The organism is Alteromonas ponticola, assembly GCF_012911815.1.
Lineage (GTDB): Bacteria > Pseudomonadota > Gammaproteobacteria > Enterobacterales > Alteromonadaceae > Alteromonas > Alteromonas ponticola.
Genome location: NZ_JAATNW010000006.1, coordinates 345,245 through 429,788, shown reverse-complemented (window position 1 = coordinate 429,788; position 84,544 = coordinate 345,245). Strand labels below are relative to the sequence as shown.

The following is an 84,544-nucleotide window of genomic DNA, read 5'->3' as shown; positions in this document are numbered from 1 at the left end:
CATCGTCAACCATGTCACACTTGTTCATGAATACGATGATGTAAGGTACACCAACCTGACGGCCAAGCAGGATGTGCTCACGTGTCTGAGGCATTGGGCCGTCAGTCGCTGCTACAACCAGGATAGCTCCGTCCATCTGCGCCGCACCGGTGATCATGTTTTTAACATAGTCAGCGTGTCCAGGGCAGTCTACGTGTGCGTAGTGACGGCTTGGTGTGTCATATTCTACGTGTGACGTAGAGATGGTGATACCACGAGCCTTTTCTTCTGGCGCGTTATCGATTTGATCAAAAGCCTGAGCTGAACCACCGTAGGTTTTAGCCAGAACAGTAGTGATCGCTGCTGTCAGAGTGGTTTTACCGTGGTCAACGTGGCCGATTGTACCCACGTTTACGTGGGGTTTCGTACGTTCAAACTTTTCTTTTGCCATTTTTCTCGTTTCCTAAGTTAAAAGTCCGACCCAACATAGACCGGACCGAACCTTCATTTAGATTTACATTCTAGCTTCAATAATAGCTTGCGCCACATTATTTGGCGCCTCTGAATAATTGAAGAACTCCATAGAGTACGATGCTCTGCCCTGCGTTGCAGAACGCAAGTCAGTTGCATACCCAAACATTTCAGAAAGTGGCACTTTAGCGCGAACAATTTTAATGCCTGCTACACCTTCTTCCATTCCTTCGATCATGCCGCGACGACGGTTTAAGTCACCTACAACATCACCCATCCAGTCTTCTGGAGTGGTCACTTCAACTTTCATCATGGGTTCAAGCAACACCGGATTTGCTTCAGCGGCGCCCTTTTTGAAACCCATCGAACCGGCGATCTTAAACGCCATTTCAGAAGAGTCAACATCATGATAAGAACCATCAAACAAAGTAACTTTTACATCAAGTACCGGATACCCTGCGACGACACCATTTTGCAACTGCTCCTGAATACCTTTGTCTACCGCTGGGATGAATTCTTTTGGAACTACACCACCAACGATCTCGTTGACAAATTTGTACCCTTCGCCTTCAGCCTGGGGTTCTATGCGAAGCCATACGTGGCCAAACTGACCACGACCGCCTGACTGGCGAATGAATTTACCTTCGACTTCGACTTTCTTACGTATAGTTTCACGATAAGCCACCTGAGGCTTACCGACATTACATTCAACTTTAAACTCACGCTTCATGCGATCAACGATGATGTCGAGGTGAAGCTCACCCATGCCGGAAATAATCGTCTGGCCGGTTTCATCATCAGTTTTCACGCGGAATGAAGGATCTTCGGCCGCCAGCTTATTAAGCGCGATGCCCATTTTTTCCTGGTCAGCCTGCGACTTCGGTTCAACCGCAATTGAGATTACCGGATCCGGAAACTCCATGCGCTCCAGCGTAATAACATGATTTGGATCGCACAGCGTGTCACCGGTAGTGACATCTTTCAGGCCAATTGCCGCAGCGATATCACCCGCACGTACTTCTTTAATTTCAGCACGATCATTAGCATGCATCTGCACGATACGACCGAAGCGTTCACGCTTACCTTTAATCGGGTTATATACGGTATCACCCGTATTCACCACGCCGGAGTAGCAACGGAAAAACGTCAGCGTGCCCACGAACGGGTCGGTGGCAATTTTAAATGCTAACGCAGAAAACGGTTCATCATCGTCGGAATGGCGCTCTGCTTCAGTCTCTTTACCATCGTCCAGAATACCTGAAATAGATTTTACATCAGTCGGTGATGGCAAGTATTCAATCACCGCATCTAGTACGGCCTGAACGCCTTTATTTTTAAACGCACTACCACAGGTAGCCAGCACAATTTCATTTTTAAGTGTACGTTCACGCAACCCGCGACGAATCTCTTGTTCTGAAAGCTCTTCGCCCTCCAGATACTTGTTCATCAACTCGTCAGACGCTTCAGCTGCGGCTTCAACAAGTTCGTTGTGATACTTGTTGGCTTTTTCTTGTAACTCAGCCGGAATATCTTCATAGGTAAAGGTCATACCCATGTCTTCCATATTCCAGTTGATGGCCTTCATCTTCACCAGGTCGATGACGCCACGGAATTCTTCTTCAGAACCGATATTTAATTGGATGGGCACACACGTGGCCCCTAAACGCTTGCGGATTTGTCCAAGCACGCGTTCAAAATCCGCACCGGCACGGTCCATCTTATTGACGAAAACCATGCGCGGTACGTGATATTTATCCGCCTGTCTCCAGACGGTTTCTGATTGAGGTTCAACGCCCGAAGACCCACAGAACACCACAACCGCACCATCAAGTACGCGCAAAGAGCGCTCTACTTCAATGGTAAAGTCAACGTGTCCGGGTGTATCGATAATATTGATACGGTGCTGGTCATACTGCTGCTGCATTCCTGACCAGAAGCAAGTCGTCGCTGCGGAAGTAATGGTAATTCCACGCTCCTGTTCCTGCTCCATCCAGTCCATGGTGGCGGCGCCATCATGCACTTCACCTATCTTGTGTGAAAGCCCTGTATAAAACAGAACTCGCTCAGTTGTTGTGGTTTTACCCGCATCAACGTGAGCAACAATTCCAATATTACGATACCGCTCAATTGGGGTCTTACGAGGCATACGTCTCTCTCAGTTATTTGCTTACCAACGGTAATGTGCGAACGCTTTGTTCGCTTCGGCCATACGGTGCACGTCTTCACGCTTCTTAACCGCTGAACCTTTGTTTTCAGATGCATCTAGCATCTCTGCTGCCAGGCGCTGTGCCATAGACTTCTCGCCACGTTTACGTGCCGCATCTACCATCCAACGCATACCTAGAGCATTACGACGAACTGGACGAACTTCTACTGGAACCTGATAAGTAGAACCACCTACACGACGAGACTTAACCTCTACAGTAGGACGGATGTTGTCTAGTGCTTCTTCGAATACATCTAAGTGTGCCTTGCCGGTTTTTTCAGCAACAATATCAAGCGCACCGTAAACGATTTTTTCAGCGACAGATTTCTTGCCGTCGAGCATTACGACATTCATGAATTTAGCAAGCAGCTGTGAACCATATTTTGGTTCTGGTAGGATTTTACGTTGACCTACGACTCTTCTTCTTGGCATCTTAATTCTCCGTGGAATTCAGGGATAACCCAAAACTCTAAAATTTCAGTTTGGCCTTACTAACGGAGAACCGTTAAGATTTAGGCTTCTTCGCGCCGTACTTAGAACGGGCTTGTTTACGATCGTTTACGCCTGCGCAGTCTAATGTACCGCGAACAGTGTGGTAACGAACACCGGGTAGGTCCTTAACACGACCACCACGAATTAGTACAACGCTGTGCTCTTGCAGGTTGTGGCCTTCACCACCGATATATGAAGAAACTTCAAAACCGTTGGTTAAACGCACACGACATACTTTACGTAGCGCTGAGTTTGGTTTCTTTGGCGTAGTAGTATATACGCGAGTACATACACCACGTCTTTGTGGGCAAGCCTGTAGTGCCGCTACGTTGCTTTTCGCAACCGGCTGTCTACGTGGCTTACGCACTAACTGGTTAACTGTTGCCATTAACTAGCTCCTGATTAAAAACTACAAAAACCCGATACACATGTTCGGGTCATTCATTTTCGGTTTTTTACTTCCGTTTTCACTACTGTGCTCGTCAGTGTGAATAACGACTCTGAAAATAAAAAATTCCGCTTACCGAATGATTACCACTAAGGTTATCCAAATTTCGGGTCGCGGAATATTAAAGATCAAAGCCGCAGCTGTCAAGCTGTACACAAGATAAGCAAATTAAATCCTGTACAGATTGGCAGTCAACACTCGGCTAGCCGGGCTGATTTACCCGGCCAAACCAAATGTTTACTCTTCGTTAGAAGACTGCTCGCTCACTTCCGCATTCAATGCTTCAGTAAGCGCCTGCTCTGCTTCAGCGGCTGAGACAGACATTTCTTCGATTTCCTGAATACGCTTCTGCGCACGACGCTCGTGATACGCAAAACCAGTTCCAGCCGGGATCAGGCGTCCAACAATTACGTTTTCTTTCAGACCACGTAAATCGTCTTCTTTGCCCTGTACCGCTGCTTCGGTTAATACGCGTGTAGTTTCCTGGAACGACGCGGCTGAAATGAACGACTCAGTTGAAAGTGACGCTTTAGTAATACCCAGAAGCTGAGTCTCATAAGATGCTGGGATCTTACCTTGACGCTCAATTTCACGGTTAGCGACTTTCACGTTTGACACTTCAACCTGCTCACCTTCCAGGAACTGGGTGTCACCAGGATGTGTGATAATACACTTACGCAGCATCTGGCGAATGACCACTTCGATGTGCTTATCGTTAATCTTAACACCCTGCAGGCGATAAACTTCCTGAACTTCGTTCACGATGTAGTTAGATACCGCACTGATGCCACGAAGACGTAAGATGTCATGTGGTGACTCAGGACCGTCAGCTATAACCTCACCTTTTTCAACGTTTTCACCTTCGAAGACGTTAAGCTGACGCCATTTTGGAATCATCTCTTCGTATGGGTCACCGTCTTTAGGTGTAATTACCAGGCGCTTTTTACCTTTGGTTTCTTTACCAAAGCCGATGCTACCAGAGATTTCTGCCAGAATAGCAGGCTCTTTTGGCTTACGCGCTTCGAACAGGTCAGCAACCCGTGGTAGACCACCGGTAATGTCTCGTGTTTTCGAGCTTTCCTGCGGAATACGTGCTAGCACGTCACCTTCGTTTGCCACTTTACCTTCAGACGCTTCGATGGTGGTAAAGCTCGGTAAGCGAATTTCCTGCAAGCCAAATTCATCACTTTCCAGGATAAGCTTCGGCTCTTTCGCGTTAACCTTAGCAAGATCTTTAACTACGATACGGGTAAGACCTGTCAGCTCATCCTGCTGCATCTCAGTGTTTGAATCATCGATATCAGAGAAGCTGATCTTCGCTTTACGCTCAGTGATGATTGGGTGACTATGCGGATCCCAGTTCGCTACGATTTCGCCGGCTTCGACCGATGCACCATCGTCAACACTTAAGATCGCACCGTAAGGTACTTTATACCGTTCTTTCTCACGACCCTGATCGTCGATCATCGTTAGTTCAGTTGAACGCGATACGATAACCACTTTGTCGTCAGTATTACGCACGTACTTGGCATTGTGCAGTTTCAGGCTACCTGAAGTTTTAACCTGAACGCTGTTTTCAGCAGACGCTCTTGATGCCGCACCACCGATGTGGAATGTACGCATGGTAAGCTGTGTACCCGGCTCACCAATTGATTGAGCTGCGATAACACCCACCGCTTCACCGTGTCCAACCATGTGTCCACGTGCAAGGTCACGACCGTAACAGTTTGCACATACACCGAAGTCGTTATCACAGGTGATTACTGAGCGCACCATAACCTGATCGATTGAGTTAGCTTCAAGCATATCCACTAAAGCTTCATCAAGCATTACATTACGCTCAACCAACACTTCGTCAGTACCTGGTTTCAACACGTCTTCAGCTACAGTACGACCCAATACACGCTCACGAAGTGGTTCAACAACGTCACCACCTTCAATAAGAGGGGTCATCTGTACACCTTCGAATGTGCCACAATCGTCATTAGTGATTACCAAATCCTGGGCAACATCAACTAAGCGACGAGTCAGGTATCCTGAGTTTGCCGTCTTCAATGCCGTATCGGCCAAACCTTTACGCGCACCGTGCGTTGAGATGAAGTACTGTAGTACGTTCAGACCTTCACGGAAATTAGCCGTGATAGGCGTTTCGATGATTGAGCCATCTGGCTTCGCCATCAGACCACGCATACCAGCCAACTGACGAATCTGAGCGGCACTACCACGAGCACCAGAGTCAGCCATCATGTAAACAGAGTTGAATGATTGCTGTTCTTCTTCTTCACCGTCTTTGTTGATGACGATGTCAGTTTTTAAGTTATCCATCATCGCTTTCGCGACTTTTTCGTTGGCGTTTGACCAAATATCAATAACTTTGTTGTAACGCTCACCGGCTGTAACAAGACCGTTCTGGAACTGTTCCTGAATTTCAATCACTTCAGCTTCAGCTGAATCAATGATTTCTTTCTTCGCAGCGGGAATGACCATATCATCAATACCAACCGACGCACCCGCCACCATCGCATAGTGGAAACCAGTGTACATAACCTGGTCAGCGGCAATAACCGTGTCTTTCAGACCCAGGGTACGGTAACAGGCGTTAAGCAAACGTGAAATCTGCTTCTTACCCATTGCCTGGTTGATTATTTCAAACGGCAATCCTTTCGGCAGAATAAGTGAGAAAATCGCACGACCAACGGTAGTGTCAGTCAGCGTGACTTTTTCTGTCTTGGTGCCATCTTCGGCCACATCGTATTCGGTGATACGTACTTTCACACGTGAATGCAATTCAGCATTACCTGTGCGGTACGCTTTTTCAGCTTCGTTCGGGCTGGTAAACACCATGCCTTCACCTAAGCCGTTAACTTTGTCACGCGTCAGGTAATAGAGACCTAATACAACGTCCTGTGAAGGTACGATGATTGGCTCACCATTCGCTGGTGACAGAATGTTGTTGGTTGACATCATCAACGCACGGGCTTCTAGCTGTGCTTCGATGGTCAATGGAACGTGAACCGCCATTTGGTCACCGTCGAAGTCGGCGTTATAAGCCGCACAAACTAACGGGTGCAATTGGATAGCTTTACCTTCAATCAGGGTAGGTTCAAACGCTTGAATACCCAGACGGTGAAGTGTTGGTGCACGGTTTAGCAGTACCGGGTGTTCACGGATAACGTCATCAAGTACGTCCCAAACTTCAGGTGCTTCACGTTCAACTAATTTTTTCGCTGCTTTGATGGTGGTGGCAAGACCACGACCTTCTAATTTACCGTAGATAAATGGCTTAAATAGCTCAAGTGCCATTTTCTTAGGCAGACCACACTGATGTAAGCGTAGTGTCGGACCAACGGTAATTACAGAACGGCCAGAATAGTCAACACGCTTACCTAGCAGGTTCTGACGGAAACGACCCTGCTTACCTTTAATCATATCGGCAAGTGATTTTAATGGACGTTTGTTAGAACCCGTGATAGCACGGCCACGACGACCGTTATCAAGTAATGCGTCAACCGCTTCCTGAAGCATACGCTTTTCGTTACGTACGATAATATCTGGCGCAGCCAGATCAAGAAGACGCTTCAGACGGTTATTACGGTTGATAACACGACGGTATAAGTCGTTCAAATCAGACGTTGCAAAACGGCCGCCATCCAGCGGTACCAATGGACGCAGATCCGGTGGTAATACTGGCAATACAGTCATAATCATCCACTCAGGTTTGTTACCTGACTGTTGGAATGACTCAAGCAGCTTAAGACGTTTGGTGATTTTTTTACGCTTGGTTTCAGAGTTGATGCTTGGTAACTCTTCACGCATTGCAGCAACATCTGCATCTACGTCAAGATGTGTCAGCAGGTCAAATACCGCTTCTGCACCCATTTTAGCGTTAAATTCATCGCCATTTTCTTCAAGCGCATCCAGGTACTCTTCTTCTGTAAGAAGCTGGCTGCGCTCAAGCGTTGTCATACCTGGCTCAGTGACCACGTATGATTCAAAATAAAGTACACGCTCGATATCACGCAGCGTCATGTCCAGCATCAAGCCAATACGAGACGGCAATGATTTAAGGAACCAGATGTGGGCAACCGGGCTGGCAAGTTCAATGTGACCCATACGTTCACGACGCACTTTGGTCAGTGTGACTTCAACGCCACACTTCTCGCAAATAACACCACGGTGCTTAAGACGCTTATATTTTCCGCACAGACACTCATAGTCTTTGACCGGGCCGAAAATACGCGCACAGAATAAACCATCACGCTCTGGCTTGAACGTACGGTAGTTGATCGTTTCAGGTTTTTTTACTTCACCATAGGACCATGAACGGATCATGTCCGGAGAAGCCAAACCAATTCGAATATTATCGAATTCTTCAGTCTTATTTTGTTGCTTTAGAAACTTTAATAAGTCTTTCACATTACTCTCCCAGCGGAGTCAGTCTCTATAACCCGGCACTAAGGCCGGGTCAATTACGTCTATTACAAGGTGTTTGCCAGCTTAATTTTCTTCAAGCTCAATGTTGATACCCAGTGAGCGGATTTCTTTAAGTAGTACGTTGAAGGATTCAGGCATGCCTGGTTCCATTCTGTGGTCGCCATCAACGATGTTTTTATACATCTTGGTACGACCATTCACGTCATCCGATTTCACTGTCAACATTTCTTGCAGAGTATAAGCTGCACCGTACGCTTCCAGTGCCCACACTTCCATCTCACCGAAGCGCTGGCCACCGAATTGTGCCTTACCACCCAGAGGCTGTTGCGTTACCAGGCTGTAAGAGCCGGTAGAACGCGCATGCATCTTGTCATCAACAAGGTGGTTCAGTTTAAGCATGTACATGTAACCAACAGTTACAGGGCGCTCAAACGCACGGCCGGTACGACCATCAAACATGCTGATTTGTCCACTTTCGGGCAAGTCAGCCAGCTTCAACATTGCCTTGATTTCCTCTTCACGCGCACCGTCAAACACGGGTGTCGCTACAGGTAAACCTTTTCTCAGGTTTTCAGCAAGACGCTTCACTTCATCGTCGCTGAACGAGTCAATGTCAACTTCCTGATGGTTCTCACCTAATGTATACACTTCTTTCAGGAAGTCTCTTAGGTGGGCAATTTCGCGCTGTTCTTTGATCATGTTATCGATTTTCACACCGATCCCATGCGCAGCCATACCCAGGTGTGTCTCCAGGATCTGACCGATGTTCATCCGTGAAGGTACACCCAGCGGGTTCAACACGATATCTACTGGCGTACCGTTGGCATCGTAAGGCATATCTTCTACCGGAACGATAGTTGAGATAACACCCTTATTACCGTGACGACCCGCCATCTTATCACCAGGTTGAATATGACGTTTAACTGCCAGGTAAACTTTAACAATCTTCAGTACACCTGGGGCTAAATCATCGCCCTGGGTGATCTTACGACGCTTACCTTCAAACTTCTTATCAAAGTCAGCTTTAATTTCGCTATGCTGCTCGGCAATTTGATCAAGATCATTTTGCAAATCTTCATCTTTCAACGTGATATCAAACCACTTTTCACGTGGCATGCTATCAAGCTTAGCATCATCAATATTGGCTTTGTTCAGCAGGTTACGAGCACGTGAGAAGATACCATCAGCAAAGATGTTAAATTCGTCAGACAGGTCTTTCTTGACCTGACGTAACTGCATATCTTCAATTTCTAAAGCACGCTTGTCTTTCTCAACACCATCACGGGTAAAGACCTGAACATCAATCACGGTACCGTGAACAGAGTTAGGTACACGTAGTGACGTATCTTTAACATCAGAGGCTTTTTCACCGAAGATCGCACGCAATAGTTTTTCTTCTGGCGTAAGCTGTGTTTCACCTTTAGGTGTCACTTTACCTACCAGAATATCGCCACCTTTCACTTCGGCACCGATATAGACCACACCGGATTCGTCAAGTTTACCCAGCGCTGCTTCACCCACGTTGGGGATATCAGAACTGATTTCTTCTGGCCCAAGCTTGGTATCACGTGCGATACAGCTTAGTTCCTGAATGTGGATAGTAGTGAAACGATCTTCCTGTGCTACACGCTCAGAAATAAGGATTGAATCCTCAAAGTTATAACCGTTCCAAGGCATGAACGCGATACGCATATTCTGCCCCAGTGCCAGTTCACCCAGATCCGTAGACGGACCGTCAGCCAGCACGTCACCAGTAACGATAGGGTCACCTACATTACAGGTTGGTTTCTGATTGATACAAGTGTTCTGGTTTGAACGGGTATACTTAGTCAGGTTGTAGATATCGATACCCGCTTCACCTGGAAGCATCTCGTCTTCAGCAACCTTAATAACGATACGGCTGGCGTCAACGTAATCGACAACACCACCACGTTTTGCAACCACAGTTACACCAGAGTCAACGGCAACCGTTTTTTCCATACCTGTCCCAACTAACGGCTTGTCAGCACGTAGTGTAGGAACAGCCTGACGTTGCATGTTCGAGCCCATCAAGGCACGGTTAGCATCATCGTGTTCAAGGAATGGAATAATCGACGCAGCGATTGACACGATCTGTTGTGGCGAAACGTCCATATACTTGATGTCTTCTTTTGGCATCAAGGTGGTTTCACCACGGTGACGACAAGGGATCAGGTCATCAACCAGTTCGCCGTTTTCAGTTAACGCAATGTTAGCCTGAGCGATCGGGTATTGGCCTTCTTCAATCGCTGATAAATAATCAATTTCATCACCCACCACACCATCAACAATGCGACGGAAAGGTGTTTCAAGGAAACCAAAATCATTGGTACGCGCGAAGCTCGCCAATGAATTAATCAGACCGATGTTTGGACCTTCTGGCGTTTCGATAGGACATAAACGACCGTAGTGAGTCGGGTGTACATCTCGAACTTCGAAACCAGCACGTTCACGTGTCAAACCACCCGGGCCTAATGCAGAAATACGACGTTTGTGCGTAACTTCTGAAAGCGGGTTGTTCTGATCCATGAACTGTGACAACTGTGAAGAACCAAAGAATTCTTTCACTGCTGCAGAGATTGGTTTCGCATTAATCAGGTCTTGCGGCATGATGTTATCAAGATCACCCAAACTCAGGCGCTCTTTAACTGCACGCTCAACACGTACCAGACCTACGCGGAACTGGTTTTCTGCCATTTCACCGACAGAACGGATACGACGGTTACCCAAGTGATCGATATCATCCACTTCGTCCTTACCGTCACGGATCATGATCAAACGCTTCATGACCGCAATAATATCTTCTTTATCCAGTGTGCCAGAACCCGTCAGTTCGTCACGTCCTAAACGACGGTTGAACTTCATACGGCCAACAGATGACAAGTCATAACGCTCTTCAGAGAAGAACAGATTGTCAAATAAGGTTTCTGCCGCATCTTTTGTCGGTGGCTCACCAGGACGCATCATACGGTAGATTTCAACCAATGCTTCAAGGCGGTTAGTTGAACTGTCGATGCGAAGTGTGTCGGAAATATATGAACCGTGGTCCAGCTCGTTGATGTAAAGCGTTTCAAACTCTTTAACACCCGCTTTGCTAAGCTCAGCCATAGTTTCCAAGGTAACTTCATCGTTAGCGTTAACGATCACTTCACCACTTTCTTCATCGATGAATGAACCCGCATAAACACGACCAACAAGATACTCTGCCGGAACTTCAAGCTCGGTTAGGTTGGATTTTTCCAACGCACGAGTGTGACGCGCTGAAATTCGACGACCGGCTTCAACTACGACATTGCCTTCGCCATCAAGAATATCAAACTGAGCCGTTTCACCACGTAAGCGATCAGGCACGATTTCCATCATCAGACGGTCATCATCAATGCGCACTTGTACCTTGTCGAAGAACGTCTCTAAGATTTCTTCAGTGGTCATTTCCAGCGCACGTAAAATAATGGTAGCCGGAAGTTTACGACGACGGTCAATACGTACAAACAGATTGTCTTTTGGATCGAACTCAAAATCTAACCATGAACCACGGTAAGGAATAACACGTGCGTTATAAAGCACTTTACCCGAAGAGTGTGTTTTACCTTTATCGTGATCATAGAATACACCAGGTGAACGGTGTAACTGAGAAACGATTACACGCTCAGTACCATTGATAACGAAAGTACCATTTTCCGTCATTAACGGAATTTCACCCATGTACACTTCTTGTTCTTTGATGTCTTTTACGGTACCGGGTGCGGCTTCTTTATCAAATAATACTAACCGTAGTTTTACTCTTAATGGAGCTGAATAAGTTACACCTCTAATTTGACATTCTTTAACGTCAAATACGGGTTCACCCAGGCGATAACTCACGAATTGTAGTTCGGAGTTCCCTGAGTAGCTTTTAATAGGAAATACTGATCGGAAAGCGGCTTCCAGACCGTATTGCCCGTCAATATCGACTTCAATAAATTTTTTAAATGAATCTAGCTGAATTGAAAGAAGGTATGGAATTTCCAATACCTGTGGGCGTTTGCCAAAATCCTTACGGATACGTTTCTTTTCGCTATAAGAGTAAACCATGGGTTCCTCAGCCTGCTGATTTTAGACCCAACCTGCTATCTGAAATACGACCAGATAACAAACTTCCTCAACCCTTTTTCGGGCAATCTCACCAGCATACAACAAATTTTGACCAATATGGTAGTTAACTTGTTGGTTTACTGCTATTTAAGGTGACTTGCCGTTGTGGTTATCCTGTGTACAACTTAGGGTTAAAAACTGTACACCCCACAGCGCAAAAAGGCTGGTGGTTAAAAAAACCACCAGCCTGGCCATTTAAGGCAGGTAATCTGATTAGTACAGATTACTTAACTTCAACTGTTGCACCAGCTTCTTCAAGCTGCTTCTTCAGTTCTTCAGCTTCGTCTTTGCTTACGCCTTCTTTGATAGCTTTAGGAGCAGACTCAACTACTTCTTTAGCTTCTTTAAGACCTAGGCCAGTCGCGCCACGAACTGCTTTGATAACAGCAACTTTGTTCGCGCCGAAAGAAGTCATTACTACGTCGAATTCAGTCTGTTCTTCTGCAGCTTCAGCAGCGGCAGCAGGACCTGCAGCTACTGCAACAGCAGCAGTCGCTTCAACGCCGAATTTTTCTTCAGCAGCTTCGATTAGCTCAACCAGTTCCATAACTGGCATTTCAGCAATCGCGTTCAAAATATCTTCTTTAGTTAGAGCCATTTCTCTAAACTCCCGGGTTTAATAAGTTAAAAAAATCAATATGCCAAAGAAACCAATTACTTGGTGTCTTTGATCGCCGCCAATACGCGCACAAATTTGGTAGGTACTTCGTTGATAGTGCGAACGAATTTGCCCACCGGTGCTTTGAAGGTTGCAAGAAGTTTTGCAAGCGCTTCGTCGCGAGTTGGAAGTGACGCCACTGCATCCAGTTTTTCTGGACCAAGCAGACCACTACCAATTGAAAGTGCAGTAACTTTAAGCTTATCGTTCTTCTTCCCATAGTCTTTAAAAAGACGCGCTGCACCACCAGGTGCATCGATAGAGAAGCCGTAGATAAGCGGGCCAGTTAAGGCGCTGTCTAAGTCAGCAAATTTGCTGTCTGCCAAAGCACGTTTAGCCAGAGTGTTACGTACAACCTTCAGGTATACGCCTTGCTCACGAGCTTGAACGCGCAGGTCAGTCAGCTCTGCAACTTCCATCCCACGGTATTCAGCGACGGCAACAGATAGAGCGCGAGACGCAACTTCGGAAACTTCCGCTACGATCTCTTTTTTAGCTGCTAATCCTAGTGCCACTGAGTTCACCTCTTTGTATCTGATGATCACGCTAATAGCTTTCACATCAGGGTTCACAGATTGATATAACCGAAATGGTTATACCGCTCTACGGTGTTTGTTACCCCAGAGAGTCTGAGTCAAACCACCGTCTGCGCAGGCTTGTGTATTAAGTGAGCATTGAATGTAAAAGTTCTCTTACCTCTTTTACTGCTGCACGCCTGCGGTCTTGGACGGGAGCTAAAATTTAGCAAGCTAATTTTCAGCTCCAACCCATAACCATTAGAGAAGCGGATGTATAATTACATCCGACGGTCGCATTACTGACCTACACTGGCCTTATCTAAAGAAACGCCCGCGCCCATAGTGGTGCTTAAGCTGATCTTCTTAATGTAAGTACCTTTCGCTGAAGAAGGCTTGGCTTTCTTCACTGCTTCAAGTAATGCTTCTAAATTTTGTTGAATCTGGTTCGCTTCAAACGCAATCTTACCGATGCTTGCGTGAATGATACCGTTCTTATCGTTACGGTAACGAACCTGACCTGCCTTAGCATTCTTAACTGCAGTCGCAACATCAGGTGTTACGGTGCCAGTTTTAGGGTTAGGCATCAGGCCACGTGGACCTAAGATTTGACCTAACTGACCAACAACGCGCATTGCGTCTGGGCTGGCTACAACTACGTCAAAATTCATTTCGCCTTTTTTCACTTGCTCAGCAAGATCGTCCATACCCACGATATCGGCACCCGCAGCTTTTGCAGCTTCAGCGTTTGCACCCTGGGTGAACACAGCAACGCGAACATCTTTACCAGTACCGTTAGGTAGTACAGTTGCACCACGTACGTTTTGGTCAGACTTCTTCGCATCGATACCAAGATTGATTGCTACGTCTACACTTTCAGCAAACTTTGCAGTTGCTAACTCTTTTAACAGAGCTACTGCTTCGTTGATTTCATACTCTTTAGTTGAATCAACTTTGTCGCGGATTAGGCGAGCGCGTTTTGTTAATTTAGCCATTCGATTAGTCCTCTACGTTCAAGCCCATTGAGCGAGCTGAACCCGCGATAGTGCGAACTGCAGCGTCAAGATCAGCAGCAGTCAAATCTGGTTCTTTAGTTTTTGCGATCTCTTCTAACTGAGCACGGGTAACTTTACCCACTTTTTCAGTATTAGGACGGCCAGAACCACTTTTGATGCCAGCTGCTTTCTTAAGCAAATAAGATGCTGGAGGCGTTTTGGTTTCGAATGTGAAAGAGCGATCTTCGTAAACAGTAATTTCTACTGGTACTGGAGCGCCTTTCTCAAGACTTTCAGTTTTCGCATTGAAAGCCTTACAGAATTCCATGATGTTTACACCGTGCTGACCTAATGCAGGACCAACCGGTGGACTTGGGTTTGCAGCACCTGCCGCAACCTGTAGCTTGATTAAGCCAGTTACTTTTTTAGCCATAGTAATTGCTCTCGTTAGTGGGTCTAGCGCCTCGCAAATATCGAGAATATTTGCTCAAATGGCTTCCCGTTTCCATTTAAAAGGGCGCGAATTATAGATTAATCCTTAACCCTTCGCAACCCTAAATGTTGATATTTTGAACTTTCGTGTTCTCACTGTGGACACGTGAGGAAAGGCTAACTGTTTTGCGCGTTTTCTGACAACCTCTCAATGGGTAAGGGCTCTTTAAACGTAAGCGTACGATAAGGGAAAGGTATTTCAACCCCGGCTTCATCCAGCGCGCGTTTAACTGCGCTGATTACTTCACTGCGTGATTTCCGATGCCCCAATGGCGTTGGGCTGGTCCACCAGGTTACTTCTATATCAATACTGCTGGCGCCAAAACCGTTAAGGAATATTTCCACTGGATGGTCATGGTCAACAGTTTCACATTTTTGCAGTGCACCTTCGATGATCTCGATAGCCTTGTCCGCATCCTCGTCATAGGCCACGCCCGTCATCACAGTTATTCTGCGTACGTCTTTATCGGTCAATACATTTACCGGGTTTTTGAATAAAAATGAGTTAGGCATTACCACAAGTTCGCCATTGGTCTTACGAATTTGTGTCATCCTGACCGAAATATCTTCTACCCTGCCAAGAATGGATTGGCACTCGATAAAATCCCCTGACTCGAACGGGTATTTCCATAACAATAAAATACCTGCGAAGAAGTTCTCAAAAATCTCTTTAAAGGCAAAGCCGATTGCCACAGAGGCAAGACCGAGTCCACCAAGGGCTTTTGCCGGGGTTAGGCCCGGGAACATGATCATGGCGGCAACCAGCAAACCAACGATCCAGACCACAATAATGGTTAAGCGTGAAAACAGTTCGCAAAGCGAACGCCTGAGTTTACGCGAGTGCGCAACTTTACTGACCGCCCGTCCTGCCAGGCTGGATATCAGCCAGGTAATGATAATGACTAGCAGGCCTGCGCCAAGGTACGGCAGATGTTCGATTAACCCCTGATATATATCATAGAGCGTCTTTTTCAACATCTGCACTGGAGAGAGGTCTGGTTCCACTTCCGTAGTGTCCTGCGAAGCCTGATTAGACTGGTGTTGTTGCTGCTGACTTTCCTGCTGCTCCTGACTCAGCGCTGACACCATATCCTGACCAAACACAAGATGAGCACAAAACAGAACCCAGATAACCACTACACTTTTGAACAACAAAGCCATCGCCTTTTACCTACCAGAATGAGCTAAGTGTAGAAGAAGATTCAGGAATATCTAAAAAAACAGTGAATTTTCGAGTTTTTAAAATAAAAAAAGCGGCTATTAAGCCGCTTCTTTTACAATCAAGGAGAATTAACCCTTTTCGACCTGACCAAATTCCAGGTCGACTGGCGTAGAACGGCCGAAAATCAATACCGACACTTTCACGCGGCTTTTTTCGTAGTCCACTTCTTCGACCACGCCGTTGAAATCGGCAAATGGGCCATCCGTAACCCGGACCACTTCGCCCGGCTCGAACAAGGTTTTTGGCTTTGGCTTATCAACCGACTCTTCCAGACGGTTAAGGATCGCGTCCGCTTCACGTTGCGAAATAGGCATTGGACGGTCAGAGGTTCCGCCGATAAAGCCCAATACGCGTGGAACACTTTTCACCAGGTGCCATGAATCTTCATTCATTTCCATTTCTACCAGCACGTAGCCAGGATAGAACTTACGCTCAGACTTGCGTTTCTGACCTGCACGCATTTCAACCACTTCTTCGGTCGGTACTAATACCTGCCCAAAGTACTGTTCCATGTTGTGCATTTTGATGTATTCAAGCAGCGTTTTCTTAACGCGTGCTTCGTACTGGGAATACGCTTGAACTACATACCATCTTTTCTTTACTTCTTCAGTCATGGCTTAGGCTCCTATACCAGTAATGAAGCCGACTACGCGGACAATGATGCCATCCAGCCCCCACAAAATTAATCCCACCACAACTGTCGCGGCGATGACTATCAGGGTAGTTTGGTTGGTTTCCTGACGCGTTGGCCAGATAACCTTGCGCACTTCCATTCGCGAATCTTTCGCAAACGACAGGAAGGTGCTGCCCTTCTCAGTGGTTGCTGCAATAAACAGTGCAATCGCGCCAACGCCAACTGCGACCAAAGCGCGGTAAAGTACTGAGTACTCTCCAAACATATAGTTTGCTGTGACTAAACCAATCAGCAAGGCAAAAACAACCAACCACTTCAACATATCGAGTGGGTTTGATGTACTTTCCGTTTTTTCGCTCATGTTACGATCCTAACAAAACTGCATCGTTCAAACTTACCTTTTCATAAGATAAGCGATAATTTGGCAGGGGTGGAGGGACTCGAACCCCCAACCATCGGTTTTGGAGACCGCTGTTCTACCAATTCGAACTACACCCCTAAAGCTTTTTAAAGCAAATTTTACTTACACTACCCTTGGGAAATCAGCGTCTTTTATCGGAAAGTGCGGTATCGCAAGGGAGGGAGGCGTATTATACTGAACCGTTCTTGAGATACAAGCGCTTTGTCACCTTAATTTGATTCGGTTAGGAATAAGCGCGGCGCGCCTATTCCACCCCAATGAAGCCACCTGTCTGATGGGCCCACAGTTTCGCATAAATACCCTCTTTGGCGATGAGTTCGCTATGCGTACCCGCCTCGACAATTTCGCCATCATCCAGCACCAGCAAACGGTCCATTTTAGCGATGGTGGATAACCGGTGTGCAATGGCAAGTACGGTCTTATTTTGCATTACCTGATTTAAACAATCCTGAATCGCCGCCTCGACTTCGGAATCCAGTGCCGATGTGGCTTCATCGAGAACCAGGATAGGCGCGTCTTTGAGCAATACTCTGGCAATGGCAATGCGCTGACGCTGGCCACCCGAAAGTTTCACACCTCGCTCACCCACATGGGCGTCGTACCCCGTTCTGCCCGCGCTGTCAGAAAGGGTCAGGATGAAGTCATGCGCTTCAGCCTGTTTGGCGGCATGAATCATTTCCTCTTCGCTGGCATCGGCTCTACCGTATAAAATGTTATCTCGCACCGAACGATGCATCAGCGAGGTATCCTGGGTTACCATACTGATCTGCGCACGTAAGTGTTCCTGTGGCACCTGCCTGATGTCCTGGCCATCAATTTTAATGCTACCTGACTGGATATCGTAAAAACGCATTAACAAGTTCACCAAGGTAGATTTACCCGCCCCGGAGCGGCCAACCAGCCCGACTTTCTCACCGGGTTTTATTTGTAAATTAAGGTTTTTGAACACTTCAATTGGATGCCCTTTCGCCCCGGTATAGCCGAAGTTGATGCGGTCGAACCGCACTTCACCGCCTTTTACACTGAATGACTCCGGTTTCGCTGCATCGCTCACTGATACTGGTTTCGCCAGCGTGTTAATACCATCCTGAACGGTACCAATATTCTCAAATAATGCTGAGACTTCCCACATGATCCAGTGCGACATGCCGTTGAGACGCAAACATAAGCTGACTGCCACCGCAATATCGCCGGGACTGGTTACATTGTTTAACCACAGGTAAACGGACATGGCCGCCACCGAGAAAATCAGTAACGCGTTGGCGATTTCTACGCAGGTTTCTAACACAGTGACCAGGCGCATCTGAGGGTAAACCGTATGTAAGAAATTACCCATGCTGTCTTTGGCGTAATCGGCTTCGCGCTTACTGTGAGAGAACAGCTTTACCGTGGTGATATTGGTATAGCTGTCGACAATACGTCCGGTCATCATTGAACGCGCATCGGCCTGCGCCTGTGAAACAGTTTTAAGCTTGGGCACCAACACCTTTAAAATGCATAGGTAAACGCCAAACCACACCACCAGCGGAATGGCCATCCGCCAATCGATACTGAAAATCAGGGCGACCATAGAAATGAAATACACGCTGATGTAAACCATCAAATCGAGCAATTTCATGACCGTTTCGCGCACAGAAAGCGCGGTTTGCATAACCTTGGTGGCTACCCGGCCGGCAAATTCGTTTTGGAAAAAACTCACGCTCTGGCTGAGCAGATAGCGATGCGCATTCCAGCGGATCCGCATGGGATAATTTCCCATTAACGACTGGCGATTAAACAATGAACGTATCAGAATCAGGCCGGGAATCAGCACTACAACCACTGCCCCCATCCATAGCAGGGTCCATTTTTCCTGTTGCAAGAAAGTTTCCCGATCATGGGAAGCAAACCAGTCAACCAGCTGACCTAAGAAGCCAAACAAAGTCACTTCCAACATCGCAATCATAGCGCCTAACAGCGAAACGACCACAATTACCCACCACATCCCTTGTGTATAGTGACGACAAAAAGCCACCAGACTCTTAGGTGGCTGCGAAGGCGGTGGCTCAGGAAACGGTTTGGTTAATCGCTCAAAAAATGAAAACATTAATAAGGCTCAGTGTCATTGGGTAAACCCTAGCTTTGTAAGGGTGGTTTCTACTTTTTCAAGATGTTGAGACTGCCATTGTTCCAAGGTCATCTCCGCATCTTTCTGCTTACGGGACATCGCTACTTCGTAAATCGCTTTGCGCTGATTAAACGGAATAACCGCAATGCCGTCATTATCCGCAACAATGATATCACCATTTTCTATCTGCACATCGCCACACTGAATTGGCGACGCTAATTTGCCAAGTGCTTTTTTCGCTGCTGGTTTAGGAAAAGTCCCCTTGGCATAGACGGGAAACTGCATCTGCGCGATTTCGTCAATATCACGCACGAAACCGTCAACTATCATGCCCTGAATCCCTCTTTTTTGTGCAATCGCACAGACATTTCCCCCCGCCATCGCTAATTTTTCATCGCCTTGCACCACTAAGATATCGCCTGGCTTTGCTCGGTAAATTGCTGCGTGTAACATCAAATGATCACCGGGAGCACATACAACGGTAAACGCCGGGCCAGCGAGGCGCTGGGTTTGTGGCCATAATGCGCGAATGCTGGCATGCATGAATTGGTTAGCGTCGAGCGCATCAGCGTAATCGCAAGTAGAAACATCTGAATATGACACAAGCAAATCCCTTAAAAGTAATGTGCATAAAGTGTAACGTGCCTGGAACATAGAGTTGTTACAAGTTATGTATTTTCATTATAAATAGTTTTACTGGCGCCCGGGTCATGCTATTAAAGACAGTGCAAAACCCTGCTCGACAGGAACGTTTATAGACAGATGCGTTATCAAGCGCACCAGACAGGAATCATCATGCAACGTACATTACTTAGCCTAAGCGTTATCTTAGGATTGGCGGCGTGCAACCCGCAACCCGCTGATACTGGCTCTTCATCTTCAGCACAAACTCAGCAACAGGACGAGTCCAAACAGCAACTGACATCCGGTGTAGTTAAAGAAAATATGGATTTGTCGGTTGACCCGGGTGACGACTTCTTCCGTTATGTGAATGGAAAGTGGATGGATAAAACCGAGATTCCATCAGACAAATCCAGCTACGGTGCCTTTAATATTCTGCGTGATGCCGCTCAGGACGATGTAAAAGCTATCATTGAAGAATCGGCTAGTGGTGACTTTGAAAAAGGCTCCGATGAGCAAAAAGTGGGCGACTTTTATGCATCATATATGGATATGGAAACCCGTGATAAATTGGGCATGGAGCCTTTGAATAAAGATCTGGCCATGATTGATGCGATTTCAGATTACTCAGAATTAGCCTCTTACTTTGCCTATGCCAACCGTTATGGTTATGGCTCGCCGTTCTCTCTGGGTCAATATGTTGACTTTAAGCAGCCAGACACTTACATGATGTACCTCTGGCAAAGTGGTCTTGGTTTACCTGAACGCGAGTATTATTTTAAGGACGATGAGAGCTCACAAAAAATTCGTGACGCCTACGTCAAACACATTGAAAAAATGTTTAGTCTGGCTGGTTTTGATGAGCCCGCCAACAGCGCTGAAATGTTGATGAAGTTTGAAAAAGAAATAGCAAACCTTCACATGAAAAAAGAACAAACGCGCGACTGGGCTTCTAACTATAACAAAGTGCCGTTAGATGAGCTCAATTCTGTCATGCCAGATTTCGACTGGAGTACTTTCCTGTCACAGGCGCAAATTACCGACATCGACGGACTGGTCTTTATGCAAACTGATTTTGCCAAAGAGCTTGACCGCCTGATCACCAAAACCCCGCTTGAACAGTGGAAAACCTTTTTACGCTGGCATTTACTTAATGCCACTGCCAGCCAGCTAACCAGCGCCTTTGATGAAGCTAATTTTGAGTTTTACAGCAAAGTGCTTCACGGAGTTGAAGAGCAACGTCCACAGTGGCGTCGTGCGGTTGACTTCCTTGACTCTCATGTAGGTGAGATTATCGGCAAGGTTTATGTGAAGAAACATTTCCCGCCCGAAGCAAAAGAACGCATGATGGAAATGGTTGATAACCTGCTGGCGGCTTATAAAGACAGTATCAATGAGTTAGACTGGATGACGGACGAGACCCGCAAGCAGGCGCTGGACAAACTGTCTAAATTCAGTGTCAAGATAGGTTACCCAGATCAGTGGGCTGACTACAGTAGCTTGTCTGTTGACGCCAATGACTTGTTTGGCAACATCAAACGTTCAGCCGACCGCAAGTACGCTGAGGCGCTTGAAAAGCAGGGTGGCCCGGTATGGGATCATGAGTGGGGTATGACACCACAAACTGTTAACGCCTATTACAGCCCGCCGCAAAATGAAATTGTTTTTCCGGCAGCGATTCTGCAACCGCCGTTTTTTGATATGAATGCTGAAGACGCGGTTAACTATGGTGGCATTGGTGCGGTAATTGGCCATGAAATCGGCCATGGTTTTGATGATTCAGGCAGCACTTTCGATGGTGATGGCGTATTAAGAAACTGGTGGACAGACAGCGATCGTAAAGAATTTGAAAATCGCACTAAGCAACTTATTGATCAGTACAATGAATTTGAGGCGTTACCTGATCTTTATGTCAATGGTGAATATACCCTTGGTGAGAACATCGGTGATTTGGGCGGTATCAGCATCGCGCTGAAAGCTTACCATATGTCTTTGGATGGTGAGGAAGCGCCTGTAATGGATGGATTCACCGGTGATCAACGCGTGTTTATCGGTTTTGGCCAGGTGTGGGCGAACAAATACCGCGACGAAGCACTGCGCACACGGGTGCAAACCGACCCCCATTCTCCTGCTCATTTCCGCGCAAACGGCGCCGTTAGAAATGTGCCTGAATTTTACTCTGCGTTTGAAGTAAAGCCAGATGACGAGTTGTACCTCGCACCTGAAAATCGGGTTAAAATCTGGTAGCCGTTAATTCGCTTAAAAAAAAGGTCAGCATATGCTGACCTTTTTTGTTTGGGTTACAACTTAGAAGCTGTAACTCAGTCTTACGCCATACTCAAAATCTGTTTTTTCAACATCTGTAAATGGCTCTGAATTATGTTCCAACTCCGTTTCCAACGTGAGCGATAGGGTCTTGGTAATTTTAAACTCCAGACCAGAAATCACCACTGAGCGGAAATTTTCAATTTCATCAACCGCGGGCTGATAATATAGCGTCAGATAAGCGTCGAACGGGTATTGCGACGACTGCGAATAAAGAAATTTGGCGTAGAGGTTAGCCCGTGTTGTTTCTACTTCACCGCCAGTGGAAAGGGATTTTTCAACTTCATAAAACAATCCCGTACCGATAGAGGTTTTGAGTTCAGCTTGATCAAAATCCTGCGAAAAACGCCAGCGCGCGCCACCACCCGCCAGTTTCCGGCTGGATAAGTCCGCAAAGTCATCATACTCATACTGTGCAAATAATTCGGCATCAACCTGAGGGCTGAAGAAATTAAATCGAGTCCAGCGTAAATGGCTGTAGAACTCATCTTCGTCTTTGATGTCATTCGTTTCAGAGTAGTTATAATCCGTTATCAGCACCCATGAATCTTCTCTTTGGCCATAGCGTAAGATACTGCTCAGGCTGTATTCATGCTCATCCTTATTGCCAGACTGGCCATTTATGCTTACTCCAACATTCCCGCTAACCCCTTTTTCGGCCACATTCGATTGATCAACCGGTACAATTGCATAAGTAGTTGATGAAAGTAATAGCCCAGCGGACAGCGTTAGCGGTTTAATGTTTACATGTTTCAATGGTCGCTCCGATATTGATTTGTCTTGTTGCGAAAAATGAAAAGGCGCTTAGGGTATAGATTTGAAAATATTTATCAATGCCGATCTAATATTGATTAAGCAGGGCGAGCGCACGTTTCGCATCGGCCTGCGGAATAAAAATATGATCGTGATAGAAGCCTGCCACGACATTGGCACTGATATTGTGCGTAGCCAGGGTGGTTGAAAGTGCAGCGGTTAGCCCAACTGCGTTTAAACTGGAGTGTACTTCACAGGTTAGGCAGCAAAATAGCTCTGAGTAATCAAATCCCTGATCATCGGCCACCTCTTGTTCTATGATACAGGTATATCCCTCGCGTTCACGAAATAACCCTTTAATCGGAAAGTCTGGGATGAAGTTACTGTCGTCTATTGGAATAGACATAAACACGTAAGGCTGTTCATCCAGTGAAGGCTTTAAGTTGGCGAGTAAAGTCGCCAGATCGAGTTCGCCCGACATACTGGTTACGCCAGCTTTTTGCATCGTACTTTTTTACCTTTGATTTTACCTTCCCGAAAATGCGCTACGGCGCGTTTTGCGCTACGGGTTTTCACGGCAACATACGACATATTACTGAGTACTTTAATATTGCCAATATCTTCAGCCTGAATGGCTGCATCATTGGTTAACGCCCCCACGATGTCTCCCGGACGAATTTTACTTTTCTTTCCGGCAGACAAAACCAGACAGGTAAATGCAGGTTGCGTAACATTCTTAGGTTGAAAGGTCAGGCCTTGAGCATTTTTCTTGGTTAGTTCGACATCTCTGAACACTTCAATTTTGTGCAGGTGTGCCAATTCGCTGTCGTCGTAAAGCGTGATTGCCGTTCCCTGCGCATCTCCACGACCTGTGCGTCCGATTCGGTGAATATGCGACTCAACCTCCTCGCTGACTGCATAATTGACAACATAGTCGACCTGATCGATATCCAGTCCTCTGGCGGCTACGTCGGTTGCAACCAGAAGTTGCAAGGCTTTGGCTGAAAAACGCACGATGACTTCGTTCCGCTGAGCCTGTTCCATGCCACCTTCAAGCCCCTGCACACTGAATCCAGCCCGGCTTAATTCCTCCACGACTTCCGCTACCTGGATCCGGCGGTTACAGAAAATGATGGCTGATGAAGGCTGATACGTGGTCAATAGTGCTTTAAGCGCCTGAAGTTTAGATAAGGTTCCCACATGATAGGCCAGCTCTTTAATCTGAGACTGGGCCAGTTCTGGTTGCTGTATTTCACATTTTAGCGGATTGCTGAGGTAACGCGCTGCCAGGGATTCTACTGCGGCGGGCATGGTTGCAGAAAACAATAAGGTTTGTACGGGGGTGTTTATAGCAGCAAAAATTTGCGCAACATCATCAAAAAAACCTAAATCCAGCATGCGATCAACTTCGTCCAGCACACGAACCCGCACCTGTGATAAATTCAGTTGATTTCGGGTCAGAAGATCTTTTATACGTCCTGGCGTACCCACTACGATATGGGCACCGTGTTCTAACGATTGGATATGGTGGCGTATCGGTACCCCGCCGCACAATGCGAGCACCTTGATATTACCTTTTACCTGCCCCAATAATCTTGCTTCTTGTGCCACCTGCTCCGCTAATTCTCTTGTAGGGCAAAGGATTAGCGCCTGAGGAGCGAAATTTTCCTGTTGTAATTGACGAAAAACAGGCAGCAAGAATGCCAGTGTTTTACCACTTCCGGTTCTGGCTTGCGCAAGTACATCGCCACCAGCCAGCGAATGAGGCAGCGTTTCCTGCTGAACCGGTGTCATGCTATGAAAGTTCCGCCTTTCCAGTGCATCTGAGATCGACGTTTCAAGTGGTAATGAGGAAAATAAAGACACTAGCGTCCGGCCCTCCAAAGATTAATAACACCATTTTCCACGTGCTGCTCAAGCCCCTTTTTCATTTTTGCGTTTTCACTCCACTGTTGCGCCCACCGTTTGTAATCGGTCGATTGTTTGACAATCACAGAGGCGTTTTTTAATCTTTCTACCAGTTCTGGTTGAGTGCCACTTTTGGATAAAACCACGTAGGCAGTCACATATCGATGAGGCATCACAATATCTACCTGACGACAGGCTTTGCGTATTTCTTTGCACCCCACCTGGACACCGCCCTGGGAACCAAAAATATAGTCAGCTTCACCGCTTAGTATTGCGGCCATTGCCGCCCCCCACGAATCAAATTCGATGGTGGTCAGGCCGGCTTCCATACTGACTTCTGTGCGATAGTCAGAGCGTAAGGTAGCAATTTTCTTATCTCTTGGGATATCACTCAAGGAGGTATAAGTCTTACCGTCAATCCCGAATAATGCATGCATGTTTCGTGTAACTGGCGTAAGCCAGTGAAACAAATCTTCCCGATCCGGTGTTCTGGCCACGGCAAAAGCCAGAACGTTAGATTTGCTTTGGGCCTCTCTGACAATCCGCTCCCACGGCGCTGCCAGAATTTGCTGTTCTAATCCTGCCTGATGCAGAATTTTTCTCACCAGATCTGGAATGTAGCCAACGATATTACCGCGCGAATCCATTTCCGCAAAAAAGGGGACTAAATCGGCGATCACCCAAAGGTCTTTGGCGCTGCCGAGCTGCTTATTGCCGACAAAACTAATGATCCCCTCTTCTACATTGACATCGGGCAAATACTTTTGCAGTTGAGGAACCATTTTTTCAATCAGTTTTGCATACTGTGGCGAAGCTTTGTATTCGCTGGCGGCAACCGTGAGCTTTGCTGCCAGCTCTGAGTTTTGAACGGTTTTAGGCAACACAATGTAACTATAAGCGGTATCCCACAGCAGCACTTTTTCTAATTGATCACACTGTAGATTATGATACTTACATATCAGTGCCAGGCCCATTTGCGAGAAAAACAGCCCTTGCGACTCGCCCGATAGCGTCGACGTTATGGCTTGCGCCCAGTCATCCACGGCAACAATGTTGCTCACCTCGTGATTTTGCAAAATGGTTTCTCGATAGTCACCGCTGACCACACTGATACTGGATACATCTGCTAATGCGATGTTTTCCTGAGAGGAAAAAGGCGAGTCTGCTCTGACAAAAAGTGCTACCGGATTGGCAGTAATGGGGGTGATCCAGTAATAGTCATTCTCGCGCTCAGGCGTTCGCGCTAAGATGGAGATAACCCCGTGTTTTTGCGCGTTTAGCTCCGAGACCACTTTGGCAAAGGGTAATGCTTCAAACTTGGCTTCAATGCGCGCTTTCGACAACACGCCTTCAACCAGGCTCACGGTGAATCCCGACACCTGCCCCTGAGCGTCGACCTCACTGAATAAATGCGAATCGCTGGTCAGTACTCTGAATTTTGGCTGTTGCTTGTCCGCAGCATCGGCGTTCACAACTGAGTGCAGCGAAACAAGCAGCAACAATAATAGCCATTTTATCCGCATCAGCTTAATGGGTTCTCCAGCTTCCAGTTCAGCGTTTGGCCAGCAAAGAAGGGAACCATGTCAGTTCCGTCCGCTAACCTCACTATTTCGGGAACCTGCCATGACTCCTGGACTAATGTGATGGTTCCTGTATTGCGTTTCAAGCCATAAAAGTCGGCGCCAAAATGGCTGGCAAACCCTTCAAGTTTATCCAATACGCCTAATTCGTCAAACACCTGAGCATAGAGTTCGATCGCGCTCCAGGCGCTATAACATCCTGCACAACCACACGCATTTTCTTTTTTCTCCCGCGCATGCGGGGCAGAGTCTGTGCCCAGAAAGAACTTGTTAGAACCACTGGCAACCACTTCACGGATAGCCTGCTGATGAGTGTTTCGTTTCAACACGGGCAAACAATAATTATGCGGTCGAATACCGCCTACCAAAAGATCATTCCTGTTCAATAACAGATGCTGTGGGGTTACCGTCGCGGCAACATTGTCAGAGCTGCTTTCGACAAACTTCACCGCATCCGCGGTAGTGATATGTTCAAAGACAACTTTTAACCCGGGAAAGGCCTCTACGATCGGTGCCAGATGGGTATCAATGAAAGCCTTCTCGCGGTCAAAGATATCGATGTGAGAATCGGTGACTTCGCCATGCACCAGCAATAACATCCCCTGCTCCTGCATCGCTTCAAAAACGGGATACAAGGCTTCAATTCCAGTAACGGCGCTGTCAGAGTTGGTCGTGGCGCCTGCCGGATAAAGTTTGCAAGCGTGGATACCCGCCTGTTTTGCATCAACGATATCTTCTCTTGACGTGGCATTGGTCAGGTACAATGTCATCAGTGGCTCAAACTGACTGTTAGAGGGGCGGGCCTGCAAAATACGCGACTGATATTTAAGCGCCATTTCTGCTGTGGTGACGGGGGGCACCAGGTTTGGCATAACAATGGCACGTTTAAAGCAACGAGCGGTAGCCGGTACGGTTTCTTTCAGCATGTCACCGTCTCGAAAATGCAAGTGCCAGTCATCCGGCGTGGTAATTGTGATGCGGTCCATATTGCCCCTTCTGTATTATCTATTCAGTACATTTATCGCGGATAGTTTACGCTTTTTTGGTGTAAGCTGCGATAATTACAATTCGCGTGCCATTGACTCTTCCTTCAATGTGCTCGGGATTATCACTTAAAGCGATGTTACGTACCGCCGTTCCGCGCTTTGCAGTAAAACCTGCCCCTTTGACATTGAGATCTTTTATCAGGTGTACCGTATCACCTGCCGAGAGTGTTGTACCATTGCTGTCTACAGTCGCCACTGCTGGTAACATGTCAGATTCGGCCTTCGCCCAGGCTAGCGTTTTATCATCCACATACATGGTCGCCAGCAGATCCTGCGCCCATGATTCGGTGCTTAAGCGTGTCAGCATCCGCCAGGCCATCACCTGCACCGCAGGAACCTCAGACCAGATCGCATCGTTCAGGCAACGCCAGTGATGCAGATCGGGGGCTTCATTATGATTTAACTGTGCGAAACACTTGGTGCATGTGTAAATGCCGGACTCATCGTCGTCTGTTGGGGACAGCGGCACCATAAATACGCTCAAGCCGTTGTCACTGCCACAAAATTCACATTTGTTGTCAGCGCGCGCTGCAATTTGACTTTCTACCACTGTGTCTGCCTGATTTGCTTATTTCGCCCAAGTATACCACTTGATTAACCCGTTTTTGAGGTATCAATGTTTTGTTCGACGAAAATCAAATCATCCACCGCATAACCCATTGACGCAGCCTGTTCTACTAACCGTGCAACTGTCTCTTTACCTAAGGTAGGCGTGCGTGAAAGCAGCCATAAGTAATCACGATCCGGTCCGGTAACCATGGCATACTCATAATTTTCATCCAGTGTGATGATCACATAACTGGCGTAGAAAGGACCAAAAAAGCTTACCTTTAAGTGGCCCGTGTTCTCATCATCAACAAAATAGGCTTTCCCCTCAGCTTCATCCCACTGTTGGTCTTCAACGTGGTAACCACGATTAACTACCTTTACTCCGCCATCTTCGCGCAGGCTGTAATGTGCAGTAACTTTGTGCAGTCCGTCCTCAAATCGGTGAGGTAATCGCGCTATCTCGTACCATTTACCCAGGTAACGCTGCAGCTCAAAATTTGAGACTGGTTTGATGTTGTCTGGCACGCCTGTGCAGCCCGACACCAGCATAATCATTAAAACTATTAGGAAACGCATAATCACTCCAAAAAAGTAGATATAAGCCTATGCAAGCCGTGATAGGCTATAAATATGAAACTGTCATACGGGTTAGTTCATGTTAAAGACTATTTTTTCACAAGCGAGCAACTTGATATACGGATGCATGGGATTAGGCGGCGGTTGGGATAGCACTGAATACGACCGCTCACATGTACAGCAAGCCGAAGAAGTAATTAACGTGGCGCTTGAGGCGGGCATAACGGTGTTCGATCATGCTGATATCTATACTCACGGCAAGGCTGAAGCGGTTTTTGGTGAAGTGCTGAAGAAAACGCCTGCACTGAGAGAAAAACTGATATTGCAATCCAAATGTGCTATTCGCTTTGCCGATGAACATGGCCCGAAGCGCTATGATTTCAGCCCTGCCTGGATCAAATCATCCGTGGAAAACAGTTTACGCCGTCTACATACGGAGCATCTGGATATTCTGTTACTGCATCGACCCGATCCTCTAATGGAACCTGAGCCTTTAGCGGAAGCACTACAGCAACTGATTCAAGCGGGCAAAATTGCCCACGTGGGCGTATCGAACATGCATGGCCATCAGATTGCATTCTTACAAGCAGCACTGAACAGGCCAATTGTGGTTAATCAGTTGGAAATGAGCCTTGCTCATAGGGATTGGCTTGAAGATGGCATCACCACCGGCAGTATACAAAATCGACAGATGGGGTATGCACCAGGCACTCTGGAGTATTGCTGGACTAACAAGGTGCAGTTACAGGCGTGGGGCAGCCTGGCACAAGGCCGCTTCAGTGGCCGACCCACAACAGATACACGTGAACAAGCCACTTCCGAACTGGTGCAACAATTAGCCCAAAAATACAGCACTCATGCTGAGGCTGTTTTGTTGGCCTGGCTGATGCGTCACCCCATTGGCATACAACCGCTGATCGGCACCACTAATTTAGACCGCATACGTGCCTGCGCTGACGTTGGTCGGTTCACCCTGAGCAGAGAAGATTGGTACCTGCTGCTGGAACGTGTTCGTGGCGAGGAGGTACCTTAATGGAGCCGCTTATTGGGGGAGTTCATCACGTTGCGATTATTTGCAGTGATTACGCAACGTCGCGACATTTCTATCATCAGATCCTAGGATTTCATATTGTCGACGAAAATTATCGCAAAGAGCGAGAATCATGGAAATGTGATCTGCGCGCTGCTGACGGCACGCAAATCGAACTTTTCTCATTCCCCAACCCGCCTCAACGCCCGTCCAGACCTGAAGCGCAGGGATTGAGGCACCTGGCTTTCAGCGTAGCCAACCTGGAAGCTGTAATAGCTCACCTGGCAAACTTCAATATTGAATGCGAACCAGTTCGAACTGACCCCTACACGTCCAAACGTTTTACCTTCTTCAGCGATCCCGACAATTTACCATTGGAATTGTACGAAACCGTTACGTGAAATTTCCGCAAAGACAAAACCATTTCAACTTTTCCACTGTAACTTTATAGACAGTGGAAATGGATAGTGGCTCCGATACCCGACCGCAATGAAGTAGATTCACACACTGCGGTAACGGGTCATAAAGCAGCGCGAGCGGGTTCTTTTCAACTATAATTGAAGTATCAGTTACTCATCGTTATCGACAGTATTGTGTGGTTGTCATTTTAAAGGATAAGAAGTAATCGGGAAAAAGTGAGAAGTGAGAAGTGAGTAACTGGCATCAGTAAAGTGGTTTTTCGAGGATATTCAATGAGCTCATCTAGTCACCACGAATACATGTGCCCGCAGTGTAATCATATAAACGCGCTCCCGGATCGCGCGTTGCGAAACATGTATAAAGAACAGTTAACCACCTGTGAAAAGTGCGGTTGCAAATTAGAGGTTACGCCGGCAGACGGCATTAACAATCAAATTAATATTGTCGTTGCCATCGCTGGCCAGGAATACACCGTACCTTAATTGGCAAAGAATTCTCTGCGCAAGTCTGCATTCCGGGTAAATTGTCCGCCCAGTGCAGAGGTGCGCGTGAACGAATTAGTATCTCTTATTCCTCTGGCTTTCACACAGTAATGGGTTGCGTTAATGGTAACCGCCACGTCTTCTGTGCCCGCTAATGCCTGCAACGCCACCATAACCTGCTGGGTTAATCGCTCCTGGACCTGAGGACGCTGCGCAAAAAAGCTCACTAACCGGTTGATTTTTGATAAGCCAATAACGGTTTCTTTAGGAATATACGCTACAGTTGCAGCGCCATCGATAGTGACAAAGTGATGCTCACAGGTGCTGGTCAAACTGATGTCAGATACTTTGACCGGTTCTGCCAGCTGCATCTTGTTTTCAATTTGCGTAATCTTGGGGAACTTTCGGTAATCCAACCCGGAAAATATCTCGTCGACATACATTTTTGCGATACGCGCAGGCGTATCCATTAGACTGTCGTCATTACGATCAAGCCCTAACACATCAAGAATATCGCTCATTGCCGCAGCGATTTTCCGGCGCTTTTCTTCATCACTGAGGTCGACATCGATCATGGGCGTTTCCAGGCCCTTCGCCTCCAGTGCATTACGCACCAGCAGCGCCTCTTTTGATATTGATGTTTCAAGCGCATCACGCACAATCACTGCTTTATTTACTGACATCCACACAATCCGTCTATCTCAAACAAATTTTAAAGGCTACCAGAGCCTCTGGACTGGTAATTTTATCACCACCGATAAATAAACGCGAGTTGTCCAAAATAACTCCATCGTTATTACTGTAAATGATACGATCCCAGGCAAAGACCATTACGTGTAAAGTTTATGAATAAGACCATTAAAAAGCGTGAAAACAATCTCATAAACGCGCTGACTGCAGTGTGTGAAACTGCCAAATGTTGGCGTGTTGGATTTGAATGGTTGACCCATACCACCCGCTACGACAACTTTCCTGGCAGCCTGATGATCACCTGCGTTTTTTCATCAGACAGCGCAATGGCCAGTGCGATAGAGTGTGAAGCTGACAAAAAACTAAGACGCCTGATTCAAGCTGAATTGCTCAAAATAGGGATTCGGGTTAAGGACATTCGTCGCCATGTGCGCATGGATAGCGAAGAAAGCTGTGAAAGGCAAGATCAGGGAGATTGGCAAAAACGACTCGATAGATGGCGCGGGTGATTGGGCAACGATTTAATTGGGCCATTTCTTTTAAATAAGCGAAACAACAGTTGGTAGCCTACTGATGAATGGCTATACTTGCAGCCTGATTTTTTTTGAGGCGCGATATGCACCAACGACTCATCCCTGAATGGAAACCCATTGAAGCTGTTGTACTGGCGTGGCCCCACCAGCGCACAGACTGGGCGCCGTGGCTGGACGCGGCCAGGCAGACTTACATAGAGCTTATCAAACAGATAAACCTTGCCGGTGTCGGCGTCATTTTACTCGCCTCTGATGATGATGTTGGTGAGGTGAAAAGCCACTTACCCACTGATGCGAAGGTAATGATCGTTCCCGCGGTGTTTAATGATACCTGGGTGCGGGATTATGCATTTCTAACCTGTGATCGTGAAGGTGAAAAAATTCCGGTCGAATTTCGCTTTAATGGCTGGGGTAATAAATTTCACGCGGCTGACGATAACGAAGTGAATCAACGTTACCTGTTCAATTTGTGCCGCAACGACGCAGTTCACGCGAATATTGTGGCCGAAGGCGGCGCATTGGAAATTGATGCGGACGGTCACTTGCTGAGCACGTCGTTATGCCTTCTGAATCCTGAGCGCAACGGTGAACTGACACTGGGACAATATCGCGACGAATTTACTCAAAGACTTGGCGCAAAATCCATTACCATCCTTGAGCACGGTCACTTAGAGGGCGATGATACGGACGGGCACATCGATACCCTGGTGCGCTTTACCCCAAATAAAGGTCTGGTTATTCAGGCGGCACACAATCGAAAAGAAGATCCACATTTTGGCTCGCTCGACGCATTGTGTAAAGAGTGTGAAGCGCAACTTCCCAACCACCGCCAATTCCACTTGCCATTGCCCGCCATCTTCAACGAAGACGGCGATAGATTACCGGCATCGTATGCAAATTTTTTGATCTGTAACGACCGGATATTGCTACCTGTTTATCAACAACCTGAAGATGATATGGCAATCAGTGTAATGCAACTGGCTTATCCACATCATACCATCGTGCCTGTTGATTGCGCTGTGTTGGTTCAGCAATATGGTAGTCTGCATTGTATTTCCATGCAGATACCTGTCGAAACCCTCAAGGCCGATGTGGTCTCCCAAATTAAAAATGGAGTAAGCGTTTATGCGACCGAATAAACTTAAAGTTGGTCTGGTTCAGCAGGCCGTTGCAGATAACGACAAACAAACAAACTGGCAAAAAAGCGCAGACAAAATCGCTGAACTGGCAGCGCAGGGCTGTGAATGCATAATGTTGCAGGAGTTACACAGTACGCTTTATTTCTGTCAGGACGAAAACGTAGATGCGTTTGATTTAGCTGAACCTATCCCCGGGCCCGCCACCGAGTATTTTGGTGCGTTGGCAGAAAAACACAATATTGTGCTGGTGACCTCGCTATTTGAAAAGCGAGCTGCCGGACTGTATCACAACACTGCCGTGGTATTTGATCGCAGCAGAGAAATCGCCGGACGCTATCGTAAAATGCACATTCCTGATGATCCGGGCTTTTACGAAAAATTTTATTTTACCCCCGGCGACATGGGCTTTAAACCGATCGAAACCAGTGTGGGTAAGCTGGGTGTGCTGGTGTGCTGGGATCAGTGGTATCCGGAAGCGGCCCGCCTGATGGCATTGGCTGGTGCTGAAATTCTGTTTTATCCCACCGCGATTGGCTGGGACAAGCGCGACACTGACGACGAAAAATCACGTCAATTTGGTGCCTGGCAGACAATTCAGCGTGCTCATGCTGTGGCTAACTCATTGCCTGTGGTGGTCGCCAACCGCACCGGTTTTGAAGTCTCGCCGGCGGAAAACGATCCAGGTATACAATTCTGGGGGCAGAGCTTTATTGCAGGCCCCCAGGGGGAAATATTAGCGCAGGCGGGTGTCGATGACGAAACGACCCTGTCAGTTGAACTGGATATGGAGCGCACTGAACACGTCAAACGCATCTGGCCCTATTTCCGTGACCGTCGCATTGACGCGTACGACAACCTGACCAAACGCTGGCTGGATTAGGTTTACCATTGTGGGCTATCGGCTACGTTCCGATAGCCTGTGATTACTGCCTTTTTCGCCCTCGTTCATTTAACTGATACAATGCGCCTTCATACATTAAAAAACACTGACGTGCTGCTTTTGGCGCATGCTCAGTTATCGCCGTATCATTGACATCCAATCCTCCGGTATATTGACCGAACGATGGCATAATGAGCAGGGTTTCCGTTAGTACAAAGCATTTCCCCCTCATTGCATGCCGATTTACACTGACTTTTCCTTTGGGATGATAGTGACCCACCATCTGATAGCTGGCATCTGCCTCGGGCTCATGCACAATTCGGATATTACCAATTGATAATTGCTTACGCTTGTTACCGGGGATCTCAGCAGGCAGGTCAGGATCGTGGTTGCCCAAAATCCATACCCACTCGGCAACCATATCGATTAGATGGGATAGCGCGGTCCGGTCATCTGCTGACAAGCGCGTAAATGCTCCCTTATCATGAAAACTGTCGCCCAGACAAACCACCCTGGCCGGCTTAAAGAGCTTAATCAGTTTTAGCAGACGCTGCAGCGTTGCAAAGGTATCAAGTGGAAGCAACGGGTTACCCGACTGGACCAGGTAACTGCCTTTTTCAAAATGCAGATCTGAAACCAGCAAGGTATCGTGCACCGGACAAAAGGCCACTCCCTGAGCATGCAGAAACCAGCTGATATCCGCCAGTTTAACGATGACACCTTGTTTATTGGTAATAGCTTGATATAGCCAGTCAGCTGTTACTGCCACTTAATAGCTCCCGAATTTCCTCCATCATGGCTTCCGCTTCTGCATACAGATCGGCCTGCTCGAGCAAGTCATGGGCGCCGGCCCCCTTAACCTGTTCACTACGCACATCCAGTACAATAGGAATGGCCATAGGTGACACCTTCGGTAGACTAACCAATGTAGTTTTCCCTACATATCGAATTAACATATCGGCCAGGCGCCTGAGATCCAGCAGTTCGCGCTCGGCATCTGCTCGCGCCACACTTAACAGGATATGATCAGGGTCATATTCACGTAATGTGTCATAAATCAGGTCAGTAGAAAAGGTTACCTGCTTCATGGTTTTTTGACTGCTGTGATAACGTTGTTCGGTTAATCCGCTTACTACTGCCACCTGCCTGAAAGAACGCTTGAGCATGGGTGCCTGTAGCATCCAGTCTTCCAGTTCATCGCCTAAAATATCAGGTTGAAAAAGAGTTGATAACTGTGCAGAGGAAATTTCTCTTAGCGCGCTGATAGACAGACCATAATCGGTGACGCTGAAACTGAGTGGTTTCAGCCTCAGTTTTTCCATGCGACGGGTAAGCAGCATGCCTAACGTCTGATTAGCCTTGCGTCCTTCAAAGGTGTAGAACAGGGTGTAGAACGTGTTGCGATAAGGAAATTGCTCTACTAACACGCGATCCGGGGTGGGAATTTGTGAAAAGCCCTGTTGTAAGTGCAACCATTCTACGACTTGTTCCGGTAACTTTTTCCATTCATCCGGATCGTGCAAGAGCCGTTTTACGTTATCAGCTAAAAAGGTCGACATTGGCATTTGTCCGCCCACGTAGCTGGGAATCTTGGGATCTTTGCCCTTGGCTGGCCGTGCATGCAATTGCATGTCTCTTATTGCCTCGTACTGCAATACTTCACCAGCAAAAATAAAAGTATCGCCAGGGGTTAACTGTTGCGCAAAATACTCTTCCACCTCACCCACGATGGTGCCCTGATTACCTCTGCGCAGACGCTTCACTTTCAACCGTCCCGCTTCGACAATGGTACCGATATTTTGTCGGTGGCGCTGGATAACTCGTTTGTCGGCCGGTGACAGTTTGCCCTCGTCATTTTCCACTAGACGTTGATAACGCTCGTACGCCCGCAACGCATTCCCTCCGTCACGGGTAAAGGCTAGCAGCTTGTGAAATTCCTCACGACTTACCCCCTGATACGGTGCGGCATCAATAATTTGCTGATAGATTTGTTCAGGTTCAATGGGTTCATGACAGGCGCAATTCAGAATAAATTGAGGCAGAATATCCATGGCACCGGGCTGCGGGGCATCGCCGTCCAATTGTCCCGCTTCAATGGCATCCACTGCCGCCTGGCATTCAAGCGCTTCAAAGCGATTTGCCGGTACCAGCAGTGCCACACTGGGTTCATCCAGACGGTGATTGGCCCGCCCAATACGCTGCATTAACCGGCTAACTCCTTTAGGCGCGCCTACCTGAATCACCAGGTCAACATTCCCCCAGTCAATGCCCAGTTCCAATGCAGACGTAGACACGATAGCACGCAACTGCCCCGCCGCCATCATCGCCTCAGTTTTGCGCCGCTGCTCCTTGCTTAGTGAGCCATGATAAAGTGCGATAGGTAAACCAAGACGATTTTCTTCCCACAGCATCTGGAATACCAATTCAGCCTGGGCGCGGGTATTAACAAAAACCAGACAGATTTTTGCCTGCTCAATCGCCGCATAGATATCACTCATCGCGTATTTGGCCATATAGCCGCCAAACGGCATACGGTTTGGCGATTTCAATATCGTCACCTGAGGTTTAACCGGTGAAGGCACGTTGATAATTGCTGCAGGAGTGCCAGTGTTACCCAGCCAGCCAGCTATTACTTCAGGTTCAGCAATGGTTGCAGAAAGCCCAATTCTCTTCACCCTGGGTGCCAGCGTGGATAACCGACTTAACGCAAGGGCAGTAAAATCCCCGCGCTTGTTGGCGACTACACTGTGAATTTCATCAATAATAACCCGCTGAACGTTACCAAAGAGTTTACCCGCATCTGCGTAAGACAGCATCAGCATAAATGATTCTGGAGTAGTGAGCAGAATATTAGGCGGATTTTTGCGCTGTCGCTGGCGTTTATGCGACGGCGTATCGCCAGTGCGGGTTTCCGCGGTAATCGGAAGTTGCATCTGCTCGATAGGATCAAGCAAATTACGGTGGATATCCTGCGTAAGAGCTTTAAGCGGAGAGATATACAACGTGTGCAAACCTTTAAGCGGTCGCTCCTGCAAATCAATCAGGCTGGGCAAGAAACCGGATAAGGTTTTACCCGCGCCCGTCGGAGCAACTAGCAAGGTATGCTGGTCCGTGGCTGCAGCACGCAACATTTGCTGCTGATAATCACGCAGTTCCCACCCCTTTTGAGCGAACCATTGAGCAAATTTTGGCGGTAAAATAGGTATTCTCAATTAACACAACCTGGATGCTGTTACGTGCTGATTTCATCCTGCGATTAAAAAGAGTCAACCAAATGTTTATGTTAAGGCGTATACCACTTCATCGACGCACAGGAGACACCGATTGCACCCACAGGAATGGATGTCAGTAGAGCCACCGGGCTTGTACTGTAAACCCGCAGATATTTACATCGACCCCATGCAGCCTGTTGCACATGCCATCGTCACCCATGGGCATGCGGATCATGCGCGCTCAGGTCACGGCACCGTCTACGCCAGTGATGATACCATTGCTATCATGCAGACCCGCTATGGTGAAGAGATGGCCGAAAAAACGCTGGGTCTGGCGATGGGTGAAATTAAACAGTTCGGTGACCCAGACGATCCGGTGCTGATCAGTTTACATCCGGCTGGGCATATTTTAGGCTCCTGCCAGGTACGCATTGAATATCGCGGCAAAGTATTAGTGGTATCTGGTGACTATAAGCGCCGCCCTGACCCCACCTGTGACCTTTTCGAAGTTATTCCCTGTGACGTTTTTATTACCGAAGCCACGTTCGCGCTCCCCGTGTTTACCCACCCGCCGATTGAGCATGAAATTGATAAATTACTGACCTCGGTGGCAGTGTTCCCAGACCGCTGCCATTTAATCGGTGCCTATGCCCTTGGCAAGTGCCAGCGAGTCATACTGGGATTGCGCAATGCCGGTTATAGCAAACCGCTTTATCTGCACGGCGCATTAATAAAACTGTGTGACTTTTATCAGTCGAGGGGGATAGAGCTGGGCAAGCTGATTCCGGTAAGTGAAGTGGAGGATAAAAAAACGCTGACTGGTGAAATTGTGATTGCACCGCCTTCCGCCCTGGCAGATCGCTGGTCGCGTTCGCTGCCCAATTTACGCACCGTGATGGCGTCAGGCTGGATGCAAATTCGCGCACGGGCCAGACAACGGCTGGTAGAGTTGCCGCTGATCATTTCAGACCACTGTGACTGGCCTGAATTGTTACAGACGATAGCAGAGGTTAACCCGCAGGAAGTTTGGGTTACGCACGGACGGGAAGACGCGCTGGTACACCAGTCAACTAAGATGGGCTATACCACTAAAGCGCTACGCTTGATTGGGTATGATGACGAGGATGAAACCGGTTAATGCAGGCATTTAGCAATTTACTCGAGCAGCTTTATTACACTAGCAGTCACAATGCCAAGGCGGCACTGATTATCGATTATCTTACGCAGACTCCAGACCCTGACCGAGGCTGGGCCATCGCCGCGATTGCTGGTACGCTGCGTTTCGATTTTTTCAAACGCAATACGATTAAGCAACTGATTCTTGAACGCGTGGATCCCGTACTGTTCGATATGAGTTACGAGTATGTGGGAGAGATGAGCGAAACCGTAGCTCACTTATGGCCTGAGTCAGAAAAGCAGGATCAACCGTTACCTTTACTCAGTGAAATAATCGACCAATTTGCCAGCGCCAGTCGCCAAAGTGTGCCAAGCATACTAGCGGGGTATTTAAATTCGATGGACGCTGCGCAGCGATGGGCATTGATTAAACTGGGAACCCGCGGGCTGCGAGTGGGGGTATCGGCACGTAGCATTAAGCAAATCCTCGCTCGATATGGTGACAAGCCAGTAGAGGAAATTGAACGCTTGTGGCACGGCGTAGCCCCCCCTTACACCGAACTACTGGCATGGCTGGAAGGTAAAGCTGAAGCGCCTGATATCAGTGACCAAATCACCTTTTCGCCGGTAATGCTATCCCACCCCCTCGCCATTGAAGACGTATTGCCCTGGCAGTGTAAACAGTGGCAGGTAGAACATAAGTTTGATGGAATTCGGGTACAGCTTGTCATCCAGGGAGAAGATAAAGCGTTATTCAGCCGCAATGCCGATGATATCTCTCATACCTTTCCTGATTTGCTAGAACAGGTATCCGGTGAGGCAGTCATTGACGGCGAGCTGTTGGTGATGCATGACGGAAACGTAGCGCCATTTAATGATCTTCAGCAGCGCCTGAATAAGAAAAAACCCAGCAAAAAACTGATGCAAACTCACCCTGCCGGACTAATCGCTTACGATATTCTGAAATTAGATAACAATTCTTTAGTCGATTTACCCTTAAGTAAGAGAAGAACATACCTTCTTGATTGGGTGAAGGAGCAGAGCAGCCAACGGATTAAATTGTCAGACACATTAAACGCCGAGTCTGAAGAGGCATTGCGTTCACTTCATCAGCATGCGTCAGATGATCTGGCTGTGGAAGGGCTGATGCTCAAACGCGTCGACAGCATTTACACCCCGGGCCGACCTAAGGGGCAATGGTATAAATGGAAACGCGATCCCAAACTGGTTGATGCGGTCATCATGTACGCGCAACGAGGGCACGGAAAACGCTCGAGCTATTATTCTGATTTTACCTTTGGTGCCTGGCAGGGTGAGAAATTGCTCCCCATCGGCAAAGCATATTCAGGCTTTACCGACGAAGAACTTAAAAAACTGGATAACTGGGTGCGCCGAAACAGCATGGGCCGCTTTGGACCCGTTCGCGAAGTAAAAAAAGAACTGGTAGTCGAAGTGGCATTTGATGCGGTACACCCCTCGACCCGTCATAAATCTGGGGTGGCCATGCGGTTCCCCAGAATTAACCGCATTCGTTGGGACAAACCAGCCAGCGAGGCGGATACGTTGGATAACGTTATGGATTTGATAGAGCGTTAGAAACGCTCTTCTATAGCAAAACGTAGCGTATCTCAGGTAGAGATTTTCACCATCTGATTAACGCAGTTGTCAGATGTTTTTTGCAATAAGATCAGCTTTCAGCAAACCACCTTTTGTAAACAATTTCGCTGAAAATTTTGGGTTTCTTCTTGACTTGTATGCATCTAGAACTAATTTCAAACCCTCTGCTTCTAGAAGTGAAATATTTACTTCGGTATCCATTTCAGCACTCTCAACAAAATCATTTGAGAACGTTGGAGCAACAATTAATACCTGCGCTACACGCTTGCCTGCTTGTTCACAGCGATTCACATAGGATTTGACTTGTCTGGAGGTTGTTGAGTATTTTGCAAAGTCGCCATTTTTACATGTTTTGGCTTCGCTAATAATTACATCATCTTCGCTAAGCGATATAAGTACATCTGCTTTATCTTTTGCAGTATTGATTAAGCGGCGAAGGTCTTCGTCTACCAACATGCCAAGCTGCTCAAAAATAGCTTTAGTTACTTCTTCAAATTTGACTCCAATATCTGCCTCTGCAATTTCAATTCCCTGCTTTTTGAGGGCTGCTAAATCACGCTTTGCAAGGAAATGGTAATTATCAATTAACTTATCAGTCGCATCTGCAAAGCTATCTAAAATATTTAACCTCAGATTTCCACGTTTCTTTATACCCATGGATTCGCAAACACTCTTAACTTCGTCATTACTCAACATGTACAAAATGTCATGAGGGGTAATACTGAGACCCCGTAACTTTTCTACATCAAGTTCCTCATTGGGTTCTAATTCAAACTCATTTTTCAGGACATCTCATAGCTTTGGAAAATGATTTTGAAGTGCAGAGTAGAGCTCTTTAAAACCAGTCGCACTAAGCGAGTTAAATTCTTTCTCTGCACACGTCGTAAAAGAGATAACAATTAATGCTATTCGCTCTTCTAGAGTCGTACCGAGTTTATCGAGGCTCAGATCTAAATCATTAATTAGAATTTTTAATCGCTCTTTTTTGTCGTTAAGCGCTGTATCTGCGTTGTACAAGTCTGTTTGTAGAAGCTGTGAAGTAGAAATGCCAAGTTTCATAATATTTGAGATCTTTTCTTTTCGATCTACTCCGCGAATTTTTTTACGATGGTTTTTTAAAACAATGGATAATTCTGAATCGCTAAACGTTCGCAAAATCCTCATTTGATGTTTATCAGCTAGTTCCTTCCCTTGAAGTCTATGAAGTAAATTTACTATTTCATCTGGTACATAGACAGTTTGGCGCTTCCGACTAATAAATATCAACCCTAGCTCTCTGAGTTCATTCAGTGACTCCTGCACGCCATTCATCGGTATTAACTCGATCAAGTGTTCAACACCTGCTTGGTCATCAGCAGTTACATCAAGTTGCTTTGCTAAAACGTTCAAAATACAGCGTTCGTCATTAGAGATCTTTGCTTCACGGTTAACTCGTTCATCATTTGAAAACGCTTCTTGGTAACATGCATAATAAATTGATAACCGTTTCCCATCGGAAAAATAATCGTTACTTTCGGTGGCCTCAATTACAGACTTTAGCTCTGTTGCCCGTAAATTGATCGCTTCCCATTCTTTTGAGTAAAGAGCTTCTACCCAAGAAATTCTTGCAATACTATTTCCATCTCTACTTAGAATATTTGTCAACAGTGTCGCTTGTGCCCCCAATAAATCTAGCTGGTCACGCACTGTCTTTTCAAAATATGGGAGAGCAATCTTAAATAGCTGGGTAATATCTGTGCTTGATGCGTCCTTAATCTGGCCCTCTAATTTATTCAACTGCGCGGTAATTTTTTTGTCATGCTTGACAGCATCACTACAAATCCGATCAATCGCATTAATAAACTTCGACTTTTCAACTTGATTCACTATAGAAAGCACATTTGCTAATTTCATTCGTCATCCCTGATCTAATTGTTCAGCTTGGTTGATTTTTGTTCACTTTTGTAACATACACGTATTTTTCTGGAAATTAAATATAGAGGAAGATACAAAATCGAACAAAGCGATATTCTTACAAAAAGGAATTTAAAAGTAGTTCTGATCTGGAGGAAATCAAACCGGTAAGTTAGAGGTGCGCTGGCGAAACATATATGAAAGGTTACTTAACCCATCTTAAGTTCAGTTAAATTATTTAGTGCGACCTTTAAACTGATGATTTTAATTCATCCGGTCTGAAAGAATGATGCTAAAAATCTTCACGCTAATAATTTCACTTTCCCTTTCATTGTCACTAAAAGCAGCGAACCAAAACGAGTACACAACAGGTCCCTTCCAACTAGCCGAACGGTACAAATCCGATATTGACGTAAAAGACTATTTTGTCAGTGAGAAGCTGGATGGCGTGCGTGCCCGATGGACAGGACGCGAGTTGCTCACCAGAAAAGGGAATAAACTCTACCCACCTGCATGGTTTACCCAGGACTGGCCTGCAATTCCCATGGATGGCGAGTTATGGTCAAAGCGCGGTGATTTCGAGCGCATCGCATCCATAGTGCTGACCAACACGCCTGATCACAGGTGGCGTGAAATTACTATGATGCTATTTGATTTGCCCATCCTCGAAACGCCATTTTCTTCTCGAGTTAGTAAAATGAAGGAACTGGTGCGTCAAACAGCCAACCCCAGCCTGGCCATAATTCCCCAGTTTAAGCTTCCCTCAACCGAGGCACTGCAAGTAAAATTGGATGAGATAAGTGACAACGGCGGTGAGGGAGTAATGCTTCATCACCAGCACGCTTTTTATCAGCATGGTCGTAATAGCAGGCTATTAAAGGCTAAGCGCTTTGAGGATGATGAAGCCAGAGTGCTCGCACATATAGCAGGGAAAGGTAAATTCCGGGGGATGATGGGTTCATTGCTGGTTGAGACCAAAGATGGGGTAAAATTTAAAATTGGCAGCGGCTTTAGCCAGCAAGAGCGTAAGGACCCGCCGCCGTTAAATAGCTGGATAACTTTCAAATATTATGGCCTCACTAAGCGTGGTGTGCCTAGATTCGCAAGTTATTTGCGGCTGCGTCCTGCCCAAGATAATCCCGCTGAAAGAAGGGCATCGCTTTAGTTGAAAACCAGTCAACTAACCTGCTCTTAACTGATGTAAAATGGAACAATCTTCGATTTTATGATTAACGCAGGATGTGGCCAGTTCAGACAAGGATGTTTCCAGTAACGCAAGTTCCCGCTGTTTTTGTTTAATTTTAGCCAACTGCCTGGCGATAATATCGTCTACCGTTGAGCAGGGAGCTGCGGGCGTTGCCTGAATGTCCAAAAGCTGCTTAATGTCATCAATGGCAATATTCAGTTCCCGGCAGCGTCTTATAAACACTAATGTTGCAATGTCCTGGCGTTGATAGCTGCGATATCCGTTACTATCTCGTTCAGCGGCAGAAATAAGCTTGATTTGCTCGTAATAACGAATTGTTTTTGCCGGCACATTTGACGCATGGGCCAGTTCGCTTATTTTCATATTGACCTTCCAGTGACTGTAACCTTTAACATGAGTTTATCATTTTTTCTTTAGTGTACTGAAATTCGACGATGCCTGTATCCCATTCATTTCCTCTACTTGTCTTGGCGCTTACTGCTGCACCAACAAATGCAGCCAATGTGAACTCTTCCATTCAATCTGCACCAACAAACGAGATGCAGAGTGAAGCGCAAGAGCATCACGACGGACACACGGATGAGCACGGACACGGTGATGGAGTAGAAAAGATTGTAGTACAGGCAACGCGTTCCGGGCGCATTTCTGATGAGCAACCTATTCGGGTTGAGCTCATTAACCGCGAAGAAATTCAGGAAAAAGCCACCATGCGACCGGGCAACATTTCCATGTTGGTGGCGGAAACGGGCGGTGTGCGGGTGCAAACCACCTCACCCGCAATGGGCAGTGCTAACATCCGTTTACAGGGTATGTACGGCAGATACACGCAGTTGCTTGCCGATGGACTGCCGCTTTACGGAAACCAGGCAGCATCCATAGGACTGCTGCAGATCCCCCCAACCGATTTGGGCCGCGTCGAGATTATTAAAGGATCGGCATCGTCATTGTACGGCGGCTCGGCATTAGGCGGCGTGATTAATCTAGTCTCACGGCAGCCGGGCGATGAATTTACCGGCGAAACCCTGCTCAACCTCACCACCCGCGATGGTCAGGATCTGACAACTTATGCAGAATCACCGTTAACTGACTCGTTAAGCGGTTCGCTGACTGCGGGTAGCCATCATCAGAAAAGCGAAGATATCGATAACGACGGCTGGGTTGATTTGCCAGGCTACGAACGATACACGGTTCGGCCACGCCTGTTTTGGCGCGGAGATGAAGGGGAAAATCTCTACCTTACCGCTGGCTACATGACTGAAAACCGTGCTGGCGGCACCAGAACAGGAGCCGTAGTGGCAGATGGAAACCCGTTTAGGCAGCTTCAGGAATCTGAGCGGGTAGATGCGGGTATGGTGTATTCCTCGCCACTATCAGACGTACTGACGTTCAATTCCAGAGCGTCAGCAATGAAACAAAACCACGATCATCTGTTCGGCAATATTGAGCAAATTGACGAACATTACAGTTATCTGGCAGAGGCCAGTGTGGCGGGTTACAGCGAACGCACTGATTGGGTGCTGGGTCTAGCTTATCAATCTGACCGCTACCAATCGCTGAGTTTTGCTGAATTTGACTATGCCTATCAGGTACCCGGGGTGTTTGCGCAAGTGGACTATCAACATACGGACAAATTCACCACGTCATACAGTGTCCGCCTTGATGAACACAACGAGTTTGACACCCAGTTTAGCCCTCGCGTCTCGTTTTTGTATCGACCGGGTGATATTACCGTGAGGGGATCTTACGCGCAGGGTTATTATGCACCCACCCCCTTTGTTGATGAAATAGAAGCGGCTGGCCTGTCCAGACTGGACACGATTGAAGGGCTAAAGGAAGAGCAAGCCGAAACCGCGTCTTTGGATGTAACCTATACCATCGACAATATTGAAACCAGTCTGACACTGTTTGGCTCTAATACGGAAAACACGGTGGAACTTGAACCTTTGGCATCAACCAGCAATGGTGATCTAGACCGGGTAAGACTCGTTAACGCTGAAGGTGAAAGCCAGATCCGCGGCTCTGAGATTTTACTTCGCTATTATTGGCAGGATATCAAACTTACGGCGAGTTATTTATATCTTGACGCCAGCCGGGAAAGTATCGACAGTGGCACCTCACCAATAGCCCTTACCCCACAACATTCCGCTGGTTTTGTGGCAATGTGGGAACAGCATGGAAACTTCCGTGCAGGCTTTGAGGCCTACTACACTGGTACTCAGCCGCTGGACAATAATCCTTATCTCCGTGAATCAAAACCGTACTGGCATTTGGGCCTGATGGGCGAAATAACGCTCGGCCGCACCAGCTGGTTCATTAATTTGGAAAACCTGCTGGATGTACAACAAAATGATGAGCATCCACTTCTGTTGCCCACCAGAGCACCGTCTGGTCAATGGACGACGGACATCTGGTCACGAAATGATGGCTTTATCGTTAATGCCGGCGTTCGGGTCAAATTTGGCCACAAATAATGAGCTGGTGAGTCACTCTTTCTCGTGACACCTGTTCACTGTTTAAAGCACGTCGTTAATCGCAAAGCTCCGTGGTCGAAAAAGTGACTTGCACAGCTGAGTGTCTAGCGAATCGTTATTAAGAAGAACAACTATAGTGAGAAATGCCACCCACACCGAATAAGTCCCGCGGACGCAATTGGTAAAACTTCTCTGTCGTCGCGTCCGTTTGTTCGGCGTAGGGGCGGGTCAATACGTCCTGTAATTCCTTAATGAGTGAGTAGTCACCTTTTGTAGCATTTTGATAGGCAGGTACCACCCGCCACTCCCGCCAGGTGAATTTAGGATTCGTCTGTTTCATTTGCTGCGTAATTTCCTGCAACTTTTCATTATCAAGCAATGATCGCCATTGGCTTAGCCAAGCGCTCCACTGAGCGCGTAAAGCGTCTGATGGCCCCTCATAAAAACTTGGCTCAAGTTGGCTTATGTCGTTAGGAATGGTACTTAATTCACGGAAAAACACTGTATAGTCCACTGAACTTTGGACCATCAAGGGTAACAGGTCACTTAACACTTGCGCATTGTATGATGGTAAGCCTAATTTAGCTGTCCACATTTCCCTTAATGCCCCTTCCATCACATCGGCAAAACCAGCCACCATTGTATCCAGCTCCGCAATCGCTTCGTCATTTGAACCCAGTGCAGGACGCAATGCCGAGCAGAAACTGGCAAAGTTCTTTTCGGCTGCCAGCGGTTGATTCAGAAAGGAAAAGTGCCTGCCTCCACCAGTCCAGGGTTGATAATATGGGTGAAAACGCTCGATGAACCCGAACGGGCCGTAGTCCAGGGTGAAGCCACCAACGGCGCAATTATCGCTGTTGAAGTTGCCCTGGCAATAGCCCACCCTGATCCAGTTTGCTACCAATGCAGTCAGGCGGCGGCGAAATGCCAATGCCAACGCAAGAATTCGTTCGCTGAATGGGCCATCCGCTTTTATTTCTTTACCATATTCGCGTTCGATTGCATGAAGAATAATCATTTCTAATTCTTTTTGCGCATCAGGGTGCGCATTGACGCGCGCTCTTCGCGCAAACAATTCCAGTTGACCCACGCGCAAGAATGAGGGTGCAACCCGGGTAGTGATAGCTACAGGATTAGAAACCATAACCTGCGGATCGAGCGATTTCGAGCCCTCTTCATACCAGGGCCGATCCACCTGCTCAGTGGTTGAGGCAATTAAGCTAAGCGAGCGGGAAGTAGGTACGCCCAGCGCGTACATGTGCTCCTGAGCAAGAAACTCACGCACGCTGGATCGCAGCACCGCGCGCCCATCGCCACCACGACAGTAAGGGGTTCGACCAGCGCCTTTAAGTTGCATTTCCCAGCGTTTATCGTTGATTACCACTTCCAGCACTGCAATGGCTCGTCCATCGCCGTAGCCATTGCCGGTTTGGAAAGGACACTGCTGAACATACTCATTACCAAAAATGGAAAGCGCGTAGCCAGTGGCCCAGCCGAAATTTTTTGCTGCTTCACCTGCGTTATCCAGATTTCCGGAAAAATACTGAATAAATTCTTTCGTAGTTGCAATGTTTTCATCCAGACTCAGTTCTGCGAAGAATGCTTTGCTATGCGCCACATAAACTGGATCACTGATGGGAGTAGGCCGGACTGGCACGTAGTGGCCTGAGAACACCTGCCGAGGGTAATAGTCATCGCCTGTATCTGTGGCATCCGGATCGACATTGAGATTTTCCAGTAACGAGAAGTCAGCACGCTGAGTCAGTTCATCTAGCGAGTGAATGAATGTTGTGGAATGACTCATTTTTGTATCGCCCATTTACTATAATGCCTTTTTATTGAAGAAGTTTGCATGCGTATTAAACCAGAACAAACATAGTTCGATGAGATGCCGGTGACGCAGCGGAATCGTGCGTGTAACGAAGATGTATTGTATGCAGTGCGCACTCATTGTTTTTACCTGTCCAATTAAACCTGAGTGCTAAATTACTACGAAACTCGGCTGCCAAAAGATTGCCGCGGGCCATCGTCACGACAGCGTCTGACCTGTCAAAAACTCAATTTAGTAAATTGGTTTCCAAATCGCTATGAATTAATTGCTTAGCAACCAACACAGACAGCTTATTATAGTCGGCAATTATGCCTTAGCACTGTCCCGGCTACTGACCTCTTGATGCCAACGCTTGAGATTGGGATGATCATCGGTCATACGAATATTCACCACGCGGCCGAAATCGATTGCACATAACGCTGTGATATCTGCGGCGGAAAACCGATTGCCAGCAATAAATGTAGATTCTGCGAGACGACGATCGAGTAATTTCATATATTTCAGTGCAGATTCGCCGGCCACTTTGCCGTATTCTGGCACAGGCGTCATGCGATCTTTGAAATAGCCAGTGGTGTGTTGAAAACACATGCCGATTTGCAGCATCAGGGCTAATTCCACCTGCCGTTCCCACATCACTATTTGGGCCGTTTCTATCGCGGTGGTACCTAACAGGGGCGGCTGCGGATACTGTGATTCCAGATAGGTATAGATGGCAGCACATTCACTGATACAAGTGCCATCATCCAGCTCCAGGATCGGCACTTTCCCCAATGGGTTCTTCGCCCGCATTTCTTTGCTCAGGTTTTCACCTTTTTGCAAGTCAAGTTCGATCAATTCCGCGTTGATTGATTTTTCTGCCATGAATATGCGAACCCTACGTGGGTTAGGCGCTTTGTGAGTTTGATAGAGTTTCATTCGCCACTCCTGTTGCCAGCCTGAGTGGTTAAGATAACGTAAATGACTGGCAAAAAGATAGCTTGCTGTCACAATAAAGGTAACGATATGCGGTGGATGTAAATATGGCAAATGCAAAAAATGTATTAGGTACCCAATTGAAACTTTGCTGCGGTAATTCTGGTTACACGCGGGAAGGTTTTTGCTATGTTCCCAATGACGATATCGGCAACCATAGTGTTTGCGCAATTGTTGATGACGCCTTTTTAGAATTCTCGTTAGTGCAGGGAAATGACTTGGTCACTCCCCGCCCTGAAATGCAATTTCCAGGCTTGCAAGCTGGCGATCGCTGGTGTTTGTGTGCAATTCGCTGGCTACACGCCTATGAAGCAGGTGTCGCCCCGAAAGTGAAATTGGAAGCTACTCATGAAAAAGCGCTGGAAATTATTCCTTTAGCATATCTTGAAGCTTTTGCGATCTAGCGTGAAGTATCGTTAAACGTGTTGAAAATCCGATATCACCAGTTGGAGAGGGTAGCACCACCGCCTTCGCGGTGGTGACGTCACCAATAGTTTATTGCGGGGTGCGTATTACCAATAAGCGGGTTTCAGTCATGTCCTCTATGGCGTAACGGATCCCTTCACGACCCAATCCCGAATCTTTAACTCCACCATACGGCATGTTATCCACCCGCCAGCTAGGTACATCGCCAATTACCACGCCGCCCACTTCCAATTTGTCCCACGCGCGATTCGCCTTGTATAAATCTCGGGTGAAAATCCCAGCCTGTAATCCGTAACGACTGTTATTAATTTCTTCCAGCGCCGCATCAAAATCATCAAATGGATAGAGCACAGCTACCGGACCAAAGGCCTCTTCTGCGCTGACATCAGCATCTTTAGGCACATTTTCCATTACGGTCGCTTCCAACATCGCACCGTTGCGTTCACCGCCGCACAATAAAGTTGCGCCCTGATTTTTGGCTTCTTCAATCCAGCCATGTAACCTTTTTGCCTCTGACTCAGAGATCATGGGTCCGATGAAGGTATTCTCATCGGAAGGGTCGCCGGACTTCAATTCCTTTACCTTGCCGACAAAACGTTGCTTGAAGTCGTCGTAAATTGAGCGATGAATTAAAATTCGCTGAACCCCAATACAGCTTTGACCGGATTGGTAGTAAGCACCAACTATCAGACGCTCCAGCGCGTCGTCGAGATCGGCGTCTTCGTCTACTATACAAGCGGCATTACCACCCAGCTCTAACACCACGGGCTTCTTACCTGCTTTGGCCTTCAGGTCCCATCCCACATCAGGCGAGCCGGTGAAACTTAACAGCTTTAGTCGCTCGTCCGTGGTAAATAGATCCGCTCCATCGCGACTGCAAGGTAAGATTGAAAATGCCCCTTTAGGCAAATCGGTCTCAGCCAGAATCTCTCCAATGATTAATGCACCAATCGGCGTTCGCGAAGCAGGTTTGAGTACAAATGTACAGCCTGCAGCTATCGCTGGAGCAACTTTGTGTGCCGCCAGATTAAGTGGGAAATTAAACGGCGAAATAAAAGAGCAGGGCCCAATCGGGACTTTTTTAGTCATGCCTTGATAGCCTTTGGCGCGGGCTGAAATTTCAAGGTTGATAACTTCACCATTAATGCGAACCGATTCTTCCGACGCGATCCTGAATGTATCTATCAAGCGGGTTACTTCGCCCTTGGCATCTTTGATGGGTTTTCCTGCCTCGATGCAAAGTGCTTTGGCCAGCTCATCTTCCCGTTCTTTAAAGCGTTTAACACAGTGGTCTAACACCGCTTGGCGTTCAAAAGGTGACATTGCCGTCATGGCTGGCTGTGCTTTTTCTGCCGCGGCAATGGCCTTATCAATATCATCCGCATTAGCTTTAGCGACCCGGGTTGCGACTTCACCGGTATACTTGTTAGTTACTTCAAGATCCTGATTTTTGAAAATAGCCTCATTGGCTAGGTAAAAGGGATACTTGTCCTTCATGTTCGCTCCTTATAGCTGGCTGCTAAGTTCACGGATGGTATTATTAAGTGTTTCGTCGTTCATACTGTAATCGACCGGGCAATCAATGACATGCACGCCAGACGTTTGCAAACAATGCTGTATACGTTCACGCAGCGATGATGTCGACTCAATTCGCCACCCGTGCGCACCATACGCATTGGCGTATTCCACAAAATCTGGATTGCCGTAGTCCAGCCCAAAGTTACCCAACTCCATATGTGCCTGCTTCCACTTGATCATACCGTATGCATCGTCGCGCAAAATAATCACAACTAAATCAAGTTTAAGCCTCACTGCTGTTTCAAGTTCCTGACTGTTCATCATAAAGCCGCCATCGCCACACACGCTTAGCACCGGGACCTCCGGATTAACGATCTTCGCGGCAATAGCGGACGGTAATCCTGCGCCCATTGACGCTAGTGCGTTATCAAGTAACAAGGTGTTGGGTTGGTAAGCGGGATAATTACGCGCAAACCAGATTTTATATACCCCATTATCAAGGGTAACGATGCCCTCTTTGGGCATTACGGCTCTCACATCACGCACAAATCGCTCGGGCAAAACGGGAAACCTGTCGTCATTTTCCGCTTCAGCGCGGTGATTAACATAGGCTTCATGGACATCTTTGTAAAAATCGAGTTTCCAGTTACTCTGCGGTTCCACCCGCTCTTTGATTTGCCAGATGCTGTTGGCGATATCGCCGACCACTTCAAGCTGAGGGAAGTAAACCGGATCCACCGCCGCTGGTTCGAAGTTAATATGAATGACTTGCTTGCCATCGTTATGCATAAAGAAAGGCGGCTTTTCTACTACATCGTGGCCTACATTGATAATAAGGTCTGCACGCTTGATTGCTCGATGGACGAAATCACCGTCAGACAACGCGGTGTTGCCGGCAAATAACGCGTCCTCTTCGTTGAGAACGCCTTTGCCCATTTGAGTGGTGACAAAAGGAATGCCTGTTTTATCGACAAACTCGCGCAGCATTTTTGCTGTCAGTTTACGGTTCGCCCCCGCACCGATAAGTATCAGCGGAGAATTGGCCTTTTCAATCATGCTCACTGCTTCGTTAATTGCCTTATATTCAGCAATAGGACGGCGAGAGTAACTGGGTCGTAATAACGGTGAGGTGGTTTTTTCTGCAGCGATATCTTCAGGTAATTCGATATGCACTGCGCCGGGACGCTCCTCGTGGGCAATTCGAAATGCTTCACGAATAATGGATGGAATGCGATCGCCGCTTACCACCTGTGTGGTGTATTTGGTAATCGGCCGCATCATATCCACCGCATCAATGACCTGAAATCGTCCTTGCTTACTGGTTTTAATTGGTTTTTGCCCGGTGATCATCAGCATTGGCATCGCACCAAGCTGTGCATAAGCGGCCGGGGTCACCAGATTGGTGGCACCGGGCCCTAAAGTAGATAGACAAACACCGACTTTGCCGGTCAGCCTGCCATAGGTGGCAGCCATAAAGCCCGCGCCCTGTTCATGACGGGTAAGAATTAATTTTATTGAAGATGTCCGGATTGACTCTAGTAAATCCAGATTTTCTTCACCCGGAATACCGAAGATATATTCTACACCTTCAGCTTCCAGCGCTTTGATAAAAAGATCAGAGGCTTTCATGCAGTTGTGCTCTCCTTATTTTACATCGTATCAGCGAAATAATGCCGATCCGCATAAACGTGAATTGGCTTAGAGTATGTACCGAGAGCAGTAAGGATAAGATCGATTTAAAGTCGATTAGGGGGAAACTATAATGCTTAAGAGGTTTTTTGTTGCCACGATTCCAGCGATTGTGTTGTGTTAGCGTCCAGCTGAGCCTGGTTTTCCTGCAACCACCATTTTTCCATAATTTTAACGTTAGCGCGGTTCGCTTTATAGAAGAAATCCACCACATCACCGACGAAGGGCACAAAGCCGATACCAAAATCCAATGCCGCATTACGTACCATTTTAGTGATTAACGGTTTTGGCATGCCCAGCTTTTTGCCTAAATAGACAATGCGCATGGCAGCAGCCATCATCACTGCATCACCAATACCGGGAATTAACCCGACAATAGAATCGAGGCCAAATTTGAACGGGATAAAGGGTACCTTGATGGCGGTATCTAACGTATTGGCCAATTTCTGTGCCTGAAGCAATTCCTTTGGGGCTTTAGCCTGGTTCACTATTGTGCTGCTCCGCGTTGTGTTGCTAACTCAGATCGTTGGGTGTTGTCGTTCTCAATACGCCATCCCTGAATATTTTGCTCAATAATTTTTGCCAGTGTTTCGATATGCTTTGGCTGGTCGTTAAGTGCTGGAATGTATTCATAATGCTTACCGCCGGCCTCGATGAAGTAGTCTCTGTTTTCAACGGCTATTTCTTCTAAGGTTTCCAGGCAATCTGCTGAGAAGCCAGGACAAACAACCTGTATTGACTTCACGCCTTCGTTTGGCAACGCCTTTAATCTGAAGTCAGTGTAAGGTTGTAACCATTCTTCGCGACCAAATCTGGACTGAAAGGTCGTTTCATATTCGGATTTGCCTAGGCCGAGTGCCTCTGCCAGCAGCCGGGATGTCTTGTGGCAATGACAGAAATAGGGATCACCATTAGTGAGGTAGCGTTTGGGGATGCCGTGAAAAGAGAAAATTAACTTTTCTGCTCTACCTTTAGAGGCCCAATGTTGTCTAATGCTGTCAGCCAGCGTCTCAATATAATCTGAGTGATCGTGATAGGAGCTGATAAAACGAAAGTCAGGCAACCAGCGTCGGCGCGTAAACAAATCGGCAATGGCATCAAAGGTGGATCCCGTGGTGGACGCGCAATACTGCGGGTACAGGGGCAGTACTACCAGCTTCCTGACACCTTGGTCCAACATGCGGTTTGTCACGCTGTCAATGTCTGGGTTGCCATAACGCATGGCAAAATCTACTACGATGTCGTCACCATACATCTGAGTAAGCTTTGTACGCAGTGCTTCATTTTGCTGTTGCGTGATAGTCAATAATGGAGAACCCTCTTCTGTCCAAACCGTGCTATACGCTTTTGCTGAACGACGCGGTCGAATGTTGAGAATGACCCCGTTCAACACCATCCACCAGATGAGCTTAGGTACTTCTACCACTCGTGGATCCGAGAGGAATTGCTTTAAATAGCGCCTAAGCGCTTTTGGTTCCGGTTTATCGGGTGTGCCCAGATTTGTAATCAATACACCAATTTTATCGCTCTGTTTGTGAGTAAAGCCGGTCGAATTGATATACTTCATAGTAGATTCACACCCTCCTGATTAAATGACTTAGGGTTGATAATACGTAGCCGCACCCGGCCCCACGGGCATTCCGAGCAAGAAAACCCAGACATAGAATAATAGTGTCCAACCCAACATAAAGACCAACGAATACGGCAACATAGTCGCAATTAGCGTACCCATTCCCAGGTTCTTCTGGTAGCGAGCGGCCATGGCTAGAATAAGACCAAAATAACTCATCATTGGCGAAATGACATTCGTAACCGAGTCACCAATACGGTAAGCAGCCTGAATGACTTCCGGGGCAAAGCCTATCAGCATCAGCATAGGTACAAAAATGGGAGCCGTCACAGCCCACTGTGCCGAAGCGCTGCCCAGTGAGAGGTTTACGATGCCACACATAATAATAAATAAAATAAACACTTCAGGGCCATCCAAGCCTAATGCCTGTAGTAATGCTGCACCTTTTACAGCTAATACAGTTCCCAGATTGGTCCATTTGAAAAAAGCGACAAACTGGGCCGCGAAAAATACCAGCGTGATGTACAACCCCATGGCGCCCATACTTTTTGACATCGCATCAATAATGTCGCGGTCGTTCTTCATCGTGCCAGCTACGCGACCATAGACAAATCCGGGGACCGCAAAAGTGATGAAAATGAATGCTACAATGCCTTTAAGAAAAGGTGAGCCCGCTACTTCATTGGTTTCAGGGTGTCTTAAAATACCCCACTCTGGGACGACAGTGAGCGCTAACAAACCACACATAAGCGCAAATGATATGCCAGCCCATTTCAGTGCTCGTTTCTCCGAGGCCGTAGGAGGTTCCATGGACTGTTTTTCCAAATGCACCGACGCATCTTTTTCATCAAACTTGCCCAATCGTGGTTCAACAATTTTCTCAGTAACCAGGGCCCCCATAGTGGCTACCAGAAATGTACTGATGAACATGAAGTACCAATTCACTTCTGGCCCCACAGAATATTCTGGATCAATCATATGCGCGGCAGCCTCGGTGATCCCGGACAACAAAGGGTCAACGGTACCTAAGAGTAAATTGGCGCTATAGCCCGCAGATACACCGGCAAAAGCGGCTGCCAATCCAGCCAGGGGATGACGTCCCAGAGAATGAAAAATCATGGCGGCCAGTGGTATTAACACCACATAACCCAGTTCAGAAGCCGTGTTAGAAATAATTCCCGCAAATACGATGGCGAAGGTCACCACTCTTTTTGACGCGTTCATTACCAGTGAACGTAAGGCCGTTGATAACAAACCGGAGTGCTCAGCAACTGATACCCCCAGTAACGCAACCAGTACTGTGCCCAATGGCGCAAAGCCGGTAAAGTTCGTAACCAGACCGGTGACAATTCTTTGCAGACCCTCGGCACTCATCAGCGAAATCACTTCAATCATGCCGTCAGGATCGCGACCTTTAGCGTCAAGTGGACGTGGATCGGCCACCGCAACATCGAAGTAACCCAAAATTCCGCTAAGAATGACAATGAAAACGGATAACATGGCAAACAGGGTTACCGGATGGGGTAGGAGATTACCTAACCACTCAACTGTTGCCAGAAAACGAGAGAACCAACCCGTCGACTCGTTACTGGTCGCGGTTTGACTGTTTGAATTTGACGATGACACACTACTTCCTCTGACGTTATGCGAAAAAACACTTAACTGCTAAGTCTATTGGTGATGCCTTTTTACTCAACATCTCACGCCATTTAATTGTGTTATATGGCTTATTTTGGGCGTCATTCTATCAAAATCCGTCCCGCTTATCAGCAAAAGTTAATTTAGTAGCTTTAAGCTGGTGTAACGTAAATATTTTCAAATAGAATCATATGATTACGTAGAAAAAAACGATGCATTACTATTTGGTTTTAGACTGGTAGGAGTAGGAAAGGTTAGGATTATGAGAGGTTTAACGCAAAATTTAATCGGAATCAAAGCAACAAAAAAAGCCGGTGAAAACACCGGCTTTTCGCTTTACTATTCTTTCTTCCCGATACTCTTCCCATTCATATATTGGAAGAAATCGTTGTCAGGCTCCACTACCAGCACATCCTGTTTGCTGTTAAAGCTCCTACGATAGGCATCCATACTACGCAGGAAACTGTAGAACTCAGGGTTTCTTGAGTACGTATCAGCGTAAATCTGTGCCGCTAATGCATCCCCCTCACCTTTAACCTGACGGGCGTTACGTTCAGCATCTGCCAGCATTACCGTAACTTTGGCATCAATGTCGGCGCGAATTACTTCTGCCTGTTCCTGACCTTCAGAGCGATGCTCTCTTGCAACACCCGCACGTTCAGCACGCATACGTTGGAAAATAGAGTTACTTACTTCAGTTGGCAGATTAATTTGCTTAACCCTGACATCCACAATACCGATACCCAGCTCATCGGACGACGAGGCGGCCTGCTCCATTGCCTGGTTCATCAGTGCAGAACGTTCTCCTGACACAATCTGCGCGATTGTTCTGGCACCAAACTCAGAGCGTAAACCATTATTCACTTTTTGTTTTAATAGCGCTTCAGCCTGTAACTTATTGCCGCCTGTCGACAGGTAGTAACGTGCAAAATCTTTAATTTTCCACTTCACATACGAATCGACAATCAGATCTTTTTTCTCTGAAGTCACAAAGCGATCAGGTGCATCATCCAAAGTTTGAATACGGGCATCCAAATGCTTCACGGTATCAATTAATGGGATTTTAAAGTGAAGCCCTGGTTCGAACACCTTGGTTTCACCTGTTTCGTCATCACGGTCAACCTTACCAAATTGTATAACTATGGCACGCTCACCTTCTTTGACCACAAACAGTGAACCCGAAGCCAACACACCAAGAATGATGATAACGACAAGTATTAAATTTTTCATGGCGGTTTACTCCCTTCCGTTCCTGAATCGACTTTCTCTTAAGCCCGATTCACTCTGAGAGGATTGATCGCGCTCCACATTGCCTTGGTTCTGCAACCCTTGAAGCGAATTACGTGAGCGTTGGGGAGAAGCGTTTGATTGACGCTCCATAATTTTGTCCAGCGGCAAATACATCATGCTACTGCCTTTCTCATTATCGATCAGAATCTTACTGGTACGGCTATAAACGTCTTCCATCGTTTCAAGATAGATACGATCTCGGGTCACTTCAGGTGCCTTCTCGTACTGAGGCAGCAGTTCCGCAAAACGCGCTACTTCACCCTGCGCTTCAAGGATAACCCGTTCTTTGTAAGCCTGGGCTTCTTCGTTCATACGATTAACCTGACCACGTGCGCGCGGTTCAATTTCGCGAGCATAGGCTTCGGCTTCACGAATGAAACGTTGTTCATCTTCCTGCGCAGAGATGGCGTCATCAAAGGCGTCTTTGACTTCCTCTGGTGGTCTGGCATCTTTGAAGTTCATATCCAGAATCGCTACCCCGAGATTGTAGGGTTCAAGAATTGACTGCAACTCTTCCCATACACGCTGACGCGTCACTTCACGTCCGTCGGTTAACACATCATCCATCGATGAGTGACCGACAACATAACGGATAGCACTATCCAACGCCTGACTTAAACTCATTTCCGGACTGGTAACTGCGAACGTCCAACGATAGGGATCAACTACGCGATATTGCATTTCCATTTGCACCCGCACCACGTTTTCATCTTCCGTCAGCATTGAACCTGAAGAAGCTTGATCACGAATAGATTGCACATCTACCGGAATAACGCGATCGATGAACGTGGGTTTCCAGCGCAAGCCGGGTTCAACCTGTTTATAATACTGGCCAAAGCGAAGGACAACGCCACGCTCGGCTTCACGAATAGTGTAGAAGCCACTCACAAACCAGATTACTACCAATAAGCCCACGATCAGGCCTATACCAAATTTGCCCATATTCGAACCCGAACCGCCTTTACCGCCGCCGGATTTACCGAATTTACCAAACAAATTTTTGAACACATCATCCAAATCCGGTGGGCCCTGATCCCGGCCACCGCGATTTTTCCACGGGTCGTTGTTTTTGCCACCCGGCTCATTCCAAGCCATGCTATTACTCCGTAAGTGGTTTTAATTAAAATTCGTGTCTAAGAGCATTGAGGAGTTTAGCGCTTAATGCTGTACGACAAAAGAAGAGATTCCTTTATCCAGTCGTTTTTCCAGCCTGTTCCAGTCAACCGATGGCATGCGGACATCCACAATCCAATCACCCGCTGAATCATACACTTCACTATCAATGCAATTTAATTCGTACAATACACCGCGCAACTGGCTGTGCGCAGGTGGAATTCGCAGCGTATAATTTACCATACTGCGCCCAAGGCATTCGGATAGGGCTTGATGCAGAAGCTCAACGCCCTCACCAGTTTTTGCCGACATCCAAACACGAATGGGGGCGTTCTCATCGTCTCGATCTATACGAGCTTTTACGCCATCCATATTATCAATCTTATTACAGACGATCAGTTGTTGAATTTCATCTGCATCTATCTCTTCCAGTACTGCATTAACCTCATCCATGGTTTCGCGGTGATTCGCCTCACTGACATCCACCACATGCATTAGCAAGTCAGCTTCCTGAGTCTCTTGCAGTGTCGCTTTAAAGGCTGCTACCAGATCATGGGGGAGGTGGCGAATAAATCCAACCGTGTCAGCCAAAATTGTCGTGCCAACTTCGTCCAGTTCAATTTTGCGCAACGTTGGATCCAGGGTTGCAAACAATTGGTCTGCAGCATATACGTGCGCATTGGTGATTTGGTTGAACAAAGTTGATTTACCTGCGTTGGTATAGCCAACCAGGGATACCGTTGGAATTTCAGCACGTTTGCGTGAACGTCGACCCTGTTCGCGCTGCTTTTGCACTTTTTCAAGGCGGCGTAAAATGGCCTTAATTCGGCCACGTAGTAAACGCCTGTCTGTTTCCAGCTGCGTTTCCCCTGGACCCCGCAAGCCAATCCCCCCTTTCTGGCGCTCTAAGTGCGTCCAGCCGCGGATAAGGCGGGTAGAAATATGGCGTAACTGCGCTAACTCAACTTGCAATTTACCTTCATGGGTACGGGCACGCTGGGCAAAAATATCCAGAATAAGCCCGGTGCGATCAAGCACCCGGCATTGGCAGATAGCTTCAAGGTTTCTTTCCTGAGATGGGGAAAGTGCATGATTGAAAATGACGACGTTGGCATCATGCGCTTTCACTGCTGAAGCAATTTCTTCAGCTTTGCCCGAACCTACAAAATACTTAGCGTGGGGAGCCTGGCGCGATGTTGTCAGCACATCTACCGCTTCTACTCCAGCGGACGCTACTAAAAGCTCAAGTTCGGCTAAATCTTCTTTCGAATTCTCATCAGAAAAATGGACATGAACAAGTACAGCCTGTTCACCGGCTTGATAACGGTCAAACAAGCGTGATTCCTTCTAAATTATTCACCTTTATTATTATCAGAGTCTCCTTGTGCAGGCATTTGAATTGCTCTTGATGGAACAACAGTTGAAATTGCATGCTTATAAACCATCTGACTGACAGTGTTTTTCAGCAAAATTACAAATTGGTCAAATGATTCAACCTGCCCTTGCAGTTTGATACCGTTAACCAAATAAATGGAAACCGGAATACGTTCCTTTCGTAACGCATTCAGAAATGGGTCTTGTAAAGACTGCCCTTTAGCCATTTGTATTCCTTAGTTTTTATTATCCCAATGAAAACTAATGTTTTCACCGCGTCTTACTAGTTATATCACAACCTACAGCTTATCGATCGATTTTTGCCAAAATTTTAGCCACATTATTGTTCGCAAATGTGTCCAGCCAGTCAAGAGAATTCCATCCTCGCAACCAGGTAAGCTGTCGCTTTGCCAATTGCCGGGTGGCAATAATGCCCCTTTCCTGCATCTCATCGTAGCTGAGCGTTTGCTCAAGATACTGCCAAACTTGTCTATAACCTACTGATCGTATAGCGGGTAAATCAATATGAAGATCACCACGTTGAAAGAGTTTTCTCACTTCATCGATAAACCCCGCTTCAAGCATTTGCCTGAAACGTTTTTCAATGCGCTTGTGCAGTACTGCTCTATCCTGCGGTGCAATGGCGAATTGCGCTATCTCAAAGGGCGTTTTAGAGACTTCTTGCTGTTGCCAGTAAGTCAGTGTTTTCCCTGAACTACGATAAACCTCAAGCGCACGTGTTACACGTTGTGGATCGTTTGGATGAATGCGTTCAGCGCTGACCGGGTCAACCTGCTGTAACTGCGCATGTATTGCGCTCCACCCAGCCTGATTTGCTTCTTCACAAATCGTCTGTCGAATCACTTCGTCGGACTTAGGTAAGGGCGAAATTCCATTTATCAAGGCATTAAAATACATCATTGTGCCGCCCACCAGAATAGGAATGTTGCCACGCTGATGAATTTGCTCAATTAACTGATTGGTATCAAAGCAAAACTGGCTAACCGAATAGCTTTCACTTGGGTCAAGAATGTCAATCAGATGATGGGGGCATTGCTGGCGTTCAGCCAGTGACGGTTTCGCCGTGCCTATATCCATTCCCTTAAACACTAAAGCTGAATCGACGCTGATAATTTCACTGGGAAATTGTGCCGCCAGCGCTAACGCCAGGTCGGTTTTTCCTGATGCGGTTGGTCCCATGATAGCCACGACGGGCAAGGGTTGTTGATAAGAACTCATGGCCTAATTCCAGTGACTAATCAACGTGGACGTCGATATGGCGGGTGCATTTTCCCGCACGAGTTGCTCTTGTCGCTCCACAGACTGTGCGTCAAACCAGTGCCAACCGTGCTGAATCACGTGTTCATCCCATTCATCGTAACCACCCAATGTTTCTTTGAGCAATGTTTCAGCATTATCTGCCGTGTGTGTCAGTAATTTGGGGAATAGCACTACCCACGGTAAGTGTCTGCAGCCAGCGGGCACCTGTTGCAACCTGACTTTGCCTGCCACCTGGTCAATCTTAAAATGCATGCTGCGCAGCAACTCAACCTGATGCTGAGCTTCAGACTGTAATTCTACTGCCACAGGCATTAACAGGGGTTGTCCGAGAGATGCTGAGCGAATTTGCGCGGTGATCGATGTTGCCACTACTTGTTTGCTGGCCAGTAGATAGGCCGAATCATTCACAACATACAAACGGTAGTCGCTGGATAATTTAATAACGTCTAATGTCGATTTATCATTGAATTGTGGGTCGTAAGATGGCGTCATCAGCGCAGTAAATGCAGAATTGTAGTTTACCGACGGGCGTGAGGAGGAGGGTGACGATTGCCTTGGCACGCTTCCACCAGTAGATGTTGGATAATCTGACCTAGCCTCAGTATGCGAAGTGGCGTGTTCATTTACCGCATAAGCCAGCGGCTGAATGTAATCGTGAGCAGGTTGATGTTGATAGCCCCCCTTACTTGCCTTGTCCGGAGAGTCTTCACCCAATGCCTGACTGACTACCTGTACAATAAAATCATGAACAAGACGTGCTTGTTGAAACCGAACCTCATGCTTGGCCGGATGTACGTTTACGTCTACGTCTCGGGCTGGTACCGCCAGGAACACTACAAATGCAGGTTGCTCCGCAATTCCCCACGTCATTTCATAAGCCTGTCGCAGGGCGTGCAATATCAGTTTGTCGCGCATTCCACGTCCGTTTACAAACGAAAACTGGCAATCGTTACTGCTGCGTATTTCACTTAAACTACCCAGCCAGGCTTCAATTTTTACCCCATCATAGTCGGTTTTCAGATAAGTACTGTTGTTGAGAAATTTTTGCCCCACCACATCCGCTATACGTTTACTCTTGTTATGCTCACTACGGGCCACGAATTTACGTACGGCCTTACCATTATGGCGAAGAACAAAACCCACCGTGTGATGACTTAACGCAATCCGTTTGACCATGTCATCGATATGCTGAAATTCAGTTTTTTCTGTACGTAAAAATTTGCGTCGGGCAGGCGTATTGTAAAACAAATCAGCGGCGTCGATGGTGGTGCCGTCGGGGTGGGCTACCGGATTCAATTTAACCGCCATATCTCGGCCGTGGCAATGGGCTTGCCATGCCTGATCCTGGTGTGCTGGCTTAGACGTCAACGTTAAGCGACTAACCGAACTGATACTGGCGAGCGCCTCGCCGCGAAAACCCAGCGATAAAATTTGCTCAAGGTCATCCAGGGTCGCAATTTTACTGGTCGCATGGCGACTTAACGCCAGCTCCAATTCGTCACGGGCGATGCCCTGACCGTTATCACGAATTTTAATTCGCTTATGGCCACCTTTTTCTATGTCTATTTCAATCTGAGTAGACCCAGCATCGATACTGTTTTCGACCAGCTCTTTGACTACTGATGCTGGTCGCTCGACGACTTCACCAGCGGCGATCTGATTAGCAAGCTGTGGAGGAAGTAATTTAATGGGCAACGCGTTTTCCGAATGTTGAAGTGTTAGGTACTGGGAATGGTAAGTCGCTGACCAATTATGACCACATCTGTGCTCAAATTATTCGCTTCTTTGATACTGGCCACTTTCACATTATAACGTTGTGCCAGTAATGAAAGCGATTCACCACTGCGCACCGTATGCGTCCGGTTTTTTTCCTTCCATGACGCCCACAAAGTGCCATCGGGTGGCACTTCACTGAAATAAGCTTTTATGGCATCAAACATAGATTGAGCTAGCCGGTGGCGATAATCCGCCCAATTGAGATTCTTCTCTTCCTGGGGGTTTGAAATAAAACCTACCTCAACCAGAATTGAAGGGATATCGGGCGAGGTCAGCACGGCGAGGCTGGCTGATTGTGGACGACGCTTGTGCATTCGCGTAACCTGCCTCATTTCTGCGATAACTTTCTCACTTAAGTCATAACTTGACGCCATAGAATGATCCATGGATAAACCCAGAATTGTCTCTGCCAAATACCGTTCCGATGTTTTATCAGTAATTACTTCTGCCGCACCGCCAAGCAGTTCGGAATGGCGCTCGGTCTTTTCCATCCAGCGCCCCAGTTCAGTATCGGCTCTGCCCATTGACAAAACCCAAACCGAGCCGCCTCTGGGTTGAGGAGTGGTGAAGGCATCGGCATGAATTGAAACTAGCAAATCTGCTTTACTCTTACGGGCAATTTCTGGCCGTTTCGTAGGATAAATATAGTAATCGCCTGTACGGATCTGGATGGCGCGCATACCCGGTTCAGCATTAACAATTGACTCCAGTTTTTTTGCAATACTTAGCGTTATATTTTTTTCAAAGGTGCCAGCCGGCCCTACGGAACCTGGATCATTGCCCCCATGGCCCGCATCAATGGCAATCAAAATATCTTTGTCACGCTGATTGTTAGTACTATCAATTAATACACTGGCTGGGGCTGCATTGCTGTCGGCCAAATCGACAACCAGACGATGCCCGAACCCACCGGAAGGAGTGATTGGAAAAATCGTAGGTTCAGCTTTTCTGGCCAGATCAATTACCAATCGTGCAGACTGGTTATTTTTAGGTGTTGAATAACGAATTCGCCTGACCAGCGAACCTAATTCGTCCTGACTGGCGAGATTGGCTGCGTCACTGGTACTGGCTAAATCGATAACCAGTCGATTAGGATTGGTTAAACTAAAGTAAGTGAATTCAGGGGCATTTTTTAAGTCAAATACCAAGCGTGTCTGACCCGCTTCCTGAGAAACGCGAACCGCCTGAATGGTATTCTGGGCAGCGCTTACGGTGGGCGAGATTACCCACAAAATTAAACAAAACAAGAAGCCGCGCCACATACTTCGCCCTTAACTTAACCGATTACTTTTTACTTACTACTTGTTATTTACTACTTTCAATAGCAGTCCGGCCTCTACGTGCCGTCGTTTAACTGGGAAAGCATCGACTCCCCAACGTCACTGGAAGCAGTCATTGAAAAGCTACGCTGCTCCCCTTCCACCGTTATATTAATGATAATATCAGCAGATGCCAAGCACCCGCTCCCTTTCTGCGGCCATTCCACAATACACAAAGAACGCGCACTAAAATAATCGCGTATCCCCATGAATTCCAGTTCTTCCGGATCAGCCAGGCGATAGAGGTCAAAATGATAGATTGATTTATCACCCAGCTCATAAGGTTCAACCAGCGTGTAGGTAGGGCTTTTCACATTACCCTGATGGCCTGAATGCTGAATAAGAAAGCGGCTAAACGTGGTTTTTCCAGCACCTAAATCACCATTGAGATAAATTACACAGCCAGGGTAACCTTGCGTTTCCCACGCAGATGCTAACCTGGATGCCAAATGCTGAGTTTCTGCTTCGCTGACAACAGTAATCGAAAGAGTGTATTTGGCCATATTTGCGGTTAATTATATTTTACTGATTTAACAAGGTACGCACTGCATCAAACAGGTCGCTTGCAATCATACCACGTTGTCCATGTGATTCAGCAACATTATCTCCTGCCTTCGCATGCAGCGTGACCCCGTACTTACACGCAAGTTCTGTCGACATACCCTGCGCCAGCAATGCACCCAAGATGCCACTTAACACATCACCACTGCCTGCAGTGGCTAAGCCGGGATTCCCGTGGGAGCACACCCACGCCGTTGACTCATTATCAATTATGGTCCCGGCGCCTTTTAACACACATAGAGCATGATAACGCTGTGCACATTGTCGGGCGTAATTGAAGCGCTCTGCTTCCACATCGTCCACCGTGACCCCAAGTAATCGGGCCGCCTCTCCCGCATGGGGGGTTAAAATGCAGTCATTAATGGTATAGGCGGTGGCTTGTTTACTGAGTAAGTTTAGTGCGTCAGCATCGATGACCAACGGTTTACCGTGTTGCTGGCAATGCCGTAGCGTCATCTGAAAGGTGTCTTCGGCCCAGTCATCCTGACCTAAACCCGGTCCGATAACCACGCAGGTTGCCCAATCTAATGCTTGTTCCAACTCTTCGTCGGTTACCATTAATTCGGGTCTACCCGCACTCACCTGAATGACTGAGCTGCTATGCACGTAAGTTCTCACCATGCCCGCGCCACTTCGTAAGGCCGCTTCACTGCTCAGGCGAATGGCACCTGCAGTTCCTCTATTGCCTCCCACACACAAAAGTCGCCCGTATGAGCCTTTATGGCTATGAATGTCACGCGGTTTCATGCTATCGAACTGTTCAATGGTCAGTGCTGACGCAGACGCCCGGGCAAGTGATTTGAACGCATTACCGATACCCAGATCATCAAACACCAGCTTCCCACACGACTGTTTACCTGCACCGGTAGTTAGCCCAAGCTTAATTCCCACCAGTGTCAAAGTAACATCTGCCTGCACACAGCGACCAAGAGATTGGCCCGTATTGGCATCTAAGCCGGAAGGAACATCAATACTGATCACAGGAACATCTGCCGCATTCAAATCATCAATAATGAGGGCGAATTCTTTTCTGATTGCACTGTTAATTCCAGTGCCCAATAGCGCGTCTATGACCAGATTTGCGCGTTGTAAATAGTCCTTAGAAAAGGATTCAATCTTACCGCCGGTGCTGAGCCAATACGCCTGCGCACGCCCAGCATCACCATCGAGTTCACGTTCTGGCTCCACTGCACATACCGTCACCTGTCGACCAGCATTTTTAAGATGGGTGGCGGCTATATATCCATCACCAGCATTATTACCTTGCCCAACTAATACCAGAATCACGTCAGCCTCGGGCACCAGCAGTTCGCTTTGACGAAACACCGAAGCGCCCGCGCGTTGCATTAACGCAAACATGTCACAGCCACTGTTTTCGGCGGCGGTTCGTTCGTTGTCTCTTACCTGGTCGGCCCGGTAGAGTTTATATGGTAAACTGGTCGCGATTTGATTATCTAGCATGAGCACATGTCCACTATTTATTCGGTAGATTTAGTTCAATTAACAAACGATATCAAGGCTTGGGGTCGTAAGCTAGGATTTCAGCAAGTTGGGATAAGCGATATCGACTTATCAAAACATGAATCTGCCTTGCAGCAGTGGCTGGATAACGGTTATCACGGTGACATGGCTTATATGGAAAGCCACGGTATGAAGCGCTCGCGCCCCGCAGAGCTGGTTCCCGGCACGTTGCGGGTAATCAGTGTACGCATGGATTATCTTCCACCCGACGCTTCGTTTGCGACCAATTTAAACGATGACAAGAAAGGTTATGTCAGTCGTTATGCATTAGGCCGTGATTATCACAAAGTCATTCGTAAGCGCTTAAAGCAATTGGCGGATAAAATACGGGCGGCGTGCAGCGATTTGGAAAGTCGCCCCTTTGTCGACTCTGCGCCCGTGCTGGAGCATGCCATCGCTGAAAAGGCTGGAATTGGCTGGACTGGTAAACACTCACTCACGCTAAACCGCTCGGCTGGCTCATGGTTCTTCCTCGGCGAGTTATTTATCAATTTGCCGTTGCCGACCGATTCGCCGGTGGAAGAAGGTTGTGGTTCCTGCACGGCTTGTCTTACTATCTGTCCTACTAATGCCATAGTGGCCCCTTACAAGGTAGACGCCAGAAAATGCATTTCTTATCTGACCATTGAATATGACGGGATTATTCCAGAAGCGTTGCGTCCATTGATGGGAAACAGAATTTATGGGTGCGATGACTGTCAGTTGATTTGTCCCTGGAATCGATATGCTACATTAACCGAAGAAGCAGACTTTTATCCTCGCGAAGCACTGCACGGGCGTAGTTTGATCGACTTATTCAGTTGGGGTGAGGAAGAATTCTTGTCGCATACCGAAGGCTCTGCGATCCGGCGTATCGGCTACCAGAAATGGTTACGCAACATTGCCGTGGCGATGGGAAATGCTGGCTATGATGAAAAAATTGAAGCCATTCTGTTAACCAGACTGAAGAACGCTTCAACGCTGGTTAAACCGCATATCGAATGGGCGCTTTCGCAGCAATTGAAAAATAAGGCATTACAATCACAGAGAAGTGTGGCTTTACGCAAAACGCTCAGATTGACCAGGGCAATTGAAAAAGGGTTGCCCCGCGATGCTTAAGGCTGCTTTTTCCTGTCGGTCAGGTGAAGAATAAAATGGGTTTGCTCATCATCACTATTGACGTTGCTTGAGGTGCCGCCAAAGGTATACCAATCCTGTTTCTTCATTTCTTCTAACATTTTTTCGAATCCCTGGTGCTTGCCGTCAAACTGACCCACCAGCTGGCATTGCGCTGTGTCACACCTTACATGATGAAAGTAAACCTGATCTCCTTCAGGATGCAAAGCAAAAAAATCGGTGATGTGCGTGGCAATTTCAATATCTAAATCTTCATCCTGATAATTATCTACAAACTCATCATGAGCTTGTTTTCTTGCAGCCGTTTCTCGTGCTGACTGCTCAAGCCTGGCAATCACGTCACCAGCGTTGGTATCGACCGAGGTTGGCTCTGCGTCGTCTAAAAACTGTTTGCCATCCGCTTTTTCGTTTTGTAGAAAGGATTGTGAGCCGGCAGGTATTTCAGCCGCTGCGACCTTATGAACAACGTTGTCTGCCAACACATTCTCTGTATCGCTATTGGTATTATCTGATAAAAGCGCTTTTTTCGCATCGCTGATATCAATTTTGGCGTGATAATAACCAAATTGATACCCGGCAATGGCGATAAAGATAACCAGAGGAATTAACATCCAAACTTTCATGTTTCTGACCCGCTAAATTCTACTTTTGATGGTAAGGTTTGCTTAGATGATGTACCGCTTCTACGAAAACACCCGCGTTTTCCGGCGGTACATCTAAATGAATCCCATGTCCTAAATTAAATACATGTCCGCTACCATAACCGTAACCGGCAAGAATATCAGAAACCTCTTGCTGAATTCTGGCTGGTTGCGCGTATAACATTGAAGGATCCATATTACCTTGTAACGCGACCTTGTCACCTACTCTTTTTCTGGCATCGGCAATATCGATAGTCCAATCCAGGCCCACCGCATCGCATCCGGTTGCAGCGATCGATTCCAACCACATCCCACCGTTTTTGGTAAACAGGGTAACGGGTACTTTGCGACCTTCATTTTCACGGGTTAAGCCATCGACAATTTTGTGCATGTACTGCAGGGAAAACAACTTGTAGTCGCGAGGAGAGAGTACGCCACCCCACGTATCAAACACCATAACAGATTGCGCACCCGCGGCAATTTGTGCGTTTAAATATAAAATTACTGCATCAGCCAATTTATCTAACAGTGTGTGTAGCGCGGCGGGATCGGCAAACGCCATCTTTTTAATTTTAGTGAAAGCTTTGCTCGAACCGCCCTCAACCATGTAAGTGGCCAATGTCCACGGACTACCGGAAAAACCGATAAGCGGTACATCACCATTAAGCGCCTTTCTTATCGAGCGCACTGCATTCATGACGTACTGGAGTTCATGCTCTGGATCCGGTACGCCGAGCTTTTCAACATCGGCACGGCTTTGCACAGGTCGTTTAAACTTAGGCCCTTCACCCGTTTCAAAATACAGACCTAACCCCATCGCATCAGGAATGGTTAAAATATCAGAGAATAAAATGGCCGCATCAAGTGGAAAACGACGTAAGGGCTGCAGGGTTACTTCAGTTGCAAGTTCTGTGTTTTTACACAACGCCATGAAATCGCCAGCAACAGCGCGTGTTTGTTTGTATTCTGGGAGGTATCTACCCGCCTGACGCATCATCCAAACAGGAGTAACATCAACAGGTTGCTTCATTAGCGCACGTAAATAACGATCGTTTTTTAAATCAGTGCCTGTTTTATTAGCGGAATCACCGGCCATAGTTACCTCTGTTTATACACATATTTTACTGGCCGCGTATTATAGCAACTTTTATGCATTGTTATTAAAGATAAAACTTAAAATTTTCTTCTTTTGCAAATCGTTACGAAACAACGGCTTAAATTTGTGCCGAAAAATAATTGATAAAAATTTGCACAATTGTTTGCAATAAAAGTAAGTGTTTGCTACAACTATACGTACCGAATATAAAGAAGCCCGCTGACGGGACCGGTCGAACTATTTGAAACCCTGTTTTTACAGGGTTTTTTGTTGCCTGTTTTTCACCGCGGCAATCAATTGACCTGCGATGGAGAATGAAGGAGGGATTGTGGGCAATTCATCCAAATTGAACCACTGCGCCTGGATTATTTCTTTCTCATCAATTTTAATTTCGCCATGGCTATATTCTGCTATATAGCCGACCATCAGCGAATGAGGGAACGGCCATGGCTGTGAACCAAAATATTCCACACTTGAAAGTTCCACGCCCACTTCTTCTTTCACTTCACGATGTACCGCCTGCTCTAAACTTTCGCCACTTTCAACAAAGCCTGCCAGAGTAGAGAACATGCCGCTTTCTTTGTGGCGTACACCTTGCGCTAATAATATTTGGTTATCCTTATAAATTGCCATTATGACACAGGGGGAAACACGGGGATAAACGCGGTGGCCGCAGTGATGGCAATGAAGTGCAACTTCCCAATCTACTTTCGCCGTTGGCATGCCACAGGCGCCACAGTATCGATGGGTTCGATAAAAGTGAGTGTATTGCCACGCACGAGAAATGATCCCAAAATCTTCCGGCGATGCCATTAACACACTTCGTAGTGAGGCACTTTCAAATGGCAACGCATCAATACTTTCATTACCCAGGTCGATTATCAGCAAATCGTCATGATGCTGTTCATTCTGCAGCGGCATTAACTGAAAAATCGCATCATGGTGATGATGCAGTGCACTTAGGGCGCTCCAATGAGTCACCGGGGGACGTTGTGTTTGCGGGTCGACCAGCAACCTGCCACCACTGAACATAAGCCATCGCGCCGTTTTTTTAGCAGGAGGTAAGGAAAGCTTTTTTAACATTTAATGCCCCAGGATCATGCGATAACATCGGGCCATTATCAGACTATCGAATAGTAAATAACAAGCCATGATGTGGCATTGACTGAGCCAGCAGCGAGAGGCGTAAACGTAAGTAACTGTTTACATGAAGTATTAGCCGCGGCTTGAGACCGTATCTATTCTTAAGTTTAATTGGTCTGTTGCATACTGGGTGTTATACTCAGATGAATAACGAATGCAATTGCGTGAACGGCGGGGTTAGCATGTTAAATAAGCTAGAAGAAGCAAGATCCAGTTGGGGTGGGCGTTCTGACACGATAGACAAATGGCTATTGGAACGTCAGTCTTTGCTAATCAAATATTGCAACCTGGCGGGAATAAAGCGTACTGAAGCATCTTTGCTACCTACCGCAAACGATGTAAGCGAATTCTGCAGCGTACTGATGGATTACGTATCTGCTGGCCACTTTGAAGTTTATGAGATGCTGGTGAGCGACGATGAATCGGGACTGCAATTAAAGCGCGTGGTTTACCCTGAAATTGCGCAAACGACCGATGGCGCGTTACGCTTTAATGATCATTTTGCAGAAGCGCTTTCGTATGATCAGGCTAAGAATTTTGACAGGGAATTAGCCGAGCTGGGAAATGTTCTCGAAGCGCGCTTTGCGCTTGAAGACAAGCTGATTCAACATATGCATCGTAAAATTAAGAATAACAATACACTGACTTCTGCATGAAGTTTTATTTGGATACAAACGGATCGGTTCGATTTTAAACTGATGACACACGCAACGATACTATCTAAAGCAAGAGCTTACTGTGAAAAACGCAGTGCGCGCTTCACTCCTCTACGCGAAAAGGTCTATGAGATCCTGCTGGAAAAGCATGGTCCGATGGGGGCGTATGAGTTGCTGGACAACTTGAAAGAGACCGAGTCCAGTGCTAAACCTGCCACTGTCTATCGCGCTCTGGATTTCCTACTGGACTTTGGCTTCATTCATCGCCTCGAGTCCACTAACGCATTTGTTGCATGTCATCATTTTGGATGCCAGCATCCGGTTCAATTTTTAATCTGCGACAGTTGTGGTGATGTCGCAGAGATTCAGTCCGAAGGATTGCAGGAAACTCTGGAAACCCAGGCGAATAGTCGTGGTTTCAAGGTATCGAAACAAACTATTGAGGCACACGGCTTGTGTGCAGATTGCCAACATGCTGAATCAAACAGCCGCGAGGAAACTAGTTCATGAAAGCTGACTTTGTTAATCCGTTTATTTCAGGCTTACTGAACGTTATGTCAACGATGGCGCAAACTACTCTCACACCAGGAAAACCGCAACGTAAACAAAGTGACGTTGCCAAGGGCGATGTTTCAGGGCTCATTGGTATGGTTGGCCCAGAAGTGAAAGGCTCTATGTCAATAACCTTTGATGAACAACTGGCATTGACTATCATGGAACGCATGGTCGGTGAAAGACCCGGCAAGATCGACGCAGAAGTGGGCGATATGGTAGGCGAAATCACTAACATGATTTGCGGCAGTGCCAAACGTGAACTGGGTGAGAAAGGTTACGAGTTTGGCATGGCAACCCCTATAGTGGTTTCAGGAAAATCACACTCCATCAGCCACCAGGTTGACGGGCCCAAAATTATTCTGCCATTTATGTGTGACGAAGGTCATGCACATCTGGAAATTTGTTTCGATAAATAATCATGTGGTATTCGCAAACCATATCGATTTCACCCAAACCGCGAGGGTTTCATCTGATCACGGATGAAATCACCGCGGCCCTGCCCCAGCTACACGATACGAAAATAGGGATATTACATCTTTTTCTGCAGCACACCAGCGCTAGTTTAACCATAAATGAGAATGCCGATCCTTCTGTACGGCGAGATCTAGAGCAATGGTTCTCGCGTAACGTACGTGAGAATGAACCGTATTACGAGCATACCTTTGAAGGCAGTGATGACATGCCTGCACACATCAAGTCGAGTATTCTGGGTTGTGCGTTATCTATTCCTGTCGTCGATGGCTCGTTACAACTAGGTACGTGGCAAGGAATTGTTCTGGGTGAGCACAGAGACCATGGTGGAGCCCGAAATATTGTGGCTACGCTCCACGGCAACGATTAAGTGCTCCCATTCATTTCCTATTTACCCATATTAAGCTAAGCCTGATGGCATAGTATGTGCTTACTTCGCATAGCTTATAAGTAAAAAAGGAACCAAAGATGCACACAAAATTAAAATTATCTACGCTTTGTATCGCATTTATAGCGGCTAGCGCTAATGCGCAAGAAACTTCACCCGGCCCCGCTTATGACAGCTGGCTTGGCATTTACGCGGCGAAATACAACTCAGACACTGAGAAAGCGTCTCCCGCTGGTGTATATGATGGAGGTATTGAGAAAGGTGTTGAATATGGATTTCGCATGGATAACAAATGGGGCGGACGGTTTGAATACAGCAGCCTGAATCTCGATTACCGGGAGTCTTCCGGCCAGGGTGACGAATCAGGCCAGATGTTTGGCGCCGATGCACTCTACTTCCCAGCCAACGGCGATACATTTTTGTTTGCCGGACTAAGACGGCAACATCTTCAAGATCATTTTACCCTGGGTGATGTGGGTGTTGGGCGACACTGGAGAATGAGCGATAACCTGCGATTCGTGACGGAGGCGGGGCTTTTCCACGATTTCTCCAACAACACCAATGATTTTCGTGTTAAAGCAGGATTCGCCTTCACTTTCGGATCGGGTTCGTCGGCTCCCGTTGTGGGCGATGCCGATAACGATGGGGTTAATGACAACCTCGATGAATGTCCTGGCACCCCTGCTGGCGCCCCGGTTGACTCGCGTGGATGCGAGTTGGACTCTGACAATGACGGCGTGACTGATCAGTTTGATCAATGCCCCAATACACCGCCCAATACCCGCGTAGACGAAACAGGCTGCCCCTTAAAAGTAGTCGGTGATGCAGACAATGATGGGGTTAAGGATGACAGAGACCAGTGTGCTGATACGCCAACAAACGATAAAGTGGATGCGGACGGCTGTACCATCTTCACTGAAAAAGAAGTGACTCATACCTTACGCGTCTTGTTCGCTAACAACAGTTCAGTGATTCAGGATCCTGACTCTCAGGACATTAAGGATTTTGTTAAGTTTATTAAACGCTATGGCAAAACTTCAGTGACGATTGAAGGCCATGCATCTGCGCCGGGCGAGGCTGACTATAATATGATGCTTTCTGAAAAGCGCGCGAATGCATTTAAAGAAATGCTGATCACTCGTTATGACATTGATGAGAGCCGTCTACAGTCAAAAGGTTTTGGTGAAACACAACTGCTAGATACATCAAACACTGCCGAAGCGCATAAGAAAAACCGCCGCATTTATATCCGGGTAACCGAGACAGTAAAACGCCGCGCAACAAAGTAACATAGTAACAATCAATAAAAAGGTCCGAACTTTGTCGGACCTTTTTTTATAGCGTGTGCTATGCAATTTCACTCGTTTTAATTATCATCCAGCGTAAGGATGTCACGGCAAGCCTGGTCATCAGCGGGGACAGTGTCAATCATGCGAAGTCCGTAATTACGGTTTTCAGATATTTCATCTGAGTACCAGATTTCGCTGTCTTCTTCCAAATCAAAGCGGTATTTTCCGTAAAGTGCATCCGGTTGTGGAGGTGAGCCAACTTCCTCATCAATGTCTGCGCCCAGCACTTCTCCCATAATTTTCACTTGCAGTGAATAGCCTTCTGCCAGCAGCGATAAGCTGTTTGGATTATTTACATCCAGCAATGACCAGCTCCCGTCCAGACGCTGGCCCACAATATCATCCTGAGGATCGTCGCTGCGGTAGCTCAAGCATATGACAAGATCACCGTTTTCGCCGCTGCCATCATCATCAAGGAAGAAGATTTTTAATTCAGCATTATCACCGTCGTCCACAGTACCTGAAAAATCGAGACGCTTTTCGGGCCAGAATGGCACATCCGACGTGCTGGTCAAATTGGCAAGCTCTGCATTTTCAATCACCGTATTGACGTCTGCGGCGATCGCGTCATTTTCGTCAGCCAACTTAAGTAAATTTTTACTGATAGTGAGTAGATCTAACGTAGTGAAAGACGTTCCATTATCAATACTAGCTTGTCTGCGACTGAGCTCGTCCAGCAAGCTGCGATCATTAATCAGATAATCAGCGACCTTACGTACTGATGTAAGACGAGCATCACCCTTGCTCTGTTGTTTTACCGTCGCATAGAAAATTTCTGCGCCTTTGGCCGCTGCAACTAATTCGTGTTTGGCTAACGCTGCATCAAAAAATGCATTGTTTACCGCGATGGTGGTCGCTCCGCTGGTTTTCATTTGTGACCCTAGCGTTTCGCCCTTCACTTTAGCTAGTGCGCTCGATGATTCAGGCGCTCCTGCAGAAGTAACCTGGGCAACGAAGTTGTCCACGGCCTGCGGTACAATGTTATCCACCCCCTCAGCTAAACTGATACCAGGATTCTGCTCTACCCAGGAAATCACACCCTGCCACACCGCATCAGCACTGCTTTCTGGCAAACCATCCTCACCAAGTCCCAGTGGCTCTGCCGCTACGTTTATATAGGTTGAAATACTGTCGACCAGTTTTTGTAGCTCAACAGCAGTGCGAAACAATCCCGCATTATAACTGCCAGCACGATCAAGCCTGGCGATATAGTCGTGTTTAAGTATCGCAGCGTCATCAATACCACCGGGTATGGCTATACCCATTGACGTCAACACGGAGGTCAGTTCAACGTCAGCAGACAGATAACTACCAAACGTTGTTAACGGCGTTACCAGCGAGGCAATCTCATCAGCCTGCGTTTGCCAGGTTCCATCGTCATCAACAGGCTTGGCACCGAGCGCTTTCAACTCTTCCAGGCGACGCGTTGCTTCTGCTGTTGAAATGTCCAGCGTTAGTGTGCCGTCATATTTTTCGCCAGTGTTTAAATCAACACCCCCTGTCAATTTAATGCGCGCGGTTTCAAGATCTGCCCCCGATTCCAGGCAAAATTTCTGTAGCGACTGTGATTGCTGAGCACAATAATCGACGCCGGTGTTGGGGTTGTAACTGTAAAATCCCTGCGCATCAGTAAATGCAAAAGGCTCAAAACTATCCACTCTGTTATTGGCTTTAACGTCTATCCAAACGATTGCATTAGCAATATAGCCGTCAACGCCTCGTCCGGCTAATTGAAAAGGCTCCTGCGCAGGAGAACTATCCTGGCTATCTGAACCACCACATCCGGTCAGCCCTGCGACAACCGCAAGTGCAACGATGGAGAACTGTTTGTCATTAAATATCATACGTTTACTCCATCTCTAGAATCGGGTTTGAAAGCCAAGATTAACTAACGCTGAGCGTGGAATAGAACTGCCATCCACTTCCGTGTGTTCATCTGCCCAGCGCACGTCCATATATAGATTATTAAATAGGGTAAGGCCAACATTGTAGTAGCCAAGTTCGCTACCAGCGCTATTTAAGCTGTATCCAGCTCTGAACTGGGGCAGCCACCAACTGTCAAAGTTATAGGTCATTGCCAGCGTTGACCATTGATACAGGTCGCCTACGGGGTCATTCTTATCATTGAGATCAACAGAAGCGTGTAACCCGATTTGATTATCATCGCCGAACAGCAACGTACCTTCCAGAGTGACCTGGCGATTCGCAACATGTACCTCCTGGCCCTTAATGCGCCCGGCCCCAATAAATTGCTGGGCTGCAAAGCAGTTATCAATCGCCACATTCGTTTCTTGCGAACAATTACTGGTAAGATCGCCATACTTGAATTCGGGTTCATTAACGTCTGTCACTGAGATACCTAAAGAGTAGGTATCTGCAACCCATAATAAGCCCAGGTCAAATGCAAATTCAGAGGTTCTGTCTGCGCCCTTATCGTATTCATCTTCGATTACATCAGCCAAATCGTCGCTGCTATCCAAAGCGCTGAAAGACAACACGCTTTTCGACAGCTCCATAGTAATTAATTTTGCGCTGACGCCGCCGATCAACTGGCCGTAATCGCGTTTCCAAAATGCGTTGGCGTAACCAAGCGAGGCATTAAGTTGCACCGCACTTTTCACGTACATAGATGCATTGGTGTTCAGTTCATAGCCGCCATCGAGAACAATAATATCAATATCATCGGCAAGCACGTTGCCCTTCAATTGCCCATGAGATGAAATTTCGAAAGTAAATGTGCCCAGATCCGGGTGGTTATATACCAAGGGAAAAAGCGGAATAGGAAAAGCTGTTGAGGTTTTTACATAGCCATTTAGTTCTGCATTGTCTAGAAAAGGCTCAAAACGGTCGACAGCATCCAGTGCATCATCAATATTCAGATTGTCCTGATCCAGAATGTCGATAAGTTCATCAAGCTCATCAACCAGATCATCAACCTGGCCCACTTCATAGCCTAAACCAAATGGACCAATTGCACCCACGCGCCAATTCTCGTCCTGGTTCTTATCGAACACTAATGGGGAGGCCGCAGGATTGTTCATCACGGACGTTAGGTCATATTGACTACTGATCTTACCCTGAGTAAGTGAAGGGCCAATTGGATGATAAATAGGCTGATCGGCCGAAATATAGGTGGAAAATAAAGTAGCAGTGAATAAAGCTAATTTAGTTGGGATGCGCATAGCCAATTACCCGTGTTAAAAGTGAAAAATTTCTTCCTTTTTAAACCTCTCGCACGCGATGCCCCGTGGGCAAACGAGTGAGACCGGGATCAACTTCCCTTCCCCTACTGATTATGAAAACCAAATGATTGAATTGAATTTATCGGCTCAGGCAGCCAAACCTGAAGAGAAAGTTTTTTAATAATCGTCGGTGTAAGTAGGCCCAGCATAGTTGTCGAACCGTGAAAATTGGCCTTGAAAGGTCAGTCTTGAGGTACCGATTGGACCGTTACGCTGTTTACCAATAATGATTTCGGCCACACCTTTTTCTTCACTGTTTTCGTGATAAACCTCATCACGGTAAATGAACATAATTAAATCTGCATCCTGCTCGATTGAGCCCGATTCACGTAAATCTGAATTAACCGGACGTTTATCAGCACGTTGCTCCAAACTACGGTTTAACTGTGAAAGCGCGACTACTGGCACTTCCAATTCCTTTGCCAGCGCTTTTAGCGATCGAGAAATTTCAGCAATTTCCAACGTTCTGTTATCGCTCAATGAAGGCACACGCATAAGTTGCAGGTAATCGACCATGATTAAACTGATACCACCCCGCTCTCTGGCTAATTTTCTGGCGCGGCTGCGCACATCCATGGGAGTGAGGCCAGAGGAATCATCGACAAACAGGTTGTCCTTATCTTTTAACATAGCCATGGTATTGGAAATACGCGCCCAGTCTTCGTCGTCCAGTTGCGCGGTACGAATTTTAGTCTGGTCAACGCGACTTAATGACGCCAGCATACGCATCATTATCTGCTCTGATGGCATTTCAAGACTAAACACCAACACCGGCTTTTCTTCTGCCATCATAGCGTTTTCGCATAAATTCATGGCAAATGTGGTTTTACCCATGGAAGGTCGAGCGGCGACAATGATTAAATCGGAAGGTTGCAAACCACTGGTCTTTTTATCTAAATCGGTGAAGCCGGTGGTGACCCCCGTCACTTCCTTATTGGTTTTAATTAACGCTTCAAGACGATCGATAGTTTTACCCAGTACCGCCTCCACATTACGCGGACCTTCATTCTCGCCAGTGCGCTTCTCGGCAATTTCAAATACTTTACTCTCGGCAAAATCAAGTATATCAGCGCTTTCTCGCCCTTCTGGGTTGTACCCGATTTCCGCGATTTCGTGGGCGACACCAATCAGTTCGCGAGTAACCGCACGCTCAGAAATAATCCGCGCATAAGCTGTCACGTTTGCGGAACTTGGCGTGTTCTTTGCCAGCTCACCGAGGTAGGCAAACCCGCCAGCATCATCTAACTGATCGTGATTTTCCAACTCTTCTGAAACTGTGATTAAGTCAACCGGCATATTTTGAGCTAACAAGCGCAAAATCGCCTTAAAGATGATTTGGTGTGATCGATTATAGAAGTCATTTTCGGTAACCAGCTCGGCCACCTTGTCCCAGCTTTCAGGATCAATAAGCATACTGCCAAGCACAGACTGTTCTGCCTCAATGCTGTGAGGTGGAACTTTCAACTTTTCAATATTTTTGTCAGTGCCTGACGAAGGAACAACTTTCACAATCTTTACTTTTTACCGGTAACTTGAGGTTGGCTATTATGCGTTATTTTCTAAAGTCTCACAATTTTGATTGCACTGAAAGGGAGACTCATAAGTTAATTATTTTCAATCATAGTGAGCCAATATCTGATATCGACGTTGCCCCCGGGCAATCTTTTATATGAGAACGCCAGCCGCTTTGTTAATCATCTGGGAGTTCGGCCAAGATTTGTTTTAGTTCTGCAAAATCCACGGGTTTGGTTATATGTCGATTAAACCCTGAAGCCTTTGCTAACTGCTTATCTTTCTTCTGCCCCCACCCGGTTATAGCTATCAGATAAATATTGGCATGGGCTAACTGTTTTCGCACCGTTTCTGCTACCTCATAACCTGAGATATCGGGAAGGCCAATATCAGAAAGAATAACCTCTGGCTTAAACTCCTTCGCTTGCATTATTCCGGACGTCCCATCAAAAGCGGTACAGGTTATGTGTCCAGCGTATTCCAGTAGCTCAGCTAAACTTTGCGCGGTATCCTGGTTGTCCTCGATGACCAAAATACGACGTTGAGGTAGTTTGATTGCCTTAGATTTCTCATCTTGAAGGGAATTTGCATCGAGCGCACCAACACGCCTTATAACAGGCAATTTAACCGTAAACTTGCACCCTTTGTTATGACCTTCGCTGCTGACTTCTATTTCTCCCTCATGCAACGTTACCAAATGATGCACAAGCGCTAATCCAATACCCAGTCCACCCTGGGCACGCTCCAGGGCGGGCGACAATTGAGAGAACATGGTAAAAATGTTCTCCAGTTCTTCTGCTGGTATTCCTATCCCAGAATCTTCTACGGAAACTGTCACCTGCTCCCTATTTTGGCTTACGGTGATATCAATAGTCCCACCTGCAGGCGTATATTTCGCAGCATTGGTCAACAAATTTGAAAATATCTGAACAATGCGTGTGCTATCAGCGTTGACGTAAATTGGGGCCTTAGCTTCATTTATGGAAAGCTGATGACTCTGCGCATCTATTAACGGCTTTGTTTCATCTACTGCACAATGCAATGCAGGCAGAATATCAATTGCTTGTTTGCGTAAATTTATTCGGTTATGAGAGATACGGGATATGTCCATCAAATCTTCGATTAGACGGCTCATATGGGATACGTGCCGATCAATGAGTATCCGTGACTTTTTCCATACCGTCGCGTCATTTTCTTTGATGCGCATTATTTCCAGAACATTCCGGATGGGTGCCAAAGGATTACGTAGTTCATGACTTAAGGTTGCCAGAAACTCATTTTTTCTATGGTCACTGGACGATAGTTTTGTATTCAACGCAGCAAGTTCCCTGAGTCGGGCTTTGCGTTCAGATACATCCATGCAAATCCCATATATTGACTGGGTTTCGCCGTGCTGGGTAATAACCGCATACCCACTAATTTCCATCTCTACCCAGTGTTCCTGGCTGTTTTTCAAACGGCATTCAAGCGTATAATTTGTCTGACTTTTAATTGCGTGACGTAATTGCTGCCTAAAGCTGTCTTTATCTTCCGGATGGAGTAAATTATAAAAACTCTCTTTACTCAGCCAGCCACTGTCTTCATCAAATCCGAGCAGCGATTGCAGCTCGTTGTTCCATTCCACTCTTTCAGATTCTACATTAAAAGACCAACCTGCCATTTTGGCACTATGCATAGCCAGATTGAGCATGTTTTGGTTGCGCTGCAGTTGGTTTTGCGTCTCTCTGAGTGAATCAAACGAAGCTTCGAGCTTTTTCCGAGCCGCCACTAGCTCCTGTTCAAATTTCTTACGGTCGTCCACTATAAAAAACGCCATTTGATCGATAATGGTACCGTCGTGAGAGATTCGGGAGGCATTGACAAGCATGGGAATAATCTTATCGTCCCGCGACCTTAAATCAATTTGTACTTCAGACACCGAGCCTTGCATTTGTAACAGTGGGGCCCAGTGCGTGTGATGAAAAAAACGCCCCCCTACGGTAAACAATTCTTGTATTTTTTTTGCATCGACCAGTTCTGATTGCTGAAAGCCCAACCATTTCGCGAACGTAGCATTAGCGCGCCTAATAGTGCCGTCGATGTCGGTAATAACCAAACCACAGGCAGCGTGATCATAACAGAACGTAAAATCCGGCAGCTGAGACATATGTTTTATTTACAGGCGCTGATATAGAAAACTATCGATGGCGTCAATACTGGCATGTGGTGCGCTCAAGTGGGGACAATGTCCGACGTTCTCGATAATTACCATATCTGCATCAGGCATGGTTTTTTGCATGTATTCTCCAACCGAACGCGGGGCGATGAAGTCATCGCTGCATTGCAATATTAGTGAGGGAGTAGCACATTTGGCCACCGCATCACGATGATCGGAAAGAAAGGTAACCCTGGCAAAATGTTTAGCGATAGCGGGATCGGTACGGCAGAAACTGTTTTTTAGCTCTTCGCCTAACTCAGGCTGCTCTGGTGCGCCCATGATCGCAGGCGCCATATTACTTGCCCACCCTAAGTAATTGCTGTCAATCATATCGCACAATTCTTCGATGTCGGTTCTACTGAATCCCCCGATATAATCGCCTTCGTTTATGTAGGAAGGGGAGGGACCGACCATGATTTGACATCGGAATTTTTCAGGAGATTTTACCGCGGCTAACATCCCGATCGTGGCACTTACAGAGTGACCGACGAAAATGACCGGCCCTTCAGCATATTCATCGATAATTTCGATCAAATCGTCTGCATAGCCGTGTAAGCTGTCATATTTGTCAAAATCATATTGTGACAAATCAGATTTACCAGTTCCCACTAAATCAAATAATATTACTCTGAAATTATCTTTATAAGACGGCACGAGGTATTGCCACATGTTCTGATCACAGCCAAAACCGTGTGCGAAAACAATGGTCTCTTTTCCGCTACCCACTACATTAACATTGTTACGACTTTGGATACTCATACGATGTCCTGTTGCTAACAAAGAACCACTGAAGATTTTAAAGTTCAAGGGAGGAGACGATAATAGCGATAAATCGCCCTAAGCTATTACTTTGAACCTTTAATTTGTTTTTTTCGGTGATACAACACTACAGCATTCTAGCAAATAAGATAGTAATAAGATGGGGACCTGCATTTTCACACTGTCACGCTCTAGTAAGACTAAACCACAATTACACTTTCAATCACCATCAAGCCACGCTATATTTCATGTCTGGCCAATAACTATACTAATAATGCGCTGCTTCGTTGTCCTGATTCTGCTTTTCATTTCTTCTTGTGTTTTCGCTACTGGTCATCAGGCATATGTGGATATGCGTTTGCAAACATTGGAAAAGATTTCTCACGCTGGAGAGTTGACCCATACCGAGTTAGACCCATTTGATTCCACTACGTTATTAGGACGGTATTTTCGCTTTTCCGTTCACTCCGTGGTTAACAATACGTTAAGTGCCCCCCTCTCTACTCACGATATCGCTCAATTAGAAAGTGATTTTCCAGAGTTGTACGCAGAACTTAAGGGGTTAACCACGTATTTATCCCACGCCGCTGAAACAGAAAAGATTGCCGCGCTTGAAACTTTGCTGACACACGCGGAATCGCAAGGTTGGCCACGTCTGGTACGCTGGTTTTCTGCGTTACTGGTTGAGTTGGAAATGGAAACGGGTAATTACGGTCACGCCCTCTTTCGCTTGTATGAAGAAATTGATTTTGCGCCCGAAGTTGAGCTCAACGACACCCACTTTGAATATCCGAAGTCTCTTATGCTCAGAGATATGGCGGCAACACTCTACTATCTGGGCGAATATGAGAAATCACTCGATTACTGTCAGCGCTTTGCAGCATCCCTGACTGACACTGGTGAGGGTGAACTACAGGGAACACTGTGTGAGATTAGGGCGCAGATTCGATTAGGCCAACATGACGTAGCATTAGCCTCGCTAGAGACCCTGCCTACAGATTCAATTTACGCTCCTTATGCTTTCACTGCCTCACTGCTACACGCAGAAGCCCTTCTTGAATCAGAGCGATTGAAAGAGGCGAAGAATTTGGGTGAAAAGGCACATGCCCTACTTAACGAGAAGCCCAACCCACAGTCAGACGATATTTTTGACGTTAGCCTATTACTTGCGCAGATACATTTAAAGCTGGGCCACAGAGAAGAAGCGGCGAAGTACGCAGTCGTCGCAGAGCAAAGCATGGGGTTGTTGGAAAACGGCAAACACCATGTTCGAGGTTTACTACGAACAAAGGGCGAGATTGCAGAGGCGCAAGGTGATTTTGACTCTGCATTGCAGATCTATGAAAGACTATATAATATTGAAAACTCAACTATTCCCTCTTTTCCTTGGAAAAAAATTGAAGAAATTTCTTCAAAGCTGGATTTTCGAGAAATCGAATATCTTCGAAGGAAGGCCGAATTAAATCAAGAAATAGCGAATTATTTAGTTACCGCACTAGTAATGCTGCTATTAATATCTTTGTTTTTTATGACTTATTATATGAGTCTAAAGATAAGAAAAAGCAAGAAGTTAAAATTAAAAAATAATTGTCACTTCACTCAACTACAAAAATTCGAATTCTTCAAGCTAAACATTAGTAGTAAATTAAAAAATAAAAAAACAAACGCCGTAGTGTTTTTAGACGACTCGTGTATCAGCCCTCACGCTATCAGTCTTAATGAGAAGATTTTAATTTCAGAGTATCTGAAAGAAAAGATCTCGAAACTGGATGTGATAGGTCGATATGACATTTACGCAATCGTGATTTTCTTTAATGATACAAATAAAGAGGAAGCTTTCAATAAAGTTAACATACTGCTAAAAGAATATGCGAAAGTACAAAAACGAGCAACAACCTCACTTAGCTTAGAAAGAAAAAACTTTGTAGCTTCTCAGTGTAAAGATGAGCTCTCTGTGAATGAGGCCTTTAGGTTATGTGAAGAAAAAATCGAAAAAATTCGATTCGATGATAAATTTGCTAGAAGAGCCATTAACTAAAGTTAGTTCTATATTTTTGATGAATAACGCACTCCACCTTTTAATAATTATATTTTTTTTCTTTTGCTTTTACGTAAATGCTGGAGTAGTAGACAACTACGAAGAAGAGCGTTCTAGAATTCTTAGGCTCAATTATTACGATGTTTATGATGAATTGACGAGAACAGATGTGTTCGATCTCAATACTGCACTTGGAAAGCACTTTTTTAACATCATTACGAGCGTTTCACACAAATCTGAGTCAACGGTTCCTTTCACCGATGAAGACTTTAAAATTCTACAAAAAAAGTTTCCCAAGTTCGCTCTTGAGTACGAAATACTCTCCGTAAGTACATCCAATATCAGTGCTGAAAAGAAAATTAATCAGCTACAAAGCTTAAGTGAGACTGCTGTGAATGAAGGTTGGAAACGGTTATATCTATACGCAATAGGCCAGATTGTGAGGTTTGAATTTGAAGACCGTAAAGCACCTTCTGCGCTAATAAGATTACTTTCTATTGTAGATGAGGCGCCATTATACGAAGCAGCAGAAATGGCATTTGATTACCCATTGCAAAGTGTTTATTTAGATTTGGCTTTTGCTTTTATTATTATAGGCGAGAGTAAAAAAGCTATTTCCTATTGTGAGATGGCTGGAGACTTCCTTCCAAAAACATCTCAATTTTATCATTTAGTACTAAGGTGCAAAGCTGATGCATTAGAGATGCAAAACAAGCAGAAAGAGGCATTTCAACTAATATCCCAAAGTATTGAAAGAGCCCGCGTTGACGGTGAAGAAATCTGGCTGAGTACAGGCCTCCAGTACGCAGCAAATCTCGCTATAGCACTTGACCAACTAAGTTTGGCTGAAAGTTACCTTATCGAGTCTATGAGAATTGAAAATGAAAATAATTACGATGGCGTAGATGGTAATTTTTATCATTATCTAAAATTAGCTCAAATCAATATAAGATTGAAGAAGTCCGATATGGCTAAGAATTTTATAGAGCGTTCAATCGCTGAATCTCGTGGCCGCCACAATAATTTGGCATGGAGCGATTCTTTTCTGTTGGTTTTTTCTGACATGGCAAAGCTTGAAGGTGAATATCAGTCGGCAGTAGATCATCTGAAACTAGCAATTGAAAACACAAAAAAAACTAATCACGCGATTCCGATTGACACACTAAAGGATTTAACTGAAAAATTTAACAGCCTACAAATTAAAAATCTTAATCATAAAAATTCTCACCAAAAAAACAGTATAAAAATAACGCTAATTCTCATGATAGGCATTCTTGCATTGCTAATATTGCTTATAATAAAAACGATAATCTTTAAAAAATCAAATAACAGTTTTGAAGAGCTAGAAATCTATGATCTAAATTCAATTTTGCCCTCTCTAGATTCCGCGCTAATGAATATAAGAAAAAGAATAAGAAAAAAACAATCCACATCGCCCATTCTTTTGCTTCAATTTGATACATACAATATCGAAGAGTTTTCAGAGAATTTCATGAAAATAGCAAAAGAATTGCGATATCAGATAAGCAATGAAGATGTGATAGGCCAGTTTTCTAGTAATTCGATATTGATATTTTTCGAGGAAATGTCTTTTCCAGATGCAGAAATAAAGATCAAAAGACTTTTGAGTACGCTTACACCTCTTAGACAGGACCGCGGTATGAAGTATCGATATACACTGGGTTCTTTGAGGAATAATGAATCGATAAGGAAACGGTTATCATTTTGCTACGATAAAATATCAGCAATGAGTTTTGAGTTACATAATTAAAAAATGACGATGTAACTAAGTTGTGCAAAGACACTCTTAGTGAGAAATGTGAAGGAAAACTCAATTTTGCGGCATTTGCACTTTCAATCCCCCTAGGGCCACGCTATATTTCATGTCTGGCCCATAACTATACTAATAATGCGCTGCTTCGTTGTCCTGATTTTGCTTTTCTTTTCTTTTTCTGTTTTTGCTGCCGATCTACAGACGCATGTGGAAAAGCGTCAACAAATTCTGGAAGCTGCTGGTAAATCCGGGGAAATAACCCTAGCTGAATTAGACCCATTTGATTCCACTACGTCATTGGGACGGTATTTTCGCTTTTCCGTTCACTCCGTGGTTAACAATGCATTAAGTGCCCCCCTTTCTACTCACGATATCGCTCAATTAGAAATTGATTTTCCAGAGTTGTACACAGAACATAAGGGGTTAACCACGTATTTATCCCACGCCGCTGAAA

General features: G+C 46.5%; 73 protein-coding genes and 1 tRNA gene (1 of these 74 only partly in view). 21 read left to right on the top strand and 53 right to left on the bottom strand.

From position 1 onward, the window contains the following. The 16 genes from HCJ96_RS13135 to HCJ96_RS13060 form a co-directional block, all read right to left on the bottom strand. A partial coding sequence (locus tag HCJ96_RS13135; RefSeq protein WP_169211511.1) for a GTP-binding protein occupies positions 1-430 on the bottom strand: 430 nt, incomplete at its 3' end. A gap of 63 nt (positions 431-493) precedes the next feature. Next, positions 494-2,596 carry an elongation factor G gene (fusA, locus tag HCJ96_RS13130; RefSeq protein ID WP_169211510.1) on the bottom strand — a complete coding sequence of 701 codons (2,103 nt, stop codon included), beginning with the start codon at positions 2,594-2,596 and terminating at the stop codon, positions 494-496. A gap of 21 nt (positions 2,597-2,617) precedes the next feature. Continuing rightward, a complete protein-coding gene (rpsG, locus tag HCJ96_RS13125) occupies positions 2,618-3,088 on the bottom strand; it encodes a 30S ribosomal protein S7 (RefSeq protein ID WP_169211509.1) in 471 nt (156 codons plus the stop codon). Between the two features lie 73 nt (positions 3,089-3,161). After that, on the bottom strand, positions 3,162-3,536 hold the full coding sequence (rpsL, locus tag HCJ96_RS13120; protein ID WP_169211508.1) for a 30S ribosomal protein S12: 375 nt from the start codon (positions 3,534-3,536) through the stop codon (positions 3,162-3,164). A gap of 297 nt (positions 3,537-3,833) precedes the next feature. After that, entirely contained in the window at positions 3,834-8,012 is a 4,179-nt protein-coding gene (rpoC, locus tag HCJ96_RS13115) for a DNA-directed RNA polymerase subunit beta' (protein WP_169211507.1), read from the bottom strand. 81 nt (positions 8,013-8,093) lie between these two features. Further along, complete coding sequence (gene rpoB, locus HCJ96_RS13110; protein ID WP_169211506.1) at positions 8,094-12,122, bottom strand: DNA-directed RNA polymerase subunit beta; 4,029 nt, start codon at positions 12,120-12,122, stop codon at positions 8,094-8,096. A 283-nt stretch (positions 12,123-12,405) separates the two neighbouring features. After that, complete coding sequence (gene rplL, locus HCJ96_RS13105; RefSeq protein WP_169211505.1) at positions 12,406-12,780, bottom strand: 50S ribosomal protein L7/L12; 375 nt, start codon at positions 12,778-12,780, stop codon at positions 12,406-12,408. Between the two features lie 56 nt (positions 12,781-12,836). Beyond that, entirely contained in the window at positions 12,837-13,355 is a 519-nt protein-coding gene (gene rplJ / locus HCJ96_RS13100) for a 50S ribosomal protein L10 (RefSeq protein WP_169211504.1), read from the bottom strand. A gap of 299 nt (positions 13,356-13,654) precedes the next feature. Then, on the bottom strand, positions 13,655-14,350 hold the full coding sequence (rplA, locus tag HCJ96_RS13095) for a 50S ribosomal protein L1 (RefSeq protein WP_169211503.1): 696 nt from the start codon (positions 14,348-14,350) through the stop codon (positions 13,655-13,657). A gap of 4 nt (positions 14,351-14,354) precedes the next feature. Next, complete coding sequence (gene rplK / locus HCJ96_RS13090) at positions 14,355-14,783, bottom strand: 50S ribosomal protein L11 (protein WP_169211502.1); 429 nt, start codon at positions 14,781-14,783, stop codon at positions 14,355-14,357. A gap of 176 nt (positions 14,784-14,959) precedes the next feature. Further along, positions 14,960-16,003 (bottom strand): mechanosensitive ion channel family protein, encoded by a 1,044-nt coding sequence (locus HCJ96_RS13085; RefSeq protein ID WP_246261375.1) that lies wholly within the window; start codon positions 16,001-16,003, stop codon positions 14,960-14,962. 129 nt (positions 16,004-16,132) lie between these two features. After that, complete coding sequence (gene nusG, locus HCJ96_RS13080) at positions 16,133-16,678, bottom strand: transcription termination/antitermination protein NusG (RefSeq protein ID WP_169211501.1); 546 nt, start codon at positions 16,676-16,678, stop codon at positions 16,133-16,135. A gap of 3 nt (positions 16,679-16,681) precedes the next feature. Then, a complete protein-coding gene (gene secE / locus HCJ96_RS13075) occupies positions 16,682-17,059 on the bottom strand; it encodes a preprotein translocase subunit SecE (RefSeq protein WP_169211500.1) in 378 nt (125 codons plus the stop codon). A 61-nt stretch (positions 17,060-17,120) separates the two neighbouring features. Beyond that, positions 17,121-17,197 (bottom strand) — tRNA-Trp (locus HCJ96_RS13070). Positions 17,198-17,363: 166 nt separating this feature from the next. Continuing rightward, complete coding sequence (locus HCJ96_RS13065) at positions 17,364-19,205, bottom strand: ABC transporter ATP-binding protein (RefSeq protein ID WP_169211499.1); 1,842 nt, start codon at positions 19,203-19,205, stop codon at positions 17,364-17,366. 15 nt (positions 19,206-19,220) lie between these two features. After that, positions 19,221-19,880 carry an RraA family protein gene (locus tag HCJ96_RS13060; protein ID WP_169211498.1) on the bottom strand — a complete coding sequence of 220 codons (660 nt, stop codon included), beginning with the start codon at positions 19,878-19,880 and terminating at the stop codon, positions 19,221-19,223. Positions 19,881-20,021: 141 nt separating this feature from the next. Here HCJ96_RS13060 and HCJ96_RS13055 point away from each other — a divergent pair, with 141 nt between their 5' ends. After that, on the top strand, positions 20,022-22,094 hold the full coding sequence (locus tag HCJ96_RS13055) for a M13 family metallopeptidase (protein WP_169211497.1): 2,073 nt from the start codon (positions 20,022-20,024) through the stop codon (positions 22,092-22,094). Between the two features lie 60 nt (positions 22,095-22,154). Here HCJ96_RS13055 and HCJ96_RS13050 read toward each other — a convergent pair whose 3' ends face one another. From HCJ96_RS13050 to HCJ96_RS13020, 7 genes are all read right to left on the bottom strand, one after another. Then, entirely contained in the window at positions 22,155-22,928 is a 774-nt protein-coding gene (locus HCJ96_RS13050) for a DUF481 domain-containing protein (RefSeq protein WP_169211496.1), read from the bottom strand. 85 nt (positions 22,929-23,013) lie between these two features. Further along, positions 23,014-23,430, bottom strand: a complete 417-nt coding sequence (locus HCJ96_RS13045) for an ACT domain-containing protein (RefSeq protein WP_246261372.1) — start codon at positions 23,428-23,430, stop codon at positions 23,014-23,016. Then, complete coding sequence (gene dbpA, locus HCJ96_RS13040; protein ID WP_169211495.1) at positions 23,412-24,791, bottom strand: ATP-dependent RNA helicase DbpA; 1,380 nt, start codon at positions 24,789-24,791, stop codon at positions 23,412-23,414. Before dbpA ends, HCJ96_RS13045 begins: the two co-directional genes overlap by 19 nt. Next, positions 24,791-26,356, bottom strand: a complete 1,566-nt coding sequence (locus HCJ96_RS13035; protein WP_169211494.1) for a substrate-binding periplasmic protein — start codon at positions 26,354-26,356, stop codon at positions 24,791-24,793. The genes dbpA and HCJ96_RS13035 overlap by 1 nt, the downstream gene beginning before the upstream one ends. Then, positions 26,356-27,399, bottom strand: coding sequence for a dihydroorotase (gene pyrC / locus HCJ96_RS13030; RefSeq protein WP_169211493.1), 1,044 nt, complete (start codon positions 27,397-27,399; stop codon positions 26,356-26,358). The genes HCJ96_RS13035 and pyrC overlap by 1 nt, the downstream gene beginning before the upstream one ends. Positions 27,400-27,445: 46 nt before the next feature. Continuing rightward, entirely contained in the window at positions 27,446-28,009 is a 564-nt protein-coding gene (locus HCJ96_RS13025) for a PhnA domain-containing protein (RefSeq protein WP_343034718.1), read from the bottom strand. 44 nt (positions 28,010-28,053) lie between these two features. Then, positions 28,054-28,584 (bottom strand): lipocalin family protein, encoded by a 531-nt coding sequence (locus HCJ96_RS13020; RefSeq protein WP_169211492.1) that lies wholly within the window; start codon positions 28,582-28,584, stop codon positions 28,054-28,056. A 79-nt stretch (positions 28,585-28,663) separates the two neighbouring features. On the opposite strand from HCJ96_RS13020, the gene HCJ96_RS13015 reads away from it, so the two are divergent. From HCJ96_RS13015 to HCJ96_RS13005, 3 genes are all read left to right on the top strand, one after another. Continuing rightward, a complete protein-coding gene (locus tag HCJ96_RS13015) occupies positions 28,664-29,617 on the top strand; it encodes an aldo/keto reductase (protein ID WP_169211491.1) in 954 nt (317 codons plus the stop codon). Beyond that, positions 29,617-30,015 (top strand): SMU1112c/YaeR family gloxylase I-like metalloprotein, encoded by a 399-nt coding sequence (gene gloA2, locus HCJ96_RS13010; protein ID WP_169211490.1) that lies wholly within the window; start codon positions 29,617-29,619, stop codon positions 30,013-30,015. The genes HCJ96_RS13015 and gloA2 overlap by 1 nt, the downstream gene beginning before the upstream one ends. A gap of 291 nt (positions 30,016-30,306) precedes the next feature. Continuing rightward, the gene (locus HCJ96_RS13005; protein ID WP_169211489.1) at positions 30,307-30,516 is read left to right on the top strand and encodes a hypothetical protein; all 210 of its coding nucleotides are present in this window, start codon (positions 30,307-30,309) and stop codon (positions 30,514-30,516) included. Here HCJ96_RS13005 and folE read toward each other — a convergent pair. Further along, the gene (folE, locus tag HCJ96_RS13000) at positions 30,513-31,199 is read right to left on the bottom strand and encodes a GTP cyclohydrolase I FolE (protein ID WP_169211488.1); all 687 of its coding nucleotides are present in this window, start codon (positions 31,197-31,199) and stop codon (positions 30,513-30,515) included. The two genes, HCJ96_RS13005 and folE, sit on opposite strands and share 4 nt — an antisense overlap. Before the next feature lie 162 nt (positions 31,200-31,361). On the opposite strand from folE, the gene HCJ96_RS12995 reads away from it, so the two are divergent. The 3 genes from HCJ96_RS12995 (at position 31,362) to HCJ96_RS12985 (ending at position 33,758) form a co-directional block, all read left to right on the top strand. Beyond that, a complete protein-coding gene (locus HCJ96_RS12995) occupies positions 31,362-31,715 on the top strand; it encodes a Fis family transcriptional regulator (RefSeq protein WP_169211487.1) in 354 nt (117 codons plus the stop codon). Between the two features lie 107 nt (positions 31,716-31,822). Then, complete coding sequence (locus HCJ96_RS12990; protein WP_169211486.1) at positions 31,823-32,878, top strand: agmatine deiminase family protein; 1,056 nt, start codon at positions 31,823-31,825, stop codon at positions 32,876-32,878. Next, a complete protein-coding gene (locus tag HCJ96_RS12985; RefSeq protein ID WP_169211485.1) occupies positions 32,865-33,758 on the top strand; it encodes a carbon-nitrogen hydrolase in 894 nt (297 codons plus the stop codon). The genes HCJ96_RS12990 and HCJ96_RS12985 overlap by 14 nt, the downstream gene beginning before the upstream one ends. 43 nt (positions 33,759-33,801) lie before the next feature. Here the strand turns inward: HCJ96_RS12985 and pdeM are convergent, their stop codons facing one another. Further along, a complete protein-coding gene (gene pdeM, locus HCJ96_RS12980; protein WP_169211484.1) occupies positions 33,802-34,527 on the bottom strand; it encodes a ligase-associated DNA damage response endonuclease PdeM in 726 nt (241 codons plus the stop codon). Next, complete coding sequence (locus tag HCJ96_RS12975; RefSeq protein WP_169211538.1) at positions 34,511-36,964, bottom strand: ligase-associated DNA damage response DEXH box helicase; 2,454 nt, start codon at positions 36,962-36,964, stop codon at positions 34,511-34,513. The genes pdeM and HCJ96_RS12975 overlap by 17 nt, the downstream gene beginning before the upstream one ends. Positions 36,965-37,100: 136 nt before the next feature. On the opposite strand from HCJ96_RS12975, the gene HCJ96_RS12970 reads away from it, so the two are divergent. Both HCJ96_RS12970 and HCJ96_RS12965 read left to right on the top strand, forming a co-directional pair. Next, positions 37,101-38,108 carry a ligase-associated DNA damage response exonuclease gene (locus HCJ96_RS12970; RefSeq protein WP_169211483.1) on the top strand — a complete coding sequence of 336 codons (1,008 nt, stop codon included), beginning with the start codon at positions 37,101-37,103 and terminating at the stop codon, positions 38,106-38,108. Next, on the top strand, positions 38,108-39,682 hold the full coding sequence (locus HCJ96_RS12965; protein WP_169211482.1) for a cisplatin damage response ATP-dependent DNA ligase: 1,575 nt from the start codon (positions 38,108-38,110) through the stop codon (positions 39,680-39,682). The genes HCJ96_RS12970 and HCJ96_RS12965 overlap by 1 nt, the downstream gene beginning before the upstream one ends. A gap of 69 nt (positions 39,683-39,751) precedes the next feature. Here HCJ96_RS12965 and HCJ96_RS16380 read toward each other — a convergent pair whose 3' ends face one another. Together HCJ96_RS16380 and HCJ96_RS16375 are read right to left on the bottom strand one after the other, a co-directional pair. Beyond that, entirely contained in the window at positions 39,752-40,399 is a 648-nt protein-coding gene (locus tag HCJ96_RS16380; protein WP_246261370.1) for a hypothetical protein, read from the bottom strand. A gap of 96 nt (positions 40,400-40,495) precedes the next feature. Beyond that, entirely contained in the window at positions 40,496-41,596 is a 1,101-nt protein-coding gene (locus HCJ96_RS16375) for a hypothetical protein (protein ID WP_246261368.1), read from the bottom strand. A gap of 286 nt (positions 41,597-41,882) precedes the next feature. On the opposite strand from HCJ96_RS16375, the gene HCJ96_RS12955 reads away from it, so the two are divergent. Further along, positions 41,883-42,761, top strand: coding sequence for a DNA ligase (locus HCJ96_RS12955; protein WP_169211481.1), 879 nt, complete (start codon positions 41,883-41,885; stop codon positions 42,759-42,761). Between the two features lie 15 nt (positions 42,762-42,776). Here HCJ96_RS12955 and HCJ96_RS12950 read toward each other — a convergent pair whose 3' ends face one another. Continuing rightward, a complete protein-coding gene (locus tag HCJ96_RS12950; RefSeq protein WP_169211480.1) occupies positions 42,777-43,166 on the bottom strand; it encodes a MerR family transcriptional regulator in 390 nt (129 codons plus the stop codon). 71 nt (positions 43,167-43,237) lie between these two features. On the opposite strand from HCJ96_RS12950, the gene HCJ96_RS12945 reads away from it, so the two are divergent. Then, positions 43,238-45,274, top strand: coding sequence for a TonB-dependent receptor plug domain-containing protein (locus tag HCJ96_RS12945; RefSeq protein ID WP_169211479.1), 2,037 nt, complete (start codon positions 43,238-43,240; stop codon positions 45,272-45,274). Between the two features lie 118 nt (positions 45,275-45,392). On the opposite strand, the gene HCJ96_RS12940 is transcribed toward HCJ96_RS12945, so the two are convergent. Together HCJ96_RS12940 and HCJ96_RS12935 are read right to left on the bottom strand one after the other, a co-directional pair. Beyond that, a complete protein-coding gene (locus tag HCJ96_RS12940; RefSeq protein ID WP_246261366.1) occupies positions 45,393-47,078 on the bottom strand; it encodes a protein adenylyltransferase SelO in 1,686 nt (561 codons plus the stop codon). A 333-nt stretch (positions 47,079-47,411) separates the two neighbouring features. Then, positions 47,412-48,020 (bottom strand): glutathione S-transferase family protein, encoded by a 609-nt coding sequence (locus tag HCJ96_RS12935; RefSeq protein WP_169211477.1) that lies wholly within the window; start codon positions 48,018-48,020, stop codon positions 47,412-47,414. A 104-nt stretch (positions 48,021-48,124) separates the two neighbouring features. Between HCJ96_RS12935 and HCJ96_RS12930 the strand changes: the two genes are divergently transcribed. Next, positions 48,125-48,481, top strand: coding sequence for a DUF2237 family protein (locus HCJ96_RS12930; RefSeq protein ID WP_169211476.1), 357 nt, complete (start codon positions 48,125-48,127; stop codon positions 48,479-48,481). Between the two features lie 91 nt (positions 48,482-48,572). On the opposite strand, the gene HCJ96_RS12925 is transcribed toward HCJ96_RS12930, so the two are convergent. The 14 genes from HCJ96_RS12925 to HCJ96_RS12860 form a co-directional block, all read right to left on the bottom strand. After that, positions 48,573-50,000 (bottom strand): aldehyde dehydrogenase family protein, encoded by a 1,428-nt coding sequence (locus tag HCJ96_RS12925; RefSeq protein ID WP_169211475.1) that lies wholly within the window; start codon positions 49,998-50,000, stop codon positions 48,573-48,575. Between the two features lie 9 nt (positions 50,001-50,009). After that, the gene (locus tag HCJ96_RS12920; protein ID WP_169211474.1) at positions 50,010-51,650 is read right to left on the bottom strand and encodes an acetolactate synthase large subunit; all 1,641 of its coding nucleotides are present in this window, start codon (positions 51,648-51,650) and stop codon (positions 50,010-50,012) included. Between the two features lie 137 nt (positions 51,651-51,787). Continuing rightward, positions 51,788-52,198: a DUF4112 domain-containing protein gene (locus HCJ96_RS12915; protein WP_169211473.1), complete on the bottom strand. Its 411-nt coding sequence runs from the start codon at positions 52,196-52,198 to the stop codon at positions 51,788-51,790. Beyond that, positions 52,198-53,277: a ferrochelatase gene (hemH, locus tag HCJ96_RS12910; RefSeq protein WP_169211472.1), complete on the bottom strand. Its 1,080-nt coding sequence runs from the start codon at positions 53,275-53,277 to the stop codon at positions 52,198-52,200. Before hemH ends, HCJ96_RS12915 begins: the two co-directional genes overlap by 1 nt. A 30-nt stretch (positions 53,278-53,307) precedes the next feature. Further along, positions 53,308-54,906 (bottom strand): AbgT family transporter, encoded by a 1,599-nt coding sequence (locus HCJ96_RS12905; RefSeq protein WP_169211471.1) that lies wholly within the window; start codon positions 54,904-54,906, stop codon positions 53,308-53,310. 351 nt (positions 54,907-55,257) lie between these two features. Further along, a complete protein-coding gene (gene hflC, locus HCJ96_RS12900) occupies positions 55,258-56,148 on the bottom strand; it encodes a protease modulator HflC (RefSeq protein WP_169211470.1) in 891 nt (296 codons plus the stop codon). Positions 56,149-56,154: 6 nt separating this feature from the next. Next, positions 56,155-57,303, bottom strand: coding sequence for an FtsH protease activity modulator HflK (hflK, locus tag HCJ96_RS12895; RefSeq protein WP_169211469.1), 1,149 nt, complete (start codon positions 57,301-57,303; stop codon positions 56,155-56,157). A 63-nt stretch (positions 57,304-57,366) separates the two neighbouring features. Beyond that, positions 57,367-58,656: a ribosome rescue GTPase HflX gene (hflX, locus tag HCJ96_RS12890; RefSeq protein ID WP_169211468.1), complete on the bottom strand. Its 1,290-nt coding sequence runs from the start codon at positions 58,654-58,656 to the stop codon at positions 57,367-57,369. A gap of 17 nt (positions 58,657-58,673) precedes the next feature. Next, the gene (hfq, locus tag HCJ96_RS12885; RefSeq protein ID WP_169211467.1) at positions 58,674-58,922 is read right to left on the bottom strand and encodes an RNA chaperone Hfq; all 249 of its coding nucleotides are present in this window, start codon (positions 58,920-58,922) and stop codon (positions 58,674-58,676) included. Positions 58,923-59,001: 79 nt separating this feature from the next. Continuing rightward, positions 59,002-59,934, bottom strand: a complete 933-nt coding sequence (gene miaA / locus HCJ96_RS12880) for a tRNA (adenosine(37)-N6)-dimethylallyltransferase MiaA (protein WP_169211466.1) — start codon at positions 59,932-59,934, stop codon at positions 59,002-59,004. A gap of 3 nt (positions 59,935-59,937) precedes the next feature. Then, positions 59,938-61,671: a DNA mismatch repair endonuclease MutL gene (mutL, locus tag HCJ96_RS12875; RefSeq protein WP_169211465.1), complete on the bottom strand. Its 1,734-nt coding sequence runs from the start codon at positions 61,669-61,671 to the stop codon at positions 59,938-59,940. Positions 61,672-61,694: 23 nt separating this feature from the next. Continuing rightward, complete coding sequence (locus HCJ96_RS12870) at positions 61,695-63,014, bottom strand: N-acetylmuramoyl-L-alanine amidase (protein ID WP_169211464.1); 1,320 nt, start codon at positions 63,012-63,014, stop codon at positions 61,695-61,697. 74 nt (positions 63,015-63,088) lie between these two features. After that, entirely contained in the window at positions 63,089-63,574 is a 486-nt protein-coding gene (tsaE, locus tag HCJ96_RS12865; protein ID WP_169211463.1) for a tRNA (adenosine(37)-N6)-threonylcarbamoyltransferase complex ATPase subunit type 1 TsaE, read from the bottom strand. A gap of 19 nt (positions 63,575-63,593) precedes the next feature. After that, positions 63,594-65,093 (bottom strand): NAD(P)H-hydrate dehydratase, encoded by a 1,500-nt coding sequence (locus HCJ96_RS12860; RefSeq protein WP_169211462.1) that lies wholly within the window; start codon positions 65,091-65,093, stop codon positions 63,594-63,596. A gap of 6 nt (positions 65,094-65,099) precedes the next feature. Here HCJ96_RS12860 and queG point away from each other — a divergent pair, with 6 nt between their 5' ends. Continuing rightward, on the top strand, positions 65,100-66,251 hold the full coding sequence (queG, locus tag HCJ96_RS12855) for a tRNA epoxyqueuosine(34) reductase QueG (protein ID WP_169211461.1): 1,152 nt from the start codon (positions 65,100-65,102) through the stop codon (positions 66,249-66,251). On the opposite strand, the gene HCJ96_RS12850 is transcribed toward queG, so the two are convergent. The 3 genes from HCJ96_RS12850 to nudC form a co-directional block, all read right to left on the bottom strand. Beyond that, a complete protein-coding gene (locus HCJ96_RS12850) occupies positions 66,248-66,892 on the bottom strand; it encodes a hypothetical protein (RefSeq protein ID WP_169211460.1) in 645 nt (214 codons plus the stop codon). The two genes, queG and HCJ96_RS12850, sit on opposite strands and share 4 nt — an antisense overlap. A gap of 19 nt (positions 66,893-66,911) precedes the next feature. Then, a complete protein-coding gene (gene hemE / locus HCJ96_RS12845; protein WP_169211459.1) occupies positions 66,912-68,006 on the bottom strand; it encodes a uroporphyrinogen decarboxylase in 1,095 nt (364 codons plus the stop codon). A gap of 255 nt (positions 68,007-68,261) precedes the next feature. Continuing rightward, positions 68,262-69,089, bottom strand: a complete 828-nt coding sequence (nudC, locus tag HCJ96_RS12840) for an NAD(+) diphosphatase (RefSeq protein ID WP_169211458.1) — start codon at positions 69,087-69,089, stop codon at positions 68,262-68,264. 242 nt (positions 69,090-69,331) lie between these two features. On the opposite strand from nudC, the gene rsd reads away from it, so the two are divergent. The 5 genes from rsd to HCJ96_RS12815 all read left to right on the top strand — a co-directional run bounded on the left by rsd (position 69,332) and on the right by HCJ96_RS12815 (position 72,508). After that, positions 69,332-69,805: a sigma D regulator gene (rsd, locus tag HCJ96_RS12835; RefSeq protein WP_169211457.1), complete on the top strand. Its 474-nt coding sequence runs from the start codon at positions 69,332-69,334 to the stop codon at positions 69,803-69,805. Between the two features lie 42 nt (positions 69,806-69,847). Further along, positions 69,848-70,315, top strand: a complete 468-nt coding sequence (locus HCJ96_RS12830) for a transcriptional repressor (protein ID WP_169211456.1) — start codon at positions 69,848-69,850, stop codon at positions 70,313-70,315. Further along, complete coding sequence (locus tag HCJ96_RS12825; protein WP_169211455.1) at positions 70,312-70,776, top strand: chemotaxis protein CheX; 465 nt, start codon at positions 70,312-70,314, stop codon at positions 70,774-70,776. The genes HCJ96_RS12830 and HCJ96_RS12825 overlap by 4 nt, the downstream gene beginning before the upstream one ends. After that, entirely contained in the window at positions 70,776-71,201 is a 426-nt protein-coding gene (locus HCJ96_RS12820) for a secondary thiamine-phosphate synthase enzyme YjbQ (protein WP_425483744.1), read from the top strand. Before HCJ96_RS12825 ends, HCJ96_RS12820 begins: the two co-directional genes overlap by 1 nt. A 98-nt stretch (positions 71,202-71,299) precedes the next feature. Then, positions 71,300-72,508: an OmpA family protein gene (locus HCJ96_RS12815; RefSeq protein ID WP_169211453.1), complete on the top strand. Its 1,209-nt coding sequence runs from the start codon at positions 71,300-71,302 to the stop codon at positions 72,506-72,508. 77 nt (positions 72,509-72,585) lie between these two features. Here the strand turns inward: HCJ96_RS12815 and HCJ96_RS12810 are convergent, their stop codons facing one another. The 5 genes from HCJ96_RS12810 to HCJ96_RS12790 all read right to left on the bottom strand — a co-directional run bounded on the left by HCJ96_RS12810 (position 72,586) and on the right by HCJ96_RS12790 (position 80,278). Next, positions 72,586-74,412: a hypothetical protein gene (locus tag HCJ96_RS12810; protein ID WP_169211452.1), complete on the bottom strand. Its 1,827-nt coding sequence runs from the start codon at positions 74,410-74,412 to the stop codon at positions 72,586-72,588. 15 nt (positions 74,413-74,427) lie between these two features. Then, positions 74,428-75,750 carry a conjugal transfer protein TraF gene (traF, locus tag HCJ96_RS12805; RefSeq protein ID WP_169211451.1) on the bottom strand — a complete coding sequence of 441 codons (1,323 nt, stop codon included), beginning with the start codon at positions 75,748-75,750 and terminating at the stop codon, positions 74,428-74,430. Positions 75,751-75,927: 177 nt separating this feature from the next. Continuing rightward, the gene (gene dnaB, locus HCJ96_RS12800) at positions 75,928-77,319 is read right to left on the bottom strand and encodes a replicative DNA helicase (RefSeq protein WP_169211450.1); all 1,392 of its coding nucleotides are present in this window, start codon (positions 77,317-77,319) and stop codon (positions 75,928-75,930) included. Between the two features lie 181 nt (positions 77,320-77,500). After that, positions 77,501-79,468, bottom strand: a complete 1,968-nt coding sequence (locus HCJ96_RS12795; RefSeq protein ID WP_169211449.1) for a PAS domain-containing hybrid sensor histidine kinase/response regulator — start codon at positions 79,466-79,468, stop codon at positions 77,501-77,503. Positions 79,469-79,477: 9 nt separating this feature from the next. Beyond that, positions 79,478-80,278, bottom strand: coding sequence for an alpha/beta fold hydrolase (locus tag HCJ96_RS12790; RefSeq protein WP_169211448.1), 801 nt, complete (start codon positions 80,276-80,278; stop codon positions 79,478-79,480). 358 nt (positions 80,279-80,636) lie between these two features. Here HCJ96_RS12790 and HCJ96_RS12785 point away from each other — a divergent pair, with 358 nt between their 5' ends. The 3 genes from HCJ96_RS12785 to HCJ96_RS12775 form a co-directional block, all read left to right on the top strand. After that, positions 80,637-82,316, top strand: a complete 1,680-nt coding sequence (locus HCJ96_RS12785; RefSeq protein ID WP_169211447.1) for a tetratricopeptide repeat protein — start codon at positions 80,637-80,639, stop codon at positions 82,314-82,316. Continuing rightward, complete coding sequence (locus tag HCJ96_RS12780; RefSeq protein ID WP_169211446.1) at positions 82,255-84,087, top strand: hypothetical protein; 1,833 nt, start codon at positions 82,255-82,257, stop codon at positions 84,085-84,087. Before HCJ96_RS12785 ends, HCJ96_RS12780 begins: the two co-directional genes overlap by 62 nt. Positions 84,088-84,297: 210 nt before the next feature. After that, on the top strand, positions 84,298-84,544 hold the beginning of the coding sequence (locus HCJ96_RS12775) for a hypothetical protein (protein ID WP_169211445.1). The gene runs 1,421 nt beyond the window's last position; 247 of the gene's 1,668 nt are visible here — the first part of the coding sequence; the start codon lies at positions 84,298-84,300; its stop codon lies beyond the right edge, outside the window.

What these genes read in the sequence shown, in the direction of transcription:
- fusA (WP_169211510.1), bottom strand. Translation starts at nt 2,596, where the DNA reads ATGCCTCGTAAGACCCCAATTGAGCGGTATCGTAATATTGGAATTGTT.
- rpsG (WP_169211509.1), bottom strand. Translation starts at nt 3,088, where the DNA reads ATGCCAAGAAGAAGAGTCGTAGGTCAACGTAAAATCCTACCAGAACCA.
- rpsL (WP_169211508.1), bottom strand. Translation starts at nt 3,536, where the DNA reads ATGGCAACAGTTAACCAGTTAGTGCGTAAGCCACGTAGACAGCCGGTT.
- rpoB (WP_169211506.1), bottom strand. Translation starts at nt 12,122, where the DNA reads ATGGTTTACTCTTATAGCGAAAAGAAACGTATCCGTAAGGATTTTGGC.
- rplL (WP_169211505.1), bottom strand. Translation starts at nt 12,780, where the DNA reads ATGGCTCTAACTAAAGAAGATATTTTGAACGCGATTGCTGAAATGCCA.
- rplA (WP_169211503.1), bottom strand. Translation starts at nt 14,350, where the DNA reads ATGGCTAAATTAACAAAACGCGCTCGCCTAATCCGCGACAAAGTTGAT.
- rplK (WP_169211502.1), bottom strand. Translation starts at nt 14,783, where the DNA reads ATGGCTAAAAAAGTAACTGGCTTAATCAAGCTACAGGTTGCGGCAGGT.
- HCJ96_RS13085 (WP_246261375.1), bottom strand. Translation starts at nt 16,003, where the DNA reads ATGGCTTTGTTGTTCAAAAGTGTAGTGGTTATCTGGGTTCTGTTTTGT.
- nusG (WP_169211501.1), bottom strand. Translation starts at nt 16,678, where the DNA reads ATGACTGAAGAAGTAAAGAAAAGATGGTATGTAGTTCAAGCGTATTCC.
- secE (WP_169211500.1), bottom strand. Translation starts at nt 17,059, where the DNA reads ATGAGCGAAAAAACGGAAAGTACATCAAACCCACTCGATATGTTGAAG.
- HCJ96_RS13065 (WP_169211499.1), bottom strand. Translation starts at nt 19,205, where the DNA reads ATGTTTTCATTTTTTGAGCGATTAACCAAACCGTTTCCTGAGCCACCG.
- HCJ96_RS13060 (WP_169211498.1), bottom strand. Translation starts at nt 19,880, where the DNA reads ATGTTCCAGGCACGTTACACTTTATGCACATTACTTTTAAGGGATTTG.
- HCJ96_RS13055 (WP_169211497.1), top strand. Translation starts at nt 20,022, where the DNA reads ATGCAACGTACATTACTTAGCCTAAGCGTTATCTTAGGATTGGCGGCG.
- HCJ96_RS13045 (WP_246261372.1), bottom strand. Translation starts at nt 23,430, where the DNA reads ATGCAAAAAGCTGGCGTAACCAGTATGTCGGGCGAACTCGATCTGGCG.
- HCJ96_RS13035 (WP_169211494.1), bottom strand. Translation starts at nt 26,356, where the DNA reads ATGCGGATAAAATGGCTATTATTGTTGCTGCTTGTTTCGCTGCACTCA.
- pyrC (WP_169211493.1), bottom strand. Translation starts at nt 27,399, where the DNA reads ATGGACCGCATCACAATTACCACGCCGGATGACTGGCACTTGCATTTT.
- HCJ96_RS13020 (WP_169211492.1), bottom strand. Translation starts at nt 28,584, where the DNA reads ATGCGTTTCCTAATAGTTTTAATGATTATGCTGGTGTCGGGCTGCACA.
- HCJ96_RS13015 (WP_169211491.1), top strand. Translation starts at nt 28,664, where the DNA reads ATGTTAAAGACTATTTTTTCACAAGCGAGCAACTTGATATACGGATGC.
- gloA2 (WP_169211490.1), top strand. Translation starts at nt 29,617, where the DNA reads ATGGAGCCGCTTATTGGGGGAGTTCATCACGTTGCGATTATTTGCAGT.
- HCJ96_RS13005 (WP_169211489.1), top strand. Translation starts at nt 30,307, where the DNA reads ATGAGCTCATCTAGTCACCACGAATACATGTGCCCGCAGTGTAATCAT.
- folE (WP_169211488.1), bottom strand. Translation starts at nt 31,199, where the DNA reads ATGTCAGTAAATAAAGCAGTGATTGTGCGTGATGCGCTTGAAACATCA.
- HCJ96_RS12995 (WP_169211487.1), top strand. Translation starts at nt 31,362, where the DNA reads ATGAATAAGACCATTAAAAAGCGTGAAAACAATCTCATAAACGCGCTG.
- HCJ96_RS12990 (WP_169211486.1), top strand. Translation starts at nt 31,823, where the DNA reads ATGCACCAACGACTCATCCCTGAATGGAAACCCATTGAAGCTGTTGTA.
- HCJ96_RS12985 (WP_169211485.1), top strand. Translation starts at nt 32,865, where the DNA reads ATGCGACCGAATAAACTTAAAGTTGGTCTGGTTCAGCAGGCCGTTGCA.
- HCJ96_RS12970 (WP_169211483.1), top strand. Translation starts at nt 37,101, where the DNA reads ATGTCAGTAGAGCCACCGGGCTTGTACTGTAAACCCGCAGATATTTAC.
- HCJ96_RS12965 (WP_169211482.1), top strand. Translation starts at nt 38,108, where the DNA reads ATGCAGGCATTTAGCAATTTACTCGAGCAGCTTTATTACACTAGCAGT.
- HCJ96_RS16380 (WP_246261370.1), bottom strand. Translation starts at nt 40,399, where the DNA reads ATGTTGAGTAATGACGAAGTTAAGAGTGTTTGCGAATCCATGGGTATA.
- HCJ96_RS16375 (WP_246261368.1), bottom strand. Translation starts at nt 41,596, where the DNA reads ATGAAATTAGCAAATGTGCTTTCTATAGTGAATCAAGTTGAAAAGTCG.
- HCJ96_RS12955 (WP_169211481.1), top strand. Translation starts at nt 41,883, where the DNA reads ATGATGCTAAAAATCTTCACGCTAATAATTTCACTTTCCCTTTCATTG.
- HCJ96_RS12950 (WP_169211480.1), bottom strand. Translation starts at nt 43,166, where the DNA reads ATGAAAATAAGCGAACTGGCCCATGCGTCAAATGTGCCGGCAAAAACA.
- HCJ96_RS12945 (WP_169211479.1), top strand. Translation starts at nt 43,238, where the DNA reads ATGCCTGTATCCCATTCATTTCCTCTACTTGTCTTGGCGCTTACTGCT.
- HCJ96_RS12940 (WP_246261366.1), bottom strand. Translation starts at nt 47,078, where the DNA reads ATGAGTCATTCCACAACATTCATTCACTCGCTAGATGAACTGACTCAG.
- HCJ96_RS12935 (WP_169211477.1), bottom strand. Translation starts at nt 48,020, where the DNA reads ATGAAACTCTATCAAACTCACAAAGCGCCTAACCCACGTAGGGTTCGC.
- HCJ96_RS12930 (WP_169211476.1), top strand. Translation starts at nt 48,125, where the DNA reads ATGGCAAATGCAAAAAATGTATTAGGTACCCAATTGAAACTTTGCTGC.
- HCJ96_RS12925 (WP_169211475.1), bottom strand. Translation starts at nt 50,000, where the DNA reads ATGAAGGACAAGTATCCCTTTTACCTAGCCAATGAGGCTATTTTCAAA.
- HCJ96_RS12920 (WP_169211474.1), bottom strand. Translation starts at nt 51,650, where the DNA reads ATGAAAGCCTCTGATCTTTTTATCAAAGCGCTGGAAGCTGAAGGTGTA.
- hemH (WP_169211472.1), bottom strand. Translation starts at nt 53,277, where the DNA reads ATGAAGTATATCAATTCGACCGGCTTTACTCACAAACAGAGCGATAAA.
- hflC (WP_169211470.1), bottom strand. Translation starts at nt 56,148, where the DNA reads ATGAAAAATTTAATACTTGTCGTTATCATCATTCTTGGTGTGTTGGCT.
- hflK (WP_169211469.1), bottom strand. Translation starts at nt 57,303, where the DNA reads ATGGCTTGGAATGAGCCGGGTGGCAAAAACAACGACCCGTGGAAAAAT.
- hfq (WP_169211467.1), bottom strand. Translation starts at nt 58,922, where the DNA reads ATGGCTAAAGGGCAGTCTTTACAAGACCCATTTCTGAATGCGTTACGA.
- miaA (WP_169211466.1), bottom strand. Translation starts at nt 59,934, where the DNA reads ATGAGTTCTTATCAACAACCCTTGCCCGTCGTGGCTATCATGGGACCA.
- HCJ96_RS12870 (WP_169211464.1), bottom strand. Translation starts at nt 63,014, where the DNA reads ATGTGGCGCGGCTTCTTGTTTTGTTTAATTTTGTGGGTAATCTCGCCC.
- tsaE (WP_169211463.1), bottom strand. Translation starts at nt 63,574, where the DNA reads ATGGCCAAATACACTCTTTCGATTACTGTTGTCAGCGAAGCAGAAACT.
- HCJ96_RS12860 (WP_169211462.1), bottom strand. Translation starts at nt 65,093, where the DNA reads ATGCTAGATAATCAAATCGCGACCAGTTTACCATATAAACTCTACCGG.
- queG (WP_169211461.1), top strand. Translation starts at nt 65,100, where the DNA reads ATGTCCACTATTTATTCGGTAGATTTAGTTCAATTAACAAACGATATC.
- HCJ96_RS12850 (WP_169211460.1), bottom strand. Translation starts at nt 66,892, where the DNA reads ATGAAAGTTTGGATGTTAATTCCTCTGGTTATCTTTATCGCCATTGCC.
- hemE (WP_169211459.1), bottom strand. Translation starts at nt 68,006, where the DNA reads ATGGCCGGTGATTCCGCTAATAAAACAGGCACTGATTTAAAAAACGAT.
- nudC (WP_169211458.1), bottom strand. Translation starts at nt 69,089, where the DNA reads ATGTTAAAAAAGCTTTCCTTACCTCCTGCTAAAAAAACGGCGCGATGG.
- rsd (WP_169211457.1), top strand. Translation starts at nt 69,332, where the DNA reads ATGTTAAATAAGCTAGAAGAAGCAAGATCCAGTTGGGGTGGGCGTTCT.
- HCJ96_RS12830 (WP_169211456.1), top strand. Translation starts at nt 69,848, where the DNA reads ATGACACACGCAACGATACTATCTAAAGCAAGAGCTTACTGTGAAAAA.
- HCJ96_RS12825 (WP_169211455.1), top strand. Translation starts at nt 70,312, where the DNA reads ATGAAAGCTGACTTTGTTAATCCGTTTATTTCAGGCTTACTGAACGTT.
- HCJ96_RS12815 (WP_169211453.1), top strand. Translation starts at nt 71,300, where the DNA reads ATGCACACAAAATTAAAATTATCTACGCTTTGTATCGCATTTATAGCG.
- HCJ96_RS12810 (WP_169211452.1), bottom strand. Translation starts at nt 74,412, where the DNA reads ATGATATTTAATGACAAACAGTTCTCCATCGTTGCACTTGCGGTTGTC.
- traF (WP_169211451.1), bottom strand. Translation starts at nt 75,750, where the DNA reads ATGCGCATCCCAACTAAATTAGCTTTATTCACTGCTACTTTATTTTCC.
- HCJ96_RS12795 (WP_169211449.1), bottom strand. Translation starts at nt 79,468, where the DNA reads ATGTCTCAGCTGCCGGATTTTACGTTCTGTTATGATCACGCTGCCTGT.
- HCJ96_RS12790 (WP_169211448.1), bottom strand. Translation starts at nt 80,278, where the DNA reads ATGAGTATCCAAAGTCGTAACAATGTTAATGTAGTGGGTAGCGGAAAA.